The organism is Buttiauxella sp. AC038, assembly GCF_979253565.1.
Window position 1 is genome coordinate 1,497,009 of record NZ_CEEDCQ010000001.1, and the last position, 115,343, is coordinate 1,612,351.

At 50.0% G+C, this 115,343-nt stretch carries 107 protein-coding genes, 6 tRNA genes, 3 other RNA genes and 2 pseudogenes (2 of these 118 cut by a window edge); 82 read left to right on the forward strand and 36 right to left on the reverse strand.

Features of this window, described 5'->3' with window-relative positions:
* Positions 1 to 755, forward strand: partial view of an arabinose transporter gene (locus AC0IXI_RS07170; protein WP_471682174.1) — the 3' portion only. It extends 427 nt beyond the left edge of the window; only the last 755 of its 1,182 coding nucleotides appear in the window; its start codon lies off the left edge, out of view; the stop codon is at positions 753 to 755.
* Between the two features lie 31 nt (positions 756 to 786).
* Here AC0IXI_RS07170 and flk read toward each other — a convergent pair whose 3' ends face one another.
* On the reverse strand, positions 787 to 1,791 hold the full coding sequence (gene flk / locus AC0IXI_RS07175) for a flagella biosynthesis regulator Flk (protein WP_413498680.1): 1,005 nt from the start codon (positions 1,789 to 1,791) through the stop codon (positions 787 to 789).
* 103 nt (positions 1,792 to 1,894) lie between these two features.
* Here flk and pdxB point away from each other — a divergent pair, with 103 nt between their 5' ends.
* From pdxB to hisP, 15 genes are all read left to right on the forward strand, one after another.
* Positions 1,895 to 3,031: a 4-phosphoerythronate dehydrogenase PdxB gene (gene pdxB, locus AC0IXI_RS07180; RefSeq protein ID WP_064512753.1), complete on the forward strand. Its 1,137-nt coding sequence runs from the start codon at positions 1,895 to 1,897 to the stop codon at positions 3,029 to 3,031.
* 68 nt (positions 3,032 to 3,099) lie between these two features.
* Positions 3,100 to 4,113, forward strand: coding sequence for an aspartate-semialdehyde dehydrogenase (locus tag AC0IXI_RS07185; RefSeq protein ID WP_064512751.1), 1,014 nt, complete (start codon positions 3,100 to 3,102; stop codon positions 4,111 to 4,113).
* A complete protein-coding gene (gene truA / locus AC0IXI_RS07190; protein WP_064512749.1) occupies positions 4,113 to 4,928 on the forward strand; it encodes a tRNA pseudouridine(38-40) synthase TruA in 816 nt (271 codons plus the stop codon). The genes AC0IXI_RS07185 and truA overlap by 1 nt, the downstream gene beginning before the upstream one ends.
* 25 nt (positions 4,929 to 4,953) lie before the next feature.
* A complete protein-coding gene (locus tag AC0IXI_RS07195; protein ID WP_034458864.1) occupies positions 4,954 to 5,613 on the forward strand; it encodes a DedA family protein in 660 nt (219 codons plus the stop codon).
* A 138-nt stretch (positions 5,614 to 5,751) separates the two neighbouring features.
* Entirely contained in the window at positions 5,752 to 6,672 is a 921-nt protein-coding gene (gene accD, locus AC0IXI_RS07200) for an acetyl-CoA carboxylase, carboxyltransferase subunit beta (RefSeq protein ID WP_064512747.1), read from the forward strand.
* Positions 6,673 to 6,749: 77 nt separating this feature from the next.
* Positions 6,750 to 8,018 carry a bifunctional tetrahydrofolate synthase/dihydrofolate synthase gene (gene folC, locus AC0IXI_RS07205; RefSeq protein ID WP_134185129.1) on the forward strand — a complete coding sequence of 423 codons (1,269 nt, stop codon included), beginning with the start codon at positions 6,750 to 6,752 and terminating at the stop codon, positions 8,016 to 8,018.
* Positions 8,008 to 8,736 carry a cell division protein DedD gene (gene dedD / locus AC0IXI_RS07210; protein ID WP_064512743.1) on the forward strand — a complete coding sequence of 243 codons (729 nt, stop codon included), beginning with the start codon at positions 8,008 to 8,010 and terminating at the stop codon, positions 8,734 to 8,736. Before folC ends, dedD begins: the two co-directional genes overlap by 11 nt.
* 167 nt (positions 8,737 to 8,903) lie before the next feature.
* Complete coding sequence (cvpA, locus tag AC0IXI_RS07215; protein WP_034458856.1) at positions 8,904 to 9,392, forward strand: colicin V production protein; 489 nt, start codon at positions 8,904 to 8,906, stop codon at positions 9,390 to 9,392.
* Between the two features lie 91 nt (positions 9,393 to 9,483).
* A complete protein-coding gene (purF, locus tag AC0IXI_RS07220) occupies positions 9,484 to 11,001 on the forward strand; it encodes an amidophosphoribosyltransferase (RefSeq protein WP_471682175.1) in 1,518 nt (505 codons plus the stop codon).
* Positions 11,002 to 11,111: 110 nt separating this feature from the next.
* The gene (locus AC0IXI_RS07225) at positions 11,112 to 11,681 is read left to right on the forward strand and encodes a UbiX family flavin prenyltransferase (protein ID WP_034458851.1); all 570 of its coding nucleotides are present in this window, start codon (positions 11,112 to 11,114) and stop codon (positions 11,679 to 11,681) included.
* A 295-nt stretch (positions 11,682 to 11,976) separates the two neighbouring features.
* A complete protein-coding gene (argT, locus tag AC0IXI_RS07230) occupies positions 11,977 to 12,759 on the forward strand; it encodes a lysine/arginine/ornithine ABC transporter substrate-binding protein ArgT (RefSeq protein WP_064512740.1) in 783 nt (260 codons plus the stop codon).
* A 297-nt stretch (positions 12,760 to 13,056) separates the two neighbouring features.
* A complete protein-coding gene (hisJ, locus tag AC0IXI_RS07235) occupies positions 13,057 to 13,839 on the forward strand; it encodes a histidine ABC transporter substrate-binding protein HisJ (RefSeq protein WP_034458847.1) in 783 nt (260 codons plus the stop codon).
* Positions 13,840 to 13,913: 74 nt separating this feature from the next.
* Positions 13,914 to 14,600 (forward strand): histidine ABC transporter permease HisQ, encoded by a 687-nt coding sequence (locus tag AC0IXI_RS07240; RefSeq protein WP_134185133.1) that lies wholly within the window; start codon positions 13,914 to 13,916, stop codon positions 14,598 to 14,600.
* Positions 14,597 to 15,313, forward strand: coding sequence for an ABC transporter permease (locus AC0IXI_RS07245; protein WP_064512733.1), 717 nt, complete (start codon positions 14,597 to 14,599; stop codon positions 15,311 to 15,313). The genes AC0IXI_RS07240 and AC0IXI_RS07245 overlap by 4 nt, the downstream gene beginning before the upstream one ends.
* A gap of 10 nt (positions 15,314 to 15,323) precedes the next feature.
* On the forward strand, positions 15,324 to 16,097 hold the full coding sequence (gene hisP, locus AC0IXI_RS07250; protein WP_034458841.1) for a histidine ABC transporter ATP-binding protein HisP: 774 nt from the start codon (positions 15,324 to 15,326) through the stop codon (positions 16,095 to 16,097).
* 36 nt (positions 16,098 to 16,133) lie between these two features.
* Here the strand turns inward: hisP and AC0IXI_RS07255 are convergent, their stop codons facing one another.
* From AC0IXI_RS07255 to yfcG, 3 genes are all read right to left on the reverse strand, one after another.
* The gene (locus tag AC0IXI_RS07255) at positions 16,134 to 17,027 is read right to left on the reverse strand and encodes a TIGR01777 family oxidoreductase (protein WP_471682176.1); all 894 of its coding nucleotides are present in this window, start codon (positions 17,025 to 17,027) and stop codon (positions 16,134 to 16,136) included.
* 22 nt (positions 17,028 to 17,049) lie between these two features.
* Positions 17,050 to 17,415, reverse strand: coding sequence for a dihydroneopterin triphosphate 2'-epimerase (gene folX, locus AC0IXI_RS07260; RefSeq protein ID WP_151995303.1), 366 nt, complete (start codon positions 17,413 to 17,415; stop codon positions 17,050 to 17,052).
* Between the two features lie 92 nt (positions 17,416 to 17,507).
* Positions 17,508 to 18,137 (reverse strand): GSH-dependent disulfide bond oxidoreductase, encoded by a 630-nt coding sequence (yfcG, locus tag AC0IXI_RS07265; protein WP_471682177.1) that lies wholly within the window; start codon positions 18,135 to 18,137, stop codon positions 17,508 to 17,510.
* A 151-nt stretch (positions 18,138 to 18,288) separates the two neighbouring features.
* Between yfcG and yfcF the strand changes: the two genes are divergently transcribed.
* The 3 genes from yfcF to yfcD all read left to right on the forward strand — a co-directional run bounded on the left by yfcF (position 18,289) and on the right by yfcD (position 20,270).
* Positions 18,289 to 18,933: a glutathione transferase gene (yfcF, locus tag AC0IXI_RS07270; protein ID WP_413498676.1), complete on the forward strand. Its 645-nt coding sequence runs from the start codon at positions 18,289 to 18,291 to the stop codon at positions 18,931 to 18,933.
* Between the two features lie 56 nt (positions 18,934 to 18,989).
* Positions 18,990 to 19,541: a phosphodiesterase gene (gene yfcE / locus AC0IXI_RS07275; protein WP_471682178.1), complete on the forward strand. Its 552-nt coding sequence runs from the start codon at positions 18,990 to 18,992 to the stop codon at positions 19,539 to 19,541.
* A 183-nt stretch (positions 19,542 to 19,724) separates the two neighbouring features.
* Positions 19,725 to 20,270 carry an NUDIX hydrolase YfcD gene (yfcD, locus tag AC0IXI_RS07280; protein ID WP_471682179.1) on the forward strand — a complete coding sequence of 182 codons (546 nt, stop codon included), beginning with the start codon at positions 19,725 to 19,727 and terminating at the stop codon, positions 20,268 to 20,270.
* A gap of 74 nt (positions 20,271 to 20,344) precedes the next feature.
* Here yfcD and pta read toward each other — a convergent pair whose 3' ends face one another.
* Both pta and ackA read right to left on the reverse strand, forming a co-directional pair.
* Positions 20,345 to 22,486: a phosphate acetyltransferase gene (gene pta / locus AC0IXI_RS07285; protein ID WP_064512699.1), complete on the reverse strand. Its 2,142-nt coding sequence runs from the start codon at positions 22,484 to 22,486 to the stop codon at positions 20,345 to 20,347.
* Positions 22,487 to 22,618: 132 nt separating this feature from the next.
* A complete protein-coding gene (gene ackA, locus AC0IXI_RS07290) occupies positions 22,619 to 23,821 on the reverse strand; it encodes an acetate kinase (protein WP_064512697.1) in 1,203 nt (400 codons plus the stop codon).
* 336 nt (positions 23,822 to 24,157) lie between these two features.
* On the opposite strand from ackA, the gene yfbV reads away from it, so the two are divergent.
* The 4 genes from yfbV (at position 24,158) to AC0IXI_RS07310 (ending at position 27,765) form a co-directional block, all read left to right on the forward strand.
* A complete protein-coding gene (yfbV, locus tag AC0IXI_RS07295; RefSeq protein WP_134185150.1) occupies positions 24,158 to 24,613 on the forward strand; it encodes a terminus macrodomain insulation protein YfbV in 456 nt (151 codons plus the stop codon).
* 72 nt (positions 24,614 to 24,685) lie between these two features.
* Positions 24,686 to 25,180 (forward strand): YfbU family protein, encoded by a 495-nt coding sequence (locus AC0IXI_RS07300; protein ID WP_034458818.1) that lies wholly within the window; start codon positions 24,686 to 24,688, stop codon positions 25,178 to 25,180.
* A complete protein-coding gene (locus AC0IXI_RS07305; RefSeq protein ID WP_134185153.1) occupies positions 25,173 to 25,853 on the forward strand; it encodes a sugar phosphatase in 681 nt (226 codons plus the stop codon). Before AC0IXI_RS07300 ends, AC0IXI_RS07305 begins: the two co-directional genes overlap by 8 nt.
* Before the next feature lie 79 nt (positions 25,854 to 25,932).
* A complete protein-coding gene (locus AC0IXI_RS07310; protein ID WP_134185155.1) occupies positions 25,933 to 27,765 on the forward strand; it encodes an SLC13 family permease in 1,833 nt (610 codons plus the stop codon).
* Positions 27,766 to 27,892: 127 nt separating this feature from the next.
* Here AC0IXI_RS07310 and yfbR read toward each other — a convergent pair whose 3' ends face one another.
* Positions 27,893 to 28,492, reverse strand: a complete 600-nt coding sequence (yfbR, locus tag AC0IXI_RS07315) for a 5'-deoxynucleotidase (protein WP_064512688.1) — start codon at positions 28,490 to 28,492, stop codon at positions 27,893 to 27,895.
* 78 nt (positions 28,493 to 28,570) lie between these two features.
* On the reverse strand, positions 28,571 to 29,785 hold the full coding sequence (gene alaA, locus AC0IXI_RS07320; RefSeq protein ID WP_134185157.1) for an alanine transaminase AlaA: 1,215 nt from the start codon (positions 29,783 to 29,785) through the stop codon (positions 28,571 to 28,573).
* A gap of 1,013 nt (positions 29,786 to 30,798) precedes the next feature.
* Here alaA and lrhA point away from each other — a divergent pair.
* From lrhA to AC0IXI_RS07420, 20 genes and pseudogenes are all read left to right on the forward strand, one after another.
* Positions 30,799 to 31,734: a transcriptional regulator LrhA gene (lrhA, locus tag AC0IXI_RS07325; RefSeq protein ID WP_064512684.1), complete on the forward strand. Its 936-nt coding sequence runs from the start codon at positions 30,799 to 30,801 to the stop codon at positions 31,732 to 31,734.
* 628 nt (positions 31,735 to 32,362) lie between these two features.
* Positions 32,363 to 32,851: an NADH-quinone oxidoreductase subunit NuoA gene (gene nuoA / locus AC0IXI_RS07330; RefSeq protein ID WP_064512682.1), complete on the forward strand. Its 489-nt coding sequence runs from the start codon at positions 32,363 to 32,365 to the stop codon at positions 32,849 to 32,851.
* A gap of 95 nt (positions 32,852 to 32,946) precedes the next feature.
* Positions 32,947 to 33,621 carry a NuoB/complex I 20 kDa subunit family protein gene (locus AC0IXI_RS07335; protein WP_064512680.1) on the forward strand — a complete coding sequence of 225 codons (675 nt, stop codon included), beginning with the start codon at positions 32,947 to 32,949 and terminating at the stop codon, positions 33,619 to 33,621.
* Between the two features lie 89 nt (positions 33,622 to 33,710).
* Positions 33,711 to 35,522: an NADH-quinone oxidoreductase subunit C/D gene (gene nuoC, locus AC0IXI_RS07340; RefSeq protein ID WP_157092035.1), complete on the forward strand. Its 1,812-nt coding sequence runs from the start codon at positions 33,711 to 33,713 to the stop codon at positions 35,520 to 35,522.
* A gap of 2 nt (positions 35,523 to 35,524) precedes the next feature.
* Positions 35,525 to 36,025: an NADH-quinone oxidoreductase subunit NuoE gene (nuoE, locus tag AC0IXI_RS07345; protein ID WP_064512676.1), complete on the forward strand. Its 501-nt coding sequence runs from the start codon at positions 35,525 to 35,527 to the stop codon at positions 36,023 to 36,025.
* Complete coding sequence (nuoF, locus tag AC0IXI_RS07350) at positions 36,022 to 37,362, forward strand: NADH-quinone oxidoreductase subunit NuoF (RefSeq protein WP_064512673.1); 1,341 nt, start codon at positions 36,022 to 36,024, stop codon at positions 37,360 to 37,362. The genes nuoE and nuoF overlap by 4 nt, the downstream gene beginning before the upstream one ends.
* 59 nt (positions 37,363 to 37,421) lie before the next feature.
* Positions 37,422 to 40,145 (forward strand): NADH-quinone oxidoreductase subunit NuoG, encoded by a 2,724-nt coding sequence (nuoG, locus tag AC0IXI_RS07355; protein WP_134185163.1) that lies wholly within the window; start codon positions 37,422 to 37,424, stop codon positions 40,143 to 40,145.
* Complete coding sequence (gene nuoH, locus AC0IXI_RS07360; protein ID WP_064512669.1) at positions 40,142 to 41,119, forward strand: NADH-quinone oxidoreductase subunit NuoH; 978 nt, start codon at positions 40,142 to 40,144, stop codon at positions 41,117 to 41,119. The genes nuoG and nuoH overlap by 4 nt, the downstream gene beginning before the upstream one ends.
* A 14-nt stretch (positions 41,120 to 41,133) precedes the next feature.
* The gene (nuoI, locus tag AC0IXI_RS07365; RefSeq protein ID WP_064512666.1) at positions 41,134 to 41,676 is read left to right on the forward strand and encodes an NADH-quinone oxidoreductase subunit NuoI; all 543 of its coding nucleotides are present in this window, start codon (positions 41,134 to 41,136) and stop codon (positions 41,674 to 41,676) included.
* 12 nt (positions 41,677 to 41,688) lie between these two features.
* On the forward strand, positions 41,689 to 42,246 hold the full coding sequence (gene nuoJ / locus AC0IXI_RS07370) for an NADH-quinone oxidoreductase subunit J (RefSeq protein ID WP_064512664.1): 558 nt from the start codon (positions 41,689 to 41,691) through the stop codon (positions 42,244 to 42,246).
* The gene (gene nuoK, locus AC0IXI_RS07375; RefSeq protein ID WP_034458791.1) at positions 42,243 to 42,545 is read left to right on the forward strand and encodes an NADH-quinone oxidoreductase subunit NuoK; all 303 of its coding nucleotides are present in this window, start codon (positions 42,243 to 42,245) and stop codon (positions 42,543 to 42,545) included. The genes nuoJ and nuoK overlap by 4 nt, the downstream gene beginning before the upstream one ends.
* Positions 42,542 to 44,383: an NADH-quinone oxidoreductase subunit L gene (gene nuoL / locus AC0IXI_RS07380; protein WP_134185165.1), complete on the forward strand. Its 1,842-nt coding sequence runs from the start codon at positions 42,542 to 42,544 to the stop codon at positions 44,381 to 44,383. Before nuoK ends, nuoL begins: the two co-directional genes overlap by 4 nt.
* 206 nt (positions 44,384 to 44,589) lie before the next feature.
* The gene (gene nuoM / locus AC0IXI_RS07385; RefSeq protein WP_064512657.1) at positions 44,590 to 46,119 is read left to right on the forward strand and encodes an NADH-quinone oxidoreductase subunit M; all 1,530 of its coding nucleotides are present in this window, start codon (positions 44,590 to 44,592) and stop codon (positions 46,117 to 46,119) included.
* 6 nt (positions 46,120 to 46,125) lie between these two features.
* Positions 46,126 to 47,583 carry an NADH-quinone oxidoreductase subunit NuoN gene (nuoN, locus tag AC0IXI_RS07390; protein ID WP_064512655.1) on the forward strand — a complete coding sequence of 486 codons (1,458 nt, stop codon included), beginning with the start codon at positions 46,126 to 46,128 and terminating at the stop codon, positions 47,581 to 47,583.
* 145 nt (positions 47,584 to 47,728) lie between these two features.
* Positions 47,729 to 49,168 (forward strand): deoxyribodipyrimidine photo-lyase, encoded by a 1,440-nt coding sequence (gene phrB / locus AC0IXI_RS07395; protein WP_471682180.1) that lies wholly within the window; start codon positions 47,729 to 47,731, stop codon positions 49,166 to 49,168.
* A pseudogene (locus AC0IXI_RS07400) lies at positions 49,158 to 49,899 on the forward strand (type 2 GTP cyclohydrolase I). The gene phrB and the pseudogene AC0IXI_RS07400 overlap by 11 nt, the downstream one beginning before the upstream one ends.
* A gap of 20 nt (positions 49,900 to 49,919) precedes the next feature.
* Positions 49,920 to 50,576, forward strand: coding sequence for a 5-oxoprolinase subunit PxpB (gene pxpB / locus AC0IXI_RS07405; RefSeq protein ID WP_413498665.1), 657 nt, complete (start codon positions 49,920 to 49,922; stop codon positions 50,574 to 50,576).
* Positions 50,570 to 51,502: a 5-oxoprolinase subunit PxpC gene (gene pxpC / locus AC0IXI_RS07410; RefSeq protein WP_422569037.1), complete on the forward strand. Its 933-nt coding sequence runs from the start codon at positions 50,570 to 50,572 to the stop codon at positions 51,500 to 51,502. The genes pxpB and pxpC overlap by 7 nt, the downstream gene beginning before the upstream one ends.
* 17 nt (positions 51,503 to 51,519) lie before the next feature.
* Entirely contained in the window at positions 51,520 to 52,311 is a 792-nt protein-coding gene (nei, locus tag AC0IXI_RS07415; protein ID WP_471682181.1) for an endonuclease VIII, read from the forward strand.
* A 91-nt stretch (positions 52,312 to 52,402) separates the two neighbouring features.
* Complete coding sequence (locus AC0IXI_RS07420; protein ID WP_471682182.1) at positions 52,403 to 53,065, forward strand: hypothetical protein; 663 nt, start codon at positions 52,403 to 52,405, stop codon at positions 53,063 to 53,065.
* Between the two features lie 56 nt (positions 53,066 to 53,121).
* Here AC0IXI_RS07420 and AC0IXI_RS07425 read toward each other — a convergent pair whose 3' ends face one another.
* Together AC0IXI_RS07425 and AC0IXI_RS07430 are read right to left on the reverse strand one after the other, a co-directional pair.
* Entirely contained in the window at positions 53,122 to 54,408 is a 1,287-nt protein-coding gene (locus AC0IXI_RS07425) for a citrate synthase (RefSeq protein WP_064512639.1), read from the reverse strand.
* Positions 54,409 to 54,746: 338 nt separating this feature from the next.
* On the reverse strand, positions 54,747 to 54,905 hold the full coding sequence (locus AC0IXI_RS07430; protein ID WP_422569040.1) for a hypothetical protein: 159 nt from the start codon (positions 54,903 to 54,905) through the stop codon (positions 54,747 to 54,749).
* 279 nt (positions 54,906 to 55,184) lie between these two features.
* On the opposite strand from AC0IXI_RS07430, the gene sdhC reads away from it, so the two are divergent.
* The 29 genes from sdhC (at position 55,185) to pnuC (ending at position 78,143) form a co-directional block, all read left to right on the forward strand.
* The gene (gene sdhC / locus AC0IXI_RS07435; RefSeq protein WP_064512637.1) at positions 55,185 to 55,589 is read left to right on the forward strand and encodes a succinate dehydrogenase cytochrome b556 subunit; all 405 of its coding nucleotides are present in this window, start codon (positions 55,185 to 55,187) and stop codon (positions 55,587 to 55,589) included.
* The gene (gene sdhD / locus AC0IXI_RS07440) at positions 55,583 to 55,930 is read left to right on the forward strand and encodes a succinate dehydrogenase membrane anchor subunit (RefSeq protein WP_034458774.1); all 348 of its coding nucleotides are present in this window, start codon (positions 55,583 to 55,585) and stop codon (positions 55,928 to 55,930) included. The genes sdhC and sdhD overlap by 7 nt, the downstream gene beginning before the upstream one ends.
* A complete protein-coding gene (sdhA, locus tag AC0IXI_RS07445; protein WP_064512634.1) occupies positions 55,930 to 57,696 on the forward strand; it encodes a succinate dehydrogenase flavoprotein subunit in 1,767 nt (588 codons plus the stop codon). The genes sdhD and sdhA overlap by 1 nt, the downstream gene beginning before the upstream one ends.
* Before the next feature lie 15 nt (positions 57,697 to 57,711).
* Positions 57,712 to 58,428 carry a succinate dehydrogenase iron-sulfur subunit gene (locus AC0IXI_RS07450; protein WP_064512632.1) on the forward strand — a complete coding sequence of 239 codons (717 nt, stop codon included), beginning with the start codon at positions 57,712 to 57,714 and terminating at the stop codon, positions 58,426 to 58,428.
* A 205-nt stretch (positions 58,429 to 58,633) separates the two neighbouring features.
* The gene (gene sucA, locus AC0IXI_RS07455; protein ID WP_422569041.1) at positions 58,634 to 61,441 is read left to right on the forward strand and encodes a 2-oxoglutarate dehydrogenase E1 component; all 2,808 of its coding nucleotides are present in this window, start codon (positions 58,634 to 58,636) and stop codon (positions 61,439 to 61,441) included.
* Between the two features lie 14 nt (positions 61,442 to 61,455).
* A complete protein-coding gene (gene odhB / locus AC0IXI_RS07460) occupies positions 61,456 to 62,682 on the forward strand; it encodes a 2-oxoglutarate dehydrogenase complex dihydrolipoyllysine-residue succinyltransferase (RefSeq protein WP_413498661.1) in 1,227 nt (408 codons plus the stop codon).
* Between the two features lie 108 nt (positions 62,683 to 62,790).
* On the forward strand, positions 62,791 to 63,957 hold the full coding sequence (gene sucC / locus AC0IXI_RS07465; protein WP_064512623.1) for an ADP-forming succinate--CoA ligase subunit beta: 1,167 nt from the start codon (positions 62,791 to 62,793) through the stop codon (positions 63,955 to 63,957).
* Positions 63,957 to 64,829, forward strand: coding sequence for a succinate--CoA ligase subunit alpha (sucD, locus tag AC0IXI_RS07470; protein ID WP_034458762.1), 873 nt, complete (start codon positions 63,957 to 63,959; stop codon positions 64,827 to 64,829). The genes sucC and sucD overlap by 1 nt, the downstream gene beginning before the upstream one ends.
* A 1,037-nt stretch (positions 64,830 to 65,866) precedes the next feature.
* Positions 65,867 to 67,435, forward strand: coding sequence for a cytochrome ubiquinol oxidase subunit I (gene cydA, locus AC0IXI_RS07475; protein WP_064512621.1), 1,569 nt, complete (start codon positions 65,867 to 65,869; stop codon positions 67,433 to 67,435).
* Between the two features lie 15 nt (positions 67,436 to 67,450).
* Positions 67,451 to 68,590, forward strand: coding sequence for a cytochrome d ubiquinol oxidase subunit II (gene cydB / locus AC0IXI_RS07480; RefSeq protein WP_413498660.1), 1,140 nt, complete (start codon positions 67,451 to 67,453; stop codon positions 68,588 to 68,590).
* Positions 68,591 to 68,604: 14 nt separating this feature from the next.
* Positions 68,605 to 68,718, forward strand: a complete 114-nt coding sequence (gene cydX / locus AC0IXI_RS07485; RefSeq protein WP_064512614.1) for a cytochrome bd-I oxidase subunit CydX — start codon at positions 68,605 to 68,607, stop codon at positions 68,716 to 68,718.
* Complete coding sequence (gene ybgE / locus AC0IXI_RS07490; protein WP_034458756.1) at positions 68,718 to 69,011, forward strand: cyd operon protein YbgE; 294 nt, start codon at positions 68,718 to 68,720, stop codon at positions 69,009 to 69,011. Before cydX ends, ybgE begins: the two co-directional genes overlap by 1 nt.
* Positions 69,012 to 69,158: 147 nt before the next feature.
* Positions 69,159 to 69,563, forward strand: a complete 405-nt coding sequence (gene ybgC / locus AC0IXI_RS07495) for a tol-pal system-associated acyl-CoA thioesterase (RefSeq protein WP_064512612.1) — start codon at positions 69,159 to 69,161, stop codon at positions 69,561 to 69,563.
* Entirely contained in the window at positions 69,560 to 70,246 is a 687-nt protein-coding gene (tolQ, locus tag AC0IXI_RS07500; protein WP_074391983.1) for a Tol-Pal system protein TolQ, read from the forward strand. The genes ybgC and tolQ overlap by 4 nt, the downstream gene beginning before the upstream one ends.
* Before the next feature lie 10 nt (positions 70,247 to 70,256).
* Complete coding sequence (tolR, locus tag AC0IXI_RS07505) at positions 70,257 to 70,688, forward strand: colicin uptake protein TolR (RefSeq protein WP_034497142.1); 432 nt, start codon at positions 70,257 to 70,259, stop codon at positions 70,686 to 70,688.
* A gap of 28 nt (positions 70,689 to 70,716) precedes the next feature.
* Positions 70,717 to 72,018, forward strand: a complete 1,302-nt coding sequence (gene tolA / locus AC0IXI_RS07510) for a cell envelope integrity protein TolA (RefSeq protein WP_134185179.1) — start codon at positions 70,717 to 70,719, stop codon at positions 72,016 to 72,018.
* A 127-nt stretch (positions 72,019 to 72,145) separates the two neighbouring features.
* Positions 72,146 to 73,438 carry a Tol-Pal system beta propeller repeat protein TolB gene (gene tolB / locus AC0IXI_RS07515; protein ID WP_034458746.1) on the forward strand — a complete coding sequence of 431 codons (1,293 nt, stop codon included), beginning with the start codon at positions 72,146 to 72,148 and terminating at the stop codon, positions 73,436 to 73,438.
* A gap of 26 nt (positions 73,439 to 73,464) precedes the next feature.
* Positions 73,465 to 73,986 carry a peptidoglycan-associated lipoprotein Pal gene (gene pal, locus AC0IXI_RS07520; RefSeq protein ID WP_064512605.1) on the forward strand — a complete coding sequence of 174 codons (522 nt, stop codon included), beginning with the start codon at positions 73,465 to 73,467 and terminating at the stop codon, positions 73,984 to 73,986.
* A 9-nt stretch (positions 73,987 to 73,995) separates the two neighbouring features.
* Positions 73,996 to 74,793: a cell division protein CpoB gene (gene cpoB / locus AC0IXI_RS07525; RefSeq protein WP_413498658.1), complete on the forward strand. Its 798-nt coding sequence runs from the start codon at positions 73,996 to 73,998 to the stop codon at positions 74,791 to 74,793.
* Positions 74,794 to 74,957: 164 nt separating this feature from the next.
* A tRNA-Lys gene (locus AC0IXI_RS07530) sits at positions 74,958 to 75,033 on the forward strand.
* Positions 75,034 to 75,048: 15 nt separating this feature from the next.
* Positions 75,049 to 75,174: non-coding RNA, RtT sRNA (locus AC0IXI_RS07535), on the forward strand.
* A 44-nt stretch (positions 75,175 to 75,218) separates the two neighbouring features.
* A tRNA-Lys gene (locus AC0IXI_RS07540) sits at positions 75,219 to 75,294 on the forward strand.
* 195 nt (positions 75,295 to 75,489) lie between these two features.
* Positions 75,490 to 75,565, forward strand: a tRNA-Lys gene (locus AC0IXI_RS07545).
* Between the two features lie 15 nt (positions 75,566 to 75,580).
* A non-coding RNA gene (locus AC0IXI_RS07550) (RtT sRNA) lies at positions 75,581 to 75,706 on the forward strand.
* Between the two features lie 33 nt (positions 75,707 to 75,739).
* Positions 75,740 to 75,815: transfer RNA gene (locus AC0IXI_RS07555), tRNA-Val, on the forward strand.
* Between the two features lie 3 nt (positions 75,816 to 75,818).
* Positions 75,819 to 75,894, forward strand: a tRNA-Lys gene (locus AC0IXI_RS07560).
* Positions 75,895 to 75,909: 15 nt separating this feature from the next.
* A non-coding RNA gene (locus AC0IXI_RS07565) (RtT sRNA) lies at positions 75,910 to 76,035 on the forward strand.
* A 225-nt stretch (positions 76,036 to 76,260) separates the two neighbouring features.
* Positions 76,261 to 77,322 (forward strand): quinolinate synthase NadA, encoded by a 1,062-nt coding sequence (gene nadA / locus AC0IXI_RS07570; protein ID WP_232867031.1) that lies wholly within the window; start codon positions 76,261 to 76,263, stop codon positions 77,320 to 77,322.
* Positions 77,323 to 77,426: 104 nt separating this feature from the next.
* Positions 77,427 to 78,143 carry a nicotinamide riboside transporter PnuC gene (gene pnuC / locus AC0IXI_RS07575; protein ID WP_064512594.1) on the forward strand — a complete coding sequence of 239 codons (717 nt, stop codon included), beginning with the start codon at positions 77,427 to 77,429 and terminating at the stop codon, positions 78,141 to 78,143.
* Here pnuC and zitB read toward each other — a convergent pair whose 3' ends face one another.
* Positions 78,144 to 79,076 (reverse strand): CDF family zinc transporter ZitB, encoded by a 933-nt coding sequence (gene zitB, locus AC0IXI_RS07580; protein ID WP_413498657.1) that lies wholly within the window; start codon positions 79,074 to 79,076, stop codon positions 78,144 to 78,146. It abuts the gene before it with no gap.
* A gap of 120 nt (positions 79,077 to 79,196) precedes the next feature.
* Positions 79,197 to 79,568, reverse strand: a complete 372-nt coding sequence (locus tag AC0IXI_RS07585; RefSeq protein WP_471682183.1) for a YbgS-like family protein — start codon at positions 79,566 to 79,568, stop codon at positions 79,197 to 79,199.
* A gap of 325 nt (positions 79,569 to 79,893) precedes the next feature.
* Between AC0IXI_RS07585 and aroG the strand changes: the two genes are divergently transcribed.
* Complete coding sequence (gene aroG / locus AC0IXI_RS07590; RefSeq protein WP_064554946.1) at positions 79,894 to 80,946, forward strand: 3-deoxy-7-phosphoheptulonate synthase AroG; 1,053 nt, start codon at positions 79,894 to 79,896, stop codon at positions 80,944 to 80,946.
* 63 nt (positions 80,947 to 81,009) lie between these two features.
* On the opposite strand, the gene gpmA is transcribed toward aroG, so the two are convergent.
* The 7 genes from gpmA to modE all read right to left on the reverse strand — a co-directional run bounded on the left by gpmA (position 81,010) and on the right by modE (position 88,802).
* The gene (gpmA, locus tag AC0IXI_RS07595; RefSeq protein WP_471682184.1) at positions 81,010 to 81,762 is read right to left on the reverse strand and encodes a 2,3-diphosphoglycerate-dependent phosphoglycerate mutase; all 753 of its coding nucleotides are present in this window, start codon (positions 81,760 to 81,762) and stop codon (positions 81,010 to 81,012) included.
* A gap of 209 nt (positions 81,763 to 81,971) precedes the next feature.
* Positions 81,972 to 83,012, reverse strand: a complete 1,041-nt coding sequence (galM, locus tag AC0IXI_RS07600) for a galactose-1-epimerase (protein ID WP_424222637.1) — start codon at positions 83,010 to 83,012, stop codon at positions 81,972 to 81,974.
* A complete protein-coding gene (galK, locus tag AC0IXI_RS07605; RefSeq protein ID WP_134185192.1) occupies positions 83,006 to 84,154 on the reverse strand; it encodes a galactokinase in 1,149 nt (382 codons plus the stop codon). Before galK ends, galM begins: the two co-directional genes overlap by 7 nt.
* A 3-nt stretch (positions 84,155 to 84,157) precedes the next feature.
* A complete protein-coding gene (galT, locus tag AC0IXI_RS07610; protein ID WP_410369616.1) occupies positions 84,158 to 85,204 on the reverse strand; it encodes a galactose-1-phosphate uridylyltransferase in 1,047 nt (348 codons plus the stop codon).
* 9 nt (positions 85,205 to 85,213) lie between these two features.
* Positions 85,214 to 86,230, reverse strand: coding sequence for a UDP-glucose 4-epimerase GalE (gene galE / locus AC0IXI_RS07615; protein WP_134185196.1), 1,017 nt, complete (start codon positions 86,228 to 86,230; stop codon positions 85,214 to 85,216).
* 235 nt (positions 86,231 to 86,465) lie between these two features.
* Positions 86,466 to 87,935: a molybdate ABC transporter ATP-binding protein ModF gene (gene modF, locus AC0IXI_RS07620; RefSeq protein ID WP_471682185.1), complete on the reverse strand. Its 1,470-nt coding sequence runs from the start codon at positions 87,933 to 87,935 to the stop codon at positions 86,466 to 86,468.
* 75 nt (positions 87,936 to 88,010) lie between these two features.
* Positions 88,011 to 88,802 (reverse strand): molybdenum-dependent transcriptional regulator, encoded by a 792-nt coding sequence (modE, locus tag AC0IXI_RS07625; RefSeq protein WP_134185200.1) that lies wholly within the window; start codon positions 88,800 to 88,802, stop codon positions 88,011 to 88,013.
* A gap of 128 nt (positions 88,803 to 88,930) precedes the next feature.
* Between modE and AC0IXI_RS07630 the strand changes: the two genes are divergently transcribed.
* Positions 88,931 to 89,080, forward strand: coding sequence for an AcrZ family multidrug efflux pump-associated protein (locus tag AC0IXI_RS07630; protein WP_064512573.1), 150 nt, complete (start codon positions 88,931 to 88,933; stop codon positions 89,078 to 89,080).
* 32 nt (positions 89,081 to 89,112) lie between these two features.
* Here AC0IXI_RS07630 and AC0IXI_RS07635 read toward each other — a convergent pair whose 3' ends face one another.
* Complete coding sequence (locus AC0IXI_RS07635) at positions 89,113 to 90,393, reverse strand: DUF445 domain-containing protein (RefSeq protein WP_134185202.1); 1,281 nt, start codon at positions 90,391 to 90,393, stop codon at positions 89,113 to 89,115.
* Between the two features lie 256 nt (positions 90,394 to 90,649).
* On the opposite strand from AC0IXI_RS07635, the pseudogene umuD reads away from it, so the two are divergent.
* A pseudogene (gene umuD / locus AC0IXI_RS07640) lies at positions 90,650 to 90,994 on the forward strand (translesion error-prone DNA polymerase V autoproteolytic subunit); the annotation flags it as partial.
* A gap of 2 nt (positions 90,995 to 90,996) precedes the next feature.
* Positions 90,997 to 92,301 (forward strand): Y-family DNA polymerase, encoded by a 1,305-nt coding sequence (locus AC0IXI_RS07645; RefSeq protein ID WP_471682186.1) that lies wholly within the window; start codon positions 90,997 to 90,999, stop codon positions 92,299 to 92,301.
* Positions 92,302 to 92,339: 38 nt separating this feature from the next.
* Here AC0IXI_RS07645 and AC0IXI_RS07650 read toward each other — a convergent pair.
* From AC0IXI_RS07650 to AC0IXI_RS07660, 3 genes are all read right to left on the reverse strand, one after another.
* Positions 92,340 to 92,416 (reverse strand) — tRNA-Pro (locus tag AC0IXI_RS07650).
* A 77-nt stretch (positions 92,417 to 92,493) separates the two neighbouring features.
* Positions 92,494 to 94,260 (reverse strand): LPS biosynthesis-modulating metalloenzyme YejM, encoded by a 1,767-nt coding sequence (gene yejM, locus AC0IXI_RS07655; RefSeq protein ID WP_471682187.1) that lies wholly within the window; start codon positions 94,258 to 94,260, stop codon positions 92,494 to 92,496.
* A 19-nt stretch (positions 94,261 to 94,279) separates the two neighbouring features.
* Positions 94,280 to 94,507 (reverse strand): YejL family protein, encoded by a 228-nt coding sequence (locus AC0IXI_RS07660; RefSeq protein WP_034458713.1) that lies wholly within the window; start codon positions 94,505 to 94,507, stop codon positions 94,280 to 94,282.
* A gap of 200 nt (positions 94,508 to 94,707) precedes the next feature.
* Here AC0IXI_RS07660 and yejK point away from each other — a divergent pair, with 200 nt between their 5' ends.
* Positions 94,708 to 95,715: a nucleoid-associated protein YejK gene (yejK, locus tag AC0IXI_RS07665; protein WP_064512564.1), complete on the forward strand. Its 1,008-nt coding sequence runs from the start codon at positions 94,708 to 94,710 to the stop codon at positions 95,713 to 95,715.
* A 49-nt stretch (positions 95,716 to 95,764) separates the two neighbouring features.
* Here yejK and rplY read toward each other — a convergent pair whose 3' ends face one another.
* Together rplY and radD are read right to left on the reverse strand one after the other, a co-directional pair.
* Positions 95,765 to 96,049 carry a 50S ribosomal protein L25 gene (gene rplY, locus AC0IXI_RS07670; protein WP_034497069.1) on the reverse strand — a complete coding sequence of 95 codons (285 nt, stop codon included), beginning with the start codon at positions 96,047 to 96,049 and terminating at the stop codon, positions 95,765 to 95,767.
* 125 nt (positions 96,050 to 96,174) lie between these two features.
* Positions 96,175 to 97,935 carry a DNA repair helicase RadD gene (gene radD, locus AC0IXI_RS07675; protein ID WP_413498646.1) on the reverse strand — a complete coding sequence of 587 codons (1,761 nt, stop codon included), beginning with the start codon at positions 97,933 to 97,935 and terminating at the stop codon, positions 96,175 to 96,177.
* Positions 97,936 to 98,120: 185 nt separating this feature from the next.
* Between radD and rsuA the strand changes: the two genes are divergently transcribed.
* The 3 genes from rsuA (at position 98,121) to AC0IXI_RS07690 (ending at position 100,732) form a co-directional block, all read left to right on the forward strand.
* The gene (gene rsuA / locus AC0IXI_RS07680) at positions 98,121 to 98,828 is read left to right on the forward strand and encodes a 16S rRNA pseudouridine(516) synthase RsuA (RefSeq protein WP_064512560.1); all 708 of its coding nucleotides are present in this window, start codon (positions 98,121 to 98,123) and stop codon (positions 98,826 to 98,828) included.
* 14 nt (positions 98,829 to 98,842) lie between these two features.
* Positions 98,843 to 100,039 (forward strand): Bcr/CflA family multidrug efflux MFS transporter, encoded by a 1,197-nt coding sequence (locus AC0IXI_RS07685; protein WP_134185206.1) that lies wholly within the window; start codon positions 98,843 to 98,845, stop codon positions 100,037 to 100,039.
* A 345-nt stretch (positions 100,040 to 100,384) separates the two neighbouring features.
* Positions 100,385 to 100,732, forward strand: a complete 348-nt coding sequence (locus AC0IXI_RS07690) for a YejG family protein (protein WP_134185208.1) — start codon at positions 100,385 to 100,387, stop codon at positions 100,730 to 100,732.
* Between the two features lie 16 nt (positions 100,733 to 100,748).
* Here the strand turns inward: AC0IXI_RS07690 and yejF are convergent, their stop codons facing one another.
* The 9 genes from yejF to AC0IXI_RS07735 form a co-directional block, all read right to left on the reverse strand.
* Positions 100,749 to 102,338, reverse strand: coding sequence for a microcin C ABC transporter ATP-binding protein YejF (gene yejF, locus AC0IXI_RS07695; protein WP_471682188.1), 1,590 nt, complete (start codon positions 102,336 to 102,338; stop codon positions 100,749 to 100,751).
* 1 nt (position 102,339) lies between these two features.
* Positions 102,340 to 103,365 (reverse strand): microcin C ABC transporter permease, encoded by a 1,026-nt coding sequence (locus AC0IXI_RS07700; protein ID WP_471682189.1) that lies wholly within the window; start codon positions 103,363 to 103,365, stop codon positions 102,340 to 102,342.
* Complete coding sequence (locus AC0IXI_RS07705) at positions 103,362 to 104,459, reverse strand: microcin C ABC transporter permease YejB (protein WP_064512552.1); 1,098 nt, start codon at positions 104,457 to 104,459, stop codon at positions 103,362 to 103,364. Before AC0IXI_RS07705 ends, AC0IXI_RS07700 begins: the two co-directional genes overlap by 4 nt.
* Before the next feature lie 8 nt (positions 104,460 to 104,467).
* Positions 104,468 to 106,276, reverse strand: coding sequence for an extracellular solute-binding protein (locus AC0IXI_RS07710; protein ID WP_134185214.1), 1,809 nt, complete (start codon positions 106,274 to 106,276; stop codon positions 104,468 to 104,470).
* A 156-nt stretch (positions 106,277 to 106,432) separates the two neighbouring features.
* Positions 106,433 to 108,010, reverse strand: a complete 1,578-nt coding sequence (locus tag AC0IXI_RS07715; protein WP_471682190.1) for a cyclic di-GMP phosphodiesterase — start codon at positions 108,008 to 108,010, stop codon at positions 106,433 to 106,435.
* Between the two features lie 236 nt (positions 108,011 to 108,246).
* Positions 108,247 to 108,813 (reverse strand): bifunctional murein DD-endopeptidase/murein LD-carboxypeptidase, encoded by a 567-nt coding sequence (gene mepS / locus AC0IXI_RS07720; RefSeq protein ID WP_034458689.1) that lies wholly within the window; start codon positions 108,811 to 108,813, stop codon positions 108,247 to 108,249.
* A gap of 421 nt (positions 108,814 to 109,234) precedes the next feature.
* Positions 109,235 to 109,942 carry a phosphatase PAP2 family protein gene (locus AC0IXI_RS07725; RefSeq protein WP_413498644.1) on the reverse strand — a complete coding sequence of 236 codons (708 nt, stop codon included), beginning with the start codon at positions 109,940 to 109,942 and terminating at the stop codon, positions 109,235 to 109,237.
* A 41-nt stretch (positions 109,943 to 109,983) separates the two neighbouring features.
* Positions 109,984 to 110,964 (reverse strand): CobW family GTP-binding protein, encoded by a 981-nt coding sequence (locus AC0IXI_RS07730; RefSeq protein ID WP_413498643.1) that lies wholly within the window; start codon positions 110,962 to 110,964, stop codon positions 109,984 to 109,986.
* Between the two features lie 133 nt (positions 110,965 to 111,097).
* Positions 111,098 to 112,561 (reverse strand): mannitol dehydrogenase family protein, encoded by a 1,464-nt coding sequence (locus tag AC0IXI_RS07735; RefSeq protein WP_413498642.1) that lies wholly within the window; start codon positions 112,559 to 112,561, stop codon positions 111,098 to 111,100.
* 211 nt (positions 112,562 to 112,772) lie between these two features.
* On the opposite strand from AC0IXI_RS07735, the gene uxuA reads away from it, so the two are divergent.
* Positions 112,773 to 113,966, forward strand: a complete 1,194-nt coding sequence (gene uxuA / locus AC0IXI_RS07740; protein WP_064512545.1) for a mannonate dehydratase — start codon at positions 112,773 to 112,775, stop codon at positions 113,964 to 113,966.
* Between the two features lie 77 nt (positions 113,967 to 114,043).
* Here the strand turns inward: uxuA and AC0IXI_RS07745 are convergent, their stop codons facing one another.
* Positions 114,044 to 114,466, reverse strand: coding sequence for a DUF2000 domain-containing protein (locus AC0IXI_RS07745; protein WP_134185222.1), 423 nt, complete (start codon positions 114,464 to 114,466; stop codon positions 114,044 to 114,046).
* 164 nt (positions 114,467 to 114,630) lie between these two features.
* On the opposite strand from AC0IXI_RS07745, the gene AC0IXI_RS07750 reads away from it, so the two are divergent.
* On the forward strand, positions 114,631 to 115,095 hold the full coding sequence (locus AC0IXI_RS07750) for an Lrp/AsnC family transcriptional regulator (protein WP_471682191.1): 465 nt from the start codon (positions 114,631 to 114,633) through the stop codon (positions 115,093 to 115,095).
* A 75-nt stretch (positions 115,096 to 115,170) separates the two neighbouring features.
* Here the strand turns inward: AC0IXI_RS07750 and yeiP are convergent, their stop codons facing one another.
* Positions 115,171 to 115,343 carry the 3' end of an elongation factor P-like protein YeiP gene (gene yeiP, locus AC0IXI_RS07755; protein WP_064512540.1) on the reverse strand. Its footprint extends 400 nt past the window's final position, so only the last 173 of its 573 coding nucleotides appear in the window; its start codon lies beyond the right edge, outside the window; it ends in the stop codon at positions 115,171 to 115,173.

The following is a 115,343-nucleotide window of genomic DNA, read 5'->3' on the forward strand; positions in this document are numbered from 1 at the left end:
TTGGCCCGGCACGTTCCGGCAAAGTAATGTCCTGGAACGGGATGGCGATTTATGGCGCACTGGCAGCGGGTGCACCGCTTGGGTTGCTGCTCAATAGCCACTGGGGGTTTGTCGCGTTGGGTGTATCGACGATAGCACTGCCGCTGGTTGCCTGGGCGTTTAATGGCCGCGTTCGTGCGGTGCCTGCGCATAAAGGCGAGCGCCCATCGCTGTTTACTGTGATTGGCCTTATCTGGAAACCGGGGATGGGTCTTGCACTACAAGGCGTGGGTTTTGCCGTGATCGGCACTTTTGTCTCACTTTACTTTGCATCGAACGGCTGGGCTTGGGCAGGCTTTACGCTGACCGCTTTTGGTGGCGCTTTTGTGCTGATGCGTGTGCTGTTTGGTTGGATGCCCGACAGATTTGGTGGTGTAAGAGTGGCACTGGTCTCGTTGGCGATTGAAACTGCCGGTTTGGTTTTACTCTGGCAGGCACCGGGAGCAGGCGTTGCGCTAATCGGTGCTGCGTTGACGGGTTGTGGCTGCTCGTTAATCTTCCCTGCACTGGGTGTTGAAGTAGTGAAACGTGTACCAGCTCAGGTACGCGGTACGGCGCTTGGTGGCTATGCGGCGTTTCAGGATATCTCGTACGGTGTCGCAGGGCCGTTGACCGGATTGTTGGCAACCTCGATGGGTTATCCGTCAGTGTTTTTAGCTGGAGCAATTTCTGCGGTAGTCGGGATTGTGGTTACACTCATCGCCTTTCGCAAGTAACCATAGCCACCCGAGGCTGGGTGGCTAATGTTTAAATCACTATCCAGAACAAAACCATCACCACAATCAGTGCGATAAGTGCCAGGCCTGGGCGGGCACTTATTGCCTTCATCGGTTCAATAAATGGCGCCCAAATTGGGCTGGCGATGGGCTGAATATTTTGCACTTCAGGCGAGGCCGGTTGCCGTTCTGCTCGCTTCAAAAAGATCTGGTTCAAAATATCTTGCACTTGCGCAGTAGTCAGTAACGACTGCGGCGAGGCCTGAAAACGTTGCTGAGAATAATCGGTAATCTCTTTCCATTCTGCTGGTTCCAGAGGCTGCTTTAGCGCGGCCTGGATGGTATGCAGCGTAGGAGTTTGCTGTTGGCTCAGGGTTTGCCTTGCCTGTAACCAGGTGCTCAGCAGCGTGAAATGTTTTGCAGGAATCAACTCACCTGTTTTCACCCCCGAAAGCTCAAGCATTGATTGCCAGATAAGTTTTCCTGACTCACCCGTTGCAGCTGTGAGTTTGGCGACTTGTTTATTTAAAGTGTTATGTTCTGCAGGCAACAACGGTCGATCTGTCGCCTGGCGCTGCTGTGGCTGCGGGATAGCCAACTGGTTATTTTGCAATAACGTCAGTACGCTTTTTAATTGTTCTGGCGTGAGCTGGCTAAGGGCCGTTTGCCCAAACTGTTGGCGAATGTAATCACTCACAGCCTGGCGATTATTGCCCTGTGATAGCAACTCGCTGAGCTGTTGCACAACCTGACGCGTGGCATGGGTTGTTTGAGCATTATTGAGACGCTGATTCAGGTTTTGTTCAGCCGCGGGGAAGTGACGCGATAACAATGGCGTTTCACCTTTTAGCCCGAGGTCATGTTTTAATCCCGCCCACACTTCGGCACTTTGTTGCTGGTTAAGCGCAACAAGACGTGTAATCAAACGTTCCAGAACGGTACGTTGCTGTGTAGAAAGCGGAAACTCACCTGCCGCTGAAGTTGGGGAGGGTGGTTCCCCCGGAGGACGTGCTGTCGCCCCCTGAATGGGTTGCATAGGCTTAAATCCTTTGTCGATCCCTGGCTCAAGTATGCCAGGACGCCAGATTATGGCACACTATCGGGCTTATTCTCGACGATTAACCGAACAGGTAGCTAACGTGAAAATCCTCGTTGACGAAAACATGCCCTATGCACGTGAATTGTTCAGTCGCCTTGGCGACGTAACCGCTGTTCCTGGCCGCCCAATTCCCGTATCCGAACTGGCTGATGCCGATGCGTTAATGGTGCGTTCAGTCACCAAAGTGAATGCTGATTTACTCGATGACAAAGGGATAAAGTTTGTCGGTACGGCAACGGCTGGCACTGACCACGTTGACGAAAACTACCTTGAGCGCGCGGGTATCGCATTTTCGGCAGCCCCTGGTTGTAACGCCATTGCGGTAGTTGAGTATGTCTTCTCCTCACTGTTAATGCTTGCTGAACGCGACGGTTTCAAGCTTACCGACCGCACCGTAGGTATTGTTGGTGTCGGTAATGTAGGCTCGCGTTTGCAGGCGCGTCTCGAAGCTTTTGGCGTTCGTACGCTGCTTTGTGACCCACCTCGTGCCGACCGCGGTGATAAAGGTGATTTTGTTTCATTGGAACAATTGGTGCGCGAAGCGGACGTTCTGACGTTCCATACGCCATTGTTTAAAGACGGTGCGTACAAATCGCTGCATCTTGCTGACGAGAAACTGATTTCAAGCCTCAAACCTGGCTCCATTTTGATCAACGCCTGCCGTGGCCCAGTTGTGGATAACGTGGCGTTGCTTAAATGTCTGGAGAATGGTCAGCATCTGAGTGTGGTACTTGATGTCTGGGAGCCGGAGCCTGCACTAAATGTAGCTCTGCTCGAGAAAGTTGATATCGGTACCGCTCATATCGCGGGCTATACGCTGGAAGGTAAAGCGCGTGGCACCACGCAAGTGTTTGAAGCATTTAGCGAGTTTATTGGTCAGAAACAACAGGTGGCTTTAGACACTCTGCTTCCTGCCCCAGAATTTGGCCGTATTACCCTTCATGGCCCGCTTGATCAGGCAACACTCAAAAGACTGGTTCATCTGGTGTATGATGTGCGCCGCGATGATGCCCCGCTGCGTAAAGTGGCAGGAATTCCTGGTGAGTTTGACAAGTTGCGCAAAAATTATCAGGAACGCCGTGAATGGTCATCGCTGTATATCCAGTGTGATGATGAAGCGGCAGCGACAATGCTGCAAAAGCTAGGCTTTAGCGCCACCTATCACACTGCGCGTTAAAAAATCCTTCTCATCTCCCCGGCGTTACACCGGGGAGATACTGCTATTTAAGTCTGGAGTAAACCAACATGTCTGAAGGCTGGAATATTGCCGTTTTAGGTGCCACGGGTGCCGTAGGCGCAGCTGTGATTGAACTGCTTGCCGAACGCCAGTTCCCGGTTGGTGAATTGTATGCCCTGGCGCGCAATGAAAGCGCCGGTGAAAATATTCGTTATGAAGGCAAAAACGTGATGGTTCAGGATGCTGAATCATTCGACTGGACTCAGGTTCAGTTGGCGTTCTTCGTTGCGGGTGTTGAAGCTTCTGCGCGTTATGTTGAAGAAGCCACGAATGCCGGTTGCCTGGTTATCGACTCCAGTGGCCTGTTCGCCATGGAACACGATGTCCCGCTGGTAGTACCTGACGTGAATCCTTTTGTGTTGGGTGAATACCGTAATCGCAACCTGGTTGCTGTTGCTGATAGCCTGACCAGCCAACTCCTGACAGCCCTGAAGCCGCTTATCGAACAAGGTGGTTTATCACGCATTCAGGTCACCAATTTACTGGCAGCCTCTGGCCGTGGCAAAAGTGCGGTAGACGCGCTGGCCGGTCAAAGTGCACGTTTGCTTAATGGTTTGCCAATTGAAGACGCGGATCTGTTTGGCCGCCAATTAGCATTCAACATGCTGCCACTGGTGCCTGATGCTGAAGGTAGCGTTATTGCAGAGCGTCGCCTGGTGAACGAAGTGCGTAAAGTGTTGCAGGATGAAGGTGTGATGATCTCTGCCAGCATGGTTCAGGCTCCGGTGTTTTACGGGCATGCGCAAATGGTCAACTTTGAAGCAATGCGACCGCTGGCTGCTGAAGAAGCGCGTGATGCGTTTGGCCAATTTGAAGATATCGCGCTTTCCGAAGAAGGGGATTTCCCGACTCAGGTTGCTGACGCCTCTGGCAGTGCGCATCTTTCCATCGGTTGTATCCATAACGATTACGGTATGCCTGAGCAGATTCAATTCTGGTCAGTTGCCGATAACGTTCGTTTCGGTGGTGCATTGATGGCGGTGAAAACGGCTGAGAAATTAGTGCAGGAGTATATGTACTAATGTCCGACGAGTTGCACCAAACACCACTCAACAAGATTGCACTCGGCATTGAATACGACGGCAGCAAATATTACGGCTGGCAGCGCCAGAATGAAGTGCGCAGCGTGCAAGAGAAGCTTGAAAAAGCGCTCTCTAAAGTGGCTGATGAGCCAATAAATGTATTCTGCGCCGGGCGTACCGATGCAGGCGTACATGCCACCGGCCAGGTTGTGCACTTTGAAACGCGCGCGCAGCGTAAAGATGCAGCATGGACGCTTGGTGCAAATGCGAATTTACCTGGTGACATTGCGGTGCGTTGGGTTAAAGCTGTGCCCGATGATTTTCACGCACGCTTCAGCGCGACGGCGCGTCGTTATCGTTATGTCATCTATAACGAGCGGCTGCGTCCTGCGGTGATGGGGCAGGGGGTGACGCATTTTTATCACCCGCTTGATGCTGAACGCATGCACCGTGCAGCGCAATGTTTGCTGGGTGAGAACGATTTTACGTCGTTCCGTGCTGTGCAATGCCAGTCGCGCACCCCGTGGCGCAATCTGATGCACATCAACGTCACGCGTTATGGCTCATACGTGGTGGTGGATATCAAAGCCAATGCGTTTGTGCATCACATGGTGCGAAACATTGTCGGCAGCCTGATGGAAATCGGTTGTGGCAATCAAGAAGAGAACTGGATGGCCCAATTGCTGGCTGCGAAAGATCGCAAGCTTGCAGCGGCGACCGGAAAAGCAGAAGGCTTGTACTTAGTTTCTGTTGATTACCCTGAACATTTTGCGTTGCCTAAACCCCCGATGGGGCCTCTTTTTTTGGCAGACTGACGCCAGTCGAGAAAGGTAGATAACTATGGAATTTATCCGCTTTATTATTGATTTTATTTTGCACATTGATGTGCACTTAGCGGAGTTGGTCGCGCAGTATGGCGTCTGGGTTTATGCCATTCTGTTTTTGATTCTGTTTTGCGAGACAGGGTTGGTGGTGACGCCGTTCCTGCCGGGTGATTCACTGCTGTTTGTTGCCGGTGCGCTGGCGGCATTGCCGACTAACGATCTGAACGTTCATACCATGGTGATTTTAATGATCATCGCGGCTATTGTTGGGGATGCGGTGAACTACACTATTGGGCGGCTGTTTGGTGAAAAGCTGTTCAGTAACCCGAATTCAAAAATCTTCCGCCGTAGTTATCTTGATAAAACACACGCTTTTTACGAGCGTCATGGTGGAAAAACGATTATCCTCGCGCGCTTCGTACCGATTGTGCGAACTTTCGCACCGTTTGTCGCCGGGATGGGGCATATGTCCTATCGCCATTTTGCGATGTATAACGTTGCCGGTGCGTTGCTGTGGGTATTGTTATTTACCTACGCAGGCTACCTGTTCGGCGATTTGCCAATTGTGCAGGAAAACCTGAAATTACTGATTGTGGCGATAATCGTGTTGTCGGTCTTGCCTGGTGTGGTTGAAATTATTCGCCACAAACGCGCGGCCAAACGCCTGCAAAAGTAACCCCATCGCGCGGTTCGACCACTTTTTTATCCAAAGTCGCGGGCCGTTATGTTTTAATGAGCACCATTTATGGTCTGGGGCAGCTAGTTCTGCCACAGAAAAACTGGCATCGACCAGGTTCAAGCAGAAAGGTCATCAATGAGCTGGATTGAACGAATTCTCAATAAGAGCAATATCACCCCTACCCGTAAGGCGAGTATCCCTGAAGGGGTGTGGACGAAGTGCGATAGCTGTGGCCAGGTTCTGTACCGTGCCGAACTGGAACGCAATCTCGAAGTCTGCCCAAAATGCGATCACCACATGCGTATGTCCGCGCGCGATCGCTTGCACAGCCTGTTAGATGAAGGCTCGATGTTTGAATTGGGTAGTGAGCTTGAGCCAAAAGATATCCTCAAGTTTAAAGACTCTAAAAAATACAAAGACCGTCTGGCATCTGCCCAGAAAGAAACCGGCGAGAAAGACGCGCTGGTGGTCATGAAAGGCACGCTCTATAACATGCCAGTTGTCGCTGTGGCGTTTGAGTTTGCCTTTATGGGCGGTTCTATGGGCTCTGTTGTCGGCGCGCGTTTTGTTCGTGCTGTGGAACAGGCTCTGGAAGATAACTGCCCGATGATCTGTTTCTCCGCTTCCGGTGGCGCACGTATGCAAGAAGCGCTGATGTCGCTGATGCAGATGGCGAAAACCAGTGCGGCGCTGGCAAAAATGCAGGAACGCGGTCTGCCGTATATCTCGGTTCTGACTGACCCAACAATGGGTGGCGTGTCTGCAAGCTTCGCAATGTTAGGTGATCTCAACATCGCTGAGCCAAAAGCATTGATCGGCTTTGCGGGCCCTCGTGTTATCGAGCAAACCGTTCGCGAAAAATTGCCGCCGGGCTTCCAGCGCAGTGAGTTCCTGATCGAAAAAGGGGCGATCGACATGATCGTCCGTCGTCCAGAAATGCGCCTCAAACTGGCAAGCGTTCTGGCAAAGCTGACAAATCAGCCCGCGCCGAATCCTGAAGCGCCGCGTGAACCGATTGTGGTTCCGGCAGCACCGGAAGAAGGTCACGAGGCCTGATAGTCAATAAAGGCAGGGCCGCTCGCGGAACTGCCTTTTTTCTTGAACCGATCCTCTCGGTAAGTAGAACGGGCATCATGGAAAAAATTCAAACGCCTCAAGCCACGTCGCCTCTGGCCACGTGGCTTTGTTATCTGGAAAATCTCCACTCAAAAACAATCGAGCTTGGTCTTGACCGCGTAAAAAAAGTTGCAGCGACGCTTGATGTCTTAAAACCTGCACCGACGGTGTTTACCGTGGCTGGAACCAATGGCAAAGGCACTACTTGTCGCACCCTGGAAAAGGTGTTGATGGCGGCGGGATATAGCGTTGGTGTCTACAGTTCACCGCATCTGGTGCGTTACACCGAGCGCGTGCGCGTACAAAGTGAAGAGCTGGACGAGGCATACCACACGGCGGCATTTGCACAAATTGAAGCCGCGCGTGGCGAAACATCGTTGACCTATTTTGAATACAGCACCTTGTCAGCGCTATTGTTGTTTAAGCAACTGGCTGTGGACGTGGTGATTCTTGAAGTCGGCCTGGGTGGTCGCCTGGATGCGACCAATATTGTCGATGCCGATGTAGCCGTTGTCACCAGTATCGCCCTTGATCACACAGACTGGCTGGGGCCAGACCGTGAAAGTATCGGACGTGAAAAAGCTGGGGTCTTCCGTGGTGGTAAACCTGCTGTGGTGGGCGAGCCAGATATGCCACACACTATTGCTGATGTAGCGGCTGAAAAGGGTGCTCATCTGCTGCGCCGTGATGTCGACTGGTCTTATCAAGTGGGTGAGAACAGCTGGAGTTTTAAAGACGCACAGGGTGAACTCAACGAGCTGCCTATGCCGTTAGTCCCACAGCCAAATGCGGCGACCGCATTGGCCGCGTTGCGTGCAAGCCAGCTAAATGTCAGTGTTGAAGCTATTATTCAAGGGATTAAAGAGGCGGCACTACCGGGCCGTTTCCAGATTATTTCGCAGGCCCCTTTGGTTATTCTCGATGTGGCGCATAATCCCCATGCGGCGGCCTATCTTGCCGGGCGCCTTGCGCAGCTACCCAAGCGTGGGCGAGTGTTGGCGGTAATTGGCATGCTCCATGACAAAGACATCGCCGGTACGCTGGCAAATTTGTCTCATCAAGTTGATAGCTGGTATTGTGCTCCTCTGGAAGGGCCACGCGGTGCGACGGCCGAGCAACTGATTGAGCATCTGGGCCAGGGTGAAGTCTACGGCACAGTGGCGCAAGCCTGGAATGCTGCGATGAGTGCAGCAACAGAGGATGATACCGTGCTGGTGTGTGGTTCATTTCATACAGTAGCCCACGTAATGGAAGCGCTGGACGCGGAGAAAACAGGTGGCGAGTAAGTTTCAAAATCGATTAGTAGGGACCATCATTTTGGTCGCACTGGGGGTCATTATCCTGCCAGGGCTGCTCGATGGTCAGAAAAAGCATTATCAGGATGAATTCGCAGCCATTCCTCTGGTTCCAAAACCAGGGGATACCGCTGAGCCGGATATGTTGCCTGTCGCAACTCAGGCACTCCCTTCTCAGCCACCTGAAGGTGCCGCAGAAGAGGTGAGAGCGGGTACGGCAGCAGCACCAGGATTAGATATCGCCTCATTGCCAAGTGATGGTGGTGCGGGTATTGATGAAGTTCCGGTCGCCCGTGCTCAACCAAAACCGCAACCTGTCGTTGAAAAGCCGAAACCTAAGCAGGTCGAAAAACCGCAGAGTAAGGCTGAGATTGATCAAACGGCAGAACGTCTGGCGATGATGAACGAAGAACCGCCAGCACCTGAGAAACCTGCGAAGCAAGAAACGACCGAACAAGCGCCAACCGGCAAAGCTTACGTCGTGCAACTAGGTGCATTAAAGAATGCCGACAAAGTGAATGAAATTGTTGGTAAACTACGCGGCGCTGGGTTCCGTGCTTACACGTCACCGTCGACACCAGTGCAGGGGAAAGTTACCCGTATTTTGGTGGGACCGGACGCTTCGAAAGACAAACTTAAGTCGTCTTTGGGCGAGCTGAATTCGCTTTCCGGGCTGAACGGTGTGGTCATGACTTACACGGCCAGATAAACCCGCAGAGCGGCGGGATTTAGGGCAAGTTTTTAATGGCGTTGAGCATTTTTTCAACGCCATTATTTATTTACGCGAGGGAAGGAAATCCCTACGCAAACGTTTTCTTTTTCTGTTAGAATGCGCCCCGAACTGGACGTCAGGGCGATTTGTCGTGAGATTTGTTCATGGTCTGGATAGATTACGCCATTATTGCAGTCATCGGTTTTTCGGCTCTGATTAGTGTTATTCGTGGGTTTGTGCGTGAAGCGTTATCGCTGGTGACCTGGGGTTGTGCTTTCTTTGTCGCCAGTCATTACTACACTTACCTGTCAGTCTGGTTCACAGGCTTTGAAGACGAACTGGTACGTAATGGAATAGCTATCGCGATACTCTTTATCGCGACACTCATTGTCGGTGCGATAGTCAATTATGTGATTAGCGCACTGGTTGAGAAAACCGGCCTGTCGGGTACAGACAGGGTGTTGGGGATCTGTTTCGGTGCTTTACGTGGAGCATTGATCGTCGCCGCCATTCTGTTCTTTCTTGATACGTTTACTGGTTTTTCGAAGAGTGACGACTGGCAAAAGTCGCAGCTTATCCCGCAATTCAGTTTCATCATCAGATGGTTCTTTGACTATCTGCAAAGCTCGTCAAGTTTCTTGCCTCGGCCTTAGGGCGGGGGTTATGGCTTAGAGTCTGATTTTTCTGGCTATTTTATTTTCAAATAACGCCAGAAAAACAGACTCACGATGAGGAAAAGACAACATGTGCGGTATTGTCGGTATCGCCGGTTTCATGCCGGTAAACCAGTCTATCTATGATGCGTTAACGGTGCTTCAGCATCGTGGACAAGATGCCGCAGGCATCGTCACCATTGATGCTTTAAACTGTTTTCGTCTACGCAAAGCTAATGGACTGGTGAGTGATGTATTTGGTGCCATTCACATGCAACGCTTACAAGGAAACATGGGCATTGGTCATGTGCGATACCCTACAGCGGGTAGTTCCAGCGCTTCTGAAGCCCAGCCTTTCTATGTTAACTCTCCGTACGGCATTACCCTTGCACACAACGGTAACCTGACTAACGCCCACGAACTGCGCCAGAAGCTGTTCGAAGAAAAGCGTCGTCACATTAACACCACTTCCGATTCTGAAATCCTGCTGAATATTTTCGCCAGTGAGCTGGATAACTTCCGCAACTATCCGCTGGAAGCAGACAACATTTTTGCCGCCATTGCCGCGACTAACCGCCAGATTCGTGGTGCTTATGCCTGTGTTGCGATGATCATCGGCCACGGTATGGTTGCCTTCCGCGATCCAAACGGCATCCGCCCACTCGTAATGGGCAAGCGTGATTTGAACGACGGTCGCACTGAATATATGGTGGCTTCCGAAAGCGTTGCGCTTGACACCCTGGGCTTCGAATTCCTGCGTGATGTCGCACCAGGTGAAGCGGTGTACATCACTGAGAAAGGGCAGTTGTTCACCCGCCAGTGTGCTGATAACCCAACCAGCAACCCTTGCCTATTCGAATACGTCTACTTCGCGCGTCCGGACTCCTTTATCGACAAGATTTCCGTTTACAGCGCACGCGTTGAGATGGGCAAAAAACTCGGTGAGAAAATTGCTCGCGAGTGGGAAGATCTGGATATCGATGTGGTTATCCCGATTCCAGAAACCTCCTGCGATATCGCGCTGGAAATCGCCCGTATTCTCGACAAGCCATATCGCCAGGGCTTCGTGAAGAACCGCTACGTTGGCCGTACCTTTATCATGCCGGGCCAGCAGCTGCGTCGTAAATCTGTACGTCGTAAACTCAACGCTAACCGTGCTGAGTTCCGCGATAAGAACGTTCTGCTGGTGGATGACTCCATCGTGCGTGGTACCACTTCTGAGCAAATTATCGAAATGGCACGTGAAGCCGGTGCGAAGAAAGTTTACCTCGCGTCAGCGGCACCGGAAATTCGTTTCCCGAACGTATACGGCATCGACATGCCAAGTGCTAACGAACTGATTGCTCACGGCCGTGAAGTTGACGAGATCCGTCAGTTGATTGGTGCCGATGGTCTTATTTTCCAGGATCTGAACGATCTGATTGAGGCTGTACGCGTTGAGAATCCGGATATCACGCAGTTTGAATGCTCGGTGTTCAACGGTATCTATGTGACCAAAGATGTGGATCACGAATACCTTGAATATCTTGAGTCACTGCGTAATGACGATTCACAAGCGATTGCCCGTCAGAACGAAGTGGAAAACTTAGAGATGCACAACGAGGGTTAAAGCCATCCTCACCTTAACCCTCTCCCGGAAGGAGAGGGTTACCATTTCTTGCATCCCTGCCCATCTTGCGGCAAAGTCAGCCCAGATAAACTCCTCGGGCGAACTAAAATATGAAACGGTTAATTGTTGGAATTTCAGGTGCCAGTGGTGCAATCTACGGTGTGCGACTACTTCAGGTACTGCAACAATTACCCGATATTGAAACTCACCTCATCCTTAGCAACGCTGCTCGCCAGACGCTCGCCTTAGAAACCGATATTTCCCTGCGCGAAGTTCAGGCTCTGGCTGATGTGGTTCATGACGCCCGCGATATCGCCGCCAGCCTCTCTTCAGGCTCTTTTAAGACGCACGGCATGGTGATATTACCCTGCTCAATCAAAACCCTTTCTGGCATTGTCCACAGCTATACCGATGGCCTGCTGACGCGTGCGGCAGATGTGGTGCTGAAAGAGCGCCGCCCGCTGGTGCTTTGTGTGCGTGAAACGCCGCTTCACCTTGGCCATTTGCGTTTAATGACTCAGGCCGCCGAATTAGGTGCTGTGATTATGCCGCCAATGCCGGCGTTTTATCATCGCCCGCAAAGCGTGCAGGACATCATCGACCAGACGGTCAATCGGGTACTCGACCAGTTTGATATTGAGCTACCACAGGACTTGTTCACCCGCTGGAACGGCGCATAAATATTGCGCCAGTGTGGTGCATCACAAAACCCTTCGCCTCAAAATGGGGCGATTTTGTAACCCCGATCACTTCCAGAACATTTATCCGCTATTTTCCACCGTTAATGCTTTTCCCTCATACCAGACCTGCTATCTTTCATTCTCGTGACAGAGTTGTAACTTTTATTTAACACAAAACCGCGCACTTTCTTCCACGCAAGAAAAAGTGGCATGGGAACTGCAACTCTGGTCTGCAACACAAAGCAAACACAACACGACGTTACACATAATAAGATCAGCCACCTGAGGGTTATGTATGAAAAAGCAAGTTCTCGCTCTGTCATTACTGCTTGGCCTGAGTGCCACCGCAAGTGTCTTCGCAGCCATTCCGCAGAGCATTCGTCTTGGTACGGACACCACATATGCACCGTTCTCATCTAAAGACGCGAAAGGGGATTTTGTTGGTTTCGATATCGATCTCGGCAATGAGTTGTGTAAACGCATCAATACTAAATGTACGTGGGTAGGAAGCGATTTTGATGCACTGATCCCATCGCTTAAAGCGAAGAAAATCGACGGTATCATCTCCTCGCTTTCCATTACTGAAAAGCGCCAGAAAGAGATTGCCTTCTCAGACAAACTTTACGCTGCTGATTCACGCCTGATTGCCGTTAAAGGCTCTCCGGTTCAGCCAACTCTTGAGTCACTCAAAGGCAAGCACATTGGTGTGTTGCAAGGCTCTACCCAAGAAGCATATGCCAACGCTGAATGGCGTAGCAAAGGTATTGATGTGGTGCCTTACGCTAACCAGGATCTGATCTATTCCGACCTGGCTGCTGGCCGCCTTGATGCGGCATTCCAGGATGAAACTGCTGCGAGCGAAGGCTTCCTGAAACTGCCTGCGGGTAAAGGCTATCAGTTTGCTGGCCCATCTGTGAAAAACAAACAGTACTTTGGTGACGGTACTGGTATTGGTTTGCGTAAAGATGACGTAGAGCTGAAAGCGGCCTTCGATAAAGCGCTGGCAGAAATGCGTAAAGACGGTACTTACGACAAATTTGCTAAGAAGTACTTCGATTTTAATGTTTACGGTGAATAACCTTATCCCGTAGTCTGTAGCCCGGTTATGGCTTTCATAGTCGGGCTGAATAGAATTGCAATCTAACCTGAAGCTGCTTGCACTCCGTTAGTGCAAATTATTGCTGATGCACCAAAATGGTGTTTTACTTGCATCCTATTGGTGCGGCATGCTTTTCAAGTGAAAGTGCTCCTGAAACAGGGCGCGCCATCCGCTTGAAAAAACACTATATTGGTATGCATAAATTGGCATGAAACATGCAATTTTATCCGGTTAAAAAGCAATCGCGCAAAATATACGGTCTACTCGAGGATAATTATGAACAAGCAGATCATCGCTCTTTCTTTGGTACTGGCATTTTCCAGTGTTTCCACAGCTTTCGCCGCAATTCCTAAAAATGTACGTATTGGTACTGACCCAACTTACGCACCGTTTGAGTCGAAAAACGCTCAAGGGGAATTAGTCGGTTTTGATATCGATTTGGCAAAAGAGCTCTGCAAACGCATCGAAACTAATTGTACCTTTGTGGAAAACCCACTGGATGCGTTGATCCCCTCGTTGAAAGCGAAAAAAATCGACGCGATTATGTCGTCGCTTTCTATTACTGAAAAACGCCAGCAAGAAATTGCCTTCACCGACAAACTGTACGCTGCAGACTCGCGTTTAGTGGTCGCGAAAGGTTCGCCGATTCAACCCACTCTTCAGTCTCTGAAAGGTAAGCGTGTCGGTGTGCTGCAAGGCACTACGCAAGAAACCTACGGTAATGAGCACTGGGCACCGAAAGGCATCGAAATTGTCTCTTACCAAGGCCAGGACTCTATTTACGCTGACCTGACGGCAGGCCGTATTGACGCCGCGTTCCAGGACGAAGTGGCTGCGAGCGAAGGCTTCCTGAAACAACCTGTTGGCGCAAATTACCAGTTCGGTGGACCATCAGTTAAAGACGACAAACTGTTTGGTGTTGGCACCGGTATGGGTTTGCGTAAAGACGATACCGAGCTGCGTGAAGCACTGAACAAAGCATTTGCTGAAATGCGCAAAGACGGAACTTACGAGAAGTTAGCGAAGAAATACTTCGACTTCGATGTTTACGGTGGTTAACAGTCACCAGTGGTTAAACCTGCCCGACACGGGCAGGTTAAGTTTGTGCAGACACTGACGACAGGATACGCACCATGCTGTACGGTTTTTCAGAAGTCATTTTTAAAGGGGCTGTCGTCACGCTGGAACTGGCGCTAAGCTCCGTTATCCTCGCCGTTATTATTGGCCTGGCGGGAGCTGGTGCCAAGTTGTCCAAAAATCGCCCGTTAGCCATGCTGTTTGAAGGCTACACCACGCTGATTCGCGGTGTGCCCGATCTGGTGTTGATGCTGCTGATTTTCTATGGCCTGCAAATGGCACTCAATGTGTTAACCGACTCGCTTGGCGTTGCTCAGTTTGATATTGACCCCATGGTCGCCGGTATCATTACCCTTGGTTTTATCTACGGTGCCTATTTTACCGAAACGTTCCGTGGCGCTTTTATGGCTGTTCCGAGAGGGCACATTGAAGCGGCAACTGCCTTTGGTTTTACCGGTTCGCAAACTTTCCGCCGCATTCTCTTCCCGGCCATGATGCGCTACGCGCTACCGGGCATTGGTAACAACTGGCAGGTTATTTTAAAAGCTACCGCGCTGGTCTCTTTGTTAGGGCTGGAAGATGTGGTGAAAGCCACGCAGCTTGCCGGGAAAAGCACCTGGCAGCCGTTCTACTTTGCGATTGTTGCCGGGATCATTTACCTGTTCTTTACCACGGTATCGAATGGTGTGTTGCTCTGGCTTGAACGCCGTTACTCGGTTGGCGTGAAGAGGGCTGAGCTATGATGGATATTTTCCATGAATATTGGAAGGCGCTGCTGTGGACTGATGGCTATCGGTTTACAGGGGTTGCCATTACGCTGTGGTTGTTGATTTCCTCGGTGGTGATGGGCGGGATTATGGCGCTGTTTCTGGCCATTGGCCGCGTCTCAAGCAACAAATTTATCGCCTTCCCAATCTGGCTGTTCACCTACATTTTCCGTGGCACACCGCTGTATGTGCAGTTGCTGGTGTTCTACTCCGGCATGTACACACTGGAAGTGGTGAAAGGCACTGTGCTGCTCAATGAGTTTTTCCGCAGCGGCCTGAACTGTACGGTGCTGGCGCTGACGCTGAATACTTGTGCGTACACCACCGAAATCTTTGCCGGGGCTATCCGTGCTGTACCGCATGGTGAAATTGAAGCCGGGCGCGCATATGGCTTCTCGCCATTCAAAATGTACCGCTGCATTATTTTGCCTTCTGCGCTGCGTATCGCGCTGCCTGCATACAGCAACGAAGTGATTTTGATGCTGCACTCCACAGCACTGGCGTTTACCGCCACGGTGCCGGATTTGCTGAAAATCGCCCGCGATATCAACTCCGCAACCTACCAGCCGTTTACCGCTTTTGGGATTGCAGCAGTGCTGTATCTGTGTATTTCTTATGTGCTGATTAGATTGTTCCGTAAGGCTGAGCAACGCTGGTTGCAGCATATTAAACCAAGCTCAACACATTGAGTGTTCAACGATGACTGATAAAAAATTAAGCGTTACCGATCTGCACAAGCGCTATGGCCAACATGAAGTGCTCAAAGGCGTTTCTTTACAGGCTAATGCTGGTGATGTGATAAGCATCATTGGTTCATCGGGCTCAGGCAAAAGTACCTTTTTGCGTTGCATTAACTTCCTCGAAAAACCGAGCGAAGGGACGATTGTTGTCAATAACCAGAATATTAACCTGGTGCGCGATACCGATGGGCAGCTGAAAGTTGCCGATAAAAATCAACTCCGTTTGCTACGTACACGCCTGACGATGGTGTTCCAACATTTCAACTTGTGGAGCCACATGACGGTGCTGGAAAACGTCATGGAAGCGCCGATTCAGGTGCTGGGTCTGAGCAAGCAAGAAGCGAAAGAGCGTGCGATTAAATATCTGGCGAAAGTGGGTATCGACGAGCGCCAGCAGATTAAATACCCGGTGCATCTTTCCGGCGGCCAGCAGCAGCGTGTTTCTATCGCCCGCGCACTGGCGATGGAACCTGAAGTGTTGTTGTTCGATGAACCGACTTCTGCGCTTGATCCTGAACTGGTAGGCGAAGTGCTGCGTATTATGCAGAAACTGGCCGAAGAGGGGAAAACGATGGTAGTGGTCACGCACGAGATGGATTTTGCGCGCCACGTTTCCAACCATGTAATTTTCTTGCATCAGGGCTTAATCGAGGAAGAGGGGACGCCGGAGGAGTTATTCGGGAATCCGAAAAGCGCCCGTTTGCAGCAGTTTTTGTCGGGCTCGTTGAAATAATACTGAAAGTCCCGCCGTTGCGGCGGGACTTGAATATTAACGCACTACATCCCCCAGTGCCTCTTCCAGATCATACCAACGGAAGCCAAACCCGGATTCTTCGAGCCGCTTTGGCAACGCGCGTTGCCCGCCTAATACCAACACCGACGATTCACCCATCATCATTCTGACGGCTGTTGCAGGTGCGCGTATAAATGCCGGGCGATTCAGTACATGGCCGAGAGCATGAGAGAACTGTTCGTTACGAACCGGATAGGGCGAAACCAAGTTAAACGGCCCGCGCAGGTCGTTATCCAACAGCCACAAAATGCCGTTCACCATATCGTCGATATGAATCCACGCCAGATATTGCCGCCCATCACCCATTGGCCCACCCAAACCTAAACGAAATATCGGCAGCAGTTTTGCCAGAATCCCGCCTTTGGGGGCTAACACTACGCCGGTACGCAGCAGGCAGACTCGCGTGTGCTCGCTCTGCGCGCCGCAGGCGATTTGCTCCCAACGGGCGCACAGCTTATGGGTAAATTCATTGTGTGGCGGTTCATCTTCGTTGACAACCACTTCACCGAGGTCACCGTAATATCCGGCGGCTGAGCCGGATATAAGCACTGATGGCGGCGTCTGGCTGGCTTTAAACAGCTCAACCAGGCGTTCGGTGATTTGCCAGCGGCTTTGGCACAAGCGCTGTTTTTGCGACTCGGTCCAGCGTTTGTCGGCAATCGGTTCGCCTGCAAGATTGATCACCGCATCGAACCCATCAAGATTCTGACGGTCGTTCAACCCTTTCCAGAATGTGACTTTGGGGTCAAAAAGCGTTCGCGCTTTGTCGGGATTTCTGGTGACGACCGTGACATCGTGCCCTAATTCCAGCAAGCGTGGTACCAGATGGCTGCCAATCAGGCCGGTTCCGCCGGTAATCAGTATCTGCATGCTCGTCTCCAGTTGATTGCGCTTACTTGCGCCAACTCATGGTCATTGATACCGAGTCGGCATAGCGCAGCGCGTGAAGTTTATCGATCTCTACTTCAGCATAAGATACCCACGGATGATCGCATGCGATGTCGAGCACATCCTGAGTTAATTTTTCCAATAATGAGAAGCGATGGTTCTCGACTAACTGGATGATTTGTTTAGTGATAGTGCGGTAATTCAGCGCGTCGTTGATATCTTCACTGGCGCGGGCTTTGTCCGCTGGGTAATGAATGGCGACGTTAATGACAATATCCTGGCGATTGGCAATTTCTTCTTCCTTGATACCAATGAAGGTGCGCAGGCGTAAATTTTTGATTCGAATAATCGCGTCTGGTTGTGGGGACATTGCAGGTGTGCTCCATGTAGTTATTTTCCATCGCAGACTATACCCAAATTAGATGAGGAAAAAAATTGCGCGCCTTGTCGGGCGCGCAGGGTTTAGTTTTGCTGCGCTTTCTCATAGGCGCGTTCGGTTGCCGGGCGCGAGCGGATACGCTCAAACCAATTTTGAACGGCAGGGAAGTGCTCCAGATTGATGCGTTGGCGTTCATGGGAAACCGTCCATGGATAAGTGGCAATATCAGCAATGCTGTATTCGTTACCGCCCAGCCATGGAGTCTTCTCAAGCTGCTTATTCAGAACGCCGTACAAGCGCTGGGTTTCAACCTGGTAACGCTCAATGGCGTAGGGGACGGGCTGTGGGGCGAAGTGATTAAAGTGATGATTCTGACCAAGCATTGGGCCAAAGCCACCCACTTGCCAGAATAGCCATTGCAGGGTGTGGACACGTTCGCGCAAGTCTTTACTTAATAGCTCGTTGGTCTTTTCTGCTAAATACAGCAGGATTTCACCGGATTCAAACAAGCTTAGTGGGCCGCCTCCATCCAAAGGGTGGTTGTCGATAATCGCCGGAATTTTATTGTTCGGAGAAATTGCTAAAAAGGCAGGCTGAAACTGATCTCCTTTGCCAATATCAATACGATGAATGGCATAGTCCAGGCCCGTCTCTTCCAGAAATAGCGTGATTTTGTGGCCGTTTGGTGTCGGTGCGTAGTAGAGGTCAATCATGTCATTCCCATCCTGATATCAGTATTTTTCTTAAACCTATGGAGTATAGACTTTTTGAAAAAAGTGCTTCGTAGATGAGGTTTGCTCAGGTGACAGTTGCCATTTTCCGCTATATGTTCAATAGCCTGGGAAACGAAATTATGGGGATATTATGAGCCAGCCGACAATAACACTTTGGTCCGATGCGAATTTTTTTAGCCCGTACGTAATGTCTGTCTACGTTGCACTCAAAGAGAAGGGCCTGAACTTTAACCTGCAAACGATTGATCTGAATAGCGGGCAAAACCTGCAACCTGGCTGGAAAGGCTATGATTTGACGCGCCGCGTTCCCACTTTAGAAGTCGATGATTTTCTAATAAGTGAATCCTCGGCCATTACTGAATATCTTGAAGAGCGTTTTGCTCCGCCAACCTGGGAACGGATTTATCCGCATGACCTGGAAAAACGTGCCCGTGCCCGGCAAATCCAGGCCTGGATCCGCAGCGATTTAATGCCAATTCGTGAAGAGCGTTCAACCGACGTGGTTTTCGCAGGCGTGAAGAAACCACCGCTGACGGAGAAAGGACAGATTGCGGCTCAAAAGCTTATAACGACGGTTGAAAATTTGTTGCCTGTCGGCCAACAAAATATTTTTGGCGAGTGGTCGATCGCCGATACCGACCTGGCACTGATGCTTAATCGTTTGATTCTCAATGGCGATGAAGTCCCTGAGCGGCTGGAAGAGTATGCAGCCTTCCAGTGGCAACGGGCTTCTGTGCAGCGTTTCTTGGCACTTTCCGCAAAGCATTCTGGCTGATTAGCCCCATAATTCGCTATGATAATTCCGCTTACCATTAACAGGAATAGGGCTTTATGAAGCTGATGTTTGCCTCGGATATTCACGGATCGTTACCCGCAACAGAGCAGGTGCTGACGCATTTCGAACGCAGTGGTGCTAAATGGTTAATATTGCTGGGTGATGTACTGAATCATGGGCCGCGAAATGCGCTACCGGTGGGCTACAATCCGGGCGCTGTTGCTGAGCGCTTCAACAGCATTGCAGACAGAATTATTGCGGTTCGTGGTAACTGTGACAGTGAAGTTGACCAGATGCTGCTTCATTTTCCGATTACTGCACCCTGGCAACAAATATTGATGGAGGACCAGCGTTTATTTGTGACGCACGGTCACCTGTATAACCCGGATAAATTGCCACCACTGGCAGAAAATGATGTTTTGGTTTTTGGTCATACTCATCTTCCACTGGCTGAGAAGCAAGACAGGGTCTATCTCTTTAATCCGGGCTCGGTGAGTATCCCTAAAGGCGGCTTTGAAGCGAGTTATGGCATGCTAAACGATGGTGTTCTGAGCGTTCACGCACTGAATAACGCTGGGGTTATTGCACAGGTCGAGATTACCCCGTAACTTACTTCAAAAATTAGACCCGTTAGCATTCGAGTTGCAGCCAGGCGGCAAGGGAACTTATCCCGATGAGTTTACTTGAGTAAGTGATTTGGGTAAGTGAGTTCAGCCAACGCCCCTGCGGCTTGAAGGATGACTGGTATAACCGATTATGCGCCAAAGAGCGCTCTGAATAAGGTTTCCCCAATGGCGGAACAGAGTCATTTTGTTGGCATGGAATGGGTAGATATTGTCAATGAAGACAATGAAGTAATCGCACAAGCAAGCCGCGAGCAAATGCGCGCGCAGCGTTTGCGCCATCGCGCGACTTATATCGTTGTGCATGACGGTATGGGTAAGATTTTGGTGCAGCGTCGTACCGAGACTAAAGATTTTATGCCGGGCATGCTGGATGCTACCGCTGGTGGCGTAGTCCAGGCTGATGAGCAACTGCTGGACTCAGCACGTCGTGAAGCTGAAGAGGAGTTGGGTATTGCCGGTGTGCCATTTGCCGAGCATGGTCAGTTCTACTTTGAGGACACCAACTGCCGCGTATGGGGAAGCCTGTTTAGCTGCGTTTCTCATGGCCCGTTTGCGTTGCAGGAAGAAGAAGTCAGCGAAGTATGCTGGATGTCGCCAGAAGAGATTACAGCCCGCTGTGACGACTTTACGCCGGACTCTCTTAAAGCACTGGCGTTGTGGATGACCCGCAATGCGAAGAATGAATCTCAGCACGCTGCTGCTGCGGAATAATTCATTTAGTTTTACCGGGTCACGCCAATAAAAAAGGCCGCTAATTTAGCGGCCTTTTTGCTTCTCAGAAGAACTTAGTCTTGTTGAGAAGACTGAATCGCAGTCAGAGCGATGGTGTAAACGATATCGTCTACCAGTGCGCCACGAGACAGGTCGTTGACTGGTTTACGCATACCTTGCAGCATTGGCCCGATGGAGATCAGGTCTGCTGAGCGCTGTACCGCTTTATAGGTGGTGTTACCGGTGTTCAGGTCTGGGAAGATGAACACGGTAGCGCGACCCGCAACCGGTGAGTTTGGCGCTTTGGATTTAGCAACGTCAGCCATAACTGCGGCGTCGTACTGCAACGGACCATCGATGACCAGGTCAGGACGTTTTTCTTGAGCAATACGTGTAGCTTCACGTACTTTCTCAACGTCGCTACCTGCACCAGAAGTGCCGGTGGAGTAGGACAGCATTGCAACGCGTGGATCGATACCGAATGCAGCAGCGGAATCCGCAGACTGAATAGCGATTTCTGCCAGTTGCTCAGCAGTTGGGTCCGGGTTGATCGCGCAGTCGCCGTAAACGTAAACCTGTTCTGGCAGCAGCATGAAGAACACAGAAGAAACCAAAGAGCTGCCTGGTGCAGTTTTGATCAGCTGCAACGGTGGACGAATGGTGTTCGCTGTAGTGTGAACAGCACCGGAAACCAGACCGTCAACTTCGTCTTGCTCGAGCATCAAAGTACCCAGCACAACGTTGTCTTCCAGTTGCTCACGCGCAACGGCTTCGGTCATGCCTTTGCTCTTACGCAGCTCAACCAGACGTGCAACGTAGCTCTCGCGAACCACTTCCGGATCCACGATTTCGATACCAGCACTCAGTTCAACACCTTGTGCAGCAGCAACACGGGTGATTTCATCCGGGTTACCCAACAGTACGCAAGTTGCGATACCACGTTCAGCACAGATAGATGCCGCTTTCACGGTACGTGGCTCTTCGCCTTCTGGCAGAACAACACGTTTGCCGGCTTTACGCGCCAGCTCAGTCAGCTGGTAACGGAACGCTGGAGGAGACAGACGACGGCTACGCTCAGAAGTTGCCGTCAGAGATTCAATCCAGTTTGCATCAATGTGGCTTGCCACATATTCCTGCACTTTCTCGATACGCTGATGGTCGTCAGTTGGGACTTCCAGGTTGAAGCTTTGCAGGCTCAGGGAAGTCTGCCAGGTGTTAGTGTCAACCATGAACAGCGGCAGGCCAGTTGCGAATGCACGCTCACACAGTTTGGTCACTCGTGGGTCCATTTCGTAACCGCCGGTCAGCAGAACTGCACCGATGTCCACACCGTTCATTGCAGCCAGGCACGCTGCAACCAGCACGTCTGGACGGTCTGCTGAAGTCACCAGCAAAGAACCTGGACGGAAGTGTTCCAGCATGTGCGGAATGCTACGCGCACAGAAGGTCACAGACTTCACGCGACGAGTTTTGATGTCGCCTTCGTTGATGATGGTTGCGTTCAGGTGACGCGCCATATCAATTGCACGAGTAGCAATCAGATCAAAGCTCCATGGCACACAGCCCAGAACTGGCAGCGGGCTGTCGGCAAACAGAGCTTTAGGATCGATATTCGCGATGCTCGCTTTAGTGGAGTCATCAAAAATTTCGGACAGATCAGGACGGGTACGACCCTGTTCATCAACTGGGGCATTCAATTTGTTAATGATAACGCCAGTGATGTTGGTATTTTTGCTGCCGCCGAAGCTGCTACGTGCCAGCTCGATACGCTCTTTCATCTGCTCTGGGGAGTTGTTGCCCAGCGACATAACGAAGACGATTTCAGCGTTCAGCGTTTTTGCGATTTCGTAGTTCAGAGACTGCGCAAACTGATGTTTACGAGTAGGAACCAGACCTTCAACCAGAACCACTTCAGCGTCTTTGCTGCTGGCGTGGAAGTTGGCAATGATCTCTTCCATCAGCACGTCTTGTTGGTTGCTCGACAGCAGCGACTCAACGTGATTCATGTGCAGCGGCTCAGCCGTTGGGATGTTGGAGTTAGCACGCACAATGCTGGTGGTTTGATCTGGAGTATCGTCACCGGTACGCGGTTGGGCGATAGGTTTGAAAACGCTAAGGCGAACGCCTTTTTGTTCCATAGCACGGATAACACCAAGGCTGACGCTGGTCAGGCCGACGCTAGTTCCGGTAGGGATCAACATAATAGTACGGGACACGGTATAACCTCTTTGTATATACCCGGCATAGTTCGGGTCGCAGAGGATTGCAGCAACTCGAATTATTTTGGGTATAGCCCTTTTCAGGGCTCAGAAAACAACACCGCCAGCGAAGGCTGGCGGTAAGGAGAATCAAGCGGTCAGGCGAGATGCATCCTGAGCGATAACCAGTTCTTCGTTGGTCGGAATGACCATCGCAGGAACGGTACCCTCTTTGTTGATGTAGCCTGATTTGCCGAAACGAGCAGCCAGGTTGCGTTCGTGGTCAACTTCAAAGCCCAGAACACCCAGTTTGCCCAGAGACAGTTCACGTACCATGGCAGCGTTTTCACCGATACCACCAGTGAACACAACGCCGTCCAGACGACCTTCCATCAGTGCAGTGTAAGAACCGATGTATTTCGCCAGACGATGGCAGAACACGTCCATTGCACGTTTAGCATCTTCTTTAGTGGTGTAGTTGTCTTCAACATAACGGCAGTCGCTGGTGACTTCAGTCAGACCCAACAGGCCAGACTCTTTGGTCAGCATTTTGTTGATGTCATCAACGCTCATGCCCAGGGAGTCGTGCAGGTGGAAGATGATAGCTGGATCGATGTCACCAGAACGGGTGCCCATTACCAGACCTTCCAGTGGTGTCAGACCCATGGAGGTGTCAACACACTTGCCGTTACGGATAGCAGAAACAGAACCGCCGTTGCCCAGGTGGCAAGTGATCAGGTTCACTTCTTCCACTGGCTTGTTCAGCATTTTTGCGGCTTCTTGAGTCACATAGAAGTGGCTAGTGCCGTGTGCGCCGTAACGACGAACACCATGCTCTCTGTACAGGTTGTACGGCAGAGCATAGAGGTAAGATTCTTCTGGCATGGTCTGATGGAACGCGGTGTCAAACACAGCAACGTTTTTATCAGCCAGTTTAGGGAAAGATTTCAGTGCTTCAGCAATACCGATCAGGTGTGCCGGGTTATGCAGTGGTGCAAAAGAAGCAGTATCTTTGATACCCTGAATCACGGTCTCGTCGATAACGACGGAGCTGGTGTACTTCTCGCCGCCGTGAACAACACGGTGGCCGATAGCAGTCAGCTGCTCGGACAATTCAGGTTTTTGTGCCAGAATGGTATTAACCATAAAGTTAAGAGCTTCGCTGTGAGCGGCGCCTGCACCCAAAGCCGCTTCTTGTTTACCGCCATCCATTTTCCACTTGATACGTGCTTCAGGAAGATGGAAACATTCGGCTAAACCAGAAAGGTACTCGTCACCGTTTACTGCATCAATGATTGCAAATTTCAGTGAAGAGCTACCGCAGTTCAGAACCAGTACTAACTTACTCGACATGGAAGTACCTACTATTAATATGTGGCTAAAAAAACGTCAGTTAGTCTCTCAGCGTAGCGCATGATGAGCCTGACATTTATGATTAACGTCATGCCAGAAGCGTTTTTTTGGCATGACGAATAAATACTCTAGAGTTTACGCCATGTTGCGCGATTTTTCGGCAACGGCTGACTGAGCAAAAAATTGACAACCTGCGGTTTCCCTTCTACGGCCATCAAGGCCGGCACAGGATACCCGATTGCAGCAGCTAAAGACAAAAGATTTTGAACCATGTAATTTAGAGTTGTTGTTTTGCACAAAAATTTTATTTTTTATATGTGAAGTTGAGGTAAAGCCATGTCGACACCCCTAAAAAGCCACGCCAGCTGGTTTAGCATGTTCAGCCGTGGGCAACACTATTCTAAGACCTGGCCTGTCGATAAACGCCTCGCGCCAGTCTTTGTAGAAAATCGTGTTATCCGCGCCACACGTTTTGCCATCCGCTTTATGCCCCCACTTGCTGTGTTTACGCTTACCTGGCAGATTGCCCTTGGCGGCCAACTTGGCCCCGCAGTCGCAACCGCGTTATTCGCCTGTAGCTTACCAATGCAGGGTTTATGGTGGCTAGGTAAGCGCTCAGTTACGCCACTGCCGCCGACCATTTTGAGCTGGTTCTACGAAGTGCGCGGCAAATTACAGGAAGCAGGGCAGGCGCTAACACCGATTGAAGGCAAGCCAGATTACCAGGCGCTCGCTGAAGTACTGAAACGTGCGTTTAAGCAGTTGGATAAAACTTTTCTTGATGATTTGTAAAATCCCTGCCGTTACGCATATATAGAAGGATATTTTTTCGCAGGAGTGATTCTGCGCAACAGGAGCTAAGAAATGGAAATGACTAACGCCCAGCGTCTGATTTTATCTAATCAGTACAAAATGATGACCATGCTCGATCCAGACAACGCCGAGCGTTATCGTCGCCTGCAAACGATCATTGAGCGCGGTTACGGCCTGCAAATGCGCGAGCTGGATCGTGAGTTTGGTGAGTTGACGGAAGAAACTTGCCGCACTGTCATCGACATTATGGAGATGTACCACGCGCTGCACGTCTCCTGGACGAACCTGAAGGATAACCAGGAAATTGACGAACGCCGTGTCACATTCCTCGGCTTCGATGCGGCAACTGAAGCTCGATTCCTGGGATATGTTCGATTTATGGTCAATATTGAAGGCCGTTACGCGCATTTTGACGCGGGTACTCATGGCTTTAACGCGCAGACTCCAATGTGGGAAAAATATCAGCGTATGTTGAAAGTGTGGCAGTCCTGCCCACGTCAGTATCATTTAAGTGTGAATGAGATCGCGCAGATTATTAATGCCTGAGGGGAGACGCGTCGTGAAGTGCAAAGGTTTCTTGTTTGATTTGGATGGGACTCTGGTTGACTCCCTGCCAGCGGTTGAGCGTGCATGGATTAACTGGGCTAAGCGTTTCGATATTTCGCCGCAAGAAGTATTAGGCTTCATTCATGGTAAGCAGGCGATAACTTCGCTGCGTCATTTTATGGCGGGAGCGTCTGAAGAAGAGATCCAGCAGGAGTTTTTCCGTCTTGAGAAAATCGAGTCTGAAGATACCGACGGTATTGTGGCATTGCCAGGGGCTGTTGAGCTGTTGACTCATCTGAACGAAGCGGGCATTCCATGGGCTATCGTGACCTCTGGTTCATTACCTGTGGCTTCAGCTCGTCGTGCTGCAGGCGGATTGCCAGAGCCTGAAGTGCTTGTTACGGCTGAACGTGTCGCCCGAGGCAAACCTGAACCGGATGCCTACTTACTCGGTGCGCAATTATTAGGTTTAGAGCCTGAAGAATGCGCTGTCGTAGAAGATGCGCCAGCTGGTGTACTTTCTGGTCTGGCTGCAGGTTGCCATGTTATCGCAGTCAATGCACCGGCCGATACACCACGGCTTGAGCATGTCGACTATGCTCTGCATTCGTTGACTGAGCTTCTGGTTCAGAAGCTGCCAGATGGCACAGTCGAAGTGCTTAGAAAACACTAAACACATGATTTAGCCCCGCGATTGCGGGGCTTTTTTATGGCAAAATTTTTCCCCCTGAGACAACCACAAAGGATTTGTTTTGAACTCAGAATTGATTTGGGTCTTATCACTATTAGCAATTGCGGTGGTGTTATTCGCCATTGGAAAAGTGCGTATGGATGCGATCGCTTTACTTGTCATTATTGCGTTTGTCCTCAGTGGCACACTTACTCTCAACGAAGCCTTCTCAGGTTTTAGCGATCCCAACGTTATTCTTATTGCCGCACTCTTTATTATTGGCGATGGCCTTGTACGCACGGGTGTAGCCACAAAAATGGGTTCGTGGCTGGTGGATGTTGCGGGTAGCAGCGAAACAAAAATGCTGGTTTTGCTGATGCTCACCGTTGCGGGGCTTGGCGCATTTATGAGTTCAACGGGTGTGGTCGCAATATTTATCCCCGTGGTACTTAGTGTTTCAATGCGCATGAAAACCTCGCCATCGCGTTTAATGATGCCTCTCAGTTTTGCCGGGTTAATTAGCGGCATGATGACGCTGGTCGCAACACCACCCAATCTGGTCGTAAATAGCGAATTGCTGCGTGAAGGGTTGCAGGGCTTCCATTTCTTTAGCGTTACGCCTATTGGCCTGGTCATCTTATTGCTGGGTATCGGCTATATGCTGATTGCGCGTTTTGCACTAAAAGGGCAGAACAAAGACGATGGCAAGCAAGACTGGCGCCGCCGTACGTTTCGCGATCTAATTAAAGATTACCGGCTGACTGGCCGTGCGCGTCGTCTCGCAATTCGCCCAGGTTCACCGATGGTTGGGCGCCGTCTTGATGATTTAAAACTGCGAGAGCGTTATGGCGCAAACGTGATTGGCCTTGAACGCTGGCGCAAATTCCGCCGGGTTATCGTCAATGTCACTGGCGTCACTGAATTTCGCGCTCGTGACGTGCTGTTGATTGATATGTCAGCTTCTGAAGTTGATTTACGCGAGTTTTGTAGCGAGCAGATGCTTGAGCCGATGGTTTTGCGCGGTGAGTATTTTTCAGACCAGGCGCTGGATGTGGGGATGGCCGAAGTCTCGCTGATCCCTGAGTCTGAGCTAATCGGACAAACGCTGCGCGAAATCGGCTTCCGTACGCGCTACGGCCTGAATGTCGTTGGGTTACGCCGTAATGGCGAAGCGATGGAAGGCTTGCTGGTGGATGAAGCCTTGCAACTTGGCGATATCTTGCTGGTGGTGGGTGACTGGAAACTGATCAGCCAGTTGCAACTCAAAGGCCGCGATTTCCTGGTACTTAACTTACCCGTGGAAGAGGGCGAAGCCTCGCCTGCGCATAGCCAGGCTCCGCATGCTATTTTCTGCCTGGCGTTGATGGTTGCACTGATGCTGACCGATGAAATTCCTAACACCATCGCGGCTATTATTGCCTGTTTGCTGATGGGCAAGTTCCGCTGTATTGATATGGAAAGCGCGTATAAAGCAGTGCACTGGCCGAGTATTATTTTGATTGTCGGCATGATGCCTTTCGCCCTTGCACTGCAAAAAACGGGCGGGGTGGATTTAATTGTTAATGGGTTAATGAGCCTGGGTGGCGGCTACGGTCCGCACATGATGCTGATTTGCCTGTTTGTGATGTGTGCCGCGATTGGCTTGTTTATTTCAAATACGGCGACTGCGGTGTTAATGGCGCCTATTGCGTTAGCCGCGGCAAAATCGATGGGTGTTTCCCCTTATCCATTTGCGATGATCGTTGCACTAGCCGCATCCGCTGCATTCATGACACCAGTATCATCGCCGGTTAATACGCTTGTTCTGGGGCCGGGAAATTATAAGTTCAGCGATTTTGTGAAGATGGGCGTGCCATTTACCGTGATTGTGATGGTGGTGAGTGTGGTGATGGTGCCGATGTTATTCCCGTTTTAATACCCTTCATACTTGAAGCCGCATCTTTGTTGGCAGCGTTTACAAACCCCAGTCACTTACTTTGATAAGTGACTGGGGATTTGCTCTCTTGCCGCCTCAAAGCAGCTCCAATTATTTTGGGTATAGGTTAAAGCGGTGAATCCTGGCTAATCTCATCGAGTGAAAGCTGGAAGCTTGGCACAAAGACATTCATAAAATAGTCCATCTCTTCGCTGTGACGGTCAGCCAGCGTTTTCTCGAGCCTGCTTTTAGCCAGTAAAAATTCATTGTTACCGGCAGAGAGCTCTTCCAGACATTTTAGATAGGCGCATAACGCATCGGCTTGCTTGACGATGGCGCGCTCCTCGTCGCTGCTCTGATGCTCATCAATCAGTGGTGCCCAGATGTCACGTAACTCTTCAGGCACCATATCGATCAATTTCTGTTGGGCTATTTTCTCGATAGCTTTGTATTCATGAGCAATTTGCGTGTTGAAATACTTCACCGGCGTTGGTAAATCCCCCGTAAGAACCTCACTGACATCGTGATACATTGCAAGCAGGGCGACATGTTCGGCGTTAATTTGGCCGTTGAATTTACGATTCTTAATCACGGCTAATGCATGAGCGACCATTGCAACTTGCAGGCTATGCTCCGAAACATTTTCGGTACGCACATTACGCATCAGCGGCCAACGATTGATTAATTTCAGGCGTGAAAGGTGGGCAAAGAAATGGCTTTGGCTCATAGATACACTCGGTACGTAAGCAAAGAAAACCATTGTGCGGGGAGTCGGGGGAAGATGCAAACATCTCCCCCGTGAGAATTATTGGTGGTAATGGCCGAGGAAACGACCAAATTTATTGATGGCCATTTCCAGCTCATCAACACGCGGTAAAGTCACGATACGTACGTGATCAGGCCACGGCCAGTTAAATGCTGTTCCTTGAACCAAAAGCACTTTTTCTTGCAATAAGAAATCCAGCACCATTTTTTGGTCATCGTGGATATTAAAACGTTTAGCATCGATTTTCGGGAACATATAGAGCGCGCCCTGCGGTTTCACACATGAAACACCAGGAATATCGTTAATCAGCTCCCACGCACGGTTACGCTGTTCGTATAGACGCCCGCCGGGTGCGATAAATTCACTGATACTCTGATAACCGCCTAAAGCAGTCTGAATTGCATGCTGAGCAGGCACGTTCGCGCACAGACGCATCGACGCGAGCATCTCCAGCCCTTCGATATAACCCTTGGCGTGCTTCTTCGGCCCATTCAGAACCATCCAGCCCTGGCGGAACCCGGCAACACGATAAGTTTTGGACAGCCCATTAAAGGTCACTGTTAGCAGGTCTGGGGCCAGTGCTGCAATTGAATGGTGTTGTGCCGCGTCGTACAGAATCTTGTCGTAGATTTCATCAGCGAAAATAATCAAATTATGCTGACGCGCAATTTCTACAACTTCCAGCAACAACTCTTTAGAGTAAACGGCACCGGTTGGGTTGTTCGGGTTAATAATCACGATGCCGCGAGTGCGTGGTGTGATTTTAGCGCGAATATCGTCAAGGTCTGGGAACCAGCCTGCCGACTCATCACATAAATAGTGAACGGCTTTACCACTAGAAAGCGAAACTGCCGCGGTCCACAAAGGGTAATCAGGTGCTGGTACCAGCATCTCATCACCGCTGTTCAGCAATGCTTGCATCGATTGAACAATCAGCTCAGAAACACCGTTGCCGATGTAAATATCTTCAACTGTCACGTCCCGCATTTCACGAGCCTGATAATGCTGCATGATGGCTTTACGTGCGGTATAGAGTCCTTTCGAGTCGCAGTAACCCTGAGCAGTAGGCAGATTACGAATCACATCGACAAGAATTTCATCCGGGGCATCAAAGCCAAATGGCGCGGGGTTGCCAATATTCAGCTTGAGGACTTTATTCCCTTCTTCTTCAAGACGCTTAGCCTCCTTGAGTACTGGGCCACGGATGTCATAACAGACGTTATCAAGTTTGCTGGATTTTTCGATAGGGGACATGAACCTGACCTTTAATGTTAACGCCACTTCCTGCCGTGGAAGCGACCAGGCAACAAATGTACTCCTGCCACGCCCAGATTTGAAGGCAGTCCGAGCGCCAGACTGCAATTTATCTTTCAATTTAGGCACAAGCAGAAAAACCAATTGAATAGCTAATGATTGGAGTAAAGTATTGATAATTTGATTTATGTTAGATGAAAATATAAATAAATAACAATTTTGCAATCCAATTAACTGGTGTAGTGCTGGTGTTGTAGTGGGTAATGCTGAGTGAATTGAGAATTAAATTGAGTGATAGTTAAGGAAAATTGAATGTTTATGCTTGAGGTTAAAAGAAGTTCACTAATGTGAGTTAATAATATGTATATAAAAATAACTCTGAGTGTCATTAATATAACCTAAGAATAGAGTTAAGTTACTTCTCTTTTACCTGGTATAGCTTCAGGGATTTTTATGAATAACCTATTGAAGAGTGAAATGAAAAAGGAGAATGAGATCAGATAATTCGCAACAAAACTTATGGAATGGCATGATTTGCGGTAAGATATGGTACTGAAAATGACGAGTGTCTATTTTTGGACATAATGAAACTCTATGTTTTACTGTGGGTTAGTATATAACCATTGTACTTTGGTAATTGTCCGTGCAGCAAAAATGACATAGAGAAAACTTTCATTGCACTTACCCTCGTAACCGCAAAAAGTTGAATAACTAAAACTCAGTACTGAAGCAGGCTTACAATAATTACTCAGTTTTAATTTAAGTGACTAGAACAATAAGACGAATGTTTGTATGTTGGTTATGGCGGTATAATATTTCCTGGAATATGTGAGCTACATTATTGGCCTGCATGCACCAGGGTGCATGAAAAATAAAAAGTCAGAACGACTGTCAGGATGACGGTATGGCCCCTCGGGAGACGTTCTGTAAAAGGGAATTGCTTTATCTTTTTGATAAATCACAGCAATAAAACTAAGGCAGACTCGTAAGAGCAACCTACTAGTGAAAAAATTATGATTAACGCAAATCGTCCGATACTAAATCTCGACCTCGATCTGCTAAGGACTTTTGTTGCCGTAGCGGATTTGAATACTTTTGCTGCGGCGGCAGTTGCGGTTTGCCGTACGCAATCGGCTGTAAGCCAGCAGATGCAGCGTCTTGAACAGTTAGTAGGAAAAGAGCTCTTTGCCCGTCATGGTCGTAATAAGCTGCTGACCGAGCATGGAATTCAGCTTCTGGGTTATGCGCGAAAAATTCTACGCTTTAATGATGAAGCATGTACGTCACTGATGTTTAGTAATTTGCAAGGTGTGCTCACGATTGGTGCATCTGATGAAACCGCGGATACCATTCTGCCTTTCTTGCTTAACCGAATAAGCTCGGTTTACCCAAAGCTGGCGTTGGATGTCCGAGTTAAACGTAATCCATTTATGGTTGAAATGCTTAATCAGCAGGAAGTTGATTTGGTTGTCACCACATCAAAACCCGCGCATTTTGAATCCATTGTCTTACGTACTTCACCCACTTTATGGTATTGCGCATCGGACTACGTCTTCCAGAAAGGTGAAACCGTACCTTTAGTCATGCTCGACGATCCGAGTCCTTACCGGGATATGATGCTTGAGCATTTGAATGCAGAGCGTATTCCCTGGCGTATTGCGTATGTTGCTTCCACTCTTTCGGCAGTGCGTGCTGCTGTGAAAGCCGGACTGGGTGTGACTGCTCGGCCTGTTGAAATGATGAGCCCTGAATTGCGTGTGCTGGGTAATGCTGATGGCTTACCGGTTATGCCAGATACTCAATACTTGTTGTGCCGTAATGTGCAAACCAGTAATGATTTGGCTCAGGCTATCTTTAGTGCTCTGGAATCAAACCCTAATCCATACCGTTACATGACTTCGTCAGATGAAGATGGTGATACCGTGCTAATGGAGCGTGATTTCGAGTAATGCCTTCGGTTTGTTAGTAACAAAATATGAAATTCGAAAACAGGTCGTTGAGGTCAATTTTTGACTCAGTGGCCTGTTTTTTAATCACTGCAAGTTGTGTTTATTACTAATTTGTAAAAACATGTTTTAAAACAATCTGCTTCATAGCGCCCTAGATACCTACCTTCTACGTACATCCTTCGAGTCAATACTCGTTTAAATGTTAAAAAATACGCCGCAATGTTGTTGGTTTTCGAGATGGATTAACAGAAGCGTGTCTCAGATCAAGAAAATACTCCCTCTTAGGGGGATGAATAGTTGAGATTTCCTGCCAAAATAGAACGGTAGATATTTTTTTCCTCGTTAACGGACACGATTCACCTTCATTAAAGTAGGGTTAATAATTCGGCATTACTGATTTTTAACGCACTAAATGTTAATGAAGTTGGGCTCATGTAAATTAATGTGTGGATACTTTTGTTAAAGTTGACAAAAGGTTATAGAAAGGAGTAAAAAACCCCATCAATTTGCTGGTAAAGTTTTGATTCCAGCAGTTATTGTAAGGTTTATTGTTCCTCCCCATGAATCGATGTGGTGATCATCTGCCAACAAGAGCAGAGATTTTGGCGCCACTTTTGATGAGTAAGCAATGAGTATGTCAACATCCACTGAAGTTATCGCTCACCATTGGGCGTTCGCAGTCTTTCTTATTGTTGCCATAGGCCTGTGTTGCGTAATGCTTCTCGGGGCCTGGTTCCTTGGCGGGAGAGCTAAGGGTCGGCACAAAAACACTCCCTTCGAGTCAGGTATCGACTCAGTTGGTACAGCGCGCTTACGTCTTTCCGCCAAGTTTTACCTGGTTGCCATGTTCTTCGTTATTTTTGACGTGGAAGCCTTGTATCTCTATGCGTGGTCAGTTTCTATCCGTGAAAGCGGGTGGGTAGGCTTCGTCGAGGCCGCAATTTTCATTTTAGTGCTACTGGCAGGCCTGGTGTATCTGGTGCGCATTGGCGCGCTTGATTGGACTCCTGCGCGTTCGCGCCGCGCCCAAATCAACCCGGAAACCGACAGTCTCACTAACCGTCATACGCAAGATGCTCTAAAGAATTCGGATTACAGCAAGGCGGCAAGCGAGTAAATCCCATGAGCTTACTTAGGTAAGTGATTGGGTTTATGAACGCAGCCAACACCGCTGTAAATTGAATTATAACGAGCATAAAATGAGGCAATAAGATGGACTATACGCTCACCCGCATAGACCCCGACGGTGAGAACGACCGTTACCCCCTGCAAAAACAGGAGATCGTAACCGATCCTCTTGACCAAGAAATCAACCGTAGTGTGTACATGGGCAAGCTCGAACATGCTATGCACGATATGGTGAACTGGGGTCGTAAAAACTCAATTTGGCCTTATAACTTTGGTCTTTCGTGCTGCTACGTTGAGATGGTGACCTCGTTTACCGCCGTACATGACGTGGCACGTTTTGGTGCCGAAGTTCTGCGTGCTTCCCCGCGTCAGGCTGACCTGATGGTTATTGCAGGAACCTGCTTTACCAAAATGGCTCCCGTTATTCAGCGTCTTTATGACCAAATGCTTGAGCCAAAATGGGTTATCTCAATGGGTGCCTGCGCCAACTCCGGCGGCATGTACGACATCTATTCTGTAGTGCAAGGCGTGGATAAATTCCTGCCGGTCGATGTTTACATCCCAGGTTGTCCACCGCGCCCGGAAGCCTATATGCAGGCTCTGATGTTGCTGCAAGAATCTATTGGTAAAGAGCGTCGTCCACTGTCTTGGGTGGTTGGTGATCAGGGCGTGTATCGCGCCAACATGCAATCAGAGCGCGAGCGTAAACGCGGCGAGCGTATTGCAGTCACTAATCTTAGGTCGCCAGACGAGATTTAATTTGCGCCTGTGGTCCGCGTGAGTTTACTTCGCATATCAATAATATTAGCGCGAAGCCGCTGACCAACAGTCACCACGTACCATTTGCAATGGTGAGAATTATGACCGATTTAACTGCGCATGATGCCAACCAGGAAGCCTGGCAAACCCGTGACCATTTAGATGATCCGGTTATTGGCGAACTGCGTAACCGTTTTGGGCCGGATGCTTTTACTGTTCAGCCAACCCGCACTGGAGTTCCGGTGGCCTGGGTTAAGCGTGAACAATTACTGGAAGTGGTCGATTTCTTAAAGAAATTACCGAAGCCCTACGTGATGTTGTTCGACTTACACGGCATGGACGAACGTCTTCGCACTCACCGCAACGGTTTACCGGCTGCGGATTTTTCCGTTTTCTACCACCTGATTTCCATCGATCGCAACCGCGATATCATGCTCAAGGTGGCGCTGTCTGAAAACGACCTGAACGTTCCAACAATTACCAAACTGTTCCCGAACGCTAACTGGTATGAGCGTGAAACCTGGGAAATGTTTGGCATCACCTTTAATGGTCACCCGCACCTGACGCGCATCATGATGCCGCCAACGTGGGAAGGCCATCCGCTGCGTAAAGATTATCCGGCGCGTGCCACCGAGTTCGATCCGTTTGAATTGACCAAACAGAAAGAAGACCTCGAGATGGAAGCGCTGACCTTCAAGCCTGAAGAGTGGGGCATGAAGCGCAGCAGCGAGCATGAAGATTTCATGTTCCTGAACCTCGGTCCAAACCACCCATCCGCGCACGGTGCATTCCGTATCGTTCTGCAACTCGACGGTGAAGAGATTGTCGATTGCGTACCGGATATCGGCTACCACCACCGTGGTGCAGAGAAAATGGGTGAGCGTCAGTCCTGGCACAGCTACATTCCGTATACCGACCGTATCGAGTACCTCGGCGGCTGCGTAAACGAAATGCCATACGTGCTGGCGGTTGAAAAACTGGCGGGTATCAAGGTTCCTGAACGTGTTGACGTTATCCGCGTCATGCTGTCCGAACTGTTCCGTATCAACAGTCACCTGCTTTACATCTCTACGTTTATTCAGGACGTGGGCGCGATGACTCCGGTGTTCTTTGCCTTTACCGACCGTCAGAAAATCTATGACCTTGTTGAAGCGATTACCGGTTTCCGTATGCACCCGGCCTGGTTCCGTATCGGTGGTGTTGCACATGACTTGCCAAACGGTTGGGAACGCCTGCTTAAAGAGTTCCTCGACTGGATGCCAAAACGTCTGGATTCCTACGAGAAAGCTGCGCTGCGTAACACCATTCTGAAAGGTCGTTCACAGGGCGTTGCTGCTTACGGCAAGAAAGAAGCACTGGAGTGGGGCACAACGGGTGCTGGCCTGCGCGCAACTGGCGTTGACTTCGATATCCGTAAAGTTCGTCCTTACTCTGGTTACGAAAACTTCGACTTCGAAATCCCGGTCGGCGGTGGCATCAGCGACTGCTACACCCGTGTGATGCTGAAAGTTGAAGAGCTTCGCCAGAGCTTGCGCATTCTTGACCAGTGCCTGAAAAACATGCCTGCTGGCCCGTTCAAAGCTGACCACCCGCTGACAACGCCGCCACCGAAAGAACGCACGCTGCAACATATCGAGACCCTGATCACTCACTTCCTGCAAGTTTCGTGGGGCCCGGTTATGCCGGCTAACGAATCCTTCCAGATGATTGAGGCGACGAAAGGGATTAACAGTTACTACCTGACCAGCGACGGCAGCACCATGAGCTACCGTACCCGTATTCGTACCCCGAGCTTTGCGCACTTGCAGCAAATCCCGTCGGCGATTCGCGGCAGTCTGGTTTCTGACCTGATTGTCTATCTGGGTAGTATCGATTTTGTAATGTCTGATGTGGATCGCTAACTATGCACGATAAACAACAACCCCAGGCAGAAGCCTTTGAGCTGAGTCAATTCGAGCGTGATGCGATTGAGCACGAAAAACATCATTACGAAGATGCTCGCGCAGCCTCTATCGAAGCGCTGAAAATTGTTCAGAAGCAGCGTGGCTGGGTGCCAGACGGCGCTATTTATGCCATCGCTGAAGTTCTGGGTATTCCAGCCAGCGACGTAGAAGGTGTTGCCACATTCTATAGCCAGATTTTCCGCCAGCCGGTAGGCCGCCATGTCATTCGTTATTGCGATAGCGTGGTTTGCCACATTACGGGCTATCAGGGCATTCAGTCTGCCATTGAAGCAAAACTGGACATCAAACCGGGTCAAACCACGTTTGATGGACGCTTTACCCTGCTGCCAACCTGCTGTCTGGGTAACTGCGACAAAGGGCCGACCATGATGATTGATGAGGACACTCATAGCTATCTGACGCCGGAAGCAATCCCTGATTTGCTGGAGCAGTATAAATGAAGACGATTATTCGTACTGCCGAAACCCATCCGCTGACCTGGCGGTTGCGTGATGACAAACAGCCTGTCTGGCTGGATGAATATCGCAGCAAAAACGGCTACGAAGGTGCGCGTCTTGCTTTGACAGGCCTGGCACCAGACGAAGTCGTTACCCGCGTTAAAGACTCAGGTCTGAAAGGGCGTGGCGGCGCAGGTTTCTCCACCGGTCTGAAGTGGAGCCTGATGCCGAAAGACGAGTCTATGAACATCCGTTACCTGCTGTGTAACGCCGATGAAATGGAACCCGGCACCTATAAAGACCGTTTGCTGATGGAGCAACTGCCGCACCTTTTGGTGGAAGGCATGCTGATTTCTGCATTCGCGCTGAAAGCCTACCGCGGTTACATCTTCCTGCGCGGTGAGTACATCGAAGCGGCTGTGCATTTGCGCCGCGCGATTGCTGAAGCAACCGAAGCAGGTTTGCTGGGCAAAAACATTCTCGGTTCTGGTTTTGATTTTGAGCTTATCGTGCACACCGGTGCCGGGCGTTATATCTGTGGTGAAGAAACCGCATTGATTAACTCCCTGGAAGGCCGCCGCGCGAACCCACGTTCAAAACCACCATTCCCTGCCTCAAGCGGCGTGTGGGGTAAACCAACGTGTGTTAATAACGTTGAAACTCTGTGCAACGTGCCAGCGATTCTGGCCAACGGCGTGGAATGGTATCAGGGCATTTCGACCAGCAAAGATGCTGGCACCAAGCTGATGGGCTTCTCCGGGCGTGTGAAAAACCCAGGCGTCTGGGAATTACCGTTCGGTACCACCGCACGTGAGATTCTTGAAGAATACGCCGGTGGTATGCGTGATGGCCTGAAATTCAAAGCCTGGCAGCCGGGCGGGGCAGGGACAGACTTCCTGACCGAATCGCATCTTGACCTGCCGATGGAATTCGAAAGCATCGGTAAAGCAGGCAGTCGTTTAGGTACGGCGCTGGCGATGGCGGTTGACCATGAAATTGGTATGGTTCCGTTGGTGCGCAATTTGGAAGAGTTCTTTTCCCGTGAATCTTGCGGCTGGTGTACACCTTGCCGTGATGGCCTACCGTGGAGTGTGAAAATTCTGCGTGCGCTGGAGCGTGGCGAAGGCCAGCCTGGGGATATCGAGACACTTGAGCAACTGTGTCGTTTCCTCGGTCCGGGTAAAACCTTCTGTGCGCATGCGCCAGGTGCGGTTGAGCCATTACAGAGTGCGATTAAATATTTCCGCGACGAATTCGAAGCAGGCATTGCCAAACAAGATTTCGGTAACACGCGTGCCATTGCTGGCATCCAACCGAACTTATTAAAAGCGCGCTGGTGATACCTGACAACAAGTTTGCAGGTTATAAAATTTTATAATTAATTGGAAGCATGCTGACTATGGCTACGATACATGTAGACGGCAAAGAATATGAGGTAAATGGGTCAGACAACCTGCTGCAAGCATGTCTGTCGCTCGGCCTTGATATTCCTTATTTTTGCTGGCACCCGGCGCTTGGTAGCGTCGGTGCTTGCCGCCAGTGCGCGGTGAAGCAATATCAGAACGCAGAAGATCTTCGTGGTCGCCTGGTGATGTCTTGTATGACACCAGCTTCTGATGGCACGTTTATCTCTATTGATGACGGCGAAGCTAAAGAATTCCGCGAAAGCGTAGTGGAATGGTTGATGACCAACCACCCACACGACTGCCCGGTTTGTGAAGAAGGCGGCAACTGCCACCTGCAAGATATGACGGTAATGACCGGTCATAGCTTCCGTCGCTATCGTTTCACCAAGCGTACTCACCGTAATCAGGACCTCGGCCCGTTCATCTCTCACGAAATGAACCGCTGTATCGCTTGTTACCGCTGTGTGCGTTACTACAAAGATTATGCTGACGGCACCGATTTGGGTGTTTACGGCGCTCACGACAACGTCTACTTCGGCCGCCCTGAAGACGGTACGCTTGAGAGCGAATTCTCCGGTAACCTGGTAGAAATCTGCCCGACCGGTGTATTCACTGATAAAACTCACTCCGAGCGTTATAACCGTAAGTGGGATATGCAGTTCGCCCCTAGCATTTGCCAGCAGTGCAGCATCGGCTGTAACACCAGCCCTGGTGAGCGTTACGGTGAATTGCGTCGTATCGAAAACCGTTACAACGGTACCGTGAACCACTACTTCCTGTGTGATCGTGGCCGCTTCGGTTATGGCTACGTCAACCTGAAGGATCGTCCACGTCAGCCGATCCAACGCCGTGGCGACGATCTGATCACCCTGAACGCTGAACAAGCGATGCAGGGCGCGGCAGATATTCTGCGCCAGTCGAAGAAAGTGATCGGTATCGGATCCCCACGTGCCAGCGTTGAAAGCAACTTCGCGCTGCGTGAACTGGTGGGTGCAGATAACTTCTACACCGGTATTGCAACAGGTGAACAAGCACGTCTGCAACTGATGCTCAAAGTACTGCAAGAAAGTGGCATTCACACTCCGGCACTGCGTGAAATCGAAACCTACGATGCGGTTCTGGTGCTGGGCGAAGACATTACTCAGACCGGCGCACGTGTTGCACTGGCTGTGCGTCAGGCAGTGAAAGGGAAATCACGTGAAATGGCAGCAGCACAGAAAGTTGCTGACTGGCAAATCGCGGCGATCATGAACATTGGCCAGCACGCGAAACACCCGCTGTTTGTCACCAATATCGACAGCACTCGTCTGGATGATATCGCCGCATGGACTTACCGTGCGCCGGTTGAAGATCAGGCGCGTCTGGGCTTTGCTATCGCCAACGCACTGGACAGCAACTCTCCCGCTGTTGAACTTGATCGCGACCTGAAAAATAAAGTCGACGTGATTGTTCAAGCGCTGGCGGGTGCGAAAAAACCATTGATCGTATCCGGTACTAACGCCGGAAGCGAAGCGGTGATTCAGGCGGCAGCAAACGTTGCTAAAGCACTGAAAGGCCGTGGTGCCGATGTTGGTATCACTATGGTTGCTCGCGCAGTCAACAGTGTTGGGCTAGGCCTTATCGGCGGTGGTTCTCTTGAAGAAGCACTGAGCGAACTGGAGAGCGGTTCTGCCGATGCGGTAGTCGTGCTGGAAAACGATCTTCATCGCCATGCCTCTGCGGCACGTGTTGACGCAGCACTCAGTAAAGCTCCGCTGGTGATGGTTATCGACCATCAGCGCACTGCGATTATGGATAAAGCCCATCTGGTGCTCTCCACCGCAAGCTTCGCTGAAAGCGATGGTACGGTTATCAACAACGAAGGCCGCGCACAGCGTTTCTTCCAGGTTTATGACCCGTCTTACTACGACCACTCCATTGTGATGCTGGAAAGCTGGCGCTGGTTGCATTCACTGCACAGTACAGTTGAAAGCCGTGAAGTGGACTGGACGCAGTTAGATGATGTTATTGATGCTTGCGTGAAGGCGTTGCCACAACTGGCCGGAATTAAAGAGGCGGCACCTGATGCCAGCTTCCGTATTCGTGGTCAGAAACTGTCGCGTTCCCCAATCCGCTCCAGTGGTCGTACGGCAATGCGTGCGAACATCAGTGTGCATGAACCGCGCCAGCCGCAGGATAAAGACACTATGTTCGCCTTCTCTATGGAAGGGAACAACAGCCCGTCTGCAAATCGTCAGCAAATCCCATTCGCATGGGCACCAGGCTGGAACTCACCTCAGGCATGGAACAAATTCCAGGCTGAAGTGGGTGGCAAACTGCGTCACGGCGATCCGGGTGTGCGTCTGATTGAAGCGTCCGAAACGGGTATCGATTACTTCACCGATGTGCCGGAAATCTTCCAGGCAGAAGAAGGGAAATGGCGTATTGCGCCTTACTACCATCTGTTTGGCAGTGATGAAATGTCTCAACGTTCTCCTGTTTTCCAGAGCCGTATGGCCGAGCCGTATATCAAGCTGAATCCGGCTGATGCTGCAAAACTGGGCGTGAACGCGGGAAGCCTGATTTCGTTTAGCTATGAAGGCCAGACGTTAAGTCTGCCGCTGCAACTTTCCGAAGGGCTGGCAGCAGGGCAGGTTGGTTTACCGATGGGTATGCCTGGCATTGCTCCGGTACTGGCGGGTGCTCGTCTTGAAAATCTTCAGGAGGCTGGCCAATGAGTTGGTTAACACCGGATGTTATCGACATTCTGCTGAGCATTCTCAAAGCGGTCGTTATCCTGCTGGTCGTGGTGACCTGCGGTGCGTTCATGAGTTTTGGTGAGCGTCGTTTGCTGGGCCTGTTCCAGAACCGTTACGGACCGAACCGTGTTGGCTGGGGCGGCTCGCTCCAGTTAGTCGCGGACATGATCAAGATGTTCTTTAAAGAAGACTGGACTCCACGCTTTGCGGACCGCGTCATCTTTACCCTGGCTCCGATGATTGCTTTTACCTCGCTGCTGTTGGCCTTTGCGATTGTGCCGGTCAGCCCAAGCTGGGTAGTCGCCGACCTGAACATTGGTATTTTGTTCTTCCTGATGCTGGCAGGTCTCGCGGTTTACGCGGTGCTGTTCGCTGGCTGGTCGAGTAACAACAAATACTCATTGCTGGGTGCGATGCGTGCGTCTGCGCAGACACTTAGCTACGAAGTGTTCCTTGGTCTGTCGCTAATGGGCGTTGTTGCGCAGGCGGGTTCATTCAATATGGGCGATATCGTTGATAACCAAGCCAACCTGTGGAACGTGATTCCGCAGTTCTTCGGCTTTGTTACGTTCGCAATTGCTGGTGTTGCAGTTTGTCACCGTCACCCGTTTGACCAACCAGAAGCTGAGCAAGAACTGGCAGATGGTTATCACATCGAATATTCAGGCATGAAGTTTGGCCTGTTCTTCGTTGGTGAATACATCGGCATCGTTACGGTTTCAGCCCTGATTGTCACCCTGTTCTTTGGTGGCTGGCATGGTCCGTGGTTACCACCTTTCATCTGGTTTGCGCTGAAAACTGCATTCTTCATGATGATGTTCATTTTGATCCGTGCAGCATTGCCTCGTCCGCGTTATGACCAGGTGATGTCCTTCGGCTGGAAAATTTGCCTGCCGTTGACACTGGTTAATCTGCTGGTGACCGCCGCGGTCATTCTCTATCAGGCACCATAAGGGGTGAAAAAACCATGACATTGAAAGAGTTAGCGGTTGGTTTCGGCACCCAGGTACGCAGTATCTGGATGATCGGTCTGCACGCGTTTGCCAAACGTGAAACGCAGATGTATCCGGAAGAACCAGTATATTTACCGCCGCGCTACCGTGGTCGCATCGTGTTAACTCGCGATCCGGACGGTGCCGAGCGCTGTGTTGCCTGTAACTTGTGTGCAGTAGCTTGCCCGGTAGCCTGTATCTCTTTGCAAAAAGCAGAAACGAAAGACGGCCGCTGGTATCCAGAGTTCTTCCGTATCAACTTCTCGCGCTGCATCTTCTGTGGTCTGTGCGAAGAAGCGTGCCCAACAACGGCTATTCAGCTCACACCTGATTTCGAACTGGGTGAGTTTAAGCGCCAGGATTTGGTGTACGAAAAAGAGGATCTGTTGATCTCCGGTCCGGGCAAATACCCGGAATATAACTTCTACCGGATGGCAGGTATGGCAATCGACGGCAAAGATAAGGGCGAAGCGGAAAACGAAGCCAAGCCTATCGACGTCAAAGGCCTATTACCTTAAAGGAGCAAGGCAATGGAATTCGCTTTTTATATATGCGCAATCATCGCGGTCGGGACCACCCTAAGGGTGATCACGCATACCAACCCGGTGCATGCCTTGCTGTATTTGATTATCTCGCTGTTGGCTATTTCCGGGGTGTTCTTCTCTCTGGGAGCTTACTTTGCCGCAGCGCTGGAGATTATCGTCTACGCCGGCGCCATCATGGTGTTGTTCGTCTTTGTGGTAATGATGCTCAACCTCGGCGGTGCGGTCGTTGAGCAAGAGCGTAACTGGCTGAAACCGCAGTTGTGGATTGGCCCTGGCATTTTGTCAGCCGTTCTGCTTTCAGTGCTGGTTTACGCAATCCTGGGTCTGAATGACCAGGGGATTGACGGTACGCCAGTGAGTGCAAAAGCGGTAGGTATTGCGCTGTTCGGACCGTATGTTCTGGCAGTGGAATTAGCCTCAATGCTGCTGCTGGCGGGTCTGGTTGTTGCATTCCACTTGGGTCGTGAAGACCGTCAGGGTGAAGTGCTGAGCAATCGCCAGGCTGACGCAGCCGCGAAAAGAAAAACGGAGGAGCACGTATGATTCCGCTGCAACATGGACTAATCCTCGCTGCCATTTTGTTCGTATTGGGGCTGACGGGGCTTGTGATTCGTCGCAACCTGCTTTTCATGCTGATTAGCCTGGAAGTGATGATCAACGCTGCTGCCCTGGCGTTTGTGGTCGCTGGCAGTTACTGGGGCCAGGCTGATGGCCAGGTGATGTATATTCTTGCGATTAGCTTAGCTGCCGCCGAAGCCAGTATTGGCCTCGCACTGTTACTGCAGCTCCATCGTCGTCGCCAGAGCCTGAATATCGATTCAGTAAGTGAGATGCGTGGATGAACCTTCTCTGGTTAACCATTCTTTTGCCTTTTATTGGCTTTTTATTGTTGGCGTTCTCTCGCGGTCGTTGGTCAGAAAACCTTTCTGCAACGGTTGGGGTCGGCTCAATCGGTCTTGCGGCGTTGGTCACCGCGATTGTTGGGGTTGATTTCTTTAACAACGGAAGAGAAGCGTTCACCCAGCCGTTATGGACCTGGATGTCAGTTGGCGATTTTAATATCGGCTTCAACCTGATCCTCGACGGTTTGTCATTGACCATGCTGTCGGTGGTGACCGGCGTTGGTTTCCTGATCCACATGTACGCATCCTGGTATATGCGTGGGGAAGAGGGCTACTCTCGCTTCTTCGCTTACACCAACCTGTTTATTGCAAGCATGGTCGTGCTGGTGCTTGGCGATAACTTGTTGCTGATGTATCTCGGTTGGGAAGGCGTAGGTCTATGCTCGTATCTGCTGATTGGTTTCTACTATACCGATCCGAAGAACGGCGCTGCGGCTATGAAAGCCTTCGTTGTGACTCGCGTGGGTGATGTGTTCCTCGCTTTCGCATTGTTCATTCTTTACAACGAACTGGGCACGCTGAACTTCCGCGAAATGGTTGAACTGGCACCGCAGCACTTTGCGGCGGGCAACCAAATGCTGATGTGGGCAACCCTGATGCTGTTAGGCGGCGCGGTGGGTAAATCTGCTCAGTTGCCTTTGCAGACCTGGCTTGCGGATGCAATGGCAGGCCCAACGCCTGTTTCAGCGCTGATCCACGCAGCGACCATGGTTACCGCGGGCGTCTACCTGATTGCCCGTACTCACGGCCTGTTCCTGCTAACCCCTGAAGTGCTGCATTTAGTAGGTATCGTTGGTGCGGTCACGCTGGTGATGGCGGGCTTCGCAGCACTTGTGCAAACCGATATCAAACGTGTGTTGGCGTACTCGACCATGAGCCAGATTGGCTACATGTTCCTGGCGCTGGGCGTACAAGCGTGGGATGCGGCGATTTTCCACCTGATGACGCACGCCTTCTTCAAAGCGTTGCTGTTCCTGTCGTCTGGTTCGGTGATTCTTGCCTGCCACCACGAACAAAACATCTTCAAAATGGGTGGCCTGCGTAAGTCCATTCCGCTGGTGTATATCTGCTTCCTGGTCGGTGGCGCCGCGTTGTCTGCGTTGCCACTCATTACTGCGGGCTTCTTCAGTAAAGATGAGATTCTGGCCGGTGCGATGGCGAATGGTCATGTGAACCTGATGGTTGCGGGTCTGGTCGGTGCGTTTATGACCTCACTGTACACCTTCCGTATGATCTTCATCGTCTTCCACGGTAAAGAGCAGATTCACGCGCATCCACTTAAAGGCATCACTCATAACTTGCCGCTGATTGTGCTGCTGGTGTTGTCCACCTTCGTTGGCGCAATGATTGTTCCGCCGCTTGCTGGTGTTCTGCCAGCGACTACTGAACTTGCGCACGGTAGCGTGCTGGCACTTGAGATTACCTCCGGTGTTGTCGCCATCGCCGGTATCCTGATTGCAGCATGGCTGTGGCTGGGCAAACGTACTCTGGTAACAGCGATTGCCAACAGCGCACCGGGTCGCTTCTTTGGTACCTGGTGGTTCCATGCCTGGGGCTTCGATTGGCTTTATGACAAAGTCTTCGTTAAGCCATTCCTGGGTATCGCCTGGCTTATCAAGAGCGATCCGTTGAATTCACTGATGAACATTCCGGCAATTCTTTCACGCTTTGCAGGTCGCGGCCTGTTGGTGAGCGAGAACGGTTACCTGCGCTGGTATGTGGCATCAATGAGTATCGGTGCGGTCGTGGTTGTAGGCTTGCTGCTGGTATTGCGCTAAGCATTTAAGAGCTAAGTGAATTTTCTCTGAGAATTCGTTGAAAATTAGGTCCTGAAAAACAGGCGTCATCGGCGAAGTCAGACTGAACACCGCCAGCGCGGAGCAACCGGAGCGTACTTGAGTACGTGAGGATTGCGAGCACTGCCGGGGTTCGGTATGACAAGCAAGATAGCCTGAACTGGACTTTAACAAGGATATTTATTGCCATGCTATTACCCTGGCTGATACTAATCCCCTTTATTGGCGGCTTCTTCTGCTGGCAAACAGAGCGCTTCGGCGTAAAAGTGCCACGTTGGATTGCGCTGGTAACGATGGGACTGACACTGGCTCTCTCGCTGCAACTGTGGTTAGCCGGTGGCTATTCACTGACGCAATCCGCTGGTTTGCCGCAGTGGCAGTCTGAATTTATCCTGCCGTGGATCCCACGCTTTGGGATAACCATCCACCTTGCGCTGGACGGCTTATCTTTACTGATGGTGGTGCTCACCGGTCTGCTCGGCGTGCTGGCGGTACTCTGTTCGTGGAATGAAATCGAAAAATATCAGGGCTTCTTCCACCTCAACCTGATGTGGATCCTCGGTGGCGTTATCGGCGTGTTCCTTGCCATCGACATGTTCCTGTTCTTCTTCTTCTGGGAAATGATGCTGGTGCCGATGTACTTCCTGATCGCACTGTGGGGCCATAAAGCCTCCGACGGGAAGACACGCATCACCGCTGCAACCAAGTTCTTCATCTATACCCAGGCAAGCGGCCTGGTGATGCTGATTGCGATTCTTGGTCTGGTGTTCGTGCACTACAATTCAACCGGTGTGTGGACGTTTAACTATGAGCAATTGCTGCACACTGAAATGTCCAGCAGCGTTCAATGGTTGCTGATGCTGGGCTTCTTCATTGCGTTTGCGGTGAAAATGCCAGTGGTTCCATTGCATGGTTGGTTGCCGGATGCGCACTCCCAGGCACCAACGGCAGGTTCTGTTGACCTAGCAGGTATCTTGCTGAAAACCGCAGCCTACGGTCTGTTGCGTTTTGCACTGCCGCTGTTCCCAGAAGCGTCTGCTGAATTTGCACCGATTGCCATGTGGCTGGGTGTTATCGGCATCTTCTATGGCGCGTGGATGGCCTTCGCACAAACAGATATTAAACGCCTGATTGCTTACACATCCGTTTCCCACATGGGCTTTGTGTTGATTGCCATTTATACCGGCAGCCAACTGGCTTATCAGGGTGCGGTGATTCAGATGATTGCTCACGGTCTTTCTGCGGCCGGTATGTTCATCATCTGTGGTCAGATTTACGAGCGTTTGCACACTCGTGATATGCGTCTGATGGGCGGCCTGTGGAACAAAATTAAATGGCTGCCAGGCCTGTCGTTATTCTTTGCAGTGGCAACGCTGGGTATGCCGGGCACCGGTAACTTTGTTGGCGAATTCATGATTCTGTTCGGCAGTTACCATGTCGTGCCAATGATTACTATTATCTCGACTTTCGGTCTGGTCTTTGCCTCAGTTTATTCTCTGGCGATGATTCATCGTGCTTACTTCGGTAAAGCTAAAAGCGAAATCAGTGATAAACAACTGGCAGGCATGTCGCTGCGCGAGTTCTTTATCATCCTGTTGCTGGTGGTGTTGTTAGTCCTGTTGGGCTTCTACCCGCAGCCAATTCTGGATACTTCGCATGCCGCGATGAGCAATATTCAGCAGTGGTTTACCAGTTCAATTCCAACTACAAGGCCGTAATTCGCCATGACTATAACTCCTCAACAATTGATCGCGCTGCTACCGCTGCTCGTCGTCGGATTGACGGTGGTGGTTGTGATGCTCTCCATAGCGTGGCGACGCGACCATTTTGTCAATGCAACACTGGCAGTAATTGGCCTTAACGCCGCACTCGTTTCACTGTGGTTTGTGGGTCAGGCTGGGGCTATGGATGTCACGCCGCTGATGCGCGTTGATGGCTATGCGATGCTCTATACTGGACTGGTTCTGTTGGCGAGCCTTGCGACCTGTACGTTTGCTTACCCGTGGCTTCAGGGTTACACCGACAACCGCGAAGAGTTTTACCTGCTAGTGTTGATTGCAGCACTGGGCGGTATTCTGCTGGCAAACGCAAATCACCTGGCAGCATTGTTCCTGGGCATTGAGCTGATCTCGCTGCCGTTATTCGGTTTGATTGGCTACGCCTTCCGCCAGAAAAGGTCGCTTGAGGCGAGTATCAAATACACCATTCTGTCTGCTGCAGCCTCTTCATTCCTGCTGTTCGGTATGGCGCTGGTGTACGCAGAATCAGGTGACCTGTCGTTTGTGAGCCTCGGTAAGAGTCTGGCAGACAACATGCTGCATGAACCTCTGCTGCTTGCGGGTCTGGGTCTGATGATTGTTGGACTTGGCTTTAAACTGTCACTGGTTCCATTCCACTTGTGGACACCAGATGTTTACCAGGGCGCTCCGGCTCCAGTTTCCACTTTCCTGGCAACCGCCAGCAAAATCGCCATCTTTGGTGTGGTAATGCGTCTGTTCCTCTACGCGCCAGTTGGCGATAGCGAAGCAGTTCGTGTGGTACTGGGTATTATCGCCTTTATCTCTATCATCTTCGGTAACCTGATGGCATTGAGCCAGACCAATATCAAGCGTCTGCTTGGTTACTCGTCTATCTCACACCTCGGTTATTTGATGGTGGCATTGATTGCGCTGCAAAGCGGCAACATGTCGATGGAAGCGGTCGGTGTTTATCTGGCAGGTTACCTGTTCAGCAGCCTCGGCGCGTTCGGCGTGGTCAGCCTTATGTCCAGCCCATACCGTGGCCCGGATGCAGACTCTCTGTACTCTTACCGTGGTCTGTTCTGGCACAAGCCAATTTTGTCTGCGGTCATGACCGTGATGATGCTGTCACTGGCAGGTATTCCAATGACGCTCGGCTTCATCGGTAAGTTCTACATTATTGCGGTAGGTGTACAGTCTCACCTGTGGTGGCTGACCGGTGCTGTGGTACTGGGTAGTGCGATTGGTTTGTACTACTACCTGCGTGTGACGGTGAGTTTGTACCTGAACGCACCGCAACAACCAGGTCGTGATGCGCCAACTAACTGGGCGTTTACTGCAGGCGGTGTAGTGGTTCTGATCTCCGCCGTGCTGGTGCTGTTACTGGGTGTATACCCACAACCACTCATCACGCTGGTGCGTATGGCAACACCAATGATGTAGTAGTCAGATTTGTCGGGTTGCTTCCCGACTAACACGACTAACGTAAAGGCTACCCAATCGGGTAGCCTTTTTGATTTACAGCTTTGCTACACTTAGTTAAATGCCGTCTCAACAATCGTATTCTGCTAATTAAACATGGAGTTGTATGGCCACGCATCTGGTCTGGTTTCGCAATGATTTACGGGTGAATGACAATCTGGCGCTGGCTGCGGCGTGCCGTGACCCACACGCGCATGTGATAGCCATTTTTATCGCGACTCCGCGTCAATGGCGACAGCATGAAATGTCGCCACGCCAGGCTGAATTCATATGGCAGCACTTGCAGTGCTTGCATACCTCTCTTGCTGAGCGTGGCATCGAACTTTTTATTCACCAGGTTGATGGTTTTGATGACTCAGTCGAATACCTGAAAAACTTTTGTGAAGCGCAGAAAGTCAACGCGTTGTTTTACAACTATCAGTACGAGTTCAATGAGCGGCAGCGTGATGCGGCTGTAGAAAAGATGCTGGGCCGCGAGGTGGTTTGCCAGGGTTTTGATGACAGCGTTTTATTGGCGCCGGGAAGCGTTACCACCGGCAATAACGAGATGTACAAAGTCTTTACGCCATTTAGTAAAGCGTTCATCAAGCGGCTGCATGAAGGGTTGCCGGAATGTGTATCGGCCCCGAAAAGCCGTGGGATTACCTTGCCGGAAACGAACACACTCGCGGAAATTGATTATCCCCGCCAGCCTGTCGATGAACGCCTGTTCCCCATCGGCGAACAGCAGGCTATTCACCAACTACGCCAGTTTTGCTGCCAGCCGGTGGTTGATTACGCAGAGCAACGTGATTTCCCCGCAATCGACGGGACCAGTCGCCTGTCGGCTTATCTGGCGATTGGCGTACTTTCGCCACGCCAATGTTTGCACCGTTTACTGAGAAATCACCCCCAGGCACTGGATGGAGGCGCAGGTTCGGTTTGGTTAAATGAGTTAATCTGGCGTGAGTTCTATCGCCATTTGCTGGTGGCTTACCCGAAACTGTGCCGTTATCAGCCGTTTATCTCATGGACAGATAACGTTATCTGGCGGCAAGATAAATCACAGCTTATAGCCTGGGAGCAGGGCAATACGGGGTTTCCTATTGTGGATGCTGCGATGCGCCAGCTAAACACAATTGGCTGGATGCACAACCGTTTACGTATGGTGGTGGCGAGCTTTTTGGTCAAAGACTTATTGATCGATTGGCGATGTGGCGAATGCTACTTTATGTCACAACTGATTGATGGTGACCTGGCTGCTAACAATGGCGGCTGGCAATGGGCGGCCTCGACCGGCACTGATGCCGCACCTTATTTTAGAATCTTTAACCCAACCACCCAAGGCGAGCGCTTTGATGGAAAAGGTGAATTTATACGCCAGTGGTTGCCTGAATTGAGTGATATACCGGATAAATATATCCACACCCCTTGGGTCTGGGCGGACAAACAACAACTGAAACTGGACTATCCGCGCCCAATTGTTGACCATAAACAAGCACGTATAGTGACACTCGCCGCTTATGAAGCGGCCCGTAAATCTGAAGAGAAAGATAATGAAAAATAGCGAACTGGAACGCCTAATTAACGAAAAACTCAACAGCGCTGCTATCAGCGATTACGCGCCGAATGGTTTACAGGTCGAAGGGCGTGAAGAAGTCCGCAAAATCGTTACCGGTGTGACCGCAAGCCAGGCGCTGATTGACGAAGCTGTGCGCCAAAATGCCGATGCAGTGATTGTTCACCATGGCTACTTCTGGAAAGGTGAGTCTCCGGTGATTCGTGGTATGAAACGCAATCGCCTGAAAGCGCTGCTCAGCAATGACATCAATTTATACGGCTGGCATTTGCCGCTCGATGCGCATCCGCAGCTTGGCAATAACGCGCAATTAGGCGCGTTGCTGGGGATTGAAACCAAAGGGGAAGTCGAGCCGCTGGTGCCTTGGGGAGAGTTTCCAACACCGCTTTCTGGCGTAGAACTGGCTTCATGGATTGAGATGCGACTTGGTCGTACACCGCTTTGGAGCGGTGATACGGGTCCTGAACAAATTCGCCGTGTCGCCTGGTGTACTGGGGGGGCAAAGTTTTATTGATAGCGCGGCACGTTTTGGCGTTGATGCGTTTATTACCGGTGAGGTTTCAGAGCAGACTATTCATTCCGCACGTGAACAAGGTCTACATTTCTATGCGGCCGGGCATCACGCCACCGAGCGCGGCGGTATTCAGGCATTAAGCGACTGGCTGAATAGTGAGACAGATTTGGAAGTGACCTTTATCGATATTCCGAACCCGGCATAACGTCAGACCGAGGAGTAAAAGTGCAAAGAGCGCGGTGTTATCTGTTAGGCGAAAGTGCGGTAGTTCTTGAATTGGAACCGCCTTTATCGCTGGAAAGTCAGCAACGGATCTGGGGATTAACCCAGCGTCTACTGGAATCTCCCGCTGTTTCAGAAGTCATTCCGGGGATGAACAATATCACTGTGGTGCTACGTGAACCGCAAAGCCTGGCGCTGGATGGTATTGAGCGGCTCCAGCGCTGGTGGGAAGAGAGCGAGGCCATGGTGGTTGAATCTCACCGCATTGATATTCCAGTAATATATGGTGGCAGTGTTGGCCCTGATTTAGCCGAAGTCGCAGGGCATTGCGGCTTATCGGCAAGCCAGGTTGTGGAGCTGCACTCATCCGTTGATTACATTGTCTATTTTCTCGGTTTTCAACCAGGCTTTGCCTATCTTGCAGGCCTTGCTCCCACTCTTTCTATGCCGCGTCGGGCTGAGCCACGCTTGATGGTTCCTGCAGGCTCGGTAGGTATTGGCGGCAGCCAGACGGGTATTTATCCGCTGGCAACGCCTGGTGGCTGGCAGCTTATCGGCCAGACGCCCGTGAGGCTCTTTAATCCGGCTGATAACGTGCCAACACTACTGGCGCCGGGAGATACCGTCCGCTTTGTGCCTCAAAAGGAGGGGGTGTGCTGAAAATAATCCGTGCTGGAATGCATATGTCGATACAAGACGCAGGGCGTTTTGGTTACCGGCAGTTGGGTGTTAGCCGTTGCGGTGCCCTTGATACCCCAGCGTTGAAAATTGCTAATTTGCTGGTGGGTAATGCACCAGATAGTGCCGCGCTGGAAATCACGCTTGGCCATTGCGTTGTTGAGTTCACCAGCGATGGCTGGTTTGCGTTAACTGGTGCTGGAAGCCACGCTGAACTGGATGGGCGCACAGTCTGGACTGGCTGGCGACTACCGGTGAAAGCGGGCCAGCAATTAAGGCTAAAAGTGCCTGATCGCGGGATGCGTAGCTATCTTGCTGTCGCCGGTGGGTTGGATGTACCTGAAATCCTGGGTTCTTATAGTACCGATCTCAAAGCGCAAATTGGCGGCATCGAAGGGCGTTTGCTCAAAGATGGCGATGAAATACCGCTATTACCGGCAACTCGACGGTTCCGGGAGTCGCGCGGTGTAAAGCAGCTCTTGTGGGGGAACCGCATTCGTGCGCTGGCGGGCCCGGAATATCAGGAGTTTACGCACACTTCGCAAGATGCGTTCTGGCGTTTACCGTGGCAGTTAAGCCCGCAAAGTAACCGCATGGGTTATCGCATGCAGGGGCAGCGGCTTGAGCGCACTACCGATCGCGAGTTGTTGTCGCATGGGCTACTGCCGGGAGTGGTACAGGTGCCGCATAATGGGCAGCCTATTGTGCTGATGAACGATGCGCAGACAACCGGCGGATATCCAAGGATTGCCTGCGTGATCGAAGCTGACATGTTTAACCTTGCGCAATTACGCTTAGGGGAGCCGGTTCATTTCGTGCAATGCACGTTGGAAGAAGCCCTTAAAGCGCGTCGTGAGCAGCAAATCTATCTTGAGCAACTGGCCTGGCGGCTGAATAACGAAGACTAATTTTCAAGGGCAAAGAGATGCCAGAAGGTCCAGAAATAAGGCGAGCGGCAGATAAACTTGAAGCCGCCGTTTTAAATAAAGCGCTAACCGAAGTCTGGTTTGCATTTCCTCAGTTGAAGCCGTTTGAGCAAACATTAGTTGGTCAAAGCGTCGAGCGTATCGAAACGCGTGGAAAAGCATTGCTGTTGCATTTTTCTAATGGGTTAACCATGTACAGCCACAACCAACTTTATGGCGTGTGGCGTGTGGTTAATGCAGGTGAAACGACAGACACGACACGTGTTTTACGCGTCAGATTGCAGACTGCTGATAAAGCCATTTTGCTCTACAGCGCTTCAGATATTGAAATACTCAATGGCGATCAACTGTTGAAGCATCCGTTTTTATTGCGTGTCGGGCCGGATGTCCTTGATATGACGCTAACGGCAGAACAGGTGAAAGCACGCTTGTTGTCGGCAAGGTTTCGTAGGCGCCAGTTCAGCAGTTTGTTGCTGGATCAGGCTTTCCTGGCAGGGCTGGGAAATTATCTGCGCGTTGAGATTCTCTGGGCAGTTGGGCTATTAGCGCACCATAAAGCACAGATTTTAACTCCTGAACAACTCGATAAACTGTCTCATGCACTGCTGGATATCCCACGTTTTTCATACAATACGCGTGGCACTGTGGATGAGAATAAACACCATGGGGCTATTTTCAGCTTTAAGGTGTTTCATCGTGCAGGGGAGAAATGCGAACGCTGCGGCGCCATTATTGAGAAAACAATGCTTTCATCCAGGCCATTTTATTGGTGCCCTGGCTGTCAGCATTAAATAATCCTGAAGATAGCGTTTATCGCATGGCGCGGAGATCGGGTATATTGGGACGTAGATCACAAAAAAATTTAAAGGAAGACGTTGCACTATGAGTTCTCGTTTCGCCCTGGCTGCCATAGCAGCCGTTTTAGCCCTGACAGGATGCGCAAAATCGAAAACCGCAGACACGACATCGGCTTTCGATTTTGGCTCCTCGCGCGTGACCGTGACGCATGTCCCAACGAAAACCGACGATGGCACCACAATATACGTGACCATTGATAGCAAGGATGCTGGTGCGCTGGGGACGGGTAAAAGTCTTGAACTACAACTGCCAGAGGGCAAACATACAGTCGGCGGCTATGCCCGTACGCTGATTGGTCGCGTAACCATATCGCCTGTTGAAGTGTCGACATCGAGCGATGTTGTCAGCCACGTGACATATTCCATTGCGAATAGTAAACCGACATTTACCGTCCGCGCATCAACCCCGGTTCCGAAACCGAAGTCAGAAACGATTCCGGTAGAATCTGTTCCTGTTATACAACAGCAAATTGAAGAGCCTGCCGCGGTCGAACAAACGCAGGTTACACCATCTGCCACGGTCGAACAGACGCAAGTTACACCACCTGCTGCGCCAGCAGCGACGCAGGAAACTCAATCGCCGAAAGTCACCGAACTGACGCCAACAACCCAGTCGCAGACCGAAACACAAACATCGACACCGCAGGGCGTGGGCATCACCAATCTGACGGATAACCCGCAGGCATAACGCTGACTCAAAAAAAACGCGCCTTTCGGCGCGTTCTTTACTTTCCAGAAACGAACTTATTTTTTCAAATCAGATTTGAAATCACGCTGTTCGTAGCCAGTATACAACTGACGTGGACGTGCAATTTTAATGCCGTCGTCGTGCATTTCGTTCCAGTGAGCAATCCAGCCAACAGTACGCGCCATCGCGAAGATAACGGTAAACATAGAAGATGGAATACCCATTGCTTTCAGGATGATGCCTGAGTAGAAGTCCACGTTCGGGTAGAGTTTCTTCTCGATGAAGTACGGGTCGTTAAGCGCGATATGCTCAAGTTCCATCGCCACTTCAAGCAGATTGTTATCTTTCAGATTCAGCTCTTTAAGAACTTCATGGCAGGTTTCACGCATCACTGTGGCACGCGGGTCGTAGTTTTTGTACACGCGGTGGCCAAAGCCCATCAGGCGGAAAGAGTCATTCTTATCTTTCGCACGACGAACGAATTCAGGAATGTGTTCAACACTGCTGATCTCTTCAAGCATCTTCAGTGCTGCTTCGTTAGCACCACCGTGCGCAGGTCCCCACAGGGATGCGATACCGGCTGCGATACAAGCAAATGGGTTAGCGCCACTTGAGCCAGCAGTACGAACGGTTGATGTGGAAGCGTTTTGCTCGTGGTCTGCGTGCAGGATCAGAATTCGGTCCATGGCGCGTTCCAGAATAGGGTTAACTTCGTATTTCTCGCACGGCGTGGAGAACATCATGTTCAGGAAGTTACCGGCATAAGACAGGTCGTTGCGTGGATAAACGAACGGTTGCCCTATTGAATATTTGTAACACATGGCTGCCATGGTCGGCATTTTGGACAACAGGCGGAACGCGGCAATCTCACGGTGGCGTGGGTTATTCACGTCCATGGAGTCATGATAAAACGCCGCCAGTGCACCGGTCACACCACACATCACAGCCATCGGGTGGGAGTCACGACGGAAACCGTGGAACAAACGTGTAATTTGTTCGTGGATCATGGTGTGACGGGTGACGGTGGTTTTAAATTCTTCGTATTGTTCCTGGGTCGGTTTTTCGCCGTTCAGCAGGATATAGCAGACTTCAAGATAATTGGAGTGTGTTGCCAGTTGATCTATCGGGAAACCACGGTGCAGCAAGATGCCTTCATCACCGTCGATAAAGGTGATTTTTGATTCGCATGATGCGGTAGAGGTAAAACCCGGGTCAAAAGTAAATACACCTTTAGAACCAAGACTACGGATATCAATTACATCCTGACCGAGAGTGCCTTTTAGCACATTCAGTTCCAGAGCATCATCACCGTTATAGGTGAGAGTTGCTTTTTTATCAGACATTTACGGTCTCCTTAGCGCCTTATTCATCAGACTGCGGGATGCCCGACTTGCCTATTTCCGTCATACTTCAAGTTGCATCTTTGTTGGCTTTCCTCGCTAACTCCAGTCACTTACTTATGTAAGCTCCTGGGGATTCGCCGCGTTGCCCCCTCGATGCCACTCGAATTATTTAGGAAATACATTCAAACCAATCGCGACTCTCTACCAGTTTTTTATTTGGCTCTCAGCTCTGTTTTGATATCAGTGTAACGCAGGGTACAGAGCAATGGGCGCTTGCAGGTAACACGAGTCACGCAGGCGAAAAAACAGCAAATCAGGGTGTTAGCAGTCCATATCATTCAAATCTGTGTACCACTAATAACGGTCCTGATTGATTGGGTCAATACCGATACACTGTTACATAACTTATTCTCAGGTGAAAGGCTGACCCTATAACTTTTGCGAATTATACGGCTTTTCTGGCATTGTTTGTAACAAGAATGTTTAACTTTTGTCAAATCAGATGATTAAAATTTAAAATAATGTTGTTATCGTGATCCTGCTCACTGTTCAGACCAAAAGCCCTTCAAACTATATGTAGGTTAATTGTAATGAATTTGTGAAGCGCCTATACTGCCGCCAGGTCTCCGGAATACCCTGCCACCGGGCGCCACCCAGCGTTGTAGCCAGTTTTTTGGCATCTGGATGTAGCTGTTTTTGCATGACGCACAGTTATAGAAAGTTCACGCTGTCTGACCCCGCCTGCAGATCCGGAGGAAGGAAACTATAAGAACAGCATGTGGGCGCTATTCATGATAAAAAATGCGAAAAAACAAAGACCTGTAAACCTCGATCTCACAACGATGAGGTTCCCCGTCACTGCAATCGCTTCCATCCTCCATCGTGTATCCGGCGTGATCACCTTTGTGGCTGTAGGCATCCTACTGTGGTTGTTAGGCCAGTCACTCTCGTCTCCAGAAGGCTTCCTTGTTGCGTCAGCAATAATGAGTAGCTTCTTTGTTAAATTCATTATGTGGGGCATCCTCACAGCACTGGCTTATCACGTTGTTGTGGGCATCCGCCACATCATGATGGACACCGGTTTGCTGGAAGAAACCCTGATAGCGGGCAAACGATCCGCGATGATTTCATTTGTTATTACTGTCGTGCTTTCACTTCTCGCAGGAGTCCTCGTATGGTAAGCAACGCCTCCGCATTAGGTCGCAATGGTGTGCATGACTATATATTGGTCCGTGCCTCCGCCATCGTAATCACCCTGTACATCATTTATATGATCGGGTTCTTCGCTGTTACCGGCGATTTAACCTACGAGGTCTGGAGTGGTTTCTTCGGCTCCGCCTTCACCAAAGTGTTCACCCTGCTGACATTGTTCTCAATTTTGATCCATGCCTGGATTGGCATGTGGCAGGTGTTGACCGACTACGTTAAACCAGTGGCGATTCGTCTTGGGCTGCAACTTGTTATTGTTGTTGCACTGCTGGTTTACGTCATTTATGGATTCGTTGTGGTGTGGGGTGTGTAATGAGTTTACCAGTCAGAGAGTTTGATGCAGTTGTGATCGGTGCTGGTGGTGCAGGTATGCGCGCCGCACTGCAAATTTCACAAGGCGGCCAGACTTGTGCCTTGTTATCTAAAGTTTTCCCAACCCGTTCCCATACCGTGTCTGCGCAGGGTGGTATTACCGTAGCTCTCGGTAATACTCATGAAGACAACTGGGAATGGCATATGTATGACACGGTAAAAGGTTCCGACTATATCGGTGACCAGGATGCCATTGAATATATGTGTAAAACCGGCCCGGAAGCGATTCTGGAACTGGAGCACATGGGGCTGCCGTTCTCCCGTCTTGATGATGGCACTATTTATCAGCGTCCGTTTGGCGGCCAGTCGAAAAACTTTGGCGGCGAGCAAGCGGCACGTACTGCGGCAGCGGCTGACCGTACCGGTCACGCATTACTGCACACGCTTTATCAGCAAAACCTGAAGAACAAAACCACCATCTTCTCTGAATGGTATGCGCTTGATCTGGTGAAAAACGCTGATGGCGCAGTGGTCGGTACGACCGCGCTGTGTATCGAAACTGGCGAAGTGGTTTACTTCAAAGCGAAAGCGACCATCCTGGCAACGGGTGGTGCAGGCCGTATTTATCAGTCCACGACTAATGCCCACATCAATACTGGTGACGGTGTTGGTATGGCGCTGCGTGCCGGTGTTCCGGTGCAGGATATGGAAATGTGGCAGTTCCACCCAACCGGTATCGCCGGGGCAGGGGTTCTGGTTACAGAAGGTTGCCGTGGTGAAGGCGGGTATCTGCTGAACAAACACGGCGAGCGTTTCATGGAGCGTTACGCGCCAAATGCTAAAGACCTTGCTGGACGCGATGTTGTTGCTCGCTCCATCATGATTGAAATCCGTGAAGGTCGCGGTTGTGACGGCCCATGGGGTCCACACGCTAAACTGAAACTCGACCACCTTGGTAAAGAGGTTCTCGAATCTCGTCTGCCGGGCATCCTCGAGTTGTCTCGTACCTTTGCACACGTCGACCCAATTAAAGAGCCTATTCCGGTTATCCCAACCTGCCACTATATGATGGGCGGCATTCCAACCAAAGTAACGGGCCAGGCGCTGACTGTGAATGAGCAGGGCGAAGACGTTCTGATTCCAGGTCTGTTTGCGGTAGGTGAAATCGCTTGTGTATCCGTTCACGGTGCAAACCGTCTGGGCGGTAACTCTCTGCTCGACCTGGTGGTATTTGGCCGCGCTGCGGGCATGCATCTGCTGGAGTCTATCGCCGAGCAAGGCGAACTGCGTGATGCCACCGAAGATGAAATTAATGCCGCGCTGGAACGCCTGAACCGCTGGAATGGCAACCGTAACGGCGAAGATCCGGTACTAATCCGTAAAGCGCTTCAGGAATGTATGCAGCACAACTTCTCGGTATTCCGTGAAGGTGACGCGATGGCTAAAGGCCTTGAGCAACTGAAACAAATCCGCGAACGCCTGAAAAATGCCCGTCTGGATGATACTTCAAGCGAGTTCAACACCCAGCGTGTTGAGTGCCTTGAGCTTGATAACCTGATGGAAACCGCTTTTGCTACCGCTGTTTCCGCTAACTTCCGCACCGAAAGCCGTGGCGCGCATAGCCGCTTCGACTACCCGGACCGTGACGATGCAAACTGGTTGTGCCACAGCCTGTATCTGCCTGAGTCGGAAAGCATGACGCGCCGTGAGGTGAACATGCAGCCGAAACTGCGTCCGGCATTCCCGCCGAAAGTGCGTACTTATTAATAGCGGAGCAAAGTGATGAAACTCGAATTCTCTATTTATCGCTACAACCCGGATGTTGACGATGCTCCGCGTATGCAGGAGTACACCCTGGAAGGGGAAGAAGGGCGCGACATGATGTTGCTTGACGCGCTGATGCAACTTAAAGAAAAAGACCCGACGTTGTCTTTCCGTCGTTCATGCCGTGAAGGGGTTTGTGGCTCCGATGGTGTGAACATGAACGGCAAGAATGGCCTGGCTTGTATCACGCCAATCTCCGCATTGGGTAACGGAAAGCAGAAGATTGTCATCCGTCCACTGCCTGGATTACCGGTTGTGCGCGATCTGGTTGTGGACATGGGGCAATTCTATGCCCAATATGAGAAGATTAAGCCTTACCTGTTGAATAATGGGCAAAATCCACCGGCTCGTGAGCATTTGCAGTCACCTGAACAGCGTGAGAAGTTGGATGGTTTGTACGAGTGTATTCTGTGTGCGTGCTGCTCGACATCCTGCCCATCATTCTGGTGGAACCCGGACAAATTCATTGGTCCGGCAGGTTTACTGGCGGCATACCGCTTCTTGATTGACAGCCGTGATACTGAAACCGCAAGTCGTCTTGACGGAATCAGTGATGCTTTCAGCGTATTCCGCTGCCATAGCATTATGAATTGCGTCAGTGTTTGTCCTAAGGGATTGAACCCGACGAAGGCTATCGGCCACATTAAGTCGATGTTGCTGCAAAAGAGTGCCTAGCTTTTCGTCCCCTCTCCCGTGGGAGAGGGGAATAAATCGCAGGAAATCTTTAAAAACTGCCCTGTTGTGACAGTTTTTAAAGGTTCCTTCTTGAGCCGCCTGGAAAGGAAAAGGCTCGTAGTTGTGGACCCCGGTAATGCGTACATATTCTGTACGCAATAGTTATTCACGGCGAAATAAGCATAAAAATGCTTAAGGGATCACGATGCAGAACGGCGAAATGAAAGCCTGGCTGGATTCCTCTTACCTGGCAGGTGCAAACCAGTCCTGGATAGAGCAGCTCTATGAAGACTTCTTAACCGATCCTGACTCTGTTGATGCGCACTGGCGCTCAATGTTCCAGCAATTACCTGGAACCGGGGCCAGACCGGATCAATTCCATTCCAAAACACGTGATTATTTCCGTCGTCTGGCGAAGGATGCCTCACGTTATTCCACCGCAATCACCGACCCTGACACCGACGTTAAGCAAGTCAAAGTGTTGCAGCTTATCAACGCATGGCGTTTCCGTGGCCATCAGGCAGCAAACCTTGACCCACTTGGCTTGTGGAAACAGGACGCGGTTCCCGATCTTGACCCAGCATTCCACAACCTGACTGAAGCCGATCTCCAGGAAACCTTCAATGTGGGTTCTTTTGCCAGCGGCAAAGAGACCATGAAGCTTGCTGACTTGATTGATGCACTCAAGCAGACGTATGGCGGTTCGATCGGTGCGGAATATATGCACATCACCAACACTGAAGAGAAACGCTGGATTCAACAGCGAATTGAATCAGTGGTGGGGCACTCAACGTTTACCGTTGAAGAAAAGAAACGCTTCCTGAGCGAGCTGACCGCAGCAGAAGGCCTTGAGCGTTACCTGGGTGCGAAATTCCCGGGCGCGAAACGCTTCTCGCTTGAAGGCGGTGACGCACTGGTGCCAATGCTCAAAGAGATGATCCGCCACGCGGGTAAGAGCGGCACACGTGAAGTGGTTTTGGGCATGGCACACCGTGGCCGCCTGAACGTACTGATCAACGTACTGGGTAAAAAGCCGCAGGAGTTGTTCGACGAATTTGCTGGTAAACATAAAGAGCACCTCGGCACTGGCGATGTGAAGTACCACATGGGCTTCTCATCTGACGTTGAAACCGAAGGCGGCCTGGTTCACCTGGCGCTGGCGTTTAACCCGTCGCACCTTGAAATCGTAAGCCCAGTGGTTATCGGTTCTGTGCGTGCGCGTCTGGACCGTCTGGAAAAACCAGGCATTAACCAGGTCCTGCCAATCACCATTCACGGTGACGCAGCGGTTGCCGGGCAGGGCGTGGTTCAGGAAACCCTGAACATGTCCAAAGCGCGTGGTTACGAAGTGGGCGGTACCGTTCGTATCGTTATCAACAACCAGATTGGTTTCACCACCTCCAACCCACTGGATGCGCGCTCCACGCCGTACTGTACCGATATCGGTAAGATGGTGATGGCACCGATTTTCCATGTGAATGCGGATGACCCGGAAGCGGTCGCGTTTGTGACCCGTCTGGCACTGGATTTCCGTAACACCTTTAAGCGCGACGTGTTTATCGATCTGGTTTGCTACCGTCGCCATGGTCACAACGAAGCTGATGAGCCAAGTGCAACTCAGCCAGTGATGTACCAGAAAATCAAGAAACACCCGACTCCGCGTAAGATTTACGCAGACCGTCTGGAGCAGCAAAAGCTGGCGACGCTTGAAGATGCCACCGAAATGGTGAATCTGTACCGTGACGCACTGGATGCTGGCGAGTGTGTGGTTGAAGAATATCGCCCAATGAACATGCATTCATTTACCTGGTCGCCATACCTCAACCACGAGTGGGATGAGAGCTATCCGAACAAGGTAGAGATGAAGCGTTTGCAGGAGCTGGCTAAGCGTATTAGCAGCGCACCTGAAAACGTTGAGATGCAGTCACGTGTGGCGAAAATCTACAGTGACCGTATGGAAATGGCGAACGGCGCGAAGAAATTCGACTGGGGTGCTGCTGAAAATCTGGCGTACGCAACTCTGGTTGATGAAGGCGTTTCAGTGCGTCTGTCTGGTGAAGACGTGGGTCGTGGCACCTTCTTCCACCGTCACGCTGTGATTCACAACCAGACTAACGGTTCGACTTACACGCCGCTTCAACACGTTCACAACAGCCAGGGCGAGTTCAAAGTATGGGACTCCGTGCTGTCTGAAGAAGCTGTACTGGCATTCGAATACGGTTATGCGACGGCTGAACCGCGCACATTGACCATCTGGGAAGCTCAGTTTGGTGACTTCGCCAACGGCGCTCAGGTTGTGATTGACCAGTTCATCAGTTCCGGTGAGCAGAAGTGGGGCCGTATGTGTGGCTTGGTTATGCTGCTGCCACACGGTTACGAAGGCCAGGGACCGGAGCACTCCTCTGCGCGTCTGGAACGTTATCTCCAGCTGTGCGCGGAACAGAACATGCAAGTTTGCGTCCCTTCGACTCCAGCACAGGTTTACCACATGCTGCGTCGTCAGGCGCTGCGTGGTATGCGCCGTCCGTTGGTGGTGATGTCACCGAAATCTTTACTGCGTCACCCACTGGCGGTTTCCACCATGGATGAACTGGCTAACGGAACCTTCTTGCCTGCAATTGGCGAAGTTGACGAGCTGGATCCTGCTGGCGTGAAACGCGTGGTAATGTGTTCTGGTAAGGTTTATTACGATTTGCTGGAACAGCGTCGTAAGAACGGCCAGAAAGATGTGGCAATTGTGCGCATCGAACAGTTATATCCATTCCCGCATCAGGCTATGCAGGAAGTGTTGAAACCATTTGCTCACGTACATGATTTTGTCTGGTGCCAGGAAGAGCCGCTTAACCAGGGCGCCTGGTACTGCAGCCAACACCATTTCCGTGAAGTAGTTCCATTTGGATCAGGTCTGCGTTATGCAGGTCGCCCAGCCTCCGCTTCACCTGCGGTAGGGTACTTGTCCGTTCACCAGAAGCAGCAGCAAGATCTGGTTAATGACGCGCTGAACGTCGATTAATTAAAGGATAAAAAATGAGTAGCGTAGATATTCTAGTTCCTGACCTGCCTGAGTCCGTTGCCGATGCAACCGTTGCTACCTGGCATAAAAAACCGGGTGACACCGTTACCCGTGACGAAGTGCTGGTGGAAATCGAAACTGACAAAGTGGTACTGGAAGTACCGGCGTCTGCAGATGGTATTCTGGATGCTGTACTGGAAGATGAAGGTACAACCGTAACTTCTCGTCAAATTTTGGGCCGCCTGCGTGAAGGTAACAGCGCCGGTAAAGAGACTTCTGCGAAAACAGAAAGCAAAGAGTCTACCCCGGCACAGCGCCAGCAGGCTTCTTTGGAAGAGCAGAGCAATGACGCACTCAGCCCAGCTATTCGCCGCCTGATTGCAGAGCATTCTCTGGATGCTAATGCCATTAAAGGCAGCGGCGTCGGTGGCCGTATCACCCGTGAGGATGTTGATAAGCATCTGACTCAGGCGAAAGCGGCTCAACCTGCGGCAGCGAAACCGGCTGCTGAAACTAAAGCTCCGGTTGCACCAATTGCTGGCCGTAGCGAAAAACGCGTTCCAATGACTCGCCTGCGCAAACGCGTTGCTGAGCGTCTGTTAGAAGCGAAAAACTCCACCGCCATGCTCACTACGTTTAACGAAGTGAACATGAAGCCAATCATGGATCTGCGTAAGCAGTACGGTGATTCTTTCGAGAAACGCCACGGTGTACGTCTGGGCTTCATGTCCTTCTACATCAAAGCGGTGGTTGAAGCGCTGAAACGCTATCCAGAAGTGAACGCTTCTATCGATGGCGAAGACGTGGTTTACCACAACTACTTCGACGTGAGCATCGCGGTTTCTACTCCACGTGGCCTGGTAACACCAGTACTGCGTGATGTTGACACCCTGGGTATGGCTGACATCGAAAAACGCATCAAAGAGCTGGCAGTGAAAGGCCGTGACGGCAAACTGACCGTTGAAGATTTGACTGGCGGTAACTTCACCATCACCAACGGTGGTGTGTTTGGTTCCCTGATGTCAACGCCGATCATCAACCCGCCGCAGAGCGCGATCCTAGGTATGCATGCTATCAAAGACCGTCCGATGGCGGTTGACGGTAAAGTTGAGATCTTGCCGATGATGTATCTGGCACTGTCTTACGATCACCGCCTGATCGATGGCCGTGAATCAGTGGGTTATCTGGTAGCAATCAAAGAATTGCTCGAAGACCCGACTCGTCTGTTGCTGGACGTTTAGTTTTAAAGCATCACCTGCACTGTAGGCCGAAAGCTGCGCGCCATCTGGCATCAATAGCGCACCGGCCTACAGGTTTATAACGATTACCCTGAAGGATGGATAGAACTCATGAACTTACACGAGTATCAGGCGAAACAGTTGTTTGCTCGATATGGCCTGCCGGCTCCAGTCGGTTACGCCTGTAATACACCGCGTGAAGCGGAAGAAGCGGCATCAAAAATTGGTGCAGGTCCGTGGGTGGTAAAATGTCAGGTTCATGCTGGTGGCCGCGGTAAAGCGGGCGGCGTGAAAGTGGTCAACAGCAAAGAAGACATCCGTGCTTTTGCTGAGCACTGGCTGGGCAAACGCCTGGTTACCTACCAGACAGATGCAAATGGCCAGCCAGTTCACCAGATTCTGGTTGAAGCTGCGACTGACATTGATAAAGAACTGTATCTTGGCGCGGTGGTTGATCGTAGCTCCCGTCGCGTTGTGTTTATGGCGTCTACCGAAGGTGGCGTTGAAATTGAGAAAGTTGCGGAAGAAACCCCGCACCTGATCCACAAAGTTGCACTGGATCCGCTGGCAGGCCCAATGCCTTACCAGGGCCGTGAACTGGCATTCAAACTGGGTCTGGAAGGTAAGCAGGTTCAGCAGTTCACTAAGATCTTTATGGGACTGGCGAACATCTTCCTTGAGCGTGACCTGGCACTTATCGAAATCAACCCGCTGGTCATCACTAAGCAGGGCGACCTGATTTGTCTCGATGGCAAACTGGGCGCTGACGGCAACGCACTGTTCCGTCAACCAGAGTTGCGCGAAATGCGTGACCCAAGCCAGGAAGATGCACGAGAATCGCAGGCGGCACAGTGGGAACTGAACTACGTTGCGCTTGATGGCAACATTGGTTGCATGGTTAACGGTGCGGGCCTGGCAATGGGCACCATGGACATCGTTAAACTGCACGGCGGCGAACCAGCGAACTTCCTGGACGTTGGCGGCGGCGCAACCAAAGAACGCGTTACCGAAGCATTCAAAATCATTCTGTCTGACGACAAAGTGAAAGCGGTTCTGGTGAATATCTTCGGCGGTATCGTACGTTGTGACCTGATCGCAGACGGTATCATCGGTGCGGTTGCCGAAGTGGGTGTTAACGTTCCAGTGGTAGTACGTCTGGAAGGTAACAACGCTGAATTGGGCGCGAAGAAACTGGCAGATAGTGGCCTGAATATTATTGCAGCGAAAAGTCTGACGGACGCAGCGCAGCAGGTTGTTGCTGCAGTGGAGGGGAAATAATGTCCATTTTGATCGATAAAAATACCAAGGTTATTTGCCAGGGTTTCACCGGCAGCCAGGGGACTTTCCACTCCGAGCAGGCGATTGCATACGGTACGCAAATGGTTGGCGGTGTTACGCCAGGCAAAGGCGGCACTGAGCACCTCGGCCTGCCAGTATTTAACACTGTGCGTGAAGCCGTAGAAGCAACTGGTGCGACCGCATCTGTAATCTACGTTCCAGCACCGTTCTGCAAAGACTCCATTCTGGAAGCAATCGACGCAGGCATTAAGCTGATTATCACTATCACTGAAGGCATCCCGACGCTGGATATGCTGACTGTGAAAGTGAAACTGGACGAAGCTGGCGTGCGCATGATTGGGCCAAACTGCCCAGGCGTTATCACCCCGGGCGAGTGCAAAATCGGCATCATGCCAGGCCACATTCACCTGCCAGGCAAAGTGGGTATCGTTTCCCGCTCAGGCACACTGACCTATGAAGCCGTTAAACAGACGACTGATATCGGTCTGGGCCAGTCTACTTGCGTAGGCATCGGCGGTGACCCGATCCCTGGCTCTAACTTCATCGATATTCTGAAGATGTTCCAGGAAGATCCGAAGACTGAAGCTATCGTGATGATCGGTGAGATCGGCGGTAGCGCTGAAGAAGAAGCAGCGGCCTACATCAAAGAGCATGTCACCAAGCCAGTTGTTGGTTATATCGCGGGTGTCACTGCGCCGAAAGGCAAGCGTATGGGCCACGCAGGCGCCATCATCGCGGGTGGTAAAGGTACTGCGGATGAGAAATTCGCAGCGCTGGAAGCCGCAGGCGTGAAAACCGTTCGCAGCCTGGCTGACATCGGTGACGCACTGAAAGCTATTTTGCCTCAGTAAGCAGAACTAATAAAAATTGTTCGACATGGTTGGCCGCTCAATGAGCGGCCTTTTTTATGGCCAAAATTTGCGGTCATTGATTACTGTATTCACATAACAGCCACTTATGGCACCTTGAGTGATTTGGCTGCCTGAGTAGCTTAAAAAGCCGAAAGCCTCTCACTTCAACTGCTGGCATCGCTGTTTGAGCCTTATTACCAGCGTGTTGAATATCAAAAAGTGCAAATGGATGAAAATTCACTGTAACAACAATCAGCAAGGGGAGGGAAGCACTAACCTTTCCACTCTCACCTACCGTAAGAATCGTATCTGGTAATGGCACGCCGAGCCTAATCCTGCTTTTTTTAAGGTCGCATTTTTTAAGTGGTTTATGTTTTAAAAGACTACACTACTGACTACTAACCTTATCAAAAACAGCGCCTTGTTAAATAATGGAGCATTAAAAGTAAATCAATTGTTAATTTCGGATGGGGGAAGAGACGGCCTGATGAAAATAGCGCGTGAAGATAAAAAACCATCGCTGTTAACGTTCGGAATTTATTTTTTAACTTATCTGCAATAAATAGTTTTTGTTTATGGATATCACTTTTCCATTAACCTTAGTGATATCTCCAAAACATATCATTAACATCAAATTTACTATTAATTTAAGCGGGAAACTAAATTAACAATCAGGGAATAAATTGCGCTAGATCAATATCTAAAACTGGATAGTGGTATGCAAAACAGCGTAAATTGTTGCAGATCAAACTGGCTGTTAAGGGACATTTTCGCTATAAATTGATCACTGTCGAGAAACGTAAATAACACTAAGCAATTACCTATTTATTGTAGGGAAATTGCAGGGTAATATATTTGCGGATTATTTTTGGTTTTTATTAACGTGTTTGTAACCTTTCATCTTTCTTCGTTACATGCAAATAAAATGACGAAGAGATGAAGTCTGGAAGCTAATGTTTTTGTATTAGGGCATGCGTTGTGGTTTTCCTTACGGTGAGCCACGGTCGAAGTCTTCATGCGAAGAGCAAGGAGTCAAGATGTTGGATATTGTCGAACTGTCGCGCTTACAGTTTGCCTTGACCGCGATGTACCACTTTCTGTTTGTGCCACTAACGCTCGGTATGGCGTTTTTGTTGGCCATCATGGAAACAGTGTACGTTCTGTCAGGTAAGCAAATTTATAAAGATATGACCAAGTTCTGGGGCAAGTTGTTTGGTATCAACTTTGCTTTGGGCGTGGCTACCGGTTTAACCATGGAGTTCCAGTTCGGTACAAACTGGTCTTACTATTCACACTACGTGGGTGACATTTTTGGTGCCCCACTGGCCATCGAAGGCTTGATGGCATTCTTCCTTGAATCCACCTTTGTAGGTCTGTTCTTCTTCGGTTGGGATCGTCTGGGCAAAGTTCAGCACATGGCGGTAACCTGGCTGGTGGCTCTTGGCTCCAACCTTTCCGCACTGTGGATTCTGGTCGCTAACGGCTGGATGCAGAACCCGATTGCTTCCGACTTCAACTTCGAAACCATGCGTATGGAGATGGTCAGTTTCTCCGAACTGGTCCTTAACCCAGTTGCGCAGGTGAAATTCGTTCACACCGTAGCGTCTGGTTACGTATGTGGCGCGATGTTCATCCTCGGTGTGAGTTCTTACTACTTGCTTAAAGGCCGTGACGTTGCATTTGCGAAGCGTTCTTTTGCAATCGCTGCAAGCTTCGGTATGGCGGCAATCCTGTCTGTCATCGTGCTGGGTGATGAATCCGGTTACGAAATGGGTGACGTGCAGAAAACCAAATTGGCCGCTATTGAAGCTGAGTGGGAAACTCAACCAGCTCCAGCTGCGTTTACGCTGTTTGGTATCCCGGACCAGGACAAGCAAGAAAATAGCTATGCGATTCAAATCCCATACGCGCTTGGCATCATCGCCACCCGTTCTGTGGATAAGCAAGTTATTGGTTTGAAAGACCTGATGGTGCAGCACGAAGAACGTATTCGTAACGGCATGAAGGCTTATAGCCTGCTGGAACAGTTACGTGCAGGTTCTAAAGACCAGGCCGTTCGCGATAACTTTGAGTCTGTTAAGAAAGACCTGGGTTATGGCCTGCTGCTCAAACGCTATACCCCGAACGTTGCTGATGCGACGGAAGAGCAAATTCAGAAAGCAACGAAAGACTCAATTCCTCGTGTAGCTCCGCTGTACTTTGCATTCCGTATCATGGTTGGCTGTGGCTTCCTGATGCTGTTCATCATCGCGGCTTCGTTCTGGACTGTGACGCGTAATGCAATCGGCTCGAAAAAATGGCTGTTGCGTGCGGCGCTCTATGGTATCCCGTTGCCGTGGATTGCGATTGAATCTGGTTGGTTTGTTGCCGAATACGGTCGTCAGCCATGGGCTGTTGGTGAGGTATTGCCAACTGCGGTTGCTAACTCCTCTCTGACTGTGGGCGATCTGATCTTCTCCATGGTACTGATTTGCGGCCTTTACACGCTGTTTATGGTGGCGGAACTGTTCCTGATGTTCAAATTTGCTCGCCTTGGGCCGAGCAGTCTGAAAACAGGTCGCTATCACTTTGAGCAGTCCAATGTGACCTCTCAGCCGGCACGCTAAGACAGGAGTCGTCAAATGATCGATTATGAAGTATTGCGTTTTATCTGGTGGCTGCTGGTTGGCATTCTGCTGATTGGTTTTGCAGTCACCGATGGCTTTGATATGGGCGTAGGTATGTTGTCCCGTGTCATTGGCAAAACAGATGTTGAACGCCGCATCATGGTGAACTCCATCGCCCCTCACTGGGATGGTAACCAGGTATGGCTCATCACCGCTGGTGGCGCATTGTTCGCTGCCTGGCCGATGGTTTATGCAGCAGCGTTCTCTGGTTTCTATGTGGCAATGATTCTGGTGCTGGCTTCATTATTCTTCCGTCCGGTAGGTTTTGACTACCGTTCGAAGATTGAAGACATGCGTTGGCGTGGCATGTGGGACTGGGGCATTTTCATCGGTAGTTTTGTGCCGCCGTTGGTTATCGGTGTGGCGTTCGGCAACTTGCTGCAAGGCGTGCCGTTCCACGTTGATGAGTATCTGCGTCTGTACTACACCGGTAACTTCTTCCAGTTGCTGAACCCGTTTGGTCTGTTGGCTGGTGTCGTGAGCGTTTCCATGATCCTTGCTCAGGGTGCAACTTACCTGCAAATGCGTACTGTGGGTGAACTGCATCTGCGTGCTAAAGCCGCTGCGCAAATTTCAGCGCTGGTGATGATGGTGTGCTTCGCACTTGCAGGTGTTTGGGTGATTTACGGCATCGATGGTTACGTTGTGACTTCAGAGTTGAACCACCATGCAGCATCGAATCCGCTGACTAAAGAAGTCGCTCGTCAGGCTGGTGCCTGGATGGTGAACTTCAATAATATGCCGATTCTGTGGCTCATCCCGGCTCTGGGTGTGGTTCTGCCACTGTTGACTGTGCTGATGTCTCGTCTTGAGAAAGGCGCGATGGCATTCGTGTTCTCCTCATTGACTCTGGCTTGTGTCATTCTGACTGCCGGTGTGGCGATGTTCCCGTTCGTGATGCCTTCGAGCACCATGTTGAACGCTAGTCTCACTATGTGGGATGCAACATCCAGCCAGTTAACTCTGAATGTGATGACCTATGTTGCTGCGGTATTTGTACCGATCATTCTTATCTACACCACTTGGTGTTACTGGAAGATGTTCGGTCGAATCACCAAAGAGCATATCGAAAGCAACACCCACTCTCTGTACTAAGTAAGGAGCTGATTATGTGGTACTTTGCATGGATTCTGGGGACGCTTCTTGCCTGTGCTTTTGGCATCATTACCGCCCTGGCACTTGAGCACGTTGAAGCTGCTAAAGCTGGTAAAGAAGAAATTTGATGGAAGCAATTATCGCGAAGCTTTATGCGGTAATGGATAAGAGCCCTTTAAGGGCTCTTTCCTTGATAATGGCATTAGTTCTTGCCGTGTGTATATTTTGGGACCCGTCCCGCTTTGCGGCGAAAACCAGCAGTCTTGAAATCTGGCATGGTTTTTTGCTGATGTGGGCTGTATGCACTGGCGTAATTCATGGCGTGGGTTTTCGCCCTCGCAAAGTGCTGTGGCAGGGGGTTTTTAGCCCCTTACCTGCACAATTAGTCTTGCTGGCAGGACTGGCTATTTTCTTCTTCTGATGCTTCTTTAACCTCAAAGATTTTCACACAAGATTTATGGGCTTTAACAAGCCCATAAATATTTACCTAACGTTTAATGCAACCCATTCCCAACCCCCATCCTCTTGCGTATAGTAGCAACGTTAAATTGCATTACCGGGATGTATTGTGAGTACAACGCTGTTTCGATGGCCGGTTCGTGTCTATTACGAAGACACTGACGCCGGTGGTGTGGTATACCACGCCAGTTATGTTGCTTTCTATGAAAGAGCACGCACTGAGATGTTGCGCCATCACCATTTTAGCCAGCAAGATTTGTTGGCAGAGCGCGTCGCCTTTGTTGTCCGCAGAATGACGGTGGATTATTTGGCGCCTGCCCGACTCGACGATTTACTCGAAATCCAAAGTGAAATTACATCGATGCGTGGTACCTCTATGGTATTTACACAGCGAATCGTCAATGCCGGTAATCAGGTACTCAACGAAGCTGAGGTCCTGATCGTCTGTGTTGATCCACACCTAATGAAGCCTCGTGCGCTTCCCAAGTCTATTGTCGCGGAGTTCAAGCAGTGACTGACATGAATATCCTTGATTTGTTCCTGAAGGCAAGCCTTCTGGTCAAATTTATCATGTTGATTTTGATTGGTTTTTCCATTGCATCATGGGCAATCATTATTCAGCGAACGCGAATCCTCAATGCTGCTACTCGTGAAGCAGAAGCCTTTGAAGATAAGTTCTGGTCGGGCATTGAATTGTCCCGTCTCTATCAAGAAAGCCAGGGCCGCCGTGACAGTCTTGCTGGCTCTGAACAAATTTTCTATTCAGGCTTTAAAGAGTTTGCCCGACTGCATCGTGCTAACACACACGCACCTGAAGCGGTCGTTGAAGGGGCATCTCGCGCCATGCGTATTTCCATGAGCCGTGAGTTGGAAACGCTAGAAACGCACATTCCTTTCCTCGGAACCGTGGGTTCCATCAGCCCGTATATCGGTCTGTTTGGTACGGTTTGGGGGATCATGCACGCCTTTATCGCACTCGGTGCGGTGAAACAAGCGACATTGCAGATGGTTGCTCCAGGTATTGCAGAAGCACTGATTGCAACTGCAATCGGCCTGTTCGCTGCAATCCCAGCGGTTATGGCGTATAACCGCCTGAACCAACGTGTGAACAAACTGGAATTGAATTACGACAACTTCATGGAAGAGTTCACGGCTATCCTGCACCGTCAGGCTTTTACCAGCAGCGATAAGCAGTAAGGGGTAAGTCATGGCCAGACGTGGACGTGGGCGTGGTCGTCGGGAATTAAAGTCCGAAATTAACATCGTTCCTCTGCTGGACGTACTGTTGGTGTTGTTGCTTATTTTTATGGCAACGGCTCCCATCATTACACAGAGCGTTGAGGTTGATTTGCCGGATGCGACAGATTCGCAGACGGTGAGCAGTAACGATGAACCGCCGGTCATTATTGAAGTGTCCGGGGTAGGGCAGTACAGCGTGGTGGTTGAGAAAGACCGTATGGACCAGTTGCCATCTGAACAGGTTATTGCGGAAGCACAGCGTCGTTTGCAGGCAAATCCGAAAACGGTCTTTTTGATCGGGGGTGCTAAAGATGTTCCTTATGAGGAAATCATCAAGGCACTTAACATGCTGCATAGCGCAGGTGTGAAATCCGTCGGTCTGATGACGCAGCCAATCTGATCCATCTCGCGATATTTGGGAACCGATAGTGTCAAAGGCAACCATAGAAAACGATAAGCTCAAGCGCGCGATAATCGTCTCAGTGATCCTGCATATCATTTTGATTGCAGTCCTGATTTGGAGTTCGTTTGACGAGCACATCGACGCCAGTGCTGGCGGCGGTGGGGGTTCGGCTATTGACGCGGTCATGGTCGACCCAGGTGCAGTTGTTCAACAGTACAATCGCCAGCAGCAACAGCAGTCGAGCAGCAAACGTGCAGCGGAGCAACGCGAGAAACAAGCGCAACAACAGGCTGAAGAACTTCAGGAAAAACAGGCTGCCGAACAACAGCGTCTGAAGCAACTGGAGAAAGAACGCCTCGAAGCGCAGGAACAAGCGAAGCAACAAGCAGATCAGCAGAAGCAAGCGCAAGAAGCAGCGAAAGAAGCGCAGGAGCAACAGAAGCAAGCCGAAGCAGCGGCGGCGAAAGCCAAAGCAGACGCCAAAGCTCAAGCTGATGCTCAGGCAAAATCTCAGGCTGACGCCCAGGCGAAGGCTGCGGAAGAAGCGGCGAAGAAAGCTGCTGCAGATGCACAAAAGAAAGCCACTGAGGAAGCAGCTAAAAAAGCCGCTGACGCAGAGAAAAAGGCAGCTGCTGAAGCCGCAGCTGCGGCGAAAAAATCTCAGCAAGAAGCCGAGAAGAAAGCCGCAGATGCTGCAGCGAAGAAAGCTCAGCAGGATGCTGAGAAGAAAGCTGCCGCTGAAGCCGCTAAAAAGGCTGCTGATGCTGAGAAAAAAGCAGCAGCAGAAGCTGCCGCAGCCGAGAAAGCTGCGTCTGAAAAAGCCGCGGCTGATAAGGCTGCTGCTGCAAAAGGTGCTGCTGATAAGAAAGCTGCAGCAGATGCTAAGAAAAAGGCTGCTGCTGAGAAAGCTGCTGCCGATAAAGCTGCCGCTGCTGGTGTTGACGATCTATTTGGCGACTTGAGCTCAGGTAAGAATGCACCGAAAACTGGCGCAGGAGCGAAAGGTAACGGTCAGCCTGCGAAAGACAGTGGTACAAATGGTGCTAACGGTGGGGCAACAGGTTCTGATATTAGTGCCTATGCAGCTCAAATCCGAAGTGCTATTCAGAGTCGTTTGTATGATGCGAGCCTCTATCAAGGTAAAACTTGCGTCCTGCATATCAAGCTAGGTCCAGATGGGCTTTTGCTTTCTGCGACACCTGAAAGTGGTGATCCTGCTTTATGTCAGGCCGCATTGACAGCAGCAAAAACTGCCAAAATTCCTAAGCCGCCTAGTCAGGCAGTTTATGAAAAAGTAAAGGATGCCAAACTAGACTTTAAACTGTGATTACCTCTATGTAATTTGGGTAAGCCTATACTTCGGTATTCACAGGGTTTTGGTAGTTTTGTGTATTTGAGTTTGTTAACATTCTGCTAAATTATCGTGGGCTTTGGGTCCAGATAAGGGAGATATGATGAAGCAGGCATTTCGAGTAGCTTTAAGTTTTTTAATGCTGTGGGCAGCAGTACTGCACGCAGAAGTCCGTATTGAGATCACCCAAGGGGTGGACTCAGCACGTCCAATTGGTGTTGCGCCATTTAAATGGGGAGGCCCTGGTGCCGCGCCAGAAGATATTGGTGGCATCGTTGCAGCAGACTTACGTAACAGCGGCAAATTCAATCCACTGGATCGTTCACGCTTACCGCAGCAGCCTGGCTCCGCTCAGGAAGTGCAACCGGCCGCGTGGACTGCTCTGGGTATTGATGCCGTTGTTGTAGGCCAGGTTACACCAAACGGTGATGGCAGCTATACCGTTGCTTACCAGTTGGTTGATACTTCTGGTGCACCTGGTACTGTGCTTGCGCAGAACTCCTACAAGGTGAACAAACAGTGGATTCGCTATGCTGGTCATACCGCAAGTGATGAAGTGTTTGAGAAGCTGACAGGCATTAAAGGTGCGTTCCGTACTCGTATCGCTTATGTGGTGCAGACTAACGGCGGCCAGTTCCCGTATGAACTGCGCGTATCTGATTACGATGGCTACAACACTAATGTTGTCAAACGTTCTCCTGAACCGCTGATGTCACCAGCATGGTCTCCTGACGGCAGCAAACTGGCTTATGTAACATTTGAAAGTGGCCGTTCTGCTCTGGTTATCCAGACTCTGGCAAATGGTGCAATTCGTCAGGTAGCTTCGTTCCCTCGTCATAACGGTGCGCCAGCGTTTTCTCCAGACGGCAGCAAACTGGCCTTCACGCTATCTAAAACCGGTAGTATGAACCTGTATGTTATGGACATAGCTTCTGGTCAGATTCGTCAGGTGACTGATGGACGCAGCAACAATACTGAACCAACGTGGTTCCCGGATAGCCAGAATGTAGCTTATACCTCTGACCAGGCTGGGCGTCCGCAGATTTATAAAGTGAATATCAACGGTGGTGCTCCACAGCGTCTGTCCTGGGAAGGTCCTCAGAACCAGAATGCTGATGTGAGTTCCGACGGTAAGTTTATGGTGATGGTGAGCTCCAATAGTGGGCAGCAACACATCGCCAAACAGGATCTGGTAGCGGGTGGCGTACAAACTTTATCGTCAACGTTCCTGGATGAAACGCCAAGTCTGGCACCTAACGGCACGATGGTAATCTACAGCTCTTCTCAGGGGATGGGATCTGTGCTGAATCTGGTCTCAACAGATGGGCGTTTCAAAGCGCGTCTTCCGGCAACCGATGGTCAGGTTAAATCTCCTGCCTGGTCGCCGTATCTGTGATAATAAAATATTAAAGGATCAAAGAAATGCAACTGAACAAAGTGCTGAAAGGGCTGATGCTGGCACTGCCTGTTATGGCAATCGCTGCGTGTAGTTCTAACAAGAGCGCCAACAACGAGAGCGGCGAAGGTATGCTGGGCGCCGGCACTGGTATGGACGCTAACGGTAGCAATGGCAACATGTCATCTGAAGAACAGGCTCGCCTGCAGATGCAACAGCTGCAACAGAACAACATCGTATACTTCGGTCTGGATAAGTATGATGTTTCTTCTGACTTCGCTGCAATGCTGGATGCACACGCTAACTTCCTGCGTAGCAACCCATCTTACAAAGTGACCGTAGAAGGTCATGCGGACGAACGTGGTACCCCGGAATATAACATTGCCTTGGGTGAGCGTCGTGCTAGCGCTGTTAAGATGTACCTGCAAGGTAAAGGCGTTTCTGCAGACCAGATCTCCATCGTTTCTTACGGTAAAGAAAAACCAGCAGTACTGGGTCATGACGAAGCGGCTTACGCTAAAAACCGTCGTGCCGTACTGGTTTACTAAGAGAACTGCATGAACAGTAACCTCAGACATCACTTGTTGAGTCTGTCGTTACTGGTTGGCATAGCGGCCCCCTGGGCCGCTACTGCTCAGGCGCCAATCAGTAGTGTCGGCTCAGGCTCGGTCGAAGACCGTGTCACTCAACTCGAGCGTATTTCTAACGCTCATAGTCAACTTTTAACCCAACTCCAACAACAACTCTCTGATAATCAAAATGATATTGATTCCCTGCGTGGTCAAATTCAGGAAAGCCAATACCAATTGAATCAGGTTGTTGAGCGTCAGAAGCAAATTTTATTGCAGATAGACAGCCTTGGTAGTGGTGCAGCAGCAGGACAAGCGGCTGGTAGTACCGATCAGGGGGCTGCAGCGGCAGCTACACCTGATGCTGGTGCGGCAGCTCAGGCACCTGCAGCAGCCGCACCTGCGCAAGGTGGTGACGCTAACAGCGACTACAATGCGGCTATTGCCATGGTGCAGGATAAGTCCCGTCAGGATGAAGCCCTTGCTGCATTTCAGAGTTTTGTTAAAAAGTACCCGGATTCAACTTACCAGCCAAATGCAAATTATTGGTTAGGTCAGTTGAATTACAACAAGGGGAAAAAGGATGATGCGGCGTTTTATTTTGCCTCTGTGGTGAAAAATTACCCGAAATCACCTAAGGCTCCAGATGCAATGTATAAAGTCGGTGTGATCATGCAAGACAAAGGCGATACCGCAAAAGCGAAAGCTGTGTATCAACAAGTGATCAAACAGTTCCCAAATACCGATGGCGCAAAGCAGGCTCAAAAACGTCTGAATGCGATGTAGTGTGTGCGGCCTGACCAGATATTGTTGCTTTTCTGGTCAAGCCGGACAAAACACAAGCCATTAGGTGATCTTGATCGAAATTCTTGTTGCGTCAAAATCTTAAATCAGTAATATATGCCGCCGTTGCCAAGGGATATCAAACAAACCGAAAGTGACACGAAATTGGGGCGTTAGCTCAGTTGGTAGAGCAGTTGACTTTTAATCAATTGGTCGCAGGTTCGAATCCTGCACGCCCCACCAATTTCGATGTAGTACGAAGTCAGTGAATCGTGAAGGGTTTGAACCTGCAGCAGGTTCGAGTTGAGCGAAAGCGAAACAGCGTTGCGTAGCAACGACCCGGAGGGTGAGGCCAAAGGCCGAATCATCCTGCACGCCCCACCAATTTCGATGTAGTAAGTGTTTGAAGAAGCAGTAAACCGCATTGCGGGGCGTTAGCTCAGTTGGTAGAGCAGTTGACTTTTAATCAATTGGTCGCAGGTTCGAATCCTGCACGCCCCACCAATTTCGAAGCAGTACGAAGTAAGTGAATCGTGTAGGGTTTGAACCTGCAGCAGGTCGACAAAATCGTCGGGAACGATTTTGAACGCCGCTCGCGGCGGCCCGGAGGGCGAGTCTCAGGAAGAGACGAGTAATCATCCTGCACGCCCGACCAATTTCGATGTAGTAAGTGTTTGAAGAAGCAGTAAACCGCATTGCGGGGCGTTAGCTCAGTTGGTAGAGCAGTTGACTTTTAATCAATTGGTCGCAGGTTCGAATCCTGCACGCCCCACCAATATTTAAGTAATGCGAAGTCAGTGAGTCGTGAAGGGTTTGAACCTGCAGCAGGTTCGAGTTGAGCGAAAGCGAAACAGCGTTGCATAGCAACGACCCGAAGGGTGAGGCCAAAGGCCGAATCATCCTGCACGCCCCACCAATATTTAAGTAGTGCGAAGTAGTACCGAAGTTTGGGTGATTAGCTCAGTTGGTAGAGCACCTCCTTTACACGGAGGGGGTCGGCGGTTCGAGCCCGTCATCACCCACCATTCGGGGCGTTAGCTCAGTTGGTAGAGCAGTTGACTTTTAATCAATTGGTCGCAGGTTCGAATCCTGCACGCCCCACCAATTTCGATGTAGTACGAAGTCAGTGAATCGTGAAGGGTTTGAACCTGCAGCAGGTTCGAGTTGAGCGAAAGCGAAACAGCGTTGCGTAGCAACGACCCGGAGGGTGAGGCCAAAGGCCGAATCATCCTGCACGCCCCACCAAATTCAGAAAAAAGCGCCTTTTGGCGCTTTTTTCGTTTCTACAGCCTGAACGAGTTCCTCCTGCTGCAGAGAGAAGGCATTGGGTTGAGGTAACTGTAAATTCCCCACGACAATTCCGCCGTAATTCGCTATCTTGTTTAGCATACAAAACAACCGTGGCCATTTCTGGTAGGTCTTCGCCAGAATAGTGCTAATTTGGTTAAGTCAGTCAAACGAGAAAGCACTATGAGCGTAATGTTCGATCCAGAAGCAGCGATTTATCCCTTCCCACCTAAACCACAGCCTTTGAGCGCGGATGAAAAGCAATTTTACCGTGAGAAAATCAAGCGTCTGCTGAAAGAGCGGAATGCTGTGATGGTGGCTCATTACTACACTGATCCTGAAATTCAGGCTCTGGCTGAAGAGACGGGGGGCTGTATCTCTGATTCGCTGGAGATGGCGCGTTTCGGAGCCAATCATCCAGCAACCACGCTGTTGGTTGCCGGGGTACGCTTTATGGGGGAAACCTCGAAAATCCTTAGCCCAGAAAAAACCGTTCTGATGCCAACTCTGAATGCAGAGTGCTCTTTGGATCTCGGCTGCCCAATCGAAGAGTTCAACGCCTTCTGCGATCAACATCCTGATCGCACAGTGGTGGTCTATGCTAATACTTCCGCAGCGGTAAAAGCGCGTGCGGATTGGGTTGTGACTTCCAGCATTGCAGTTGAATTAATTGAACATCTGGACAGTCTGGGCGAGAAAATTATTTGGGCTCCGGATCGTCATCTGGGAAATTACGTTCAAAAGCAGACTGGCGCTGACGTGTTGTGCTGGCAGGGCGCGTGTATCGTACATGACGAGTTCAAAACTCAGGCGCTAACGCGCATGAAGGCACTTTATCCTGATGCCGCTGTATTGGTTCACCCGGAATCACCGCAAGCAATCGTTGATTTGGCCGATGCTGTCGGTTCTACCAGCCAGCTGATTGCTGCAGCGAAAACGTTGCCCCACAAGAAACTGATAGTGGCCACGGATCGTGGCATTTTCTACAAAATGCAGCAGGCATGCCCGGATAAAGAATTGTTTGAAGCGCCAACCGCAGGAGAAGGTGCAACGTGCCGTACCTGTGCACATTGCCCATGGATGGCGATGAACGGCCTTAAAGCCATCGCTGAGGGGCTAGAACAAGGCGGAGCGGCACACGAGATCCATGTTGATGCTGCGCTGCGTGAGGGCGCGCTGGTGCCTTTAAATCGAATGTTAGATTTTGCCGCTGAGTTGCGACGCAATGTTAAGGGTAATGCGTAAGGGTTTTTATCCTGTCATATTTGAAGCTGCATCTGCGTTGGCTACGTTCACGTATCCTTGATGCAGCTTCAATTATTTTGGGAATACCTTAAAAAGGAGCGAATATGGACTTTTTTAGCACGCAGAACATTTTGGTTCACATACCCATCGGGGCTGGCGGGTATGATTTATCGTGGATTGAGGCAGTCGGGACACTAGCGGGTTTACTCTGTATCTGGCTGGCAAGCCTTGAGAAAATCAGCAACTACGCATTTGGTTTAATTAACGTCACTCTATTTGCGATTATTTTCTTCCAGATTCAACTCTACGCGAGCCTTCTGCTACAACTGTTCTTCTTTGCGGCTAATATTTATGGCTGGTATGCCTGGTCGAGACAGACCAGTGACAATCAGGCTGCACTCCATATCCGTTGGTTACCATTACCTAAGGCGCTGGCCTGGATTGTATTCTGCGTCGGTGCTATTGGACTGATGACAATCTTCATCGACCCAGTATTTGCTTTCCTGACTCATACGGCGGTTTCCGTTATGCAGGCTTTAGGCATGAATGTAACGATGCCTGATCTTCAACCTGACGCTTTCCCATTCTGGGACTCTTGCATGATGGTACTGTCCATCGTGGCGATGATTCTGATGACTCGTAAGTACGTCGAAAACTGGCTACTTTGGGTGATCATTAACATGATTAGCGTGGTTGTTTTTGCCTTGCAGGGCGTCTATGCAATGTCGCTGGAGTATTTGATCCTGACGTTTATTGCGCTCAACGGTAGCCGCATGTGGATCAAAAGTGCGCATGAACGTGGCTCACGCGCCTTTTCCTAATCAGTGGTGATGATGAGCATGGCCAGGATGGTCATGCTCGTTTAAATCGCAATCCTGCCCATGGCAAAGCTGATACTCCATCTGCACCGTGGCATGCTCAATCTGATATTCCTCTTTTAAAAAATGATGGATGCGTTCTAGCAGAGCATCATGATCGTGTGGAGGTACCACCTGAACATGCAGAGTCATCAACGGCTTCTCACCAACTAACCAGATATGGACATGATGAACATTCCTTACTTCCGGAATAGTTCTGGCCAGTTTGCGCTTTAGTACCGGAATATCAAAAGCATGAGGTGCGCCTTCGAGAAGCTCATTGACGCTCTCTTTAAGCAAACTCCATGCGCTACGTAGCACCAGGCACGAAACCAGGATGGAAAGGATAGGGTCAATAGGTGTCCAGCCTGTCCAAAGAATGATCAGTGCCGCAGCAATGGCTCCTACCGAACCTAACAAATCTCCTAAAACGTGCAGGGCTGCGGCGCGAACGTTAATATTTTTTTCTTCGTTTCCGCGATGCAATATCCAGAACGAAAATAGATTCGCCAGTAACCCGGCAAACGCAATAATCAGCATCGTCCAGCCGGCTATGGGTTGCGGATGGTAAAAACGGACTACTGCCTCCCAGACAATCAGAATCGTAATTACCACCAGAGCAATGGCATTCACAAAGGCAGCAAGTGTCGTCAACCTTAACCAACCGAAGGTATGGCGAGTATTTGGTGGACGGCGCGCAAACTGTACTGCCAGCAAAGCCACCAGTAATGCCGCTGCATCTGTCAGCATATGACCCGCGTCAGCGAGTAGGGCAAGCGAGCCAGAAAGCACACCACCGATGACTTCGGCCACCATAAACAGCGCTGTGACGGCAAAAGCCCACAGAAGGCGCCTGGAGTTGGAATCACTCGGGTTATGTTGATGTGTATGCGCCATGGTTCCTCTGTATCCGTAAAGCAACAATGCGCTAATTATAAACACTAACATTGTTAACTTGTTGAATAACGCTCATAAAAAAGGAGAGCCTAAGCTCCCCCTTAATTTTCCGGGCTTAATTTACTGCGAGGTGCCGTCCACTTTCGTGTTCACGTCATCTCCGCTACCGGTTTCTACCTTTTTGTTCATATCCGGGCATTTCCCGTCCTTACACATCGAATTTTTATGGATTTCCTCTTTGCTCATTCCATCGTTGGTCATACCGCTACTGCTGGTTGAGCCATTAGGATGAAGCATAGTGCCGCCATTATTGATATTGCTATTATCGACGTTTTTGGGTGCGAGATTCTGATTCGCATCGGGTGCAACCTGGCCTGCTTCGGCACTTGCGTTTGCCTGGCCGTTATTGCTCCCGCTAGTTTCAGCGGCCATTGCCAGACTGCTTGCTACAGAAAGGGTTGCTGTCAGGAAAAGTGCAGTTAATTTATTCATTTAATGCTCCTGTTATGGTCGTTATTGCTGGATAACTTCTTCCAACAGTGCACTGGCTTTATTCTGTGCCTGGCGCTTTTATCGGCTAAATATGTCAGCCATGAAAGCGGCATCAGAATACAATTTTGCTAATTGAGTATTTTTCAGTGTTTACAATTAAAAATTGTAGCGGGAAACCGGGTTTTTACCATTTTTTGACGCTTTTTAGGTCGTTTCCAGGAATATTCTGCCTGAAGTGTAAAAGCCCGTTTACACTTCAGGTCTGAAGCGATAGATTGAAGGGATTGCAACTAAGCTAAATCTCAAGGCCATTCCCGGAAATATCATGAATTATCAGAATGACGACTTACGCATTAAAGAAATCAACGAACTTTTACCGCCAGTAGCGCTGCTCGAAAAATTCCCCGCCACTGAAAAAGCCGCCGCAACCGTATCTGGCGCGCGCAAAGCGATTCATAAAATTCTGAAAGGAAATGATGATCGTCTGCTGGTTGTCATTGGCCCTTGCTCAATTCACGATATCAAAGCGGCGAAAGAGTATGGCGCGCGCTTGCTGACACTGCGTGAAGAATTGCAAGGTGAGCTGGAAATCGTTATGCGTGTCTACTTCGAAAAACCACGCACAACGGTGGGCTGGAAAGGTCTGATCAACGATCCGCATATGGACAGCAGCTACCAGATCAACGATGGCTTGCGTATTGCCCGTAAGTTATTGCTGGATATCAACGACTCTGGTCTGCCAGCGGCAGGTGAGTTCCTGGATATGATCACCCCGCAGTACCTGGCGGACTTGATGAGCTGGGGTGCCATTGGTGCACGTACTACAGAATCTCAGGTTCACCGTGAACTGGCGTCTGGCCTTTCATGCCCGGTTGGCTTCAAAAATGGCACTGACGGGACTATGAAAGTTGCGATCGATGCGATCAATGCAGCTGGTGCGCCGCACTGCTTCCTGTCTGTGACCAAATGGGGCCACTCTGCTATCGTGACTACCAGCGGAAATGGCGACTGCCACATCATCTTGCGCGGCGGCAAAGAGCCAAACTACAGCGCAGCGCATGTTGCTCAGGTGAAATCCGATCTGCAAAAAGCTGGACTGCCTGCCCAAGTGATGATCGACTTCAGCCACGCGAACAGCAGCAAGCAATTTAAGAAGCAAATGGAAGTTTGTGCCGATGTTTGCCAGCAAATTTCTGGTGGTGATGCTGCGATTACTGGTGTGATGATTGAAAGTCACCTTGTAGAAGGCAACCAGAACCTGGAAGGTAGCGAGCCGCTGGTTTATGGCAAGAGCGTGACCGATGCATGTATCGGTTGGGAAGATACCGAAACCGTACTGCGTCAGCTGGCTGATGCAGTAAAAGCACGCCGCGGCTAAGTTTTAACGCGATAACAATAAAAAAGGCGTGGTTCTCACCACGCCTTTTTCACATTTAACGAATTACTTCGCTTTACCCTGGTTTGCTACTGCTGCGGCTTTTGCTGCAATTTCATCAGCATTGCCCAAATAGTAGCGCTTCAGTGGTTTGAAGTTCTCATCGAACTCATATACCAATGGCACGCCAGTTGGGATATTCAGCTCAAGAATTTCTTCTTCGCCCAGGTTATCAAGGAATTTAACCAGAGCACGCAGGGAGTTACCGTGAGCGGCAACAATCACGCGCTCGCCGCTTTTCATGCGTGGCAGAATGGTTTCGTTCCAGTAAGGAATAACGCGATCGATAGTCAGCGCCAGGCTTTCAGTCGTTGGCAGCTCTTTGTCGGTCAGACTTGCATAACGCGGGTCATGGCCTGGGAAACGCTCATCATCGCGAGTTAATTCTGGTGGAGTCACAGCAAAACCACGACGCCATTGTTTAACTTGCTCGTCACCGTATTTCTCTGCGGTTTCAGCTTTGTTCAGACCCTGCAACGCACCGTAGTGACGTTCATTCAGCTTCCAGGATTTCTCAACCGGCAGCCAGGCCTGATCCAGTTCATCGAGGATATTCCACAGTGTATGGATGGCACGTTTCAGCACTGAGGTATAAGCAAAGTCGAAAGAGTAGCCTTCGTCTTTCAGCAGTTTACCTGCAGCTTTCGCTTCAGTTTTACCTTTCTCAGACAGATCAACGTCATACCAACCGGTGAAGCGGTTTTCGTTGTTCCACTGGCTTTCACCGTGACGAACCAGAACCAGCTTAGTAACAGCCATAGTTTACTCCTTAATAAGCCTGCGATTAATGATAACGATTATCATTATATTGCCGCAAAGGGGCAAGCGGCAATGCTAAACGTTTAACATAGCGAAAAAGAGTGTGGAGTGTAAGGTGGATGTGAATGGTTGTTATATTTTTGTCGCTAAATGGTGGGAAATCCAGCGATCAGGATAAGAATCGCCCTCCATTGTGGAGGGCGAGAAATTTAAAGTGCAATAAACTCGTATTCCGTAACGCTTAAATACTCTTCATTTGGCTGTAACCAGCAATCGGGTTGTGGCCATTCAGGGTGATTTGGGCTGTCCGGCAGGAACTCGCTTTCGAGCGCCAGGCCCTGATAAGCACTATAGGTACCTTGCTCTCTTGCTGGCGTTCCTTCCAGGTAATTGCCACTATAAAACTGTAGGGCAGGGGCTGTGGTATAGACCGTCATTTGCAGTTTATTATCGCTCGACCAGACGTGTGCAGCTGGTTGGCTGACATCGCCTTGCGCCTGCAACAAGAAAGCGTGGTCGTAGCCTTTCACCAACAGCTGGTCGTTGTCATGCAGGAAATCGTCGGCGATAGTTTTTGCCGTGCGGAAATCAAATCCTGTATTCGTAACATCGGCAAGTCCAGCTTGCGGGATACCGTTGCTATCGACTGGTAAATAGGTATCCGCCAGCAATTGAAGACGATGTTGGCGAATATCGTTTTGCTTACCATCGAGATTGAAATAAGCGTGATTAGTCAGATTTACCGGGCATGGTTTACTGGTTTTGGCACGGAATTCGACGGTGATGCAGTTATCTTCGGTAAGCGCATAACGCGCAGTTGCGCGCAACTCGCCGGGGAATCCCTGGTCGCCATCTTGAGAATCAAGTGTATATAGCACTTCATGCTCATTCTGGCGCACAATCCGCCAGCGGCGTTTGTCAAAACCATCAGGTCCACCATGCAACTGATGTGCACCCTGATTTGCTGTCACGTTAATAGTGACGCCATCGCGCTCAAACTGGCTGTTCGCAATGCGGTTGGCATAACGGCCGACAGTGGCGCCCAAATAAGCGGCCTGATTCAGATAATCTTCTGGCGTTTCACAGCCAAGCAGCGTTTCACGCACCGTTCCATCTTTCATCGGCACACGGCATGACAGCAAGGTTGCGCCCCAGTCCATTACTGTGACCACCAGCCCCGCGCTATTGCGCAGGGTGGAGATGCGGAAGGGCTGCCCGTCAGGTGCGAGCTGTGGTGTTTCTTTTAGCATTGGCCTGCACCTTCCGAAGGTTTGCATACATAGAAGGTTTCTTTGATACCGGTTTTCGCTTCGTACTGTTTTTCGACAGCCTGTTTAACCGTTGGAACCAAATCTTCCGGAATCAGCGCCACGATACAACCACCGAAGCCGCCGCCGGTCATACGCACGCCGCCTTTGTCACCGATAGTGGCTTTGACGATTTCAACTAAGGTGTCGATTTGCGGCACGGTGATTTCGAAATCATCGCGCATAGAAGCGTGAGATTCAGCCATCAGCACGCCCATACGTTTTAAATCACCTTTTGCCAACGCATCAGCAGCTTCTACGGTGCGGATATTTTCAGTCAGGACATGGCGTACGCGTTTCGCAACAATCGGGTCAAGCTCATGAGCGACTTCATTAAACTTGGAGAGCTCAACATCGCGCAGTGCTTTCTGAGTGAAGAAACGCGCACCGGTTTCGCATTGCTCGCGACGAGTATTGTATTCACTGCCAACCAGAGTGCGTTTGAAGTTACTGTTGATGATGACCACAGCCACGCCTTTTGGCATTGAAACGGCTTTGGTGCCGAGCGTGCGGCAGTCGATCAGCAATGCATGATCTTTTTTGCCTAATGCTGAAATCAGCTGATCCATAATGCCGCAGTTACAGCCCACAAACTGGTTCTCTGCTTCCTGGCCATTCAGGGCAATTTGCGAGCCATCAAGTGCCAGGTGATATAACTTCTGGAACACCGTGCCCACTGCCACTTCCAGCGATGCCGATGAACTCAGGCCTGCACCTTGTGGCACGTTACCGCTAATCACTAAATCTGCACCGCCGAAGTTTTTATCGCGTTTTTGCAGATGTTTAACCACACCGCGAACATAGTTGGACCACTGCTGGGTGTCGTGGCTCATGATGGGTTTATCGAGCGAAAACTCATCTGTCTGGTTATCGTAATCGGCTGCGATAACACGCACCATGCGGTCATCACGCTTCGCGCAGCTGATAACCGTCTGGTAATCGATAGCGCATGGCAGCACAAAGCCATCATTGTAATCAGTGTGCTCGCCAATCAGGTTAACCCGGCCCGGAGCCTGAATTGTGTGGGTCGCCGGATAACCAAATTGTTCGGCAAAGATGTGTTGGGTTTTATCTTTCAGACTCATTTTTTATTCTCCGGATTGGCGAAAGTGAATATCGGATACGGCACGCAAGCGTTCTGCGGCTTGCTCTGCGGTTAAATCACGTTGCGTTTCAGCCAGCATTTCATAGCCGACCATAAATTTACGCACTGTTGCGCTACGCAGCAGTGGCGGATAGAAATGGGCGTGTAACTGCCAGTGACCATTTTCCTCACCGTTAAACGGTGCACCGTGCCAACCCATGGAATACGGGAATGAGCACTGGAAAAGGTTGTCGTAACGGCTGGTCAGTTTTTTCAATGCCAGCGCCAAATCACTGCTCTGTTCGGCGCTAAGATCGGTAATACGCAGAATATGTGTTTTTGGCAGCAGCAGCGTTTCGAACGGCCACGCGGCCCAGTAAGGCACTACGGCAATCCAGTGTTCGGTTTCTACCACCGTACGGCTGCCGTCTTTAAGCTCACGCTGTGCGTAATCGACCAACATCGGCGAGCCTGTTTCGGCAAAGTATTCACGTTGCAGCACATCTTCACGCGCCACTTCGTTTGGCAGGAAGCTGTTTGCCCAAACCTGGCCGTGCGGATGGGGGTTGGAGCAGCCCATAGCAGCGCCTTTGTTTTCAAAAACCTGCACCCACGGATAGGTTTTACCCAGATCCGCAGTCTGTTCCTGCCAGGTTTTGACCACTTCTTCAAGTGCTGTTACGGAAAGTTGCGGTAGCGTTTTGCTGTGATCTGGGGAGAAGCAGATAACCCGGCTGGTACCGCGAGCGCTTTCACAACGTAAAAGTGGATCGCTGTTTTCAGGTGCGTCTGGGGTGTCCGTCATCAACGCGGCAAAGTCGTTAGTAAAAACAAAAGTGCCGGTATATTGCGGATTTTTATCGCCAGTGACGCGCGTATTTCCGGGACACAAGAAACAATCCGGATCGTGCGTCGGTAATGTTTCCTGTGATGGTGTTTCCTGGGCCCCTTGCCATGGGCGCTTAGCCCGATGCGGAGAGACCAGAATCCATTGTCCAGTTAGTGGGTTAAAACGGCGATGTGGATGATCCACCGGGTTAAACTGCTCCATCACATTTCCTTAGTCTGGATAACCTTGAGGATGGCGAGACTGCCAGCGCCAGGTATCATCTGCCATTTCTTGCAGAGTCCGGCTGACACGCCAGTTAAGTTCTTGGTCGGCTTTGGAGGCATCTGCCCAATAAGCGGGGAGATCGCCTTCACGGCGCGGGGCGAAGTGATAATTCACCGGCTTTCCGCAAGCGGTACTGAAAGCGTTGATAACGTCCAGCACGCTGCTACCGATACCTGCACCGAGGTTATAGATATGCACGCCAGGCTTGCCTTGTAGTGTTTGCATTGCTGCAACATGGCCATCGGCAAGATCCATCACGTGAATGTAGTCGCGCACGCCAGTACCGTCTTCGGTTGGGTAATCGTTACCAAAGACTGCCAGTGAATCACGACGTCCTACTGCAACCTGCGCGATATAAGGCATCAGGTTGTTTGGAATACCTTGCGGGTCTTCACCCATATCGCCTGACGGATGCGCACCTACCGGGTTGAAGTAACGCAGCAGCGCCACGCTCCAGTTCGGCTGGGCTTTTTGCAAATCAGCCAGAATCTGTTCAACCATTAACTTGCTGCGGCCATATGGGCTTGCAGGTGTGCCGGTTGGGAAGCTTTCAACGTAAGGGATTTGCGGCTGGTCGCCATAAACTGTGGCAGATGAGCTGAAGATGAAGTTGGTGACATTAGCCGCGCGCATGGCAGAAATCAGGCGCAAGGTGCCAGTAACATTGTTGTCGTAATATTCCAGCGGCTTGTTAACCGATTCGCCAACGGCTTTGAGCCCGGCAAAATGGATAACCGCATCAACCTGGTGATCGTGGAAAATTTCAGCCAGCAATGCTTCATCACGGATATCGCCGTCAATGAACAAAGGGTGTTTGCCACCAAGGCGCTCAATGACTGGCAATACACTACGCTTACTGTTGCATAGATTATCCAGGATGACGACGTCATGGCCATTCTGTAGTAATTGCACACAGGTATGACTGCCTATGTAACCGCTACCACCTGTTACCAATACTCTCATTTTGCTCTCCATTACGCGTATGGTATGTATTAAACATAGCATAACAGAGATGGCAAAAGTGTGACATGGGATAAATTAGTGGAATCGTTTACACTGATATATCAACAGCAACCTTTAACAGTAAAAATGATTATAAAACAAATGGTAGCTACGAGGATGTTGCGGGTTGTCTGAAAGTAGGGTGGCTAAACGAAAACATAGCCACCCCGACGGAAAGAGCTTTGTCGTTCAGGCGCTATAAATCTTCAAACTCGTAGCGATACGCATCGTCACTGGCAACGAAAGTCAGCCGCTTAGTGATGCATTCAGGCGCGTCTTCGGCATGGTGAGAGACAAACAGCAACTGGGTTTCTCCTTCGCCAATCAAAATATCAATGAAACGGCGCACTAACTGGCGGTTTAGCGGATCCAGGCCCTGCAACGGTTCATCCAGAATTAACAATGTCGGGTGTTTAACTAACGCACGGGCAATAAGTGCAAGGCGTTGTTGGCCCCAGGATAAGCTGTGGAACGGTGCATCAGCGATGGCATTGTCCATGCCGAGCATGTTCAGCCATTCACTGGCGAGTTTTTGCTGGCGGTCAGAAACGGCCTGATAAATACCAATCGAATCAAAATATCCCGAAAGAACCACGTTTCTTACTGTGGTGCTCACGCGATAATCCAGATGTAAGTTACTGCTGACGTAACCGATATGCTTTTTGATATCCCAGATGGTTTCACCGCTGCCACGCCGACGGCCAAACAGCGTTAGATCGTTGCTGTATCCCTGGGGATGATCACCAGTTACCAGGCTTAATAATGTCGATTTACCCGCCCCGTTGGGGCCAACAATTTGCCAGTGTTCACCAGGGTTTACCGTCCAGGAAAGCTGGTGCAGGATAGGTCGGTCATTATATTCCACCACGCCATCACGCAGAACAATGCGCGGCTGATCGGCAGGCAGAGTGTAACGAGCGCTTGGGTCATCAGCTTCCGGCAGCGCAACGCCTGCTAGTTTTTCGCTGTGGGCAAGTTGCGCGATTAACGCCTGTTCCAGTAGTTTTTGTTTTTCGCCCACTTCAATCAACGCGCAATCTGCCAGCACGCCAGCATGCTGTACAAAATCAGGGATTTCATCGAAGCGGTTAAGCACCAGCACCACGGTGTAACCCTGCGTGCTTAGTTCACCCAATAGCCCTGCCAGTTGTACACGGGAATGCACATCCAGACCGTCAAACGGTTCGTCGAGAATCAGCAAATCAGGTTGTGACATCAGCGCCTGGCAGAGCAGCGTTTTGCGCGTCTCTCCGGTTGAAAGGTATTTAAAACGGCGAGTCAGTAACGGGGTAATGCCAAAAAGCTGGGCAAGTTTCTGGCAGCGGTTTTCATCTTTGACTTCATCCTGAATAATTTCTGCCATCGTGCGGCCAGTGTCGTCTTCGTCCGGGCTCAACAGGTCAGTGTTATTGCGCTGCCATTCATCGCTGACTAATTTTTGCAGTTGTTCAAAAGAAAGATGAGCAATGCGAGAAAACGAGCACTGGCGCTCGCCTTTCTGTATAGGTAGGGAACCCGCAAGTGCGCGGGCGAGGGCTGATTTCCCACTACCGTTAGCACCCACAAACGCCCAGCTTTCACCGGCGTTAACGGTTAAATCATTAAGGGCCAGAGTTCGGGTATCGCTAAGGTGAAAGACCCCTTGCGAAATTTGCAACGTCGACATAGAACATCCCATTTTTTGCAGTCATTAAATTCAGATTTACGGATTGCCTGTCTTGTTGTCAATTCGCCAGGTTTTTTAGCACAGAGTTGCGATAATCACGCGATCGGCATTAAAAAATGCTATGACTTCAGCACCTTCTACCAGCTTCTGGATTTCCACCACGTTATTTGGAACGGTAGCGCACAGCGTTTGCCCGTCAGGTAATTGCACCAGAACTTCGCTTTGCTCCGCACCTTGCTGAATATTGCTGACAATGCCGGTGAGCTGGTTGTCTGCGCCGCTGGCACGTTTTGCATCGGTGGTGATTTCCACCCACGGCGCTTTAATCAGTACAAGGACTTCTTTGCCTTCGCTCAAACCCAGGCGTTCTGCGCTTTGACGCGTAATTGCTGCTTGCAAACGTGTTGTGCCATCAGCCAGTAAGATATCCACGTGCTGTTGTACTTGTTCGCCATCCCGATGCAATACCGTGCCGAAAAGCTGATTACGGGCGCTGGTTTGCAATGAGAATCGTGAAATGGCTGCGAGCAGACTATCGAGCGGCAATGCGTCATCACGCAGCACATCAAAGGCTTTTTGTTGGATTTGCGCGAGCAGTTCATACAGTTGGATAAGACGCTCACCATAGCGTGTAAGTATCGCGCCGCCACCGCCTTTACCGCCTGTCGCTCGTTCAACTAATGTCTCATCGCTTAACTGATTCATCTCATTGATGGCATCCCAGGCACTTTTGTAGCTGATGCCTGCAAGCTTCGCACCCTGGCTAATTGAGCCGGTATGTTGTATTTGTTTAAGTAGCGCGATACGACGTGGATCGGCGAACAGCCGCTGCTGGAGTTTCAGCGTCAGTAAAATTTCAGCTTGCATAACCTCTCCGCAATAATGAAAACGCCATTTTCCTCTATTGCGCGGGGTTGGGCAAATCGCACAAAAGGAGAGTGCGTTTTTCTGTCAGGTCGTTAGAATAGCCGTTCTCACTTTTGTTGGAGGCATCCATGTTAGAGTTATTGAAAAGCTTGGTGTTTGCCGTGGTCATGGTGCCAATCGTTATGGCGGTGATTCTCGGTCTTATCTATGGATTGGGTGAAGTCTTTAACGTCTTCTCAAAAGTCGGTCACAACGACCAACCGAAACAAAACCATTGATTCTCTAACGCCCGCTGATGCGGGCGTTTTCTTTATAAGTTCAGTAACGGTAGCACCGCTGGTATCTGCGATAGCAGGTACAACACCAGCCCGATTGATCCCCCAACCAGCGTGCCGTTAATACGGATAAACTGTAAGTCTTTACCGATATTCAGCTCGATTTGCCGCGACATATCCTGCGCATCCCAACTTTTGACCGTGTCGCTAATATGACGCGTCAGGAACGTAGCAAACTCAGGTGCGATCTTTTGTACTGCCTGCTCCAGATGCTCGTTTAATGAAGCGCGTAACGCGCTGTCGGCAACTAGCGTTTCCCCAAGCCACTGTCCAGCCTCAGCAATTCGCTGTTTCACGCGCGAGTCCTCAGCATTAACATCAACCTTCAGCCATTGCCGCAAATCGCCCCAAAGTTCGCCCAGATAGCGGTTAAATGCCTCATCCTCTTTCAAATAACTCTTGATGCTGTCTGCTTTTTCCGCCATTTGCGGCGAGTGCTTAAGTTTCTCGATAAGCTTTAATGTGGCTCGATCGAATGCCTGGCGGATCTGGTGGCCTTGATCGTGGCTGACATCATCAAGGAACGAGTTGACCGCATTGGAAACCAGCTGGGCGCTATGTTCCCCCAGCCATTCTGTCGGCAGAATGCTGGCTTTACGTGGGTGCTCCGTTTCCAGCCAGCGGACAATTTGGTGGGCAATAAACGCCCGCGTACTCTCACGTTTAATCAGTGTGAGCATTTGAGCAATCACTGCGTCGAGCAATTCCTGATGGCGGTTATTTTTGGTCAGGCTTTCCAGCAATAGAGCGCTTGAATGTGTTAAATCGACTTTATCAATCGCTTTGTGTACCGCCTGGCGGATCAACCGCTGAATACGCGCATCGTCTGTCAGATCCAAAAATGCGCTCATCACTTGCAACAGATGCTGGCCAACGCGCTGGGCGTTATCGGGCTTGCTGAACCACTGGCCAATCATATGTGCCGGTTCGTGGCGGCGAATCAGTGCTATGAGTGATTGAGTATCAAGAAACTTTTCCTGCACAAAGATGCCCAGATTGTCACCAATGCGGTCTTTGTTACGCGGAATAATCGCCGTATGGCGGGAAATAAAAGGAATCGGCACGCGATGAAACAACGCAGTAACGGCAAACCAGTCAGCGAGTGCACCGACCATAGCAGCTTCAGCAATCGCTTTTAAGCCGCTAACCCAGAATCCCGGTGGCAAAAAGAGGGTTATCACAAAAGTCACTGCCGCAATCAGCAGCAAGGAAAGCGCAAGGCGCTTGGTGCGTTTCAGTTCAGTCATTTTCTCCATCAACTAAGCATAGAACGGTGAGGACTGAAGCGGTAGGGCAAATTTGGGGTGCGATTCATCTTGCTCTTTTTCTGCTAATTAAATTCTCCACGTCTTCAAATCGTTATAAGAATCTGCCTGCAAGTGACTTGATCGACCCATGCATTTAACGATACTGTATATATATACAGTATTTGTTCGTGAGGGAATTTATGGCACCGCTAACTCGTTTTATTTTTTGCCAATCAACGACGTATGGAGCATGACTGTGGGGGCATTTCCATCACCCGCGCAGGATTATGCAGAACAGAGCATTGATGTTCGCCAACTGCTGTTCATTCACCCAACCGCCACGTACTACATGCGTGCATCTGACGATTCGATGATTGAGGGTGGTATCAGCAATGGCGATTTACTGGTGATCAATAGCGCAATAACGGCGGTACATGGCGATATTGTGATTGCAGCAATGAATGGCGAGTTTATCGTCAGGCAGCTACAACTCGGGGCCATTATCCATTTAATACCGCTCAATCGCGCTTACAAACCTGTTCGCATTGGCAGCGATGAGGCGCTTGAGGTATTTGGTGTCGTCACTTACATCGTGAAATCATTGAGGTAACCATGTTTGCTCTGGTTGATGTAAACAGCTTTTACGCAAGCTGTGAAACCATATTCAGGCCAGATCTGAAAGGTAAGCCAGTTGTGGTTCTCAGTAACAATGATGGCTGTGTTATTGCGCGTAACGCCGAGGCTAAAAACTGCGGTGTACAAATGGGCGGCCCTTACTTTAAGCAGAAAGAGCTCTTCCGACAAAAGGGCGTTATCGCTTTTAGTAGCAATTACGAGTTGTACGCTGATATGTCGCGTAGGGTTATGATGACGCTGGAAGAAATCTGCCCGCGAGTGGAGATTTACTCCGTCGACGAAGCATTCTGTGATTTATCTGGCGTGAATAATTGTCGCAATCTGGCGGATTTTGGCCGGGAAATACGTACTACTCTTTTACAGCGTACGCATTTAACCGTGGGAGTGGGGATCGCCCAAACTAAAACACTGGCGAAGCTTGCTAATCACGCGGCGAAGAAGTGGCCGCTGAAAACGGGTGGCGTGGTTGACCTATCCAATGTTGATCACCAGCGCAAACTCATGCATGCATTACCGGTTAATGAAGTGTGGGGAATCGGTCGTCGTATCAGCAAAAAACTTGATGCCATGGGCATTCAAACCACACTGCAACTTGCAGATACTGATACCCGTTTTATACGTAAGCACTTTAGCGTGGTGCTCGAACGTACGGTTCGTGAACTGCGTGGTGAATCTTGCCTGGGGTTTGAAGAATTTGCTCCCACGAAACAGGAGATCATTTGTTCACGTTCGTTTGGGGAGCGTCTTACTGAGTATGAACACATGCGCCAGGCTCTATGTAGTTATGCTGCACGTGCCGCAGAAAAGTTAAGAGCCGAGCATCAGTATTGCCGCCATATTTCGGCTTTTGTCAAAACATCGCCATTCTCAGCAAGTGAACCTTACTATGGCAATCAGGCGATGGTGAAACTGCTGACACCCACCCAGGACACCCGCGATATTATCGCTGCAGCCACGCGTTGCCTGAACGTTATCTGGAGAAACGGTCACCACTATCAAAAAGCTGGAATTATGCTTTGCGACTTTTTTAGCCAGGGCGTTGCCCAGCTAAATCTCTTTGATGAAAACCCACCTCGAGCCAACAGTGACGCTCTGATGCAGACCATTGATGGTATTAATCAGAAGAAAGGCAAAGGAACGTTGTACTTTGCCGGGCAAGGGATAGAGCAACCCTGGCAGATGAAAAGAGACATGCTTTCACCACGTTATACGACACGTTGGTCAGATGTGCTGGTGATGAAAAGGAGTGGGCGTTTACCCCCATTCAAAATACAAACATAAAAAAAGCAGCCATAGTAGGCTGCTTTCTAAGATATTTCTGGTCGGCACGGAGAGATTCGAACTCTCGACCCTCGCCACCCCATGACGATGCGCTACCAGGCTGCGCTACGTGCCGAAGCATAAAAAATAATACTACTTATCTGGCGATCGTTTGCAAGACGGCTTATTGCTAACTGTTTCATAAATATACAATCAATTGGCAATAAAGCGCTTCTCATCAGTCAACACTTGCAGTAATAACCCAAGTTGAGGCTTGGTTTCTTTGATGATTTCGCCTTTCAAATCGTACATCCGGTAGTTGCCATTGTTATCAAGCACTAGCGTCATGGTCGACAAAGTAATCGCAAGACTGTTGTTATCAGCACCTACTACCCAGTTATTACGGCGTGTTGCGGCAAACAAGTCTTCACCTTGTGAATACTCATTCGCTGGGTTTTTGACATGAAGCAGGCGCTGCATCAGCGTTGTCATGACATCCTGGTGATCGGTGAGTTTCGTAATGGTCTGTGCAGGTGTGCCCGGCCAATGGATAACCAGCGGCACCTGAATTCGTGAACGTGACCATGCGAAGGAATCTTGCTGCTCTTTGCCAAGAGGCACACCGTGGCCTGCGGTAATAATCACAACTGTATTCTGGAGCTTGCCTGAGGCTTCCAGCGCATCAAGCACACGTTTGATTTGCTCATCAACGTTACCAGCTGCACGCGCATAGCGGCGAGCAAAGGCTTGCTGATTAGTATCTGCCGTGATGCTGGTGCCGTTAAAGGCAACCCACGAGAACCAACGGTTGTCATCAGATGCGTACTGCGTCAGCCAGTTAATCCATTGCGAGGCTGTTTGTCCGTCAGATTGGCTCTGCGCTGAAGGCAAAGAGAAGTCAGACAACAGAGCCTGGCGGTACATCGATGAGTCAAAACCATCGGAAGCGAACAGCCCCAATTGATAACCTTGCTGGTTCAATGCAGTAATTAATGCTGCTGGGATTCGGGCGGATAAAACACCGTCCATATACGCAGGCGAAATCCCATAGAACAGGCCAAAAATACCGCTGTCGGTACCGTTACCTGCACTCATATGTTGCTTGAAGCTAATGTTGCTGGCAGCAAACTCGTTGAGATTTGGCAAGTTTTTTGGCGCGTATTCAGCGTTCAGACCATCGACGGTAATCAGCAATACATTGTGGCCCGCGCCCATATCACGGAATTGCAGATCGCTAAGCGGGTACTGTACTGATACAGCTTCAGGATTACCCTGTTCCACCAGTCGACGTTGATACTCCTTCGCATCCAGCAAGCCATGTTTTTCGAGGAAACGACGGGCTGTCATTGGATAGGAGAGCGGCAAGTTGGCACGCTGCATGGTAACCGGGCGATAGAAATTGGCATCAGCCCAGATATACATAATATGGCTGCTGAAAAATGCGACAAAAAACAGCACAACAACAGGTTTTGCATAGTGTTTACGACGCCCAAGACTGCGCAGTTTCTGCCAGCTCCAGGTCGCAAACAGCATTTCAATCAATAAAATTACCGGTACGCTGATAAACATCAGCTGCCAGTCTCGCGCCATTTCACTCTGGTCTGGGTTAATCACCAGTTCCCAGACAATCGGATTAAGATGGAGATGGAAGCGAGTAAAGACTTCGCTGTCGATAAGCAGAAGTGTCATGCCTGCGGTAGCAAGCGCTGCCGAGATAAAGCGCATCAGGCGCTGTGACATGACAACGAAGGTCAGCGGGAAGAGAATCAGCAGATAAGTGGCGAAAACCACAAAACTAAAATGACCGATAACACTCAGCCAGGAATAGATACGACCCGTGAGTGTTGCCGGCCAGTCAGCGACAAATAGATAGCGGCTACCCAGCAGCGTTGCCAGCAGGATATTGAACAGGGCGAACCAATGTCCCCAACTGACCATCTGGGAAACTTTTTCGCGGTAGCGCTGACGATTAGTCACCATAACGTGTAACTACAATCCCTTAATGAGCTTTGTCTTCGCTCACGGAGGCTTGCAGTGCCTCTGCGAAAGAGCGAGCCAGCGAGCGGCGTTGAGCAGAAGCTACGCTGGTATTAATCAGGTTGGTGACCATATTTCCCAGTACCATCAGGGAAAGATCGGTTGGCGTTTGGTGCTTTTCCAGCACGCTCGCCAGTTCACTCAACAGTTCTTCGACGCGTTCGTCACTATAACGGGATATTTGTGGCATAAATTAACAATCAATTAGATTCAGGAAAGGGCGTTATCTTACCGTAGAAGGACCTGTTTTTCTGCTTTTTTATCTTTCCCCTTCATACTTCAAGCTGCACGTGCGTTAGCTGCCTTCTTGCCGCCCGAATTATTTAGGGGAGGTTGCACAAGGCTTCTGGCAATGGTTGAATACCGCCGAGTTTAAAAGGAGAGTTTATCATGAGTCTGGATATCAACCAGATTGCCTTACACCAGTTGATCAAACGCGGCGAACAGACACTTGAAGTCGTGCTGCGTGATTCTCTGTTGGCAACGAACGGCGCCGTAGAAGAAATGATGGCCGAATTGCACCGCGTATATAGTGCAAAAAATAAAGCATATGGTCTGTTCAGCGAAGAGAGTGAATTAGCGCAAGCCCTGCGTTCACAGCGAAAAGGTGATGAGGATTTCCTCGCCTTCAGCCGTGCTGCGACCGGTCGTTTACGTGATGAGCTGGCAAAATATCCATTTGCTGATGGCGGCATTGTGCTGTTTTGCGAATATCGCTACCTGGCGGTGGAATATTTACTGGTAGCGGTGCTGAATAATTTAAGCAGTATGCGCGTCAACGAAGAGCTGGATATTAGTTCCACGCATCATCTGGACATCAACCACGCCGATATTGTGGCGCGTATCGATCTGACCGAATGGGAAACCAACCCGGAATCCACGCGTTACCTGACTTTCCTGAAAGGGCGAGTGGGGCGCAAAGTGTCCGATTTCTTTATGGATTTCCTTGGTGCCAGCGAAGGTTTAAACGCCAAAGCGCAAAACAAAGGTTTGTTGCAAGCTCTGGATGATTTCACCAACGAAGCGCAGCTGGATAAAAATGAGCGTCAGGCCGCGCGTCAGCAGGTTTATGCATACTGCAACGAGCAACTCCAGTCCGGGGAAGAGATTGAGCTTTCTTCGCTGGCTGATGAGCTACCGTGGGCGGTTGATGATAAAAACTTCCAGCAGTTCACGGCGGATAAAGGCTATGAACTTGAAGAAAGCTTCCCGGCCGATCGCAGCACGCTGCGCCAGTTAACCAAATTCGCCGGTAGCGGTGGCGGGTTAACGATTAGTTTTGATGCGATGCTACTTGGCGAGCGTATTTACTGGGATCCAGCGACTGACACGCTGACCATTAAGGGCACGCCACCGAATCTGCGTGACCAGTTACAACGTCGCAGTTCTGGAAAATAGCCATAAAAAAACCCGCCGAAGCGGGTTTTTTTTCGAACTAAATTCGCGATTAAGCGCGAACGAAGTCGATGTGGCTCAGTTTTGGCTTGAACGGGTGACGCTGAACAGCCTGAACTTTAACCTTAACTTCTTTACCGTCTACAACCAGAGTCAGAACTTCTTCGTAGAAACCTGGTTTAGCTTGCAGGTTCATTACGTTGTCGTGATCCAGTTCGATAGAGATCGCAGCTTCGGAACCACCATAGATGATTGCCGGGAATTTGTTAGCTGCACGCAGGCGGCGGCTCGCACCCTTGCCCTGCTCTTTGCGTTCTACTGCATTGATAGTAAACATTAACTGTTTCTCTCTTAAATAATCCTGTTACAGGCGACCCAGCAACAGGTAAGTGATCTGCTTTGCGGATGCAAAAGCGGGCGCATTATAGCCATTCCACGCGACATCAGCAATTAAAAGAACCTTTAGCCACGTAATTCATTTGCCCGGCGGAAGCGTCCTTCATAATCAAATACCTTTTCCCGCACGTTCCAGAAGTTGCCGTTCTTACGTGCGACGACAAAATCCGGGTGGCGGAGCGCAGATTGCTGAGCCACAACATCAGCGGCGTTTATCCAACGTAGCGGCACGCCGGGTGCACGGCTATGTGGCCGAATAAATAGCTGCTCGAAAGCCATACGTTGGGCGGGTGTTTGCAGGCGGAAGCGCTCGCTAACATCTGCACCGTCTTCATCAAAATAGGTAATCTTCAGCCAGTCACCTTTTTCGTCGCCACCGTGTTGCAGCGTCATTCCGCCACAGCGCAGCACCAGGGCATCTTTCAATTTCAGCGCGGCTTTTAACATATCGTCGGGATCGACCAGAACATGGTCACACTGATGGCAACGACGGGCGGCAATATCGTTCTCTGCATTACATTGCGGGCAATTTTTAAAGCGGAAGCGGTAATCGCACTGCTCGCGGGTTCCGTCATCATCTTCAAACCAGCCCTGGCAGCGGCGGCCAAAGTGTTCAATTAACTTGCCGTCGCTGGTGGTCTTGCCCCAGAACGTGTTGGCAAAACCGCATGAAGGGCAGAAAACCTGCACGGGCACGTTATCGCTTTTACCTTTCGCAGCACCGACTTCTGGAGTGAACAGATCGTGGGGATTTCCGGCGTAATCCAGTATCAAGCAATCTTTTTTACCGGGAGCCAGGCGCAGGCCACGACCTACAATTTGCTGATACAGGCTGACGGATTCTGTCGGGCGCAAAATGGCGATTAAATCAACATGGGGCGCGTCAAAGCCTGTGGTAAGTACCGACACGTTCACCAGAAAACGGAATTGCTGGTTTTTAAACGCTTCGATTAATGTATCGCGGGCAGGGCCTGGGGTATCTGCGGTAATCAGAGCCGCATCGTTTTTAGGCAGCAGCGCGGTGACTTCTTTGGCGTGCTCAACGGTTGAGGCAAAAACCATCACGCCGCACCTGTCGGCGGCAAACTCAACAATCTGGCTGACGATATGTGGGGTAATACGCTTTTGCTGTTTCAGTTCACGGTTAAGGTCGGCTTCGCTGAATAAACCGTTCGATTGTGCCTGCAAGCGGCTAAAATCGTACTGCACCACGGGCATATCGAGGCGCTCGGGTGGCGTTAAATAGCCGTGCTTAATCATGTAACGCAGCGGTAATTCGAAAATGCAGTCACGGAAAAGGGCATTTTCATTGCCACGAACCATGCCGTGATAGTGAAAATGGTAGATCCAGCCTTTCCCCAGCCGATAAGGTGTTGCGGTCAGGCCAAGCAGACGCAGTTTAGGATTCGCGGTGCGTAAATGGGCGAGAATTTGCTGATATTGGCTGTCGTCAGAATCACCGATACGGTGGCATTCATCGACAATCAACAACGAAAACTCGCCGTGGAATTGCTCAAGATTGCGGGCTACGGACTGGACGCTACCGAAAACGACTTTGCCGTTGCTCTCTTTGCGTTGCAGACCGGCGGCGAAAATATCGGCTTCCAGGCCAAGCGCGCAATATTTAGCGTGGTTTTGCGCGACCAGCTCTTTAACGTGTGCAAGTACTAACACTCGCCCTCGCGCCACACGGGCAAGTTCGGCAATCACCAGACTTTTTCCCGCGCCCGTAGGCAGCACAATCACCGCTGGGGTGATGTTTTTACGGAAGTAGTGCAGCGTGGCGTCTACTGCTTCTTGTTGGTAGGGGCGTAAGGTAAAGGACATTATTGATCAGGTCTGTGAAACATCAGCGGCGATTATGGCATGAAACAGGGTTTTAGCTTGAGAGACTTTTCTATCCGGCTATACTGGCAAACTAATTAACAGGCAAACGAATTTTACCCATATAAACGGGCTGATGCCCGGCCAGCGGTTTTGTCCTGGTACCTCTTAGAAACAGGCAATATTTAATGCGACTCGATAAATTTATCTCTCAGCAGCTTGGCGTGAGCCGTGCTATCTCTGGCCGTGAAATCCGCGCAAGCCGTGTCACGATTGACGGTGAAGTGGTGCGTGACGCTTCTTTTAAACTGAACCCTGAGCACCAGGTGGAGTTTGATGGTCGTTCACTGACTCAGCAAGTTGGCCCGCGTTACTTTATGCTTAATAAGCCACAAGGTTACGTCTGCTCAACGGAAGACCCGGATCACCCAACCGTGCTCTATTTCCTCGACGAACCAATGGCGCACAAACTGCATGCTGCTGGGCGTCTGGATATCGACACCACCGGTCTGGTATTGATGACTGATGATGGTCAATGGTCACACCGTATTACTTCTCCGCGTCACCATTGTGAAAAAACTTATCTGGTGACACTTGAGAATCCGATCTCCGACGACACAGCAGAACAATTCACCGCTGGCGTTCAATTGCATAATGAAAAAGATCTGACGCTGCCTGCAACACTTGAAGTGATTACTCCGCTTGAAGTGCGTTTGACCATCAGCGAAGGCCGTTACCACCAGGTAAAACGTATGTTTGCGGCGGTAGGCAACCATGTGGTTGGCTTGCATCGTGAACGCATTGGCGCAATTGCTATGGATGCAGATCTCGCACCCGGCGAATACCGCACATTAACCGAAGAAGAAGTTGCCAGCGTTGGCATGCCGCCACGTTAATTCCAGGAGGAAGCTTGAGCAGTAAGCAAAACTCGTCAATTGGTATTGTGGTGATACTTGGCCTGCTGGCCATGTTAATGCCGTTATCAATAGATATGTATTTACCGGCCCTGCCGGTTATTGCCTCGGAATTTGGCGTGCCAGCGGGCAGCGCACAAATGACGTTAAGTACCTATATTCTTGGCTTTGCTATTGGGCAGCTATTTTATGGCCCGATGGCAGACAGCATTGGCCGTAAGCCGGTGGTACTTGGCGGTACGCTTGTCTTTGCGGCGGCAGCAATTGCTTGCGCGCTCTCACAAACGATTGATCACCTGATTGCTATGCGTTTCCTGCATGGCCTTTCTGCTGCAGCGGCAAGCGTGGTGATCAACGCCCTGATGCGCGATATTTATCCAAAAGAAGAGTTCTCGCGCATGATGTCGTTTGTCATGCTGATCACCACCATTGCACCGCTTGTTGCACCCATGGTCGGCGGGGCAGTGCTCGTATGGTTTAGCTGGCATGCAATCTTCTGGATCCTGGCACTGGCAGCACTGCTTGCATCCGCGATGATTTTCTTCCTGATCCACGAAACGCTACCTGTTGAACGCCGTCAGAAGTTTCACTTACGAACCACGATAGGCAACTTTGCGACGCTGTTCCGCCATAAACGCGTGCTCAGTTACATGCTGGCGAGTGGTTTTAGCTTCGCGGCAATGTTCTCATTTTTGAGTGCCGGGCCGTTTGTTTACATTGAACTCAATCACGTTGCACCACAGCATTTTGGTTACTACTTCGCGCTTAACATCTTGTTCTTGATTGTGATGACGCTAATTAATAGCCGCTTCGTACGCCGTTTCGGCCCGCTGGCGATGTTCCGCTTTGGCTTGTTTGTCCAGTTTGCTATGGCTATCTGGCTGGTACTTAGTACGATGCTGGGGTTCGGTTTTTGGTCGATGGTATTGGGTGTGGCGGCATTTGTTGGTTGCGTTTCAATGGTGTCGTCAAACGCGATGGCGGTCATTCTTGATGAGTTTCCACATATGGCGGGAACAGCTTCTTCGCTGGCTGGCACGTTTCGTTTCGGTATCGGCGCATTAACCGGCGCGCTGCTATCCTTTGCGACTTTTAATTCTGCGTGGCCGATGATTTGGTCGATTGCCGTGTGCGCGACTTGCTCCATTGTGTTCTATCTCTACGCCAGCCGCCCGCGCTTAAACACTAAATAATCCTAAAGTATGAAAACGGGTATCGCCAGGTACCCGTTCTTTAATCCAAATCAACGAAATCCTCTCACAAACGCCTACAATTTGTTTCTCAAATGTAAACGTATCAACAACAAAAAGTCATATTCTTGTAGTTAAAAAGGTTGAGTTACATCGCAGAAAGCGTTACATATAGCGCCGAAATGTGTGCGGCACCACAAAAATAAAACACTAAATATGAAATGGTAGACAAATAATTACAACGGATGTAAGCGGTTTCCAGGTTGTTTACACACAAAGCATCAACATTGTGTTAACCTTTATGTAAACTGTTTGTGAAATAATTTTGGATTTTTTGGGGACACCACAGTGAATACGTTACAGCTTTCCATTGTTCATCGCTTACCACATAGATATCGCTGGTTGGCGGGTTTTGCAGGTTCCAGAGTTGAACCGATTCCGCAAAATGGTCAGAACGCTGAAAATTGTCTGATTGGCCTGAAATTACTTAGCGACAACAATAGTGATTCAGCCTGGCCGACCATGCACAAATTGAGCATGGCGCTGAGAGATATCGAAGTGGATTCTGCCGTCGTGGAATGCGAAGGTCAGCCATGCCTGTTTGTTAACCGTCAGGATGAGCAAACTGCAACGTGCAGACTTAAGAACTTCGGCGTGGCTATTGCTGAATCTTTCTCCAGCACTAATCCCTTTTGATTCTTAAGCTTGCAAATCAAGCAAGCGCGAGTAACTGGCGTGTATATTCCGCCTGAGGTGCTGCAAAAATTTGCCGGCATGCTCCTTGCTCAACGACTTCTCCCTGCCTCAGTACCACTACCTGGTGGCATAACGACTTCACTACTCGCAAGTCATGGCTGATAAAAATGTAGGCCAACTGATGCTTTTCTTGTAACGACTTTAGCAACGCGAGTATTTGTGCTTGTACGGAGCGGTCGAGCGAAGAGGTCGGTTCATCAAGAATGATTAGCTCAGGTTGTAAAATCAGCGCTCTGGCAATGGCGATACGCTGTCTTTGTCCGCCAGAAAATTCTGCCGTATAACGATGCATTGTTTGCGGATCTAACCCCACCTCCCGCATTGCCACGATGACTTTTTGCTCACGTTCTGCCGCAGTTAACGCAGGCTGATGCACGCGTAAACCTTCTTCAATTATCTGCAAAACATCCAGACGCGGGTTCAACGATGAATTCGGATCCTGGAAAACGACCTGAATACGGTGACGCAGTGGCAGCAGCTTTTTGCGATTAAGCTCATGCAGTGGTTTGCCATCAAACCATATCTCACCGCTGGAATTAATTAGGCGTAGCAACGCAAGCCCGGTCGTACTTTTACCTGACCCTGACTCCCCAACCAGACCGATGCTTTCACCGGCACGCAGCGTAAAACTTAGGTCTTTTATTCCGTAGTTATAACCGATGGTTTTCTTAAGCAACCCGCGGCGAATAGGGAAGGCGACCTGCAATCCTTGAACGGTCAATAGCGGCTTGCTGCTCTCATCTACGGGACGTGGGCTACCTGTGGGCTCTGCGTTCAGCAGTTGTTGCGTGTAAGGATGCTGCGGTGCTGATAACAGTTTATCTGCGGAGTTTTGTTCAACACATTTACCGTTGCGCATGACGGCAACGTTATCCGCCAGCTTTTTGACGATATTCAGATTATGGGTAATGAACAGCAATCCCATATTCAGCTCTTGTTTGAGTTCTTTGAGCAGTTGCAGAATTTGTGCCTGCACCGTGACATCCAGAGCAGTTGTTGGCTCGTCGGCAATAAGTAATTCTGGGCGAGTCAGCAGCGCCATGGCAATCATCACGCGTTGGCGCTCACCACCAGAAAGCTGGTGGGGGAAATCAGTTAAGCGATTTGCCGCATTACGAATACCAACCCGGTCCAGGCACGTTAACATTTCGGCACGAGCGGCTTCACGGCGCATTCCACGATGTAGCGATAACACTTCATAAAGCTGCTTTTCAATATTGTGCAGCGGGTTTAGTGAAACCATCGGCTCTTGAAAAATCATGGCGATTTTGTTGCCACGTACACTTCGAAGCGTGCGTTCAGGAGCATGTAATAACTCCTGCCCTTTAAAGAGAATCTCACCCGCCGGATAAACAACTGGCGGTGCCGGTAACAGACGTAGCACCGATAACGCCGTGACGCTTTTCCCTGATCCTGATTCACCGACTAATGCGAGTGTTTCACCGGCATTCACCTCAAGGGATAAATCGTCCACCACTTGCACAATGGTGTCGCCGTTTCGGAAAGCCACGGATAAATTCTTTATGGACAGCAGTGGAGTCGTCATATCAGTGCGCCTTGCTCGGATCGAAGGCGTCGCGCACTGCTTCGCCGATAAAAATAAGTAACGTCAGCAATACTGCCAGCGAGAGAAATGCAGTGATGCCAAGCCACGGAGCCTGAAGGTTATTTTTGCCTTGCAGCAACAGCTCACCGAGGGATGGGGAACCAAGTGGCAAACCGAAGCCCAGGAAATCCAGTGAGGTGAGGGTGGTAATCGAACCGCAAAGAATAAACGGTAAGAAAGTGAGGGTGGCGACCATGGCGTTGGGCAGCATATGGCGTGTGATTATCGACCTGTCGCTGACACCCATTGCCTGTGCCGCGCGAATGTAATCGAAGTTCCGGGTGCGCAGAAACTCTGCACGTACCACTCCCACCAGACTCATCCAGCCAAACAGCACCGTAATCCCCAACAGCCACCAGAAATTAGGCTGGATGACGCTTGAAAGCAGGATTATCAAGAACAGTGTCGGCATTCCAGACCACACTTCGATAAATCGCTGCCCCCATAAATCAACCCGCCCGCCGTAATAGCCCTGAACCGCACCGGCAAGTATCCCAATCACGCTGGAAAAGAGTGTCAGCATCAGGCCGAAAAGAATAGAAATGCGTGTGCCGTAGAGAATGCGTGCCAGGACATCGCCACCGTTGGCGTCAGTTCCTAGCCAGTTTTGGGAACTTGGCGGTGAAGGGAAGGGGACCGTGGTGGCAAAGTTAATGGCGCTAGATCCAAAGCGAATCGGTGCCCAGATTACCCAACCTTTTTGGCTCAGGCGTTCTGCAAGCCACGGGTCCTGATAATCAGCAGGGGTTGCTAGAGGCCCGCCGAAATCACTTTCACTATAATTGGCAATAAAGGGGAAATAGAGGCGTTCATGGTAGTGAACGATCAATGGACGATCGTTAGCAATAAGCTCGGATCCGAGACTAAGCACAAACAGAACGGCGAAAACCCATAATGACCAATAGCCGCGTTTGTTTTGACAAAATCGAGCCCAACGGGCCTGAGTCACAGGACTTAAACGGCTCATCCACGCCCCTCAAAATCAATACGCGGATCGACCAGCGTGTAAGTAATGTCGCTCAAAATGTTCAACAGCAAACCAATGAGCGTAAATATGTATAGCGTGCCAAACATCACCGGGTAATCGCGTGAAATGGTTGAGTCATAGCCTAATAAACCCAGGCCGTTTAGCGAGAACATCACTTCGATTAGCAGCGAACCGGTAAAAAACATACTGATGAACGTGGCAGGAAAACCGGCAATAACTAATAGCATGGCGTTGCGGAACACATGGCGATAGAGGATTTTCTTTTCACTCAGCCCTTTGGCGCGGGCTGTAACCACATATTGTTTACGAATTTCATCAAGAAACGAGTTCTTCGTCAGCATGGTTAAGGTCGCAAAGCCACCTACCACGGTTGCCACCACCGGCAAGGTGATGTGCCAGAGGTAGTCAAAAATTTTGCCGTACCACGGTAAGGTATCGAAATTGGTCGACACCAACCCGCGTAGCGGGAACCAGTCCAGATAACTGCCGCCGGCAAACAATACAATCAGCAAAATTGCGAATAAGAATGCGGGAATGGCGTAGCCAATGATAATAAAAGTGCTGCTCCAGATATCAAAACTGCTGCCATTGCTGACGGCTTTTCGTATGCCGAGTGGGATCGACACAATATAGATAATCAGCGTGCTCCATAGGCCAATCGAGATAGAAACCGGCAGGCTCTCTTTAATCAGATGGATAACGGATGCGCTGCGAAACAGGCTGTCACCGAAGTCAAAACGCAAATAATCGCCAAGCATTTTGAAGTAACGTTCATGGATCGGTTTATCAAAACCATAGCGATGAGTGATTTCAGCAATCACTTCCGGGTCGAGACCGCGCGCACCTCGGTACTGGCTGTCACCAACGTTACCCACGCCAACACGCGCGTGGCCGCTGCCCATAGTGTCAGCGGTCATACCGGGCACACCTGAACCATGGCCAAACTGAATTGCTGCAATAGCCTGATCTACAGGGCCGCCTGGTGCTATCTGTACGATGAAAAAGTTGATGGTGATAATTGCCCACAACGTGGGGATTATCAGCAACAAGCGACGTAACAGATAACTTCCCATATATTCCCTTAACGCCTGTTAGCTGGTAATTGTGCGGCTTTATTGACGTCGTACCACCAGGTATCAAACCCGGTTGCGTATAACGGATGAATAGCCGGCTTTGAAAACTTGTTCCACCATGCGAAACGATCTGCGGCCATGTACCACATCGGGATCATGTAGTAATTCCATGTCAGTACACGATCCAGAGCCCGGCCTAAGGGAAGCAGTTTTTGTTTATCGCCTTGATTAGCCACAATCTGAGAAATCAGTTCGTCAACCACCGGGCTTTTCACTCCGGGGGAGTTATATGTGGAATCAACATATTCTGAAGCCCATGCGATTTGCACGTCAGCACTGGGATATGGCATGGCGCTGTAAAGCGTTGGTATCATATCGTAGTCCCGCTTGCGCATGCGGTTGGTGAGTTGCGAGTTGTCGACCTGGCGAATCTCCATCGTGATCCCCAGCCGTTGTAAATTATGCTGGAATGGCAAAACCCATTGTGTGTTACCGGTAGCCCCTATTAGCAATTCGAAGGTGAAGGGTTTACCTGTTTTAACATTGACGAGCTTCTGGTCTTTCAGCTCCCATCCAGCCTCTTTTAACAACGTCATGGCTTTGAGCAGGTTTTCTCGGTCAAAACCATTGCCGTTCGATTTTGGCGGGTTATAGATGCTGGTGAACACTTCTGGCGGTAAATCCTTTTTCATGGGCGCCAGCAGGATGAGTTCATCTGCATGTGGGTAATCACGAGCGGCATATTCCGTATTCTGGAAATAACTGTTTGCCCGGCTGTAAGCACCATAGAAAAGCGCTTTGTTCATCCATTCAAAATCAAAGGCCAGGCCAATCGCTTCGCGCACTTTCCGGTCTTCAAAAATTGGGCGCTGAATGTTAAATGCCAGCCAGCGTGCATCCTGCGCTGCATCGTTGGGTTGTTCTTCTTTTACGATGAAATGGTTAGCAAAATTCTTTCCTGTGTAGCGCGTGGCCCAGTTTTTGGCTGAAACTTCATTACGAAAATCGAACGCACCGGCTTTGAAAGCTTCGAAAGCGACGTTGTCGTCGAGGTAATAGTCGTACCGAATAGAGTCAAAATTCCAGCGCCCCCGGTTAACTGGCAAATTGGCAGCCCAGTAATCCCTGACACGTGAGTAGGTGATGTATTGCCCCATGCGCCAGGCCGTTATTTTGTAAGGGCCACTTGCCAGAGGGGGAGCAGACAGAGGATCGCTGAGTTTATGATTCTTCCAGAATTTTTCAGGGAACACGGGTAGTGAGAACAAACCTAACATTCGTTCTTTACTGGGTGTTGCCAGTTCAATGCGTACCGTTAAAGGGGCAATAGCTCTCACTTTTGCGCCCTTATAAACCAGACGAAATTGCGGTACGCCTTCGGTCATAAATTTATTGAAGGTAAAGGCCACATCGCTGGCTTTTATGGGCGTCCCATCATGAAAACGCGCCTGCGGATTAATTTCGATTTCAGCCCACGCAAAGTTATCTGGGTAGCGCGCCATCTCAGCGACCAGCGGGTAGTAGCTTCCCGGCTCATCATCCGAGTTGGTAAAAAGCGTGTCATATAGGGTTTCGGTGCTTACACCAGGATTGCCGCGCAGAGCATAGCGGTTGAAGTTATCAAAGGTGCCAATGGCTGATAGCGTGATATCCCCGCCTTTCGGAGCCGCAGGGTTAACATAATCAAAATGAGTGAAATTGATGGCGTATTTAGGTTCCCCTAAAACGGCAAAGGAGTAGCTTTCCTTGATGTTTTCAGCAAGGCCTGGGGCTGCAATCAGGCAAAGGCTCAGCAGGGTGAGAATGCGGGCAAACATCGTATAGATCAATCCTTGTTGGGGAGGAGCTTACCTAATTGTTTCATCCCGAAACAATATCAGTGTCCAGGCAACGCCCCGCCGCGTTATAACGCCATGATGATAAATCATAAGTTATAGCTGCCATACTTCAAGCAGCATTGGTGTTCGCTGGGATCAAGCAAGCTCATCGTAGGTTTTTTGCTGACCGCCCCATGACTGCAATTGCTCAAGAGTGAGTGGGCGGGCGAAATAGTAACCTTGTAAATAATTTACCCCTCGGTCAATTAACCATTTGGCTTGCTCAGGTGTTTCCACACCTTCTGCAACCGTCGTCATGCTTAGCTTGCGGGCAAGGGTTAATACGGCGTCAAGTACTGGGGATGTTACAGTTTCTAAACCTATAGAATTAACAAAGCCACGATCGATCTTCAGATAATCCAGCTTAAAGCGTTCCAGATAGATAAGTGCGCTGTGCCCGGTGCCAAAATCATCGACTGCAGTTTGAAATCCTTGCTCATTCATCCAGGTAAACAGGCAGCTGGCTTCATTTTCTTTCACCATATCTCGTTCAGTGATTTCGAAAATTAACTGGAAATGATGAGGGGGCAATGAGGCGGCAAAGGCTTGAATATCTTCTTTAAAGGTTAGTGAATGTAAATGGCTAGGAGCCAGATTAACGCCGAGGCGCGCACCAGCCGGTAAGATATGCTGGAGCTTTTTGGCATCGCGTGCAATCAAGTCAAACAAATGGCGGGTGAGGGGAACGATCAATTGCTGTGCTTCGGCGAACGCGATAAACGCATCGGGAGGAATAGGCCCTGCAATTGGGTGGTTCCAGCGCATCAATACTTCTACGCCTGACATTTTTAATTCTTTGGCATCAACTACCGGTTGATACACAACATAAAATTGCCCGCGTTTAATCCCCATCAAAATCTCTTTACCGGAACGAAGGCGCACCGTCAGGAAGTAGGCACATAACGCACCACCGAGTATGCCGAATATGAGCCCGGTCAGAATCGAGATTTGAATATCTTCTACAGGCCAGGTTTTGCCATACAACGCTATCTTGATGGGAAAATCTTCCATGGATATTACGCGCGTAGGATGCTTCGTGAGGTTCGCAGCATTCATCACATTGCTGGATATTGTGGTTAGCGCTTTATCGCCAGCGATGATCGCCATCGACACCATATCGCTCTGGCGAGTAGTGAATAATAGATACGGTGTAAGATTTACGTTCAGGGTGGCGAAAACCCCACGCCCCTCAATTACCGGATTTTTAAACCATGCGGCAATAGTCGGCTTACCGGGCATCATTGGGGTACCGAGCATGATAACCAAATCGATATTTTTATTGATATCGATATCCGGGGAGAGCTGGCTCATCTCCATCAACATGCTGCCCGTAGCCGAAGAACAGTAGGCGTTGCCGTTACGAACTAAAACAAAGGCGCGAACGTTGGCGTTAAAGGCTGCGCGCGAAGTCAATTCGCCGGAGACTTGATGGCAGTCTGAAAGAGTTAACGGTTGAATGCCGCTGATGGTCGACTGGAGGTCCTGGAAAAAGATGCTGAGATATTCACGCATATCTTCAGTAAGTGTGTCGTAGCTGGCTTCACGCTTGCTGTGCAATGTCAGGCTAGTTATTCCGCCAATCAATAGCGCGGCAAGCACGCCGGCCAAAATACTGAAGGCGGCTATTTGCCGGACAGAGGTAAAGTAACGTGAGAAAATATTTTTAGAAAACATGTATGAATGGTTCCTGCAGGCGCAAGAGACTGATTGTTTATTTGCGTTTTTTTGGACTATAACGCAAAAACGATCGATACGTCATAAAGTTTCGAACGAAAACTATCATCATTTTAGAATTATTTAACTGGATGAATTTTAGGCAATAAAAAACGCTGCATAAGCAGCGTTCTTTTGTCTCGTCATATTGTTGTCTTGCAGAACAGCCAAGGGAGTAACCGTCTGCAAGGTGCGCATTAACTGCGGCTCAATACACGTCGCGCTTCGTTGTAACGCTTTTTCCAGTAAGGCTCATCCATGCTCGAAATCGTCACACCACTGCTGGTGGAAGCATGTACAAACTGGTTGTTACCGATATAGATTCCAACATGTCGTCCCGTTGAACCCGCACGGAACAGAACTAAATCGCCAGTACGTAATTTGCTACGCGAAATCGATTTACCTGAATCCTGCTGTTCAGAAGTTGAACGAGGCAACTCTAAACCAAATTGTTCACGGAATGTGCGCTGCACGAATGCAGAACAATCAATGCCGCTTCTATTACTACCACCGAGGCGATAACGAACGCCTTTCCAACTTGCATATTGATCCATAAGACGTGATTTCACATCTACATTACGGACCATCTCTTCGAATTCATCCTGAGAAGCTTGCAGTAAAAAACCATCTTTATTGCCGACTGCATGCGTCTCAGAATGCATATTTGCGGTGTTTGTCGAACTACATGCTGACAGCATTACTGCTACAGCAACGGCGGGAATTACCCGCAAGATATATCTCAAAATAGGCTGAGACTTGACCATTATGTTTGTTATCCCTTGATGTCCTTTACGATAAATATCGTTATACAAAATACCAACGTGACGAGACTAATTACCTGCGCGCCTTGAGACAAACGTTAATGAACAAAACTGTGGCTTGTCGCACAAAATTATTCACATAACAAATGAATTGGGCATCAGCGCAAAACGTATTCGAGGTTACCTCATCAAATCAGGCATGGCGAGCGGTTTTCTCTGAAATTTTATAAGAAATTGTGATGTTAAAAGGTAAAAAGTAATATTGCATAGTTGTTAACCAGAACTGTTGCTTATCTGTGCAGGTACTTCATTTGTCTAATGAAGATGACAGGTTAAATATTACACGCTCCATGCGAGTGTCTAAAAAATAGACAGCAATCATTTCTGGTTTCTGATGATTGCTGAAAATAATGTTTATTGGGTGTTATTGAATTGTTCTTTTTTTGCAAGGTAAATAACGATCCAGAAGATTAATTAACCCATCGCTTAATGGGGTTAATAGAACCCAGGGCAACCCAACGAGAGCAATAGATAACGAGCCGACGAAGATATCAGTGAACCAATGTGCGCCAATCATCATGCGTGGCATGATGAAAATCAGGAAAATAATTACAGCAATAGCAAACGCTTTTTTGCCGAAATATCGCAGCATGAAACCGGTGAAAATCAGCAGCATTAATCCATGATCACCAGGGAAACTGTCCTTAGACGCGTCTTTAGTCGGGAAATGCAGCAATTCGCTGACACGGTAAATATCCGTAAAATAGAGCGTTGGGCTGACGTGAGATTCGGGAATCAAATGGCCAAATTGATTGATAATGATTGCGCAAAATAACATCACAATACCCATGATGAACATGCGTCGGCGGCCTGTTGCTGACTCTTTGCGCCAGTAACAGAAAAACAGTGAACCCATCGCTAATAGCGAAATGCCATCGAACACCCGATTATTGGTCACGGCAACAAATACCAGGAAGGCGTGACTCTTAACCAACTCGCGGTTAAAAAAATGGAAGATCCCGGAGTCGAGGTTAAACCAAAAACCATGCCCCTCGGGCAGGTACCAACTAAAAAATAGTGCTAATCCAAGTGCATTGAGCACAAGGATGAGAGGTAATCGAATATTATTCATACGAAATCATTAGATATTTTAACAAAGACGAAAGGGTAGGCTCACAAACTTAAACGTAGCTTCAACAATGAAGTTTGTAGCGCATTCCAGTCAACGTCACCGCTATGTATTAACTCTATGCGGCTGTCAGGTGGTGCGGCATTTTGCGTTTCAATATGGAAATCAAGGCCCTGACGGTTGATTCGAACCAAACCTTCCGCAATACGCAGTACACCTTTGACGCGGTCGACAGGAGCAAGTCTAGCCCATTCAAGAATCCCTACTGTGTCAAATAGTGTGTCGGCATCAAAAATCCATCCGCAACCCACGTAGCCTTGGCCACTGTTGATGCTGCGCCGCCAGCGTTGATGTTCAGGCAAACTTAATGCCGCTAGCCCACGTTTTGCTGCATGGCTGTGGTTATGATCCGGACTGGATGGCACCTCGCGCAGGTTTTGGCGTGGTTTATCAAGAAGGCTAATATCGATATGACCATTTTGTGCGGTAATCATTTCCCGCCCAGCCCCCTCACGCAGCCACCACTCGTTAAGAGCCGCGCGGCTTTCATCGCTGGCACGGTCTTCTTTATTTGCAATGACGATATCAGCGGCAGCGAGTTGATCGCGGAAATTGTCATTATTGACTGCCCGCTCATCAAGCAATTGACGTGGGTCAAGCAGACACAGAGTAGCGTTGAGTTCGATCCAGGGTTGGTAAACTTCGGCGGTCAACATATCGAGGATTTGTTTTGGGTGACCAAGCCCGGTCGGTTCAATGAGCAGACGGTCAGGATTGCCCTGGCGAAGCAAAGTATTGAGCCCTACCTGCATCGGTAGTCCATTTACACAACACATACAGCCGCCGGGGATTTCTTTCAGCAAAGCACCGCTGTCGGCTAATAACGCGCCGTCGATTCCGACTTCACCGAATTCGTTGACCAGCACAGCCCATTTTTCATGCTCGGGCTTATTGGCAAGTAAATGCAGAATGGTGGTGGTTTTACCGCTACCGAGGAAACCGGTAATCAGGTTGGTTTTAGTCACAAGTGCTCCGGACAGGTTGAGTGAACCTTACGTGATGTTCAATTATCACTATCCTGAACAAAAATTACCAAAAAATGAAGCCCGGACGGCTCCACATCCTTGTGAAGCGGGCTTAAAGGCATTGATTGTTAAATTAATCGATAAGGTTTGCGACCGTTGCTCGCGCACCTTTGCTGCATAACTCATTCCATGCAGCGGTAATACGCGCGACGAATTGTTCATCAGCAGGCAGGTCACTGCCAAAGATTTCATGCAGGCTGAGTAGGGCATTAACGAGTTCATTAACAGAGCTGTTTGCGACCAGCGTTTTAATTTTTTCAGCTAACGGATCGCGAATATCAATTTCGTTGCCCGCGTCGTCAATACCGCTGACATAGCGCATCCAGGCGGCAACTCCTAATGCCAGGCATGGCCACTCATCGGCTTGTTGCAGATGCCAGCGAATACTCTCAAGCATCCGTTGTGGCAGTTTCTGGCTACCGTCCATCGCAATTTGCCATGTGCGGTGCTTCAGCGCCGGGTTGTCAAAACGCTCGAGCAGGTTATGGGCATACTGCTGTAGATTTACGCCCGTAACGCGCAGTGTTGGCGCTTGTTCCTGCATCATTAAACGATGCGCCGCCTTGCGGAAATTCTCATCTGCCATGCAATCATTAATATGCTGATAGCCGGCGAGGTAGCCGAGATAAGCAAGGAAGGAGTGGCTGCCGTTCAACATGCGTAACTTCATTTGTTCCCATGGCATCACGTCGTCCACCATTTCGACGCCAACTTCTTCCCATGCCGGGCGGCCTGCAACAAAGTTATCTTCAATGACCCACTGGATAAACGGCTCGCCAGCAATGGCGCAGGGATCTTCTACGCCCAGCGTGTCAGTAATTTCCTGCAATGACTCAGGTGTCGCCGCAGGAACAATTCGGTCAACCATAGTGCTAGGGAAGGTGACATGCTCGCGAATCCAGTCCGCTAACTCCTGGCTGCGAGTTTCCGCCATGCCAATTACCGCATTGCGTACGACATGGCCGTTGTCGGGAATGTTGTCGCAAGAAAGTACGGTAAATGGTCGCAGTCCACGCTCGCGGCGACGATTAAGTGCCTCCACCAAAATGCCCGGAGCCGAATGCGGTTCTTCAGGGTTTTGCAGGTCGTGAATAATACGCTCGTTACTGCTATCCAGTTTCCCGGTCGCCGGGTCGATGCAATAGCCCTTTTCAGTCACAGTAAGGGAGACAATCGCAACTTGTGGCTCGCAGAACTTTTCAATAATGGTATCCAGTCCATCGAGTTTTGCATTCAGGCATTCGTTAACCGCGCCGACAATAATCGCCTGATTACCTTCACGACCTTTTTCCAATACGGTATACAAATGGTCCTGTGCACGCAGCGCACTCATTAGTTTATCGCCGCTAAACAGACTAATTTCACAAATGCCCCAGTCTCCCCCCAATTTATTGAGTACCCGGTCGGTCAGCAGCGCCTGGTGTGCGCGGTGAAACGCACCAAAACCAAAGTGGACGATGCGAGTTTTTAACGCCCGGCGGTCATAATTAGGCTGTTGAATATCGGCAGGTAACGTGACTGAAGCAATTGTGTTCATAAAATGCAAATCCTGGTTAACTAATTGGTAACATGGCTCAGTCTAAAGTTATATGACAGCAAATTAAATTGGTCTGCTGTCTTTATCCCTTTAATGTGAGCTGGATCAACCAATATCATTGCAAAATTTGACCGTAAGCGAGAATCCGGTATGGTAGTAGTCAATACAGCATTCTAGAATTGGTATGACAACTTAAACTGAGGAACTGTCGATGGAACAAACATGGCGTTGGTACGGCCCAAAAGACCCGGTATCTCTGGATGATGTGCGTCAGGCGGGCGCGACCGGTGTCGTTACTGCTTTGCATCACATCCCAAATGGTGAAGTTTGGCCGGTTGCTGACATCAAAGAGCGCCTGGCTGTATTGGCGGAAAAAGGTCTGACCTGGTCTGTAGTAGAAAGTATTCCGGTGCACGAAGAAATTAAAACTCACTCCGGCGACTTCGATAAGCATATCGCAAACTACCAGCAAAGCATTCGTAACCTGGCAGAATGTGGCATCGACACCGTGTGCTACAACTTCATGCCGATTCTGGACTGGACACGTACCGATCTGGAATATGAATTGCCAGATGGTTCACGCGCTCTGCGTTTTGACCAGATTGCTTTTGCAGCATTTGAGCTGCACATCCTCAAGCGCGAAGGCGCTGAAGCTGACTACAGCGAAGAAGAGCAGCGCCAGGCGCTGGGCTACTTCAACAATATGTCTGATGCCGAAAAAGAAAAACTGACCCGCAATATCATTGCTGGTTTACCAGGTGCGGAAGAGGGTTACACCCTTGACCAGTTCCGTGCACGTCTTGCTGAATATGACGGCATCAGTAAAGAACAGCTGCGCGAAAACATGGCGTACTTCCTGCGCGCCATTGTTGCGGTAGCGGAAGAAGTAGGTGTTCGCCTTGCAGTTCACCCGGATGATCCACCGCGTCCAATCCTGGGCCTGCCGCGTATCGTTTCTACTATTGAAGATATGCAATGGCTGAAAGAAACTGTCGACAGCATCTATAACGGCTTCACCATGTGTACCGGTTCTTACGGCGTTCGTGCCGACAACGACCTTGTTCGCATGATTGAAACCTTCGGCGATCGCATTCACTTTACCCATCTGCGCGCAACTTGCCGCGAAGATAACCCGAAAACCTTCCATGAAGGCGCGCACCTGCAAGGTGATGTGAACATGGTTGCGGTAGTGAAAGCGATTCTGACTGAAGAACAACGTCGTAAAAACGCCGGCGATCTGCGCCCGATCCCGATGCGTCCGGATCATGGCCACCAGATGCTTGACGATCTGCACAAGAAAACTAACCCAGGTTATTCAGCGATTGGTCGTTTGAAAGGTCTGGCTGAAGTTCGCGGTGTGGAACTGGCTCTGAAACAAGTTATGTTCCCAGATTTGCTGAAGTAAGCTGAACAATATTGATGTAAAAAATTGATGTAAAAAACGCGCCTCCTGGCGCGTTTTTTTATGGCTGCAACATAAGCCTATTTATACAGACCCAGGTTCCCTGTGAGCCTGGTGATTTTTTTCTTCGGCCCAATTAACCCTATTGCTACCAGTTCAATATGATTGCTGGATACAGCAGAAATACGTTCCCCATATTCATCGTATGTCTTACATGACTGCGCCAAAGCGCTGAAGGGCATCGTGTAAATCTCTTCGTCTGTTTCAGCAATGTTGAGCAGCTCCTGTATATAAGTGCCTGGTGCCAGGAGAATCGGCAAAGGGGCATAAATAACGCCAGGATAATTGACGGCATCTGCACTTTGCATGTCAGGACCCACCAGATTTTCTACCGTATGGCCGAAACTCATACTAATAACGCTGGCTGCGTTGATGGCAAGCCCAGGGCTCAGGTCTTTATCAATAATAATCGTGCTTCGATGTTGGCTGGCGTCAAACTTCATATTTTGTCCTCGCAGGGGAATCTGAAATGGCTCATGGAGTCGCTCTTTGTGAACAATATAATGCAGGAAGCTCACGGGAAATTGCTGCCTAAATAGCTTGAAAAATGGACAAAATAGGGCAGGATTGACCCGTTTATAATCTAAAATTAAAAGGAACTGACCAGATGACCTTAAGCACAACAGACGTAAAGATTCTGGCTCTCTTACAAAATGATGCGCGCATGACGAACCAGTCTGTAGCCGATTCAATTGGGTTATCAGCCTCACCTTGCTGGCGAAAAATACGCAAGCTTGAAGAAGACGAAGTGATTCAGGGTTACCGCGCAGTACTTAACCGTCGCAAGATCGGCCTGGCAGTGATGGTGTTCGTTCGTGTCACCATAGACAGCCAAAGTGAATCAGAAGCGAAGAAGTTTGAAGAGGAGGTCGCGGCTCTTGAGGATGTGGTTGCATGCTACAGCATCGGTGGCGATGCCGATTTCTTATTGCAAGTCGTCGCGCGCGATCTGGATTCTTATGCGGACTTTGCCATGTCAGTGGTACGTCGTTTGCCGGGGATTAAAGAAATGCAGAGTATGTTTGTGCTAAAGGAGATCAAACCCCTGGTAAGCTATCCCATTAAGAAATAGCACAAATATTTTTCCCAAAATAAAAACCCGCCGAAGCGGGTTTGGAAGTCTGTCAGTTAAACCGTAAATCACGTATTAGTCTGCACGACCCATAGAACGCTTTTCAGCGATATGGATGCGGATTTTCTCACCGGTCACCATATATTCTGGAACCTGAATGACCAGGCCAGTAGACATTGTTGCAGGCTTAGTACGGGAGCTTGCTGACGCGCCTTTAATGCCAGGTGCGGTTTCAACAATTTCCAGGT

Bases quoted from the DNA above. Each gene is read 5' to 3' on its own strand.
- flk (WP_413498680.1), bottom strand. From the start codon at position 1,791: ATGCAACCCATTCAGGGGGCGACAGCACGTCCTCCGGGGGAACCACCC.
- AC0IXI_RS07185 (WP_064512751.1), top strand. From the start codon at position 3,100: ATGTCTGAAGGCTGGAATATTGCCGTTTTAGGTGCCACGGGTGCCGTA.
- truA (WP_064512749.1), top strand. From the start codon at position 4,113: ATGTCCGACGAGTTGCACCAAACACCACTCAACAAGATTGCACTCGGC.
- AC0IXI_RS07195 (WP_034458864.1), top strand. From the start codon at position 4,954: ATGGAATTTATCCGCTTTATTATTGATTTTATTTTGCACATTGATGTG.
- accD (WP_064512747.1), top strand. From the start codon at position 5,752: ATGAGCTGGATTGAACGAATTCTCAATAAGAGCAATATCACCCCTACC.
- folC (WP_134185129.1), top strand. From the start codon at position 6,750: ATGGAAAAAATTCAAACGCCTCAAGCCACGTCGCCTCTGGCCACGTGG.
- cvpA (WP_034458856.1), top strand. From the start codon at position 8,904: ATGGTCTGGATAGATTACGCCATTATTGCAGTCATCGGTTTTTCGGCT.
- purF (WP_471682175.1), top strand. From the start codon at position 9,484: ATGTGCGGTATTGTCGGTATCGCCGGTTTCATGCCGGTAAACCAGTCT.
- AC0IXI_RS07225 (WP_034458851.1), top strand. From the start codon at position 11,112: ATGAAACGGTTAATTGTTGGAATTTCAGGTGCCAGTGGTGCAATCTAC.
- argT (WP_064512740.1), top strand. From the start codon at position 11,977: ATGAAAAAGCAAGTTCTCGCTCTGTCATTACTGCTTGGCCTGAGTGCC.
- hisJ (WP_034458847.1), top strand. From the start codon at position 13,057: ATGAACAAGCAGATCATCGCTCTTTCTTTGGTACTGGCATTTTCCAGT.
- AC0IXI_RS07240 (WP_134185133.1), top strand. From the start codon at position 13,914: ATGCTGTACGGTTTTTCAGAAGTCATTTTTAAAGGGGCTGTCGTCACG.
- AC0IXI_RS07245 (WP_064512733.1), top strand. From the start codon at position 14,597: ATGATGGATATTTTCCATGAATATTGGAAGGCGCTGCTGTGGACTGAT.
- hisP (WP_034458841.1), top strand. From the start codon at position 15,324: ATGACTGATAAAAAATTAAGCGTTACCGATCTGCACAAGCGCTATGGC.
- AC0IXI_RS07255 (WP_471682176.1), bottom strand. From the start codon at position 17,027: ATGCAGATACTGATTACCGGCGGAACCGGCCTGATTGGCAGCCATCTG.
- folX (WP_151995303.1), bottom strand. From the start codon at position 17,415: ATGTCCCCACAACCAGACGCGATTATTCGAATCAAAAATTTACGCCTG.
- yfcG (WP_471682177.1), bottom strand. From the start codon at position 18,137: ATGATTGACCTCTACTACGCACCGACACCAAACGGCCACAAAATCACG.
- yfcF (WP_413498676.1), top strand. From the start codon at position 18,289: ATGAGCCAGCCGACAATAACACTTTGGTCCGATGCGAATTTTTTTAGC.
- yfcE (WP_471682178.1), top strand. From the start codon at position 18,990: ATGAAGCTGATGTTTGCCTCGGATATTCACGGATCGTTACCCGCAACA.
- yfcD (WP_471682179.1), top strand. From the start codon at position 19,725: ATGGCGGAACAGAGTCATTTTGTTGGCATGGAATGGGTAGATATTGTC.
- ackA (WP_064512697.1), bottom strand. From the start codon at position 23,821: ATGTCGAGTAAGTTAGTACTGGTTCTGAACTGCGGTAGCTCTTCACTG.
- yfbV (WP_134185150.1), top strand. From the start codon at position 24,158: ATGTCGACACCCCTAAAAAGCCACGCCAGCTGGTTTAGCATGTTCAGC.
- AC0IXI_RS07300 (WP_034458818.1), top strand. From the start codon at position 24,686: ATGGAAATGACTAACGCCCAGCGTCTGATTTTATCTAATCAGTACAAA.
- AC0IXI_RS07305 (WP_134185153.1), top strand. From the start codon at position 25,173: ATGCCTGAGGGGAGACGCGTCGTGAAGTGCAAAGGTTTCTTGTTTGAT.
- yfbR (WP_064512688.1), bottom strand. From the start codon at position 28,492: ATGAGCCAAAGCCATTTCTTTGCCCACCTTTCACGCCTGAAATTAATC.
- alaA (WP_134185157.1), bottom strand. From the start codon at position 29,785: ATGTCCCCTATCGAAAAATCCAGCAAACTTGATAACGTCTGTTATGAC.
- lrhA (WP_064512684.1), top strand. From the start codon at position 30,799: ATGATTAACGCAAATCGTCCGATACTAAATCTCGACCTCGATCTGCTA.
- nuoA (WP_064512682.1), top strand. From the start codon at position 32,363: ATGAGTATGTCAACATCCACTGAAGTTATCGCTCACCATTGGGCGTTC.
- AC0IXI_RS07335 (WP_064512680.1), top strand. From the start codon at position 32,947: ATGGACTATACGCTCACCCGCATAGACCCCGACGGTGAGAACGACCGT.
- nuoC (WP_157092035.1), top strand. From the start codon at position 33,711: ATGGTGAGAATTATGACCGATTTAACTGCGCATGATGCCAACCAGGAA.
- nuoE (WP_064512676.1), top strand. From the start codon at position 35,525: ATGCACGATAAACAACAACCCCAGGCAGAAGCCTTTGAGCTGAGTCAA.
- nuoF (WP_064512673.1), top strand. From the start codon at position 36,022: ATGAAGACGATTATTCGTACTGCCGAAACCCATCCGCTGACCTGGCGG.
- nuoG (WP_134185163.1), top strand. From the start codon at position 37,422: ATGGCTACGATACATGTAGACGGCAAAGAATATGAGGTAAATGGGTCA.
- nuoH (WP_064512669.1), top strand. From the start codon at position 40,142: ATGAGTTGGTTAACACCGGATGTTATCGACATTCTGCTGAGCATTCTC.
- nuoI (WP_064512666.1), top strand. From the start codon at position 41,134: ATGACATTGAAAGAGTTAGCGGTTGGTTTCGGCACCCAGGTACGCAGT.
- nuoJ (WP_064512664.1), top strand. From the start codon at position 41,689: ATGGAATTCGCTTTTTATATATGCGCAATCATCGCGGTCGGGACCACC.
- nuoK (WP_034458791.1), top strand. From the start codon at position 42,243: ATGATTCCGCTGCAACATGGACTAATCCTCGCTGCCATTTTGTTCGTA.
- nuoL (WP_134185165.1), top strand. From the start codon at position 42,542: ATGAACCTTCTCTGGTTAACCATTCTTTTGCCTTTTATTGGCTTTTTA.
- nuoM (WP_064512657.1), top strand. From the start codon at position 44,590: ATGCTATTACCCTGGCTGATACTAATCCCCTTTATTGGCGGCTTCTTC.
- nuoN (WP_064512655.1), top strand. From the start codon at position 46,126: ATGACTATAACTCCTCAACAATTGATCGCGCTGCTACCGCTGCTCGTC.
- phrB (WP_471682180.1), top strand. From the start codon at position 47,729: ATGGCCACGCATCTGGTCTGGTTTCGCAATGATTTACGGGTGAATGAC.
- nei (WP_471682181.1), top strand. From the start codon at position 51,520: ATGCCAGAAGGTCCAGAAATAAGGCGAGCGGCAGATAAACTTGAAGCC.
- AC0IXI_RS07420 (WP_471682182.1), top strand. From the start codon at position 52,403: ATGAGTTCTCGTTTCGCCCTGGCTGCCATAGCAGCCGTTTTAGCCCTG.
- AC0IXI_RS07425 (WP_064512639.1), bottom strand. From the start codon at position 54,408: ATGTCTGATAAAAAAGCAACTCTCACCTATAACGGTGATGATGCTCTG.
- sdhC (WP_064512637.1), top strand. From the start codon at position 55,185: ATGTGGGCGCTATTCATGATAAAAAATGCGAAAAAACAAAGACCTGTA.
- sdhD (WP_034458774.1), top strand. From the start codon at position 55,583: ATGGTAAGCAACGCCTCCGCATTAGGTCGCAATGGTGTGCATGACTAT.
- sdhA (WP_064512634.1), top strand. From the start codon at position 55,930: ATGAGTTTACCAGTCAGAGAGTTTGATGCAGTTGTGATCGGTGCTGGT.
- AC0IXI_RS07450 (WP_064512632.1), top strand. From the start codon at position 57,712: ATGAAACTCGAATTCTCTATTTATCGCTACAACCCGGATGTTGACGAT.
- sucA (WP_422569041.1), top strand. From the start codon at position 58,634: ATGCAGAACGGCGAAATGAAAGCCTGGCTGGATTCCTCTTACCTGGCA.
- odhB (WP_413498661.1), top strand. From the start codon at position 61,456: ATGAGTAGCGTAGATATTCTAGTTCCTGACCTGCCTGAGTCCGTTGCC.
- sucC (WP_064512623.1), top strand. From the start codon at position 62,791: ATGAACTTACACGAGTATCAGGCGAAACAGTTGTTTGCTCGATATGGC.
- sucD (WP_034458762.1), top strand. From the start codon at position 63,957: ATGTCCATTTTGATCGATAAAAATACCAAGGTTATTTGCCAGGGTTTC.
- cydA (WP_064512621.1), top strand. From the start codon at position 65,867: ATGTTGGATATTGTCGAACTGTCGCGCTTACAGTTTGCCTTGACCGCG.
- cydB (WP_413498660.1), top strand. From the start codon at position 67,451: ATGATCGATTATGAAGTATTGCGTTTTATCTGGTGGCTGCTGGTTGGC.
- cydX (WP_064512614.1), top strand. From the start codon at position 68,605: ATGTGGTACTTTGCATGGATTCTGGGGACGCTTCTTGCCTGTGCTTTT.
- ybgE (WP_034458756.1), top strand. From the start codon at position 68,718: ATGGAAGCAATTATCGCGAAGCTTTATGCGGTAATGGATAAGAGCCCT.
- tolR (WP_034497142.1), top strand. From the start codon at position 70,257: ATGGCCAGACGTGGACGTGGGCGTGGTCGTCGGGAATTAAAGTCCGAA.
- tolB (WP_034458746.1), top strand. From the start codon at position 72,146: ATGAAGCAGGCATTTCGAGTAGCTTTAAGTTTTTTAATGCTGTGGGCA.
- pal (WP_064512605.1), top strand. From the start codon at position 73,465: ATGCAACTGAACAAAGTGCTGAAAGGGCTGATGCTGGCACTGCCTGTT.
- cpoB (WP_413498658.1), top strand. From the start codon at position 73,996: ATGAACAGTAACCTCAGACATCACTTGTTGAGTCTGTCGTTACTGGTT.
- nadA (WP_232867031.1), top strand. From the start codon at position 76,261: ATGAGCGTAATGTTCGATCCAGAAGCAGCGATTTATCCCTTCCCACCT.
- pnuC (WP_064512594.1), top strand. From the start codon at position 77,427: ATGGACTTTTTTAGCACGCAGAACATTTTGGTTCACATACCCATCGGG.
- zitB (WP_413498657.1), bottom strand. From the start codon at position 79,076: ATGGCGCATACACATCAACATAACCCGAGTGATTCCAACTCCAGGCGC.
- AC0IXI_RS07585 (WP_471682183.1), bottom strand. From the start codon at position 79,568: ATGAATAAATTAACTGCACTTTTCCTGACAGCAACCCTTTCTGTAGCA.
- aroG (WP_064554946.1), top strand. From the start codon at position 79,894: ATGAATTATCAGAATGACGACTTACGCATTAAAGAAATCAACGAACTT.
- gpmA (WP_471682184.1), bottom strand. From the start codon at position 81,762: ATGGCTGTTACTAAGCTGGTTCTGGTTCGTCACGGTGAAAGCCAGTGG.
- galM (WP_424222637.1), bottom strand. From the start codon at position 83,012: ATGCTAAAAGAAACACCACAGCTCGCACCTGACGGGCAGCCCTTCCGC.
- galK (WP_134185192.1), bottom strand. From the start codon at position 84,154: ATGAGTCTGAAAGATAAAACCCAACACATCTTTGCCGAACAATTTGGT.
- galT (WP_410369616.1), bottom strand. From the start codon at position 85,204: ATGGAGCAGTTTAACCCGGTGGATCATCCACATCGCCGTTTTAACCCA.
- galE (WP_134185196.1), bottom strand. From the start codon at position 86,230: ATGAGAGTATTGGTAACAGGTGGTAGCGGTTACATAGGCAGTCATACC.
- modF (WP_471682185.1), bottom strand. From the start codon at position 87,935: ATGTCGACGTTGCAAATTTCGCAAGGGGTCTTTCACCTTAGCGATACC.
- modE (WP_134185200.1), bottom strand. From the start codon at position 88,802: ATGCAAGCTGAAATTTTACTGACGCTGAAACTCCAGCAGCGGCTGTTC.
- AC0IXI_RS07630 (WP_064512573.1), top strand. From the start codon at position 88,931: ATGTTAGAGTTATTGAAAAGCTTGGTGTTTGCCGTGGTCATGGTGCCA.
- AC0IXI_RS07635 (WP_134185202.1), bottom strand. From the start codon at position 90,393: ATGGAGAAAATGACTGAACTGAAACGCACCAAGCGCCTTGCGCTTTCC.
- AC0IXI_RS07645 (WP_471682186.1), top strand. From the start codon at position 90,997: ATGTTTGCTCTGGTTGATGTAAACAGCTTTTACGCAAGCTGTGAAACC.
- yejM (WP_471682187.1), bottom strand. From the start codon at position 94,260: ATGGTGACTAATCGTCAGCGCTACCGCGAAAAAGTTTCCCAGATGGTC.
- AC0IXI_RS07660 (WP_034458713.1), bottom strand. From the start codon at position 94,507: ATGCCACAAATATCCCGTTATAGTGACGAACGCGTCGAAGAACTGTTG.
- yejK (WP_064512564.1), top strand. From the start codon at position 94,708: ATGAGTCTGGATATCAACCAGATTGCCTTACACCAGTTGATCAAACGC.
- rplY (WP_034497069.1), bottom strand. From the start codon at position 96,049: ATGTTTACTATCAATGCAGTAGAACGCAAAGAGCAGGGCAAGGGTGCG.
- radD (WP_413498646.1), bottom strand. From the start codon at position 97,935: ATGTCCTTTACCTTACGCCCCTACCAACAAGAAGCAGTAGACGCCACG.
- rsuA (WP_064512560.1), top strand. From the start codon at position 98,121: ATGCGACTCGATAAATTTATCTCTCAGCAGCTTGGCGTGAGCCGTGCT.
- yejF (WP_471682188.1), bottom strand. From the start codon at position 102,338: ATGACGACTCCACTGCTGTCCATAAAGAATTTATCCGTGGCTTTCCGA.
- AC0IXI_RS07700 (WP_471682189.1), bottom strand. From the start codon at position 103,365: ATGAGCCGTTTAAGTCCTGTGACTCAGGCCCGTTGGGCTCGATTTTGT.
- AC0IXI_RS07705 (WP_064512552.1), bottom strand. From the start codon at position 104,459: ATGGGAAGTTATCTGTTACGTCGCTTGTTGCTGATAATCCCCACGTTG.
- AC0IXI_RS07710 (WP_134185214.1), bottom strand. From the start codon at position 106,276: ATGTTTGCCCGCATTCTCACCCTGCTGAGCCTTTGCCTGATTGCAGCC.
- AC0IXI_RS07715 (WP_471682190.1), bottom strand. From the start codon at position 108,010: ATGTTTTCTAAAAATATTTTCTCACGTTACTTTACCTCTGTCCGGCAA.
- mepS (WP_034458689.1), bottom strand. From the start codon at position 108,813: ATGGTCAAGTCTCAGCCTATTTTGAGATATATCTTGCGGGTAATTCCC.
- AC0IXI_RS07725 (WP_413498644.1), bottom strand. From the start codon at position 109,942: ATGAATAATATTCGATTACCTCTCATCCTTGTGCTCAATGCACTTGGA.
- AC0IXI_RS07735 (WP_413498642.1), bottom strand. From the start codon at position 112,561: ATGAACACAATTGCTTCAGTCACGTTACCTGCCGATATTCAACAGCCT.
- uxuA (WP_064512545.1), top strand. From the start codon at position 112,773: ATGGAACAAACATGGCGTTGGTACGGCCCAAAAGACCCGGTATCTCTG.
- AC0IXI_RS07745 (WP_134185222.1), bottom strand. From the start codon at position 114,466: ATGAAGTTTGACGCCAGCCAACATCGAAGCACGATTATTATTGATAAA.
- AC0IXI_RS07750 (WP_471682191.1), top strand. From the start codon at position 114,631: ATGACCTTAAGCACAACAGACGTAAAGATTCTGGCTCTCTTACAAAAT.